General features: G+C 65.8%; 102 protein-coding genes and 1 pseudogene (1 of these 103 running past the window's edge). 65 read left to right on the top strand and 38 right to left on the bottom strand.

Going from position 1 to position 113,396, the window contains the following annotated elements; translation table 11 throughout:
• The first annotated feature begins 116 nt into the window (after positions 1-116).
• Both DI041_RS05430 and cml read left to right on the top strand, forming a co-directional pair.
• Positions 117-1,022 (top strand): LysR substrate-binding domain-containing protein, encoded by a 906-nt coding sequence (locus DI041_RS05430; protein WP_136638527.1) that lies wholly within the window; start codon positions 117-119, stop codon positions 1,020-1,022.
• Between the two features lie 198 nt (positions 1,023-1,220).
• Positions 1,221-2,408 (top strand): CmlA/FloR family chloramphenicol efflux MFS transporter, encoded by a 1,188-nt coding sequence (gene cml, locus DI041_RS05435; protein ID WP_046984790.1) that lies wholly within the window; start codon positions 1,221-1,223, stop codon positions 2,406-2,408.
• Between the two features lie 72 nt (positions 2,409-2,480).
• Here cml and DI041_RS05440 read toward each other — a convergent pair whose 3' ends face one another.
• A complete protein-coding gene (locus DI041_RS05440; protein ID WP_136638526.1) occupies positions 2,481-5,819 on the bottom strand; it encodes an autotransporter domain-containing protein in 3,339 nt (1,112 codons plus the stop codon).
• Positions 5,820-6,253: 434 nt separating this feature from the next.
• Here DI041_RS05440 and DI041_RS05445 point away from each other — a divergent pair, with 434 nt between their 5' ends.
• The 5 genes from DI041_RS05445 to DI041_RS05465 all read left to right on the top strand — a co-directional run bounded on the left by DI041_RS05445 (position 6,254) and on the right by DI041_RS05465 (position 11,837).
• Complete coding sequence (locus DI041_RS05445) at positions 6,254-6,790, top strand: fimbrial protein (RefSeq protein WP_136638525.1); 537 nt, start codon at positions 6,254-6,256, stop codon at positions 6,788-6,790.
• Between the two features lie 176 nt (positions 6,791-6,966).
• Complete coding sequence (locus DI041_RS05450; RefSeq protein WP_136638524.1) at positions 6,967-7,743, top strand: fimbrial biogenesis chaperone; 777 nt, start codon at positions 6,967-6,969, stop codon at positions 7,741-7,743.
• A 19-nt stretch (positions 7,744-7,762) separates the two neighbouring features.
• Positions 7,763-10,333, top strand: a complete 2,571-nt coding sequence (locus DI041_RS05455) for a fimbria/pilus outer membrane usher protein (protein ID WP_211195190.1) — start codon at positions 7,763-7,765, stop codon at positions 10,331-10,333.
• A gap of 111 nt (positions 10,334-10,444) precedes the next feature.
• Entirely contained in the window at positions 10,445-11,443 is a 999-nt protein-coding gene (locus tag DI041_RS05460; protein ID WP_136638523.1) for a fimbrial protein, read from the top strand.
• Between the two features lie 127 nt (positions 11,444-11,570).
• Entirely contained in the window at positions 11,571-11,837 is a 267-nt protein-coding gene (locus tag DI041_RS05465) for a hypothetical protein (RefSeq protein WP_136638522.1), read from the top strand.
• A gap of 374 nt (positions 11,838-12,211) precedes the next feature.
• Here the strand turns inward: DI041_RS05465 and DI041_RS05470 are convergent, their stop codons facing one another.
• The 3 genes and pseudogenes from DI041_RS05470 to DI041_RS21410 all read right to left on the bottom strand — a co-directional run.
• Entirely contained in the window at positions 12,212-12,541 is a 330-nt protein-coding gene (locus DI041_RS05470) for a hypothetical protein (RefSeq protein ID WP_136638521.1), read from the bottom strand.
• 36 nt (positions 12,542-12,577) lie between these two features.
• Positions 12,578-12,973, bottom strand: coding sequence for an Arc family DNA-binding protein (locus tag DI041_RS05475; protein ID WP_169050811.1), 396 nt, complete (start codon positions 12,971-12,973; stop codon positions 12,578-12,580).
• A gap of 287 nt (positions 12,974-13,260) precedes the next feature.
• Positions 13,261-13,452 (bottom strand): annotated as a pseudogene (locus DI041_RS21410) (DUF3011 domain-containing protein); the annotation flags it as partial.
• Between the two features lie 374 nt (positions 13,453-13,826).
• On the opposite strand from DI041_RS21410, the gene DI041_RS05485 reads away from it, so the two are divergent.
• The gene (locus DI041_RS05485) at positions 13,827-14,444 is read left to right on the top strand and encodes a LysE family translocator (RefSeq protein WP_136638518.1); all 618 of its coding nucleotides are present in this window, start codon (positions 13,827-13,829) and stop codon (positions 14,442-14,444) included.
• On the opposite strand, the gene DI041_RS05490 is transcribed toward DI041_RS05485, so the two are convergent.
• From DI041_RS05490 to DI041_RS05500, 3 genes are read right to left on the bottom strand one after another with little or no spacing between them, the layout of a single operon-like run.
• On the bottom strand, positions 14,441-17,260 hold the full coding sequence (locus DI041_RS05490) for a TonB-dependent receptor (protein WP_136638517.1): 2,820 nt from the start codon (positions 17,258-17,260) through the stop codon (positions 14,441-14,443). The genes DI041_RS05485 and DI041_RS05490 overlap by 4 nt on opposite strands.
• A 59-nt stretch (positions 17,261-17,319) precedes the next feature.
• Positions 17,320-18,333, bottom strand: a complete 1,014-nt coding sequence (locus tag DI041_RS05495) for a FecR family protein (protein ID WP_136638516.1) — start codon at positions 18,331-18,333, stop codon at positions 17,320-17,322.
• A complete protein-coding gene (locus tag DI041_RS05500; RefSeq protein ID WP_136638515.1) occupies positions 18,330-18,896 on the bottom strand; it encodes an RNA polymerase sigma factor in 567 nt (188 codons plus the stop codon). The genes DI041_RS05495 and DI041_RS05500 overlap by 4 nt, the downstream gene beginning before the upstream one ends.
• 269 nt (positions 18,897-19,165) lie before the next feature.
• Between DI041_RS05500 and DI041_RS05505 the strand changes: the two genes are divergently transcribed.
• The 5 genes from DI041_RS05505 to DI041_RS05525 all read left to right on the top strand — a co-directional run bounded on the left by DI041_RS05505 (position 19,166) and on the right by DI041_RS05525 (position 21,902).
• A complete protein-coding gene (locus DI041_RS05505) occupies positions 19,166-19,690 on the top strand; it encodes a transposase (protein WP_169050328.1) in 525 nt (174 codons plus the stop codon).
• Positions 19,691-19,787: 97 nt separating this feature from the next.
• On the top strand, positions 19,788-20,441 hold the full coding sequence (locus DI041_RS05510; protein WP_136638513.1) for a winged helix-turn-helix domain-containing protein: 654 nt from the start codon (positions 19,788-19,790) through the stop codon (positions 20,439-20,441).
• 332 nt (positions 20,442-20,773) lie between these two features.
• Positions 20,774-21,148 (top strand): transposase, encoded by a 375-nt coding sequence (locus DI041_RS05515; protein WP_169050327.1) that lies wholly within the window; start codon positions 20,774-20,776, stop codon positions 21,146-21,148.
• A 97-nt stretch (positions 21,149-21,245) separates the two neighbouring features.
• Positions 21,246-21,446: a hypothetical protein gene (locus tag DI041_RS05520; protein ID WP_136638511.1), complete on the top strand. Its 201-nt coding sequence runs from the start codon at positions 21,246-21,248 to the stop codon at positions 21,444-21,446.
• Between the two features lie 105 nt (positions 21,447-21,551).
• The gene (locus tag DI041_RS05525) at positions 21,552-21,902 is read left to right on the top strand and encodes a VOC family protein (protein WP_136638510.1); all 351 of its coding nucleotides are present in this window, start codon (positions 21,552-21,554) and stop codon (positions 21,900-21,902) included.
• Between the two features lie 16 nt (positions 21,903-21,918).
• On the opposite strand, the gene DI041_RS05530 is transcribed toward DI041_RS05525, so the two are convergent.
• Positions 21,919-22,548 (bottom strand): TetR/AcrR family transcriptional regulator, encoded by a 630-nt coding sequence (locus DI041_RS05530; RefSeq protein ID WP_136638509.1) that lies wholly within the window; start codon positions 22,546-22,548, stop codon positions 21,919-21,921.
• A 125-nt stretch (positions 22,549-22,673) separates the two neighbouring features.
• Between DI041_RS05530 and DI041_RS05535 the strand changes: the two genes are divergently transcribed.
• Positions 22,674-24,146 (top strand): MFS transporter, encoded by a 1,473-nt coding sequence (locus tag DI041_RS05535; protein ID WP_136638508.1) that lies wholly within the window; start codon positions 22,674-22,676, stop codon positions 24,144-24,146.
• A gap of 11 nt (positions 24,147-24,157) precedes the next feature.
• Here DI041_RS05535 and DI041_RS05540 read toward each other — a convergent pair whose 3' ends face one another.
• The 3 genes from DI041_RS05540 to DI041_RS05550 all read right to left on the bottom strand — a co-directional run bounded on the left by DI041_RS05540 (position 24,158) and on the right by DI041_RS05550 (position 26,514).
• A complete protein-coding gene (locus DI041_RS05540; RefSeq protein WP_136638507.1) occupies positions 24,158-24,454 on the bottom strand; it encodes a KGG domain-containing protein in 297 nt (98 codons plus the stop codon).
• A gap of 136 nt (positions 24,455-24,590) precedes the next feature.
• On the bottom strand, positions 24,591-25,265 hold the full coding sequence (locus tag DI041_RS05545; protein WP_136638506.1) for a CerR family C-terminal domain-containing protein: 675 nt from the start codon (positions 25,263-25,265) through the stop codon (positions 24,591-24,593).
• Positions 25,258-26,514, bottom strand: coding sequence for a M24 family metallopeptidase (locus DI041_RS05550; RefSeq protein ID WP_136638505.1), 1,257 nt, complete (start codon positions 26,512-26,514; stop codon positions 25,258-25,260). The genes DI041_RS05545 and DI041_RS05550 overlap by 8 nt, the downstream gene beginning before the upstream one ends.
• 208 nt (positions 26,515-26,722) lie before the next feature.
• Here DI041_RS05550 and DI041_RS05555 point away from each other — a divergent pair, with 208 nt between their 5' ends.
• Positions 26,723-28,207 (top strand): DUF4434 domain-containing protein, encoded by a 1,485-nt coding sequence (locus DI041_RS05555; RefSeq protein ID WP_136638504.1) that lies wholly within the window; start codon positions 26,723-26,725, stop codon positions 28,205-28,207.
• 5 nt (positions 28,208-28,212) lie between these two features.
• Here the strand turns inward: DI041_RS05555 and DI041_RS05560 are convergent, their stop codons facing one another.
• Positions 28,213-28,677, bottom strand: a complete 465-nt coding sequence (locus DI041_RS05560; RefSeq protein WP_046984799.1) for a MarR family winged helix-turn-helix transcriptional regulator — start codon at positions 28,675-28,677, stop codon at positions 28,213-28,215.
• A 49-nt stretch (positions 28,678-28,726) separates the two neighbouring features.
• On the opposite strand from DI041_RS05560, the gene DI041_RS05565 reads away from it, so the two are divergent.
• From DI041_RS05565 to DI041_RS21515, 3 genes are all read left to right on the top strand, one after another.
• On the top strand, positions 28,727-29,638 hold the full coding sequence (locus tag DI041_RS05565; RefSeq protein ID WP_136638503.1) for a S41 family peptidase: 912 nt from the start codon (positions 28,727-28,729) through the stop codon (positions 29,636-29,638).
• 98 nt (positions 29,639-29,736) lie between these two features.
• A complete protein-coding gene (locus DI041_RS05570) occupies positions 29,737-30,630 on the top strand; it encodes an NAD-dependent epimerase/dehydratase family protein (protein WP_136638502.1) in 894 nt (297 codons plus the stop codon).
• Positions 30,631-30,840: 210 nt separating this feature from the next.
• Entirely contained in the window at positions 30,841-33,372 is a 2,532-nt protein-coding gene (locus tag DI041_RS21515; protein WP_136638501.1) for a methyl-accepting chemotaxis protein, read from the top strand.
• Between the two features lie 96 nt (positions 33,373-33,468).
• Here the strand turns inward: DI041_RS21515 and DI041_RS05580 are convergent, their stop codons facing one another.
• Positions 33,469-33,855 carry a DUF2628 domain-containing protein gene (locus tag DI041_RS05580; protein WP_046984802.1) on the bottom strand — a complete coding sequence of 129 codons (387 nt, stop codon included), beginning with the start codon at positions 33,853-33,855 and terminating at the stop codon, positions 33,469-33,471.
• Between the two features lie 217 nt (positions 33,856-34,072).
• On the opposite strand from DI041_RS05580, the gene DI041_RS21210 reads away from it, so the two are divergent.
• Entirely contained in the window at positions 34,073-34,243 is a 171-nt protein-coding gene (locus tag DI041_RS21210; RefSeq protein ID WP_169050326.1) for a hypothetical protein, read from the top strand.
• A 60-nt stretch (positions 34,244-34,303) separates the two neighbouring features.
• Here the strand turns inward: DI041_RS21210 and DI041_RS05585 are convergent, their stop codons facing one another.
• Positions 34,304-36,349 carry a TonB-dependent receptor domain-containing protein gene (locus DI041_RS05585; protein WP_136638500.1) on the bottom strand — a complete coding sequence of 682 codons (2,046 nt, stop codon included), beginning with the start codon at positions 36,347-36,349 and terminating at the stop codon, positions 34,304-34,306.
• A gap of 492 nt (positions 36,350-36,841) precedes the next feature.
• Between DI041_RS05585 and mdoH the strand changes: the two genes are divergently transcribed.
• The 5 genes from mdoH (at position 36,842) to hemC (ending at position 42,749) form a co-directional block, all read left to right on the top strand.
• Positions 36,842-38,767 carry a glucans biosynthesis glucosyltransferase MdoH gene (mdoH, locus tag DI041_RS05595; protein ID WP_046984804.1) on the top strand — a complete coding sequence of 642 codons (1,926 nt, stop codon included), beginning with the start codon at positions 36,842-36,844 and terminating at the stop codon, positions 38,765-38,767.
• A 50-nt stretch (positions 38,768-38,817) separates the two neighbouring features.
• Positions 38,818-39,477, top strand: a complete 660-nt coding sequence (locus DI041_RS05600) for an alpha/beta hydrolase (protein WP_136638499.1) — start codon at positions 38,818-38,820, stop codon at positions 39,475-39,477.
• A 3-nt stretch (positions 39,478-39,480) separates the two neighbouring features.
• Positions 39,481-40,524, top strand: coding sequence for a sensor histidine kinase (locus DI041_RS05605; protein WP_211195189.1), 1,044 nt, complete (start codon positions 39,481-39,483; stop codon positions 40,522-40,524).
• 10 nt (positions 40,525-40,534) lie between these two features.
• Positions 40,535-41,266, top strand: a complete 732-nt coding sequence (locus DI041_RS05610) for a LytR/AlgR family response regulator transcription factor (protein ID WP_046984806.1) — start codon at positions 40,535-40,537, stop codon at positions 41,264-41,266.
• A gap of 571 nt (positions 41,267-41,837) precedes the next feature.
• Positions 41,838-42,749: a hydroxymethylbilane synthase gene (gene hemC, locus DI041_RS05615; RefSeq protein ID WP_136639056.1), complete on the top strand. Its 912-nt coding sequence runs from the start codon at positions 41,838-41,840 to the stop codon at positions 42,747-42,749.
• A gap of 115 nt (positions 42,750-42,864) precedes the next feature.
• Here the strand turns inward: hemC and DI041_RS05620 are convergent, their stop codons facing one another.
• Both DI041_RS05620 and DI041_RS05625 read right to left on the bottom strand, forming a co-directional pair.
• Positions 42,865-43,641, bottom strand: coding sequence for a DUF481 domain-containing protein (locus DI041_RS05620; RefSeq protein WP_046987542.1), 777 nt, complete (start codon positions 43,639-43,641; stop codon positions 42,865-42,867).
• 107 nt (positions 43,642-43,748) lie between these two features.
• Positions 43,749-44,351, bottom strand: coding sequence for a LolA family protein (locus DI041_RS05625; RefSeq protein ID WP_046987543.1), 603 nt, complete (start codon positions 44,349-44,351; stop codon positions 43,749-43,751).
• A gap of 81 nt (positions 44,352-44,432) precedes the next feature.
• On the opposite strand from DI041_RS05625, the gene DI041_RS05630 reads away from it, so the two are divergent.
• Together DI041_RS05630 and DI041_RS05635 are read left to right on the top strand one after the other, a co-directional pair.
• Positions 44,433-45,404, top strand: a complete 972-nt coding sequence (locus DI041_RS05630; RefSeq protein WP_046987544.1) for a helix-turn-helix transcriptional regulator — start codon at positions 44,433-44,435, stop codon at positions 45,402-45,404.
• 26 nt (positions 45,405-45,430) lie between these two features.
• Positions 45,431-46,225 (top strand): MetQ/NlpA family ABC transporter substrate-binding protein, encoded by a 795-nt coding sequence (locus tag DI041_RS05635; RefSeq protein ID WP_046987545.1) that lies wholly within the window; start codon positions 45,431-45,433, stop codon positions 46,223-46,225.
• Between the two features lie 106 nt (positions 46,226-46,331).
• Here the strand turns inward: DI041_RS05635 and glpK are convergent, their stop codons facing one another.
• The 3 genes from glpK to DI041_RS05650 form a co-directional block, all read right to left on the bottom strand.
• Complete coding sequence (glpK, locus tag DI041_RS05640; RefSeq protein ID WP_136639055.1) at positions 46,332-47,831, bottom strand: glycerol kinase GlpK; 1,500 nt, start codon at positions 47,829-47,831, stop codon at positions 46,332-46,334.
• 78 nt (positions 47,832-47,909) lie between these two features.
• Complete coding sequence (gene glpD, locus DI041_RS05645; RefSeq protein ID WP_136639054.1) at positions 47,910-49,391, bottom strand: glycerol-3-phosphate dehydrogenase; 1,482 nt, start codon at positions 49,389-49,391, stop codon at positions 47,910-47,912.
• Between the two features lie 188 nt (positions 49,392-49,579).
• Positions 49,580-50,215: an OmpW/AlkL family protein gene (locus DI041_RS05650; protein WP_136639053.1), complete on the bottom strand. Its 636-nt coding sequence runs from the start codon at positions 50,213-50,215 to the stop codon at positions 49,580-49,582.
• Positions 50,216-50,401: 186 nt separating this feature from the next.
• Here DI041_RS05650 and DI041_RS05655 point away from each other — a divergent pair, with 186 nt between their 5' ends.
• From DI041_RS05655 to lpdA, 3 genes are all read left to right on the top strand, one after another.
• On the top strand, positions 50,402-50,917 hold the full coding sequence (locus DI041_RS05655; protein ID WP_136639052.1) for a DNA-deoxyinosine glycosylase: 516 nt from the start codon (positions 50,402-50,404) through the stop codon (positions 50,915-50,917).
• Between the two features lie 167 nt (positions 50,918-51,084).
• A complete protein-coding gene (gene aceF / locus DI041_RS05660) occupies positions 51,085-52,797 on the top strand; it encodes a dihydrolipoyllysine-residue acetyltransferase (protein WP_136639051.1) in 1,713 nt (570 codons plus the stop codon).
• 108 nt (positions 52,798-52,905) lie between these two features.
• On the top strand, positions 52,906-54,714 hold the full coding sequence (gene lpdA, locus DI041_RS05665) for a dihydrolipoyl dehydrogenase (RefSeq protein ID WP_046984970.1): 1,809 nt from the start codon (positions 52,906-52,908) through the stop codon (positions 54,712-54,714).
• Between the two features lie 369 nt (positions 54,715-55,083).
• Here lpdA and DI041_RS05670 read toward each other — a convergent pair whose 3' ends face one another.
• Positions 55,084-55,902, bottom strand: a complete 819-nt coding sequence (locus tag DI041_RS05670) for a hypothetical protein (RefSeq protein ID WP_010481314.1) — start codon at positions 55,900-55,902, stop codon at positions 55,084-55,086.
• Between the two features lie 462 nt (positions 55,903-56,364).
• Here DI041_RS05670 and DI041_RS05675 point away from each other — a divergent pair, with 462 nt between their 5' ends.
• From DI041_RS05675 to DI041_RS05720, 10 genes are all read left to right on the top strand, one after another.
• On the top strand, positions 56,365-56,730 hold the full coding sequence (locus DI041_RS05675; protein ID WP_211195204.1) for a hypothetical protein: 366 nt from the start codon (positions 56,365-56,367) through the stop codon (positions 56,728-56,730).
• 30 nt (positions 56,731-56,760) lie between these two features.
• A complete protein-coding gene (gene atpB / locus DI041_RS05680; RefSeq protein ID WP_006394651.1) occupies positions 56,761-57,561 on the top strand; it encodes a F0F1 ATP synthase subunit A in 801 nt (266 codons plus the stop codon).
• A 73-nt stretch (positions 57,562-57,634) separates the two neighbouring features.
• Positions 57,635-57,940: a F0F1 ATP synthase subunit C gene (gene atpE, locus DI041_RS05685; RefSeq protein WP_005411133.1), complete on the top strand. Its 306-nt coding sequence runs from the start codon at positions 57,635-57,637 to the stop codon at positions 57,938-57,940.
• A 106-nt stretch (positions 57,941-58,046) separates the two neighbouring features.
• Positions 58,047-58,517, top strand: a complete 471-nt coding sequence (locus DI041_RS05690) for a F0F1 ATP synthase subunit B (RefSeq protein ID WP_012512170.1) — start codon at positions 58,047-58,049, stop codon at positions 58,515-58,517.
• A gap of 2 nt (positions 58,518-58,519) precedes the next feature.
• Complete coding sequence (locus DI041_RS05695) at positions 58,520-59,047, top strand: F0F1 ATP synthase subunit delta (protein WP_046984973.1); 528 nt, start codon at positions 58,520-58,522, stop codon at positions 59,045-59,047.
• A 44-nt stretch (positions 59,048-59,091) separates the two neighbouring features.
• On the top strand, positions 59,092-60,639 hold the full coding sequence (gene atpA, locus DI041_RS05700; protein WP_046984974.1) for a F0F1 ATP synthase subunit alpha: 1,548 nt from the start codon (positions 59,092-59,094) through the stop codon (positions 60,637-60,639).
• 78 nt (positions 60,640-60,717) lie between these two features.
• Positions 60,718-61,581, top strand: a complete 864-nt coding sequence (atpG, locus tag DI041_RS05705) for a F0F1 ATP synthase subunit gamma (protein ID WP_006394538.1) — start codon at positions 60,718-60,720, stop codon at positions 61,579-61,581.
• A 38-nt stretch (positions 61,582-61,619) separates the two neighbouring features.
• Entirely contained in the window at positions 61,620-63,026 is a 1,407-nt protein-coding gene (atpD, locus tag DI041_RS05710) for a F0F1 ATP synthase subunit beta (RefSeq protein ID WP_046984975.1), read from the top strand.
• A 113-nt stretch (positions 63,027-63,139) separates the two neighbouring features.
• Positions 63,140-63,562 carry a F0F1 ATP synthase subunit epsilon gene (locus tag DI041_RS05715; RefSeq protein WP_005411127.1) on the top strand — a complete coding sequence of 141 codons (423 nt, stop codon included), beginning with the start codon at positions 63,140-63,142 and terminating at the stop codon, positions 63,560-63,562.
• Positions 63,563-63,652: 90 nt separating this feature from the next.
• Positions 63,653-65,881, top strand: coding sequence for a hypothetical protein (locus DI041_RS05720; protein ID WP_136639050.1), 2,229 nt, complete (start codon positions 63,653-63,655; stop codon positions 65,879-65,881).
• Between the two features lie 5 nt (positions 65,882-65,886).
• Here DI041_RS05720 and DI041_RS05725 read toward each other — a convergent pair whose 3' ends face one another.
• On the bottom strand, positions 65,887-66,270 hold the full coding sequence (locus tag DI041_RS05725; protein ID WP_046984977.1) for a GtrA family protein: 384 nt from the start codon (positions 66,268-66,270) through the stop codon (positions 65,887-65,889).
• Between the two features lie 83 nt (positions 66,271-66,353).
• On the opposite strand from DI041_RS05725, the gene glmU reads away from it, so the two are divergent.
• Both glmU and DI041_RS05735 read left to right on the top strand, forming a co-directional pair.
• Positions 66,354-67,721 carry a bifunctional UDP-N-acetylglucosamine diphosphorylase/glucosamine-1-phosphate N-acetyltransferase GlmU gene (glmU, locus tag DI041_RS05730; RefSeq protein WP_136639049.1) on the top strand — a complete coding sequence of 456 codons (1,368 nt, stop codon included), beginning with the start codon at positions 66,354-66,356 and terminating at the stop codon, positions 67,719-67,721.
• A complete protein-coding gene (locus tag DI041_RS05735) occupies positions 67,690-68,223 on the top strand; it encodes a GNAT family N-acetyltransferase (RefSeq protein WP_136639048.1) in 534 nt (177 codons plus the stop codon). The genes glmU and DI041_RS05735 overlap by 32 nt, the downstream gene beginning before the upstream one ends.
• A gap of 47 nt (positions 68,224-68,270) precedes the next feature.
• Here DI041_RS05735 and DI041_RS05740 read toward each other — a convergent pair whose 3' ends face one another.
• From DI041_RS05740 to DI041_RS05770, 7 genes are all read right to left on the bottom strand, one after another.
• A complete protein-coding gene (locus DI041_RS05740; RefSeq protein WP_136639047.1) occupies positions 68,271-69,623 on the bottom strand; it encodes a sensor histidine kinase in 1,353 nt (450 codons plus the stop codon).
• Positions 69,620-70,966, bottom strand: a complete 1,347-nt coding sequence (locus DI041_RS05745) for a sigma-54-dependent transcriptional regulator (RefSeq protein WP_032129058.1) — start codon at positions 70,964-70,966, stop codon at positions 69,620-69,622. Before DI041_RS05745 ends, DI041_RS05740 begins: the two co-directional genes overlap by 4 nt.
• A gap of 123 nt (positions 70,967-71,089) precedes the next feature.
• Complete coding sequence (locus DI041_RS05750; RefSeq protein ID WP_183080218.1) at positions 71,090-71,467, bottom strand: PDZ domain-containing protein; 378 nt, start codon at positions 71,465-71,467, stop codon at positions 71,090-71,092.
• Between the two features lie 16 nt (positions 71,468-71,483).
• Entirely contained in the window at positions 71,484-72,701 is a 1,218-nt protein-coding gene (locus DI041_RS05755) for an ABC transporter permease (protein WP_136639046.1), read from the bottom strand.
• A gap of 20 nt (positions 72,702-72,721) precedes the next feature.
• Entirely contained in the window at positions 72,722-74,020 is a 1,299-nt protein-coding gene (locus DI041_RS05760; RefSeq protein ID WP_136639045.1) for an ABC transporter permease, read from the bottom strand.
• 10 nt (positions 74,021-74,030) lie between these two features.
• Positions 74,031-74,756 (bottom strand): ABC transporter ATP-binding protein, encoded by a 726-nt coding sequence (locus tag DI041_RS05765; RefSeq protein WP_006394322.1) that lies wholly within the window; start codon positions 74,754-74,756, stop codon positions 74,031-74,033.
• A gap of 35 nt (positions 74,757-74,791) precedes the next feature.
• Complete coding sequence (locus tag DI041_RS05770) at positions 74,792-76,069, bottom strand: efflux RND transporter periplasmic adaptor subunit (protein WP_046984984.1); 1,278 nt, start codon at positions 76,067-76,069, stop codon at positions 74,792-74,794.
• 212 nt (positions 76,070-76,281) lie between these two features.
• Between DI041_RS05770 and glmS the strand changes: the two genes are divergently transcribed.
• Positions 76,282-78,120: a glutamine--fructose-6-phosphate transaminase (isomerizing) gene (glmS, locus tag DI041_RS05775; RefSeq protein WP_046984985.1), complete on the top strand. Its 1,839-nt coding sequence runs from the start codon at positions 76,282-76,284 to the stop codon at positions 78,118-78,120.
• Positions 78,121-78,566: 446 nt separating this feature from the next.
• Positions 78,567-78,998, top strand: a complete 432-nt coding sequence (locus DI041_RS05780) for a CBS domain-containing protein (RefSeq protein ID WP_046984986.1) — start codon at positions 78,567-78,569, stop codon at positions 78,996-78,998.
• 67 nt (positions 78,999-79,065) lie between these two features.
• Here the strand turns inward: DI041_RS05780 and DI041_RS05785 are convergent, their stop codons facing one another.
• Both DI041_RS05785 and gloA read right to left on the bottom strand, forming a co-directional pair.
• A complete protein-coding gene (locus DI041_RS05785; protein WP_065724641.1) occupies positions 79,066-79,494 on the bottom strand; it encodes a VOC family protein in 429 nt (142 codons plus the stop codon).
• Between the two features lie 93 nt (positions 79,495-79,587).
• Positions 79,588-80,103, bottom strand: coding sequence for a lactoylglutathione lyase (gene gloA / locus DI041_RS05790; RefSeq protein WP_136639044.1), 516 nt, complete (start codon positions 80,101-80,103; stop codon positions 79,588-79,590).
• 125 nt (positions 80,104-80,228) lie between these two features.
• Here gloA and DI041_RS05795 point away from each other — a divergent pair, with 125 nt between their 5' ends.
• Entirely contained in the window at positions 80,229-81,341 is a 1,113-nt protein-coding gene (locus DI041_RS05795; protein WP_046984989.1) for a PLP-dependent cysteine synthase family protein, read from the top strand.
• A 100-nt stretch (positions 81,342-81,441) separates the two neighbouring features.
• Here the strand turns inward: DI041_RS05795 and DI041_RS05800 are convergent, their stop codons facing one another.
• Positions 81,442-81,846: a hypothetical protein gene (locus tag DI041_RS05800; protein WP_046984990.1), complete on the bottom strand. Its 405-nt coding sequence runs from the start codon at positions 81,844-81,846 to the stop codon at positions 81,442-81,444.
• Positions 81,847-82,016: 170 nt separating this feature from the next.
• Between DI041_RS05800 and DI041_RS05805 the strand changes: the two genes are divergently transcribed.
• Positions 82,017-84,047 carry a M3 family metallopeptidase gene (locus tag DI041_RS05805; protein WP_136639043.1) on the top strand — a complete coding sequence of 677 codons (2,031 nt, stop codon included), beginning with the start codon at positions 82,017-82,019 and terminating at the stop codon, positions 84,045-84,047.
• A gap of 138 nt (positions 84,048-84,185) precedes the next feature.
• Here the strand turns inward: DI041_RS05805 and DI041_RS05810 are convergent, their stop codons facing one another.
• Both DI041_RS05810 and DI041_RS05815 read right to left on the bottom strand, forming a co-directional pair.
• Positions 84,186-84,989: an SDR family oxidoreductase gene (locus tag DI041_RS05810; protein ID WP_136639042.1), complete on the bottom strand. Its 804-nt coding sequence runs from the start codon at positions 84,987-84,989 to the stop codon at positions 84,186-84,188.
• Positions 84,986-85,552: a DUF1415 domain-containing protein gene (locus DI041_RS05815; RefSeq protein ID WP_032129027.1), complete on the bottom strand. Its 567-nt coding sequence runs from the start codon at positions 85,550-85,552 to the stop codon at positions 84,986-84,988. Before DI041_RS05815 ends, DI041_RS05810 begins: the two co-directional genes overlap by 4 nt.
• 192 nt (positions 85,553-85,744) lie before the next feature.
• Between DI041_RS05815 and DI041_RS05820 the strand changes: the two genes are divergently transcribed.
• The 3 genes from DI041_RS05820 (at position 85,745) to DI041_RS05830 (ending at position 89,654) form a co-directional block, all read left to right on the top strand.
• Complete coding sequence (locus DI041_RS05820) at positions 85,745-87,211, top strand: benzaldehyde dehydrogenase (protein ID WP_136639041.1); 1,467 nt, start codon at positions 85,745-85,747, stop codon at positions 87,209-87,211.
• 17 nt (positions 87,212-87,228) lie between these two features.
• Complete coding sequence (locus DI041_RS05825; protein ID WP_006393723.1) at positions 87,229-88,356, top strand: NAD(P)-dependent alcohol dehydrogenase; 1,128 nt, start codon at positions 87,229-87,231, stop codon at positions 88,354-88,356.
• Between the two features lie 203 nt (positions 88,357-88,559).
• Complete coding sequence (locus DI041_RS05830) at positions 88,560-89,654, top strand: helix-turn-helix domain-containing protein (protein WP_248298545.1); 1,095 nt, start codon at positions 88,560-88,562, stop codon at positions 89,652-89,654.
• A gap of 35 nt (positions 89,655-89,689) precedes the next feature.
• Here the strand turns inward: DI041_RS05830 and DI041_RS05835 are convergent, their stop codons facing one another.
• On the bottom strand, positions 89,690-90,172 hold the full coding sequence (locus DI041_RS05835) for a YajQ family cyclic di-GMP-binding protein (RefSeq protein ID WP_006471121.1): 483 nt from the start codon (positions 90,170-90,172) through the stop codon (positions 89,690-89,692).
• A 179-nt stretch (positions 90,173-90,351) separates the two neighbouring features.
• Between DI041_RS05835 and DI041_RS05840 the strand changes: the two genes are divergently transcribed.
• The 3 genes from DI041_RS05840 (at position 90,352) to DI041_RS05850 (ending at position 93,151) form a co-directional block, all read left to right on the top strand.
• Positions 90,352-91,248 carry a DMT family transporter gene (locus DI041_RS05840; RefSeq protein WP_012512153.1) on the top strand — a complete coding sequence of 299 codons (897 nt, stop codon included), beginning with the start codon at positions 90,352-90,354 and terminating at the stop codon, positions 91,246-91,248.
• Between the two features lie 209 nt (positions 91,249-91,457).
• Positions 91,458-92,465 (top strand): methionine ABC transporter ATP-binding protein, encoded by a 1,008-nt coding sequence (locus DI041_RS05845; RefSeq protein ID WP_136639040.1) that lies wholly within the window; start codon positions 91,458-91,460, stop codon positions 92,463-92,465.
• Complete coding sequence (locus tag DI041_RS05850; RefSeq protein ID WP_046984997.1) at positions 92,462-93,151, top strand: methionine ABC transporter permease; 690 nt, start codon at positions 92,462-92,464, stop codon at positions 93,149-93,151. Before DI041_RS05845 ends, DI041_RS05850 begins: the two co-directional genes overlap by 4 nt.
• A 37-nt stretch (positions 93,152-93,188) precedes the next feature.
• Here the strand turns inward: DI041_RS05850 and DI041_RS05855 are convergent, their stop codons facing one another.
• A complete protein-coding gene (locus tag DI041_RS05855) occupies positions 93,189-93,791 on the bottom strand; it encodes a lipocalin family protein (RefSeq protein WP_046984998.1) in 603 nt (200 codons plus the stop codon).
• 127 nt (positions 93,792-93,918) lie between these two features.
• On the opposite strand from DI041_RS05855, the gene DI041_RS05860 reads away from it, so the two are divergent.
• Positions 93,919-94,245 carry a hypothetical protein gene (locus DI041_RS05860; protein WP_136639039.1) on the top strand — a complete coding sequence of 109 codons (327 nt, stop codon included), beginning with the start codon at positions 93,919-93,921 and terminating at the stop codon, positions 94,243-94,245.
• 69 nt (positions 94,246-94,314) lie between these two features.
• The gene (locus DI041_RS05865) at positions 94,315-96,411 is read left to right on the top strand and encodes a prolyl oligopeptidase family serine peptidase (RefSeq protein ID WP_136639038.1); all 2,097 of its coding nucleotides are present in this window, start codon (positions 94,315-94,317) and stop codon (positions 96,409-96,411) included.
• A 123-nt stretch (positions 96,412-96,534) separates the two neighbouring features.
• Here DI041_RS05865 and DI041_RS05870 read toward each other — a convergent pair whose 3' ends face one another.
• Entirely contained in the window at positions 96,535-97,719 is a 1,185-nt protein-coding gene (locus DI041_RS05870; RefSeq protein ID WP_136639037.1) for a pyridoxal phosphate-dependent aminotransferase, read from the bottom strand.
• 197 nt (positions 97,720-97,916) lie between these two features.
• Here DI041_RS05870 and DI041_RS05875 point away from each other — a divergent pair, with 197 nt between their 5' ends.
• The 9 genes from DI041_RS05875 (at position 97,917) to hslU (ending at position 105,785) form a co-directional block, all read left to right on the top strand.
• A complete protein-coding gene (locus tag DI041_RS05875) occupies positions 97,917-100,049 on the top strand; it encodes a S9 family peptidase (protein WP_136639036.1) in 2,133 nt (710 codons plus the stop codon).
• A 55-nt stretch (positions 100,050-100,104) separates the two neighbouring features.
• Positions 100,105-100,527: a YbaN family protein gene (locus DI041_RS05880; RefSeq protein WP_046985003.1), complete on the top strand. Its 423-nt coding sequence runs from the start codon at positions 100,105-100,107 to the stop codon at positions 100,525-100,527.
• A gap of 128 nt (positions 100,528-100,655) precedes the next feature.
• Positions 100,656-100,928: an LPS translocon maturation chaperone LptM gene (gene lptM, locus DI041_RS05885; RefSeq protein WP_012512147.1), complete on the top strand. Its 273-nt coding sequence runs from the start codon at positions 100,656-100,658 to the stop codon at positions 100,926-100,928.
• The gene (gene dapF / locus DI041_RS05890; protein ID WP_046985004.1) at positions 100,921-101,772 is read left to right on the top strand and encodes a diaminopimelate epimerase; all 852 of its coding nucleotides are present in this window, start codon (positions 100,921-100,923) and stop codon (positions 101,770-101,772) included. The genes lptM and dapF overlap by 8 nt, the downstream gene beginning before the upstream one ends.
• Positions 101,769-102,443 carry a DUF484 family protein gene (locus tag DI041_RS05895; RefSeq protein WP_006393359.1) on the top strand — a complete coding sequence of 225 codons (675 nt, stop codon included), beginning with the start codon at positions 101,769-101,771 and terminating at the stop codon, positions 102,441-102,443. Before dapF ends, DI041_RS05895 begins: the two co-directional genes overlap by 4 nt.
• Positions 102,444-102,456: 13 nt before the next feature.
• The gene (gene xerC, locus DI041_RS05900) at positions 102,457-103,347 is read left to right on the top strand and encodes a tyrosine recombinase XerC (protein WP_136639035.1); all 891 of its coding nucleotides are present in this window, start codon (positions 102,457-102,459) and stop codon (positions 103,345-103,347) included.
• A gap of 78 nt (positions 103,348-103,425) precedes the next feature.
• Positions 103,426-103,626 (top strand): DUF3079 domain-containing protein, encoded by a 201-nt coding sequence (locus tag DI041_RS05905; protein WP_136639034.1) that lies wholly within the window; start codon positions 103,426-103,428, stop codon positions 103,624-103,626.
• A 173-nt stretch (positions 103,627-103,799) separates the two neighbouring features.
• Complete coding sequence (hslV, locus tag DI041_RS05910) at positions 103,800-104,351, top strand: ATP-dependent protease subunit HslV (RefSeq protein ID WP_005411093.1); 552 nt, start codon at positions 103,800-103,802, stop codon at positions 104,349-104,351.
• A gap of 60 nt (positions 104,352-104,411) precedes the next feature.
• Positions 104,412-105,785, top strand: a complete 1,374-nt coding sequence (gene hslU / locus DI041_RS05915; RefSeq protein WP_136639033.1) for an ATP-dependent protease ATPase subunit HslU — start codon at positions 104,412-104,414, stop codon at positions 105,783-105,785.
• Between the two features lie 109 nt (positions 105,786-105,894).
• Here the strand turns inward: hslU and DI041_RS05920 are convergent, their stop codons facing one another.
• Both DI041_RS05920 and smeT read right to left on the bottom strand, forming a co-directional pair.
• Positions 105,895-106,887, bottom strand: a complete 993-nt coding sequence (locus DI041_RS05920; protein ID WP_136639032.1) for a Gfo/Idh/MocA family protein — start codon at positions 106,885-106,887, stop codon at positions 105,895-105,897.
• Positions 106,888-106,931: 44 nt separating this feature from the next.
• A complete protein-coding gene (gene smeT, locus DI041_RS05925) occupies positions 106,932-107,591 on the bottom strand; it encodes an efflux transporter SmeDEF transcriptional repressor SmeT (RefSeq protein WP_046985009.1) in 660 nt (219 codons plus the stop codon).
• Positions 107,592-107,817: 226 nt separating this feature from the next.
• On the opposite strand from smeT, the gene smeD reads away from it, so the two are divergent.
• The 3 genes from smeD to smeF all read left to right on the top strand — a co-directional run.
• Positions 107,818-108,999: a multidrug efflux RND transporter periplasmic adaptor subunit SmeD gene (smeD, locus tag DI041_RS05930; RefSeq protein ID WP_046985010.1), complete on the top strand. Its 1,182-nt coding sequence runs from the start codon at positions 107,818-107,820 to the stop codon at positions 108,997-108,999.
• Between the two features lie 12 nt (positions 109,000-109,011).
• Entirely contained in the window at positions 109,012-112,134 is a 3,123-nt protein-coding gene (gene smeE, locus DI041_RS05935) for a multidrug efflux RND transporter permease subunit SmeE (protein ID WP_136639031.1), read from the top strand.
• A gap of 97 nt (positions 112,135-112,231) precedes the next feature.
• Positions 112,232-113,396: the 5' portion of a multidrug efflux RND transporter outer membrane subunit SmeF gene (smeF, locus tag DI041_RS05940; protein WP_046985012.1), read on the top strand. The gene runs 221 nt beyond the window's last position; 1,165 of the gene's 1,386 nt are visible here — the first part of the coding sequence; it begins with the start codon at positions 112,232-112,234; its stop codon lies off the right edge, out of view.

A 113,396-nucleotide genomic window follows, 5' to 3' on the forward strand; every position in this document is an offset into this window, starting at 1 on the left:
GGGTGGCACCGGTCGCTCGCAGGAGGGGGAGGACAGGCATTCCAGCAGCGATCAGTGTTTGTTTCATTCTCGGTGTTTTCCCGGTACGTTAGGTTTTGCCTAATGAAGCGTCGCCCATGGAACGTCGTCACCTGGAGTACTTCGTCACCTTGGCCGAGGAGTTGCACTTCGGCCGTGCGGCGTTGCGCCTGGGGATCGCCACGCCGACCCTGAGCGTGCAGATCCAGGACATCGAGCGCCGGCTCGGGACCCGCCTGTTCGAGCGCGGACGCCGGGAGGCGGCGCTGACCTCGGCCGGCGAGGTGTTCCTGGCCGAAGCACGTGACGTGCTGCGCCGGTTCGAGCAGGCCGAAACCGTGGGCCGGCGGGCTGGCCGCGGCGAGATCGGCAAGATCGAGATCGGTTATGTGGGTTCGGCGTTGTATGCCGGTGCGCTGCAGGACCAGCTGAGCCGGTTCCGCGACCGCTATCCCGGCGTTGACCTGCAGGTGAGCGAATGGCCGATGAGCGTGCTGCCGGAGCTGCTGCAGCAAGGCCGGGTGGACGTGGTGTTCTGCCGGCCGCCGATGGATGTGCCCGACAGTTTCGGTGAACACACCCTGGTCGAGGACCAGTTCTGCGTGGCCCTGCCGGAAATCCATCCGCTGGCGCAGGCGCGGAGTCCGGTGCAACCGGCGGCGCTGGCCAGGGAAGGGTTCGTGATGCCGGAACAGCCGGCAGGCGCGATGGAGGTCGCGCGACGGGGCGGCTTCATTCCACGCATCCGTTCGCAGCCCGGCCATCTGGCAGCGGTGCTGGCCGAGGTTTCCGTCGGCGTCGGTTCGGTGGCGATCGTGCCATCGGTGCTGCAACGCACGCTGGTGCTGCCGGGCATGGTCTATCTGCCGCTGGCCGGCCCGACCATCGTTTCGACCATTGCCGTGCAGTACCGCCAGGCCGAGAGCTCGCCGGTGGTGCGGCGCCTGATCGAACAGGTGAAACAGACACCATGCAGGCGCATCGACATGCTGCCGCTGGGCTGACCGCTGCTGCCGCTTGCCGGTGGTTGCTACACTTGCGCCACCTGTACAGGTATTCGATGGCGCCATGAACAACGGGAACGGTCCGCAGACAGTTCGCTGAGCCGCAACAACGATGCAGACGTTGTTGCGGTGATCATCCCTGCGATGCACGCGAAGTGGATGGATCACCGCCGGATTCACTCTGGGCGGAGACTCCCCATGTTCAATCGACAGGCCCCACGTTGGGCCCATTCCCTGCCGTCGGCCATCGTGCTGATGGCCCCCTTCGATCTCCTGGCCTCGCTGGCCATGGATATCTACCTGCCTGTGGTTCCTGCAATGCCACGCGCGCTGGGCACCTCGCCGGTGCTGGTGCAGCTGACGCTCGGTGCCTACCTGCTGGTGCTCGGCGTGGGCCAGCTGGTGTTCGGTCCACTGTCCGATCGCATCGGGCGACGGCCGGTGTTGTTACTGGGCGCGTTGCTGTTCACCGCCGCGTCGTTGGCGCTGGCGGCGTCCAGCAGCGGCGCGGCGTTCCTGGCCTGGCGAACCGTGCAGGCGGTCGGTGCATCGGCGGCGCTGGTGGCGACCTTCGCCACCGTGCGTGATGTATATGCCGATACGCCGGAGGGTGCTTCCCTGTATGGGTTGTTCGCCTCGATGCTGGCCTTCGTGCCCGCGCTCGGTCCGATCCTTGGTGCGTTGGTGGCAGGCGCATTCGGCTGGCGTGCAATCTTCGCATTGCTGGGCGTGCTCGGCCTGATCGCGGGCCTGCGCGCGCAACGCCATTGGCAGGAGACCCGCCCGCCGCGCAGCGACGCGCCAGGCCCGGTGCTGCAGCGCATCCTCCGCAGCGGTGGATTCTGGGTGTACACGCTGGGTTTCAGTGCGGGCATGGGCACCTTCTTCGTGTTCTTCTCGATCGCTCCCCGCATCCTGGTTGGACGCATGCAGTACTCGCCACTGTCCTTCAGCCTGGCGTTCGCAACGGTGGCGCTGATGATGATTTTCAGCGCGCGCCTGGCGAAGAGGCTGATCGCTCGCTGGCAGGTGCGCGGGACCTTCCTGCGTGGGCTGTGGGTGATGATCGGCGGGGCGTTGCTGATGGCACTGGCGACGCTATGGCCACCGTCATTCGCCAGCGTGGTGCTGCCGATGTGGGCCATCGCGGTGGGCCTGGTGATGGTGGTATCGGTGGCTGCCAACGGTGCATTGCGTGATTTCGCCGATGCCTCCGGGATGGCGGTGGCGCTCTACTATGCCCTGCAGAGCGTGATCGTCGCCGGCGCAGGGACGTTGGCTACCGTGCTGCTGCCGGGAGACACGGTGTGGCCGCTGGTGGCCTATGGGCTGCTGTTGCCACTGGCCAGCCTGCTGGCTGCAAGCTGCCTGCCGTGTGGTACATAGCGGCTGGCGGCGGACAAAAAAAGGGGCGGCCGCGAGGCCGCCCCAACCTGTCAAGAGAACACGTGCCTGTAACTAGAAGCGGACCGACCAGCGTGCGTTGGCGCCATGGTCGCGGCTTTCACTGCCGAACTGGCCGCTGTAACCCAGCTCCAGCTGCTGCCGCGGGGTCAGCCATGCCGACAGGCCCAGCTCGGCCACCACGGCGTTGTCGGCGATCGGTGCGCCCTGGACCGCGAAGGTGCTGCTGCTGTTGGCGAAGGCCAGATTGGCCACCTGGCTGCGGTCGCCAGATGCGCGGCGGTAGCCTACGCCACCGCGCAGGTGCAGCCAGCTGTCCTGCTGGAACGAGGCCTTCAGTCCCTTGTCGAAGCGCACACCGGCGGTGGCGATCGTGGTTGCGGTGTCATCCACCTTGCCCTGAAGGGAGGCCGCACCACCGCGTTCGTTGATGCGCTTGAGGTCCACTTCCACGCGCGCCACCTGCAGGTACGGCTCCAGTCCGGCTTCCGGACCACCGAAGCGGTAACCGGCTTCGATGAAGGCCTGGCGGGTGCGGGCGTCGTAGCGTGCGCTCAGGCTGTCGCTGAAGCCAGCGAACGCCACGTCGCGCGTGCTCTTCACCTCGTGCTTGCTCCAGGCCACACCACCGCGCAGGCCGAATCCACCCCAGTTGTGGCTGGCGTAGGCGCCGAAGTGCGTGTTGTCGATCTTCGACTTGGCACGACGCTCCTGCTGCTTCACGTCGGTACGGCCGGTACCGGCCAGCACACCGACCTGCCAGCCGGAAAACTCGCGATCGATGCCGACCAGCAGGCCGTTGCTGTTGGCTTCGGTGCGGGCGGTGTTGCTGTTGCCATCCAGCTTGCTGTTGCCGCCGAGTGCCTGCACCCAGGCGCCGGTGGCATCGCCCGCGTCGGCACCTGGTGCGGTGGTACCGGCACGGCGCGACAGCGCGGCATCACGCACGTAGCGGCTGCCCTCGACCAGGGCCAGTGCCGTGGCCGGATGCAGTTCGCCGCTGAGGCCGTCAAGCACGCCACCGACCTGTTGCGGGAACAGCTGGGTCAGCGGCTTGGGCAGGCCCTGGTTGATCGCCAGGCCATCGGCGCTGGTCGCCACCGCGCGTTGGTTCGGCGTGGTGGCTGCACTGGCCAGCGAGGCGCCGCGTGCCACGTCGATGCGGGCGCCGTTGGCAGCATAGGCCAGGCTGAACTGCAGGAACGGCGAGAACGCGCTGAAGTCGGTTTTCGCGAACTGGCCGCTGACGCCACCGTCGGCGCGGATGAAGTTGAACTGCTCACCCAGGTAGTAGGTGCCAGGCTCCGGCAGTGCGACCAGGGTGCCGCCAAGGGTGGCGCTGCCGGTGACGTGCAGCTGGTCGCTGCGGCCGCCGGGGGCAAGCTCGGCGGCATAGACGCCGGTCGCGCCCTGCACGTAGTTGCCATTGATGGTCAGCGTGCCGATCGAGTTGCCCGGGGCGATGGTGCCGTCCACATGTGTGTTGCCCAGCGTGCCGATGCCCTTCAACAGGCCGTTCGCACCGACCGTGGTGGTGCCGCCGGTCTGGGCGCCGTTGAAGGACACCACGCCACCGTTGACGGTCAGGTTGCTGTCCTTCAGGACGCCACTGGCACTGACGGTGCTGACGCCGCCGGTGGTGGTCAGTGCGGTGGAGACCAGGCTGCCGTTGAGCAGGAACTGGCCACCCTGTACTTCGACAGCCGAGGTGAGCGTGTTGGCACCGTTCAACTCCAGCGTGCCTTCACGCAGCACCGCGCCGTTGAAGCTGTTGTCGCCGCTCAGGCGCAGCCAGCCGATGCCGGACTTGGTCAGCTTGCCGGCGCCGCCGATGTCGTTGGTCCAGTCATCCCAGGCGTCGCCTTCCCACACCTTCAGGCCACCGGCCTTCTGGTTCATCACCACGTTGGTATCCACGCGCAGCGAGCCGTAGCCTTCGATGGCCTTGCGCAGGTCGACCATGCCCCAGCCGTAGACATCGTCCACTCCCGGCGCGCCGAGATCACGTGCCGTTGTCAGCAGCACGTCGCGGACCTGCGCGTTATCCAGGTAGGGGAATCGCTCGAACAGTAGGCCCAATGCACCGGTGATGTGTGGAGCGGCCATCGAGGTTCCGCTCTTCTTGACGTAGTCGTAGTCTGGCAGCAGGCTCAACGTGTCAATTGTGACGTTGCCGGCGCTGTCCTTGGACAGCGTGGCGTCCAGCTTGGTCTTGGCGCCATAAGTTGTGGAAAGAATTGCCGTGCCAGGTGCTGCCAGGCACCAGTTTGCGGCGAGGCCGCAGCGCATGGAGCGATTGCTCAGCTCCAGAGCTTCATTGACGTTCACGACAGCCAGCCAGTACGGCTCAACATCCTTCTGAGCACGTGGCAGCGTGGCGTACATGCCTGCAATCGGCGCCTGTTGTGGGGATGGATTGGTAGCGTCGGTATTGCCAGCAGCCCATACTTGAATGAGGCCGGTCCTGCGCGAAGCGGTTGCCATCACCGCCAGCCGGTCGGCGAAAACCGTATGGGACAGATACACATCCATCTGCTGGGCTGAGTTCGGCTCTGTAGCAAGCCCCCAGCTGTGGTTGATGGCTCGGATCTCCTGTTGTTCGAGCTGTTCGTACAACTGGCTGAACGCTGCCGTTGGGGCGCCAACGGATTTAGAGCTTCGATCGAGCGTCATCCGTGGCGAGACACTAAGGTGCGCCACACTGTTGGAGAACAGGCGGGCGACGCTGAGGTCGGCACCGAAGGCTACGCCGTGCATGCCGGTGCCATCCCGATTGGCAGCGATCGTCCCGGACACATGGGTGCCATGTGTCCCATAGGTGACCCCTTCAAAATATCCATTTCGATTGAGCAATGCGGCGTACTGCGGATCGAGGGTCTGATAGGTGAGCTGGACCTGATCGCCATCGGTCCTGAAACAGCTGTTGGGGCCTTGGATCACCTCTGCCGGACACAAGCTGCCATCGGCAAGAACCCCCGCCAGCCGGATGCTGCGATGGTTCTTACCAGCGAACTCTGGATGCCCTAGGCCGGTGCCGTCGTCGAAAACGCCCAGTCTGACGCCCTTGGCAGTCAGGCCCCGTGCATAGGCGTAGTCGGCCCCCATCGCGGCCAGCCCCCAGTCGGCATTGAATTCATCGCTGCGCCAGCTGGCCGCATCGCCCGGGTTGCCGAGGATCGACGTGCTGCTGGTTGCGGCGGACGACACCGGCGCCGACAGGTTCGCGGTGCTGGCCGTGCTGGCCGTGCTGGCCGGTTGCGCCCAGGCCGCCTGCAACTGGCGCTGTTGCTGCCAGGCATCGAGTGACTCGTTGGCCATGGCGGGCGATGCAGTGGCCAGCAGCAGGGAACTGGCCACGGCAAGGGTGAGGCGGCTGTGCAGCGGGTGATTCATCGGACAACTTCCTTGGTTGACGGTCAACCAAGCTGTTAACGGATTCATAGCGCGATCACCCCCAGTGCTTCGAGGAGGAGACAGTGAAGGTGTCAGAGAAGCGAAGTGCCAGACCGGAGCGCGCTTGTAGCTGCAGATCTTTCTGTGGATGGGCAGGTACCTATCGCTGCATGGCGACGTCCTGCAGAGTGTCGATCACGTGAATAAAAACATGTTCCGGATAACGTCCTGGCGTGCATGAAGCGTGGGCGGTGAAAATACTGTTTGTGACATTAAACGCATTGTTATTCATGTCATAACTGCATGATTTTAAAGGAAAAAATAGACTCACGTCACAGATTCTGATTACCATGCGTGGGTCGGCGCGATGCTTGCGTCCGGCGTATTAGAACCGGGCCTCCGTGCCTGCCCATCATTCATAGGTAAATATCACCATGCGCAATCTGATCATCGCCAAGCTCACCGCCGTTGCAGTCACCGGTCTGCTGTCGCAGAGCGCCTTCGCTGCCGACGGCACTGTCAACTTCATCGGCGAAATCGTGGACGCGCCGTGCTCGATCGCTCCCCAGAGCCAGAACCTGACCGTGCCGCTGGGCAAGGTCTCCCGTACCACGCTGGACGGCGCTGCCGGCAAGGTGTCGGCCCCCGCCAAGTTCGCCATCGACCTGCTGGGTTGTGGCGCCACCGCCAAGGGCGCGACGGTGACCTTTGCGGCCCCGGCCGACGCCCTCAACAAGAACCTGCTGCGCGTGGGCGTGGGTGAAGTGGACGGCAGCTTTGCCACCGGCGTGGGCATCCAGGTAGCCGACTCGTCGGGCAAGCAGATCCCGGTCGGCCAGGCGTCGGGCAACTACACCCTGGCACAGGGCGACAACGCTCTGCAGTTCCAGGCCAATTACATGTCCACCGGCCCGGCTGTCACCGTGGGCCGTGGTAACGCGATGGCACAGTTCACCGTCGCCTACAAGTAATCGCCGGCTGTCGGTACCCGGTCCAGGCCGGGTACCGGCATCGAGTACGGGATCGGGCGCCTTGCTGCAACAGCGGCCTGCCCGCCACCCGACCTTCACTACACATTTTTCCGTTCAGGCGGTGCCCTCGCGGTGCTGCCCTGGCCGCTGCATTTCCGAACATCCGAGAGACCTCCATGTTTTCCAAGCGTCTATTCCCGCAACTCAGCGGCCTGGTGCTGGCCGCCTGTCTATTCGCTGTTGCAGTACCGGCCTCTGCAGCGATCATGCTGGGCGGTACGCGCGTCATCATCAACGAAGGCAGCCGCGAGGCGTCGATCTCGATGAAGAACGAAGCCAACGCGCCGTTCGTGGTGCAGGCATGGATCGACGCGGGCGAGGGCAGGAACAAGACGCCTTTCCTGGTGACCCCGCCATTGTCGCGGCTCGATCCGGGTATGGAGAACATTCTGCGCATCGTACGTACGGGCGATCAGCTGCCGTCGGATCGCGAATCGGTGTTCTGGTTGAACGTCAAGGAAATTCCCGAACGCGCCGAGGAAGAGAACGTCCTGCAGGTGGCCGTCCGCAGCCGCATCAAGGTGTTCTACCGGCCGGCCGCACTGCGCGGTGGTGACGCGTCGCAGGCGCGCAGCAAGCTCAAGTGGGCCGTGTCGACGGCCGCGGGTGGTGGCGCTGTACTGAAGATTGCCAATCCGACGCCGTACAACGTCACCTTCACTCTGCTCAAGGTGGGAGAGGGGAAGGAAGAGATCAATCCGGACATGGTTCCGCCCCTGGGTGAACTGGTGGTTCCGTTGAAGTCCATCCGTGTCGCCCAGGCGCTTGGCCTGCGCTTTACCACGATCAACGACTACGGCGGCGAAACCGTCGAAGAGGCCGTCACCGCGCCGGCTTCCGATGTTCCGGTGGCGGTGCTGCCGCAGCCGGTGCCGGTTTCTTCCACGCCCTGATTCTCCGAAGGTGAACGCCGTGAGTCGTGTCTCCATTCCGTCGCGCATGAGCGGGCAGGCGATGTCCATCCTGGCGCTGGCGCTGTCCTCGCAGCTGAGTCATGCCCAGTCGCCTCCGCCCAGTGTCTTCAACGAAGGCTTTCTGGAAATCGGTGGTGACCAGCAGGGTGCTGATCTGTCGCTGTTCTCGTTCGGCAACCAAGTGCTCCCCGGTGATTACCTGGTGGATGTGATGCGCAACGACGTCCGCCTGGGGCAATCGCAACTGCGGTTCAATACCGTGGAAGGCAAGCGTGATGCCGTGCCTTGCCTGACCGCGGGCATGCTGTCGTCCTGGGGCGTGAATGTCGCCGCCTTCCCGGGTATCGCTGCGCAATCGGAAGGTGGCTGCGTCGATCTGGGGGCGGTGATTCCCGAGGCTGCGGTGAACTACGATGCAGGTCGCCAGCAACTGACTGTGAGCATTCCGCAGGCAGCGCTGGTCAGGTCGGCGCGCGGTGCGGTGGATCCCTCGAAATGGGATCGTGGTATCAACGCCGCGATGCTGGATTACCAGCTCAACGTCGCAAACAACTCGGGATCCAACCCCCGCGATGGCGACCGCAGGAGCTTCATGGCCGGCGCATTCGGCGAGCCCTACGAAGAGAAGAAGCCACGCCGTGACGCTGTATTTGGCAGTCTGCGCGGAGGCTTCAACCTGGGCGACTGGCGGTTCCGCAACTACACGACCTACAACCGCGACGTGATGGGGGAGAGCCGCTGGGAAGCGGTTCAGACCTTCGCCCAGCGCGACCTGAAATCGATCAACGGGCAGCTGCTGCTGGGCGACGGATTCACCCCCGGTGACCTGTTCGACGGCTTCCAGTTCCGCGGCGCGCAGATCTCATCGGATGAATCCATGCTGCCCGACAGCCTGCGTGGCTACGCACCGACCGTGCGTGGCGTCGCGCAGACCAATGCGCGCGTCACCGTGCACCAGAACGGCTACATCATCTACAACACATACGTGGCGCCAGGTGCCTTCGTGCTGGATGACCTGTATCCGACCTCGTCCGGTGGAGACCTGCAGGTCACCATTACCGAAGCCGATGGCAGGGAAACGAAGTACACCCAAGCCTATTCCGCCGTGCCCACGCTGCTGCGCGAGGGAACATGGCGCTACAGCGCCACCGGCGGCCAGTATCGCCAGGGGTACGGCCGCTTCGAAGGCAGCCAGCCGCAACCCTACTTCTTCCAGGGCACGCTGGCCCGGGGCCTGGCCAACGAGTTCTCGCTGTATGGCGGTACCACGCTGGCGGGCAAGTACCAGGCAGCCATGGTCGGGTTCGGCAAGAACATGCGGGGCTTCGGCGCTGTGTCGGTGGACCTGACCCACGCGCGAAGCCGGGGCGACAGCGGCCACTCCTTCAATGGACAGTCGTTGCGTTTCCTGTATGCGAAGTCGCTGGAGGAAACCGGCACCACCTTCCGCATGGCGGGCTATCGCTACTCCACCAGCGGCTACCGTACCTTCCCCGAAGCGGTGGGCATGCTGTACGCGCAGGAGAATGGATTGCCCTTCGCCAACCGCCGCAACGAGCTGCGCCTGGAGGTTTCGCAGTCACTGGGCCGGTGGGGAACCCTCTACGGTTCGGCGCGGCAGCAGACCTACTGGGGCAGTGACCGCAAGGAGCGGCTGATCCAGGTGGGATACTCGGGAAGCTACCAGCGCCTGACCTACAACCTGTTCTACAACCAGTATTCGAACCTGTATGGCTCGGCCAACAGGCAGGTGATGCTGACCCTCTCGCTTCCATTGGGGCGCAGCAGCAGTTCGGCGATGTATACGGCTTCGCACGACAGCAGCGGCAGGACCGCGCACCAGGCCAGCGTGTTCGGCAGTGCCTTCGACGATCACCGGATGACCTATGGCGTGACCCTGGACCGGGCCAACCAGGGCGGTACCAGTGGCAGCGGCAATCTCAGCTACAAGGGCCAGTACGGGCGCGTCGACCTCGGCCACAGCCAGGGCAACGGCTATGGCCAGACCAACCTGGGCGTGGCCGGTGGCTTGGTCATGCATGGCGAGGGCATCACCCTGTCGCAGCCCTTGGGCGAAACCATCGCACTGGTACGTGCGCCGCAGGCCGAGGGTGTGGGCATCGAGTCCCAGTCTGGTGTGCGCACCGATGGCAAGGGCAGTGCTGTGCTGCCCAATGTCACGCCCTATCGAACCAATCGCGTGGCGCTGAACACGCAGGATCTGGGCGACAAGGTCGAGGTGCGCAATGCAGCGATGGATGTTGTTCCCACGCGCGGAGCGGTGGTGCGGGCGCACTTCGAAACCGCGGTTGGCTATCGACTGATGCTGGTACTCAAGGGCGCCGACGGTCGACCACTGCCGTTCGGATCGCGTATCGAGAACGAAGCTGGACAGGAAGTCGGAGTCGTTGGACCAGAGGGCCAGGCCTACGTGACCGGCGCGCCGGAGGCCGGCACGCTGAAGGTGATCTGGGGCAGAAGTGAATCTGCGCAGTGCACGTTGAAGTATGCGTTGCCGCAGCAAGAGCAACCGTCGCCGATCCGAAACCATGAGGGGAGCTGCCTGTGATGCCGAAGATCAGCTCCAGTACCCGCCCCGGATGGGATAAGGCTGTTCTGCAAATGAAGGCGATCGGCGCAGCAGCAGTGGTGTTTGTCAACGAACCCTTGGATCTCGCATATGAAATCTAGTACTTACTCCGTCGTCGTTGCTTCACTGCTGACGCTCGGCACTGCGGCCCCGGGTGTGGCGCTGGCTGACTGCATCTACCGACCGAAATCCAACATTGGGACGAAAACTGTCAACGCGGGCACGGTGATCGTCTATCAGAGTGCCGCGGTTGGAAGCACCGTCTATTCGAGCTCTTTCATTGCTGGATGGCCGGAAGTTGTCTACTGCACGCCGCCGGGTGGCACCATGACGTATTGGAATCAGATCCTCTGGGGAAGTCCAGTGGTGGGTATGAGTGGGGTCTACTCCACCAATGTTCCGGGTATCGGCTATCGGGTTTCTCTGGCGGGAACCTACAATCCAGGGTTCCCGGGCACATACACGCGCGACTTCACGGTATCGTCCGGCAACGCATCCTGGGCGGCATCGCAACGCTGGGCGGTCCAGTTTTCTCTCGTCAAGACTGCTACCAGGGTTGGCAACGGTCCTCTCGATCCAGTGCCATTCGCGCGCGCTGATTCCGGCGCCGGCGCCTCACAGCCTTACATGGTCCTGCAGATTGGCGACATCCGCATTCTTGCCCCTTCGTGCCAGGTAGCCGTTGGCTCTCGCAACCAGACCGTCAATCTCGGGCAGGAATTCCGCAATCGATTCCGTGGCGTGGGCAGTACCACGGCCGGCAAGGACTTCCAGGTCGTAGTCAATTGCCAGGCATCGCCCAATGGCATCGAGAACATGGTTTCACTGACCATGGATGCGACGCCGGATGCGTCCAGCACGCCAGGTGTTCTGGGCATCGACACCGGCACGGGAACGGCGTCGGGCGTAGGCATCCAGGTGCTCGACAGTGCTGGCCAGCCTGTGGCGTTCGGCCAGCCAAAGCAGTTGGGCCAGTCGAAGGATGGCGATTACGTGGTGCCGTTCAAGGCACGCTACTACCAGGTCGCGAGCGCCGTTGGCGGTGGCCAGGCCAATGGCCGGGCCACCGTCACGTTGAGTTACAAGTAACGCTCGCTTGGAGACGGCCTGGGCAGCGCCGAAGTTACAGGTACGCTAGGGTCACCTCGTATCCCTGTACGTCGCGCCTGCCGGGCACGTCGGTCTTCAATACGACCGGACGTGTCTGGACCCTCACGTGCCGAGCGCTGAGACGAAAGCGATCAGCAGGCTTGCCCGCAGCCTGGGCGCGTTCCGCATCGCACCAGATGCGGAATGGGGCCATCCTTGGTTGAAGCTGCGGCAGGCAGGACGCGGGCTCGACGATGGCGCCCTGGAAGTGGATGATCCCATCTGCGGCGTGTCCCGCCGATGCTGGTCCCAAAGCGCACAACAGAAGCGTGGAAAACCGGGCCTTGTACATGGCTGCGACTCGCTGGAAGAGGTGGGATTGCGTCTTGCCTGAGATTCCTGACAGCGAACGTCGGGCAGGGCTGTTTCGCACGTATTCGTGATCGGGCTGATGTATCGAGGGCTATTTCTACTTCTGCTTTTGGGGCAACGCACTGTGCATGTACATCCCGTCGCGGGCCTCCCTGCGGCAGGAAGCTCCCCCGCTGGACCGGCGTTGGGGATTCCGCCCAGCCCCGATCCAAGGCGGCGCAATTATCCGGCGGCGCCTGCGCCAAATCTGCGCGCACGATCACGCTCTGGAATCAACGGCGGCTGTTCAGCAGCTCTGACCGGATGGGCTCGTTGGAGCCAGGAGCGTTGACCGAAAAGCTGCATCGGCGCAGATGTCAGGCAACCGCGATGCAGGGGTCCCCGAATGAGCTTCGCTCAGCCCATGGCCAGGGTTGAGGCTGCCAGGGAAAGCAGGGTCGCCAGCAGTGTGATCAATGCGGTGCCGATCCTGTGAAGCCGACTGATGCGTGCGACCAGCAGTACGACAGCGGTGCTGATGACTGTAGTGGCGAGCGCGCCCGGGCGCAGCAGGTGCGCCTGATGCACAGTGACCACGTGAACAGTGAAGTGCGGTTCCGGCGGCAAGGGGAACTGGGCGTCGAGCGTATAGACGAGCGCGGCCATGCCGACGGCGCTGATCAGGCCGGGGAGATAGGGACGTACCCGCAGGACGCGGTCGCCTGCTGGAGAGGGGGAGGACGGCATGATGATGCAGAAGGAAGGATTCAGGGAGAGCTCTGCTCAGTCAGCTGGTGAGGTGCGAGGACCGAGTGCCTGATCGAGGCGGCGCATGCCTTCGACGTCGCGATGCAGATACGCAAGGAGAGCATCCAGGCGGCGTACCCGGTCTTCGCTGCGCAGTAGACGTGCTTCGATCTGCCTGCGTTCTGCTCCGTTGAGCGCGGTGTCACACAGGAAGTGGGTGTGCATGGCGATGAACTCTCGGCTGGTGGCCAAGGCAGCCTCGACTTCGGTGATTTCCTGCAGTCGCGCCTTGCCGATACGATCGCAGACATCGCCGAAGCTCTCCTCCAGTCGCGCGATGATCTCTGAATTCAGTGATCGACCGCCGCTGCGTGCGGCGAAGTCGAGGCGATCACGAAGATCGGAAGGGAACCGGAGAGTGAAGGGAATCATGTATTTCTTCATGGGAACGGATGGTGCAGGGTGCGCAGCCATGCCGGCCCGCTGGGAGGAACCGGCATGGCGGATGGGTTGATCTGGTACTGACTGCACCAGCTATGGCTGGCCATGTCTCGTGCTGGCATCCCGTGACGATGATGGGACATGTACGTGGGGCACGCCGTGCAGGGATTCTGCTGGAGCCCGAGGCATGTTTCCAATCGTGCGGTCGTTGTTGTGGATGTCACAAAGTGCCTGTTGCGATGGATGCAGCGTGCGGGCAAGGCAGCTCAGTGATGGCGGCGCCGGCCTTCGCCAACAAACTCGGCCCGGCAGCCCCCGGTCACCCATACGCCATTTCGGCCCTTGCCCCATGTTTTGCCTTCCTCGCACGGTGTATTCGACAGTTGGCGGATCAGGCGCGCGCGTCCGTTGACGCGGCAATCCTGGCTGCGCCCCTTGATGGATTCGCAACGGACCACGCCCGAACCATCTTCGATCGGCACCGTAGCCGGAGCCGGCACATAGTAGTCATCGCGGCTATGGCCGTAGCCACTCTGGTCGTAGCTCGGGTCGTAGCCCGGAATGGCGGCGCACGCTGAGAGCAGCAGGGCGCTGGAGAGAGCGCAGATGATCGCGGGAAGGGACTTTGTACGGGACATGTCGTGATTCCAGTGAGGTGGCCTGGATTATTCGCATAGATGCGGGCGCCCATTCATAGCGGGCATCCATCCATAAAGTCGGGATTCAAGGACATGGATATGAAAGTAGAAAAATCCACTTTGTGACATGGGGTTTCCTGTGCTGAAGAACGGGATCCAGGCTGGCTTCGGTTACAGTGGTTGCGCATTCAATCCTTGGAGGCGCCATGCCCGAGTTGCTCGCTGTACTCACCATTGCCCTCCTGGCGACGATCAGCCCGGGCCCGGATTTTGCGATGGTGTCGCGCAACAGCCTGCTGCTGTCACGCCGGGCAGGTGTCATCACGGCGCTGGGTATCGGCCTGGCCGTGCTTGTGCATGTGAGTTACACGCTTCTGGGGGTCGGGGTGCTGATCCGCCAGTCCATCTGGTTGTTCAATGCAATCAAGCTGGCCGGCGCGGTGTATCTGATCTACCTGGGTATCAGGATGCTTCGTGCGAAGCCTGCAGGTGATCTGGCGGCCGCACAGGTCGCGCCGCTCTCGGACCTGGGCGCACTACGGGTCGGCTTCCTGACCAACCTGCTGAATCCGAAGACGACGATTCTCATCGTCAGCCTGTTCATGCAGGTGATCCGGCAGGACACGCCGCTGCATGTGCAGATCGGCTATGGCGTGTTCATCGCCGCACTGCACATCGCTTGGTTCTCGGCGGTGGCGTTGTTCTTTTCCACGCGGCGGGTGCGTGATCGATTGCTGGCGGTACGCCACTGGATCGATCGCGTATTTGGCGGCCTGCTGGTGGCCTTCGGCCTGGTGCTGGCGACAGCACGCGGGCAGCGCTAGAAGCGCTGTGTGGCGCTGAACTGGAGGTAGCGGCCAATGGGATCGTCGTCGGCCACGGTATAGCCCAACGGGCTGCCGTTGTAGTTCTTCGGCGTGCGATCGGTCGCATTGAACATCTGCAATGCCAGGGTCAATCGCTCGCTGGGCTCGTAGCCGATGCCCAGATCGAGGGTGGTCATGGCAGGAAGATCACGTTGGAGCTTGCGGGCCAGTACCAGCTCTGGCGAGTCTTCAACGTAGGTCCATGGCGCCGTCAAGCCGCTGCGATGGCGCACGGTCAGGCGCAGGTTCCATGCGGCCCTGCGCCAATCGAGCTCCATGGATGCGTGTAATCGTGGCGTTTTGTCACCGGCCAGGTTGCCACGTGGCGGTGCCGACGGTTTGTCACGCCGGAGCGTCTCGAGATAGTCCGCCTGCAGGCGGATCTGCCATTGGTTCGTGGCTGGGCCATCCAGGCGCCAGGTGCCCTGGCCCTGCCAGCCGCTCACCCGTGATCGGCCCTGATTGGCGAGGTAGACAGGGATTCCGGTGAGGATCCCGTTGGCATCGCGGATCAGCGAGGCCGTATCACTCGCGTCAAAGTAGGGAATGATCTCATCGCGTCGGTGTATCCGGTAGTGATTGATCTCCAGATCCAGGGCTGTCGACGGTGACCATTGCAGGCCGAGTGTCAGGCTGCGCGAGCGCTCCGGGCGCAGTGAAGTGCTGCGGGTGGGCTGGAACGCCAGAATGCAGGTCGGCACCGTACTGGTGTCGAGCTTGCAGGGTTCCAGCCCAGGCGTGGCGGGCAGGCCCAGTGCGTTGCCGGCCAACGGGGGAAGCACGCTGGGTGCACGCTCCTCATACAGAGTGGGAACGCGATACCCGGCGCCATAGGAGGCGCGCAGGGTCAATTCCTCCAGCGGCGCCCACGTGATGCCGGCACGCGGCGTGAACGAGGTGCCGAAGCGGGGATCGCGGTCCACGCGCCAAGCCAGGTCCAGCACCGCACCGCGCGTAAAGGGGATGGCGAGTTCGCCAAACTGGGACAAGCGGAGCGCCTGGATGTTGAAAGGAGCCGGGTTGCCGCCCAGATATGCCGCGTAGCTTGAGTAGCCGGTGCGGTTGGCGGACAGGTCCGTAGCGAATCCAAGATGTTCGTGGCGTAGTTCGATACCCGTGCGTGCCTCGACCGGGCCATGGGCGAGCTGCAGGAGCGGACCGCCGATATCGGCGCTGAGACCTTCGGCACGATAGCGGCCACGAAGCAGGTTTTCCGCACCGAAACCGGGCAGGGGAGCGGTGTGGGGTCCGCCGCCGAGGGCGTAGCCCAGGTCGATCAGCTGTTGCTCCTCATAGCCGGCCACCGGCAGGTCGACGATGCCGCTGGCACGATTGATCACGGTATTGCTGTGGTGGAAGACGGCACTGTTCCAGCTCCAGCGGGATCCGCCACCGTGCAGGGTCACCAGGAGATCGGCATCGTGCATGTCCGAATCGAGGCGGACCGGGCCGGCATCGAAGAATACGTGCTGCCGCCGCATCTGCGGGCCATTGACCAGAAGGACCGCCGCCGGCGCGTACTGTGCGAAGGAGCGTGCCTCGGCCAGGCGCAGCGTCGCACCCAGTTCAGCACGCTCGCCCAGAGGTTGCCGGTAGGTGGCCATCGCGGCTGTCGACTCACTGGCGGGAATCAGGCGGGTGTAGCGGGGGGGATCCAGGCTGCAGATCTGGCCGCTGGGGCTGACATCATTCCCGACGCAATCTGCGGGCCGTTTTACACCGGAGCTGTTGATCGCCGCCAATGCGAATCGTTGGTCATCCAGGCCAGCTGCACGCTGGTCTACCGTGGCCCAGCTACGCCTGCTGCCAAGCAGGCCGTCGTCGCGCCTACGATCGAATGCCAATGTCCACTGCGCCCCGCTGTCCATCGTCCCACCGAGGCTGGCGGCGAGGCCATGGCGTGCGGCATCACCGCGGGAGGACATGCCGGCGTACGTGCTGATTTCCGCGCCCTGATAGTCACGCTTTAGCACGATGTTGATCACACCGGCCATCGCATCGGAGCCGTAGACCGCTGATGCACTGCCGCTGACGATCTCGATGCGATCAATCATCCCCAGCGGAATGCTGTCGAGCGGGACGATGCTGCCGAAGCCCGCGGTGGTCAGGCCGAAGCTGGTCGTGCGCATGCCATCGATCAGGAACAGGGTGGCCTGCGGGCCAAGGGCCAGCAGGCCGGTGGTCGAAGACAGTGCAAGCGGGGTCGTCGTTGAAGTGCCGAAGTTGGTGGATACATCCCAGGGGTGATAGGGGTTCATGCCCGGCCAGCGGCGCAGTACGTCGAATACCGAAGTGCTGCCACTGGCCCGGATCTGTTCGGCGGTGATGACTGACAGCGGTGCACTGCTCTGCAGCGATGTTCGCGGGATGCGGCTGCCGGTGACCTGTACGGCATCGAGTTCGGAGGTGCGAGGCGTTGCCTCGGCTTCCTGCTGGCGCGGCAATTGTGCGACTCGCAGCAGATAGGTGTTGGGGCTGATTTCCAGTGCGGTGAGGCCGCTGCCGCCGAGCAGCTGGGCCAGTCCCTCACGGGGAGAAGCATCGGCTGCCACGCCGTTGCTGCGCCGATGCGCGAGCAGTGCCGGCGAGTACAGCAGGTTCAACTTCACCGAGCTGCGGGCGAGGAACTCCTGCAACGCCGCTTCCAATGGTCCGGGGGCAATGGCCAGTGATGCGGTGGTGGTCGCCGTAGCCGCCAGCGCATGCATGGGCACGCTACAGGCGAGCAACGGCAGGCCGAGCAGCAGGGGGAGCCGGTGCAGGGGCAGGGTCATGGGCGGGTGTGGAGGGCTGGCGTCGCGCGAGGCGGGCTGGGCACAGAATGCATGGAGGGCTAGTTGGACTGGCGGCGTCGGTACAGGACGATCTCGTTGTGGTCGCCAGGGCGGGACGTCAGTGACCAGCCTGCGTCCAGTGCGGCGAGGAAAGCCTGCTGGTCCTGTACGTTGAACCGCCCGCTGATCAGTAGCGTGCCGTCGGCAGTGTCGGCCAGGCGCAGTGGCTGGGTGCGATAGCGGTTCATCTCGGCCAACACCCGGTCAAGGCGCTGCCGCTCGACCAGCAGGGTCCCCTGCGTCCAGGCATGCAGGGCATCGATGTTGGTATTGCCGATCTGGATTCGTCCCTGTGGATCGACGCGCGCCTGCTGCCCGGGGGTGAGCGACGCCTGGGCGGTGGAGCTCCCTTTGTGGCCGATGTCGACTTTGCCATCGAGCAATGCCACGTCCACGCCATCGGGGGCGCGTCGGACCTGGAAAGTAGTACCGATATCGCGGATCCAGACGTCGTCGGTAGTCACGACCAGCGGGCGTCGCGGATCGGCGCCGACCGTGAACTGGGCTTGCCCGCGCAGCAGTTGCAGCTGCCGCTCGCTGTGCGTGAAACGCACACTGATCTCGGTGTCGGTGTCGAGTACCAAGCGACTGCCGTCCTCAAGGGTAACGTCGCGTCGCTCGCCGATCGCAGTGGCGAAATGCTCGGGGGATGGGCGCCAGGGCTGCAGGACCAGCAGCGGTACCAGCAGTACCGCAAGTGCCGCAGCAATGCCGGCGGGCCAGCGCCAGCGAGCCTGCCTGACTGGTGCGCGACGGGCGCTGTGCAGCTCGGCGCGCAACAGTTCATCACCTGCCAGTGCCTGGGCCAGCAGGTGGCTGCGTTGAGCGCGCGCGAACTGTGCTGGATGCAGGGTCGACTGCTGCAACCAGTGTTCGAAGGATGCCCGATCCTCTGCGCTGGCGTCGTCGGCTTCAAGCCGGATCACCCAGGCGGCAGCGGCAGCGATGACATCGTCGTCGTCGCGTTCGTCGCGTTCGTCGCGTTCGTCGCGGGCGGAATGAATGGAGGTCATGGGGAGCGTACCGTTTCTGCGCCGCGTGCCTTCAGGTGGCGATCGATGAGGGTCAAGGCCTTGGACATCTGCTTTTCGACTGCTTTCACGCTGACACCATGGTGCATTGCGATCTGCGGGTAGGACAGGCCATCGAGCCGGTTGAGCAGATAGGTGCGGCGGCACAGCTCCGGCAGCCGCCCGATTGCCTCGCGCACCATCAGCAGTTCCTGCTGTTGGGACGCGTACTGGTCGGGCATCGCGCTGGCCGGTGCCACCTCTTCACCGAGCTCGGCCATCAGCTGCCCCGACTGGGCCTGCGCCACCAGCTCGCGCCGGCCACGGTCAGCCAGGATGTTCAACGCGATGCGGAACAGCAGCTGCTTCAGCGCCGCAGCGGGTTGCCCACGGTACCGCATCAGCCGCTCGAAGCTCTCCTGGGTGATGTCCTCGGCCTCGTCGGAAGCCTGCATGCGTCGCCGCAGATAGCCCAGCAGCAAGGGGTAGTGCCGGTCGAGAAACCCCGGGAAGTCATCGTCATCAGGCGATGTTCCTGGCGGCGCGGGGGAGGAGTCCTGACGCATCGACGTAACCGGTCTCCGCACAACTCGGTGGCCTACGTTAGATCAGCTGCTGTGATGACGTCCAGAAGGGGGCGAAGGCATGGGGATTGGGCATTCATCTTGGGGCCGGATTGGACACGACTGTCCATATCCGGCCGCTGGAAATGGATCGGGTATGGCCGATGAAAGAGCGGTAGGGGGAGTGTGCCTTGAGTCGTTATAGGTACCAGGTCGCATTTCTACGTGGCCGTGAACTACGACGAATGCAACAGTCCAGATGGAAGAGTGCAATGACGATGCAACTGAGATTGAGTGATGAACAGTGGCAGCAGGTGATGAGGCAGCTGCCAGGAATCCTTGGGGTTCGCGCGCAGCGCGACGTGCAGCGCTATCGCACTTTCATCGACGAAGTGCTGTGGGTGGTCGGCAACGATCTGGTGTGGCATGAGCTGCAGCCGGCCACCTGTGGCTGGCGCAGCGTCTACATGCGCTTCCAGCGCTGGGGCGATGCCGGCGTATGGGCGATCGTCCTGCGCGTCATCGAAGATAATCCGATGCTGTGTGAGGCGCTGCAGCGGCGCCTGGACGAGCAGCAACGCTCCCGCGAGCGGCGATTGCGCCGAGCACCTGCCTTCGTGCCATCCCCGACGGCGGCGATGACGCCAGCCGACGTGCAGCCAGTGCCCCTGCGCGCGCAGAGCGATGATGACGATGCTGCTGTCCGCCCGTTGCCGGGGGGGCCGAAGCTTACGTTGGGCAGTGCCGGATCCTGGGCCCGTGGCGCGGAGCTCGACGTGATGCGCCGTCGTGCGTGAACTGCCGGCTCCCTCGCTGGACTGGGAAACGTGCGTGCCGGCTGCGGATGCGCCTGCAGGCCGTGTGCTGTTGCTGGTGGCACGGACCGAGCTGCACATGCGCAGCTATCTGCGCAATCACGGTTTCTCCGTGCAGGTCGTGCATGAGAGGGCGCACCTGGAGCGCCTTCTGCAGCGCTCAGCGCATGACTTCGTGTTGATCGATTCCGATGAGGTGGGCGCCGAAGGCCTGATGATCTGCCATCGATTGCGTACCCATGGGCACCTGGTACCGATCCTGCTGCTCAGCACGAGAGGAGAAGCAACGGATCGCATCATGGGTCTGGAGATGGGCGCCGACGATATCCTTGGAAAACCGTTCGAACCGCGTGAGGTCGTGGCGCGATTGCGTTCGCTGCAGCGGCGGCAGCGCATGACGCTGGCTACGGCGCTGTGGAGCGCGACAGGCAGTACATCGTTCGGACCGTTTGTTCTCAACGGCGCAACCATGGAGCTGCGTCGCAATGAACAGCCGGTGATGCTGACAAGTACCGAACTGCAGCTGTTGCGAATCTTCCTGCGCCATCCTGGCCGCCCGTTGGGACGTGACTATCTGCTGGAGAGTCTGAAGGGCGCAGGTGCTGATGTGGCGGACCGCAGCATCGATGTGCAGGTGTCGCGCTTGCGCCGCAAGCTGGGTGAGGATACTGCGGCGCCCCGTTTTCTGCGGACCGTCTGGGGTATCGGCTACGTCTTCCTGCCAGGCGTGTAGATGGAACCGGTGCGGCTGTCACGCCCCGACACATCTTCGAGGCGTACGGCAATACTCTGCAACCCGTGCATGGATAGCATCGGTCATGTCGGAACTGGCGATCGCCACAGGATTTGAAGGAAATGGATCGTGGCGCACCCCGGATTGCCTGGACCGACCCCGGCAGGGCGGTATCGGATCGTCGCTGTACATGGCTCCCCGGCCCCGATGCCGCCTTGCCACCTTTGAGTTGACCAATCAAGGCGACGTCGGCGCCGGGCAGCACGCAGATGGCAGGTGATGAAGCGATGGGTAGAACACCATGTGCAGACCCTCAGGCGACGGAAGTCGGCATGCACAGGCTGACGGATGTGCAGTGGTCGCAGCTGCTTGAGCGCCTGCCGGGCAGTGTGGGTACGAGGGCCCGTGGCAACCAGGGGCATTACCGCCGTTTCGTGGAGCAGGTGCTGTGGGTGGTCGACAACGATGTTGTCTGGCATGAGCTCAAGCCTGACAGAGGAAGTTGGCGCAGTGTCTATGTCCGGTTCCTGCGCTGGAGCGACAACGGCATATGGCCAGGCGTCATCGACGCGCTGGCAGCGGATGAACCGCTGGCACAAGCATTGCGGGACCGGATAGAGGAGCATCGAAGCTATCGGCACCGTTGCGCGAACAGCCACGTCCCGGCGCCCGACGGTGTTCCTGCATCGCGCCGTTTCGGGCGTTGAGGCGAAGCGGCGTCGCTGCCATCTTCACCTGTTATCCTTGCAGCGACGCTAAGGTGAGCCGGCCTGGGCTCACCAGGCTTATCAGGGAGTGATGTCGATGCGTATTCTCAGGAAAATGATCGTGGGTGCCGTGTTCGCATTGGCCTGCAGCGGCTCTGTTGCCGTGGCCGGGCCGATTCCGCCCTGCGATCTGCCCTGCTGGAAGGCCTATCAGGCATGTCTGTCCGGTGGCGGTGATGCCATGGAATGCCAGTACGAGTACGACCGTTGCATCATGGAGCGCTGTGGCGCCGTCTAAGCCCAGCCATGATGGGCTGTTGGCGAGCCCCGTCTCCGACGGGGCTCTTCTGTTTACGCGCAAGGTCGGGCAGTCTCGACGTGTCCTTTCCAACGGAAGCGTGCCATGGCCGTCAAACGCGTCGTCGCCAACATCGCCACGTCCGATCCGTCGCGCGCCGCCGCGTTCTATGGCGACCTGCTCGACATGGCCGTGCTGATGGACCACGGCTGGATCGTCACCCATGGCGGCCAGGGCAGTGCGCTGGCACAGGTCAGCTTCGCCAGCGAAGGCGGTGCCGGAACCCCGGTGCCGGACCTGTCGATCGAAGTGGACAACCTGCAGGAGGTGCTGGAGCGCATGCGCGCGGCCGGCATTACGCTGGAGTACGGCCCCGCCGATGAGCCCTGGGGCGTGCGCCGCTTCTTCGTGCGCGACCCGTTCGGGCGGTTGTTGAACATCCTGGCCCACGCCTGAGCGAAGGGGCTGCCTCTCAGCGGCGTTTGCCACCACGCGCCGAGGCGGGCGAGATGCCGACCATGCGGAGGCAATCGGCCACCACCGCCGCGATGAAGGCGTCTGCATCCTGGGCCGGTGCCGCGATCAGGTCGTCGGTGGCGCCGTGTACGCCAGCATAGATCAACGATGCGGTGACCTGCGGTGCCGGCAACTGCCACAGGCCGGCGGCGATGCCCGCCTCGAGGATCTCCCGCAGCTGCTTCTGGATCGCATTGCGTTCGGCATTGCCGCGCTGGTGATGGTGGTGGTTGGCGAACACCACGTCGTGCAGCGCATGGGTACGCACGTAGAGCTCGATGTTGGCGCGGATCCAGGCGCGCAGGCGTGCCACGCCATCATGGGCGGGCTGCTGCTGCACGGCGAGATCCACCCCATCCATGAACTGCCGCGTATAGCGCTGCGCCAGCGCCTGCAGGATTTCGGTGCGCGAGGCGAAGTAGGTATAGAAGGTGCCCTTGGCCACGTCGGCGGCAGCGACGATGTCGCTGATGGTGGTCGCTTCCACGCCCTGCGACAGGAACAGCGCCTGTGCGGCGTCCATCAGTTCTTCCTGGCGGGTTTCGGCGGGCTTGGTGCGGGGCCTGGCGACAGCTGGGGTCTGCATGGTGGGCGTGGTCCGGGTGCGGCGGCCACCATTCTAGCTGCCCTGTGCAGACGACTGACCGTCAGTCATTGACCGACGGTCAGTCAGTGGCTACGATGCGCGCATGTCCTCCGCGGGATCCGTTCATGCATCGCTTCCAACGGCCGGCCCTGGTGCTGGCGGCTTATCTCGGCACGTTCCTCGCCTCGCTGGACATCAGCATCGTCAACGTCGCCCTGCCGGCCCTGCAGCAGGCACTGCGGACCGACATGGCCGGCCTGCAGTGGGTGATCAATGCCTATGCGATCGCGCTGTCAGCGCTGATGCTGTCGGCCGGTCCGCTCGGGGACCGCTATGGCCATCGGCGGATGTGGCTGCTCAGCGTGGCGACCTTCACTCTCGGCTCGTTGCTCTGCGCCTGTGCCGGCAACCTGTCGATGCTGGTGGCCGGGCGCGCGGTGCAGGGCGTCGCTGGTGCGCTGTTGATTCCCAGCGCGATGCCGATCCTCAGTCATGCGTTTCCTGATCCGCGCCAGCGTGCACGTGCGATCGGCGGCTGGTCGGCGTTCAGTGCCCTGGCCCTGGTGCTTGGACCGCTGCTGGGCGGGGTGCTGGTACAGCGTGCCGGTTGGCCGAGCATCTTCCTGATCAACCTGCCGTTGGGCCTGCTGGCGCTCATACTCGGTGCCTGGGGTATTGCCGAACGCCTGCATCCAGAGCATGCCGCGCTGGATCCTGCCGGGCAGCTGCTCAGCATCGTCGCACTGGGTGCGCTGAGCTACGGCCTGATCGCGATCGGCGAGCATGGTCTGCTGGCCCCGTTGACGCTGCTGGCGTTGGGCGTCGCAGCCGCCGGGTTGATCCTGTTCGGCATCGTCGAACGCGTGGTGGCACGACCACTGCTGCCCCTGGACCTGTTTGCCAGCCGCCGCTTCGGCATGCTCAACCTGGCTTCGTTCGTGCTGGGCTTCACCGCCTATGCCAGCCTCTTCTTCCTGTCGCTGTTCTTCCAGCAGGCACAGGGCCATGGTGTGGCACTGGCGGGAACGCAGCTGGTCCCGCAGTTCCTGTTGATGGGCGCGCTGTCGCTGCTGTTCGGCCGGCTGGTTACCCATATCGGCCTGCCGACCGCACTGGTGTTGGGCTATGCCCTGACCGGGGTGTCGCTGTTGGCGATGACCACGTTCGAACCGGATACGTCGCGCTGGCACGCCAATGCACTGCTGATGCTGCTTGGCGTTGGAATGGGCCTGGCGGTGCCGGCCACCGGCATGGCGGTCATGGCCAGCGTACCCCCCGAGCGCGCGGGTAGTGCCTCGGCCACGATGAACGCATTGCGCCAGGCTGGCATGAGTCTGGGTATCGCCTTGCTGGGCAGCCTGATGAGCATGCGTGCGGTGCAACAGTTCGCCAGCTCCGCACAGGTTGCCGGGCAGTCAGGCGTGGCCGAGCAGGCGCGCGCGCTGGTTCTGCGGCACACCTCGATGGTGTCCACACCGCAGATGCTGGCCTGGTACCGCAGCGCGATGGCCAGTGGCTTTGGCTGGGCGATGGCCGTGGCGGGCGCAATGGCTCTGCTGGCGGCCATCGGCCTGCAGCGGCAGCGGTTGCGGGACTGACTACGGGCTACTCATCCCTGCTGGCGCTTCGGGTCGTCCGCCAGGGTCGTGGACTGGCCCTGCTGCTGCCGCGTATTGGCGTGGCGCGCATGCCCGCCTTCGCGACCGATCGCAGCCATGTGCTGTCGATCACGGCTGATCGCTTCGCCGCCTTTGCGACCCGCGACGCGCGCTTCAGCAGGACTGAACTCATGTGCGTTGCCGGACGCATGCGCAGCGCGTCCACCCTTGGCAGCGATCTCGCGCTGCTTGCCCTGGTCCATCGAGGCGAAACCCCGATTGGAGGTGCCGCGTTGCTGGTCAGCCATGTGAAATCTCCCGTTGCGTGGGTGTCGCCGCGTTCGACGACGGCGACCATCGTTGGCCATGGCACGCTAAGTCCAGGTCGCCATCTTCAGGGTCGCTTTCACCTGGCCTGCGCATCCGGTTGACGGTGATGCCCATTCAGGCTGGCGCCGCGCGTGCTGCCGCCAAGGCCATGCCGCCGACGATGGCTGCGATCGTCTCAACTTCGGCTGCCGCTGCTGTTGCTCCAAGCCGTGTCTGCAGGGCGCCGTGCGAGACAGCGAAGACGATTGCCTGACCGAGCAGGGCGTGGGTGCGCAGCAGCGTCTCAGTGCTGGATGCATCGGTGCCTCGCAGACGGGCCACGCACTCGGCCAACGCGCCATGCAGCGGCCCGAACAGCTCACGGTGGGCGCTGGCGAATGCAGCCGTCGGCTGGATCTGCTCCCGGGCCAGCAACAGGGTCCGTGGGCCTGCATCGGATGCAGCCAGCAGCGCGTGCACGAATGCCCGCATCAGCCGCTGCAACTGCTGTGCGGCCTGGCGTGGACTGGAGGGTGGCACGCTGGGCAAAGGCAGCTGTTCGGCGATGGCCTGTGCGGCGCGCTTGAGCACGGCGGCATACAGTTCCAGCTTGCCGCCGAAGTGGTAGGGAATGGCTGATTGGCTGCAGCCCGCTATGTCCACCAGCTGGCGAGTGCGCACGCCCTCCACGCCGAACGCGCTGAACAGCTGAAGCCCGGCCTGCAGCAGTCGGGCTCGGGTCTGCTCGCTGCGCGTCTCGGCTGCCCGCTGTCGCGCCGGTGTCTGCAGGTGGGCGATGAACTCAGGCATCGGCCCGCATCAACCAGGTGGAGTTTTCGTTGAGGGCTACGCCGGCGTTCTCGCCGACGATGACCGTACCGCCGATGTTGGCCATGTGCCGGCCGAACGCGCAGTTTGGTTCGAAGGCGAAGCACATGCCGGCCTGCAGGGGCAGTTCGCGCCCGACGGTCGGCAGCGGCGCGATATGCGCATATCGCGTGGCCTCCGGCAGCGCTTCGATGCCCGGTGCACGGCCGAAGCCAACCGGTCCATAGGGGTTGAGGCTGTGGACCAGCGGGTGCACATGCCAGCCACGGGCCTCCAGCAGGGGGGCTTCCATCGCGTCGACGACATCGCCGAAGGTATTGCCCACGCGCAGTGCGGACAGGCCTGCCTCGTAGCTGCTGCGGGCAACGGTGGCGGCGCGATGGATGTCGTCGTGCACCTCGCCGATCGCAACCGCAGCCTGGTGCTGGGTTTCCATCAGCCCGTACAGGGCGAAGATCTCCGACAACACCAGATCACCATCGCGCAGGACGCGCGGCGGCTGCGCACGGTACTGCCAGGCGGGTGGCCCCCAGCCTACATACTCTGGACCCGAGCCGAGCAGCACTTCGGCGGTATAGCCCCCCAACGAGAAACAGGTGGCGGTTACTGCGGCAACCAGTTCGGCTTCGGAAACACCAGGGCGAGCAGTGGCACGCAGCGCCTCGCTCATCGATTCACCGATCCAGGCGGCGTGCGCGATCAGCGCCAGTTCCTCCTGGCTCTTCACCGAGGCACGCTGGAAGAACGCCCGAAACACCGGTACGAATTCCGCGCCCGGTACCGCCGCCTGCATGCCCTGCAGGGTGCGTGCGGGCATCGCACCGTCGAAGTAGAACGGCGGATAGGGCTCCAGCCCCAGCACGCCGATGCGCGCCGAGTACAGGCCGCACTGCTGCAGCCAGCGGCCGACTTCCTGACCGGATTTCCCTACCCAGAGTTGCTCGGGTGCGATCCATTGCAGGTCGCCGCGCAGGCCGGCCTGGAGGTGGTCGGCGATCATCAACGAGGCGAAGGTGAATACCCGTGGCGGCTCGTCGCCGACGAATACCACGATCGAGCCCGGGCGATCGTTGGTGAAATAGCAGTCCGGGGAAAAGCCAGCCGGGGCGGCAGCCTCCCGATCGCCATGCACGACCAGTGCATCGAGCTGCTCACTGGCCATGAGGTCGCGGGCCAGGGCCCAGCGGCGATTGCGTTCGTCCAGGCTTAGTGGTGCCGGTGGCGTGCGCATGAGAAGAACTCCAAGGGGAAGGTGCGCGCAGGCTCGATCACGCAGATGAATGAATCAACCGCTTGAAATGGGTTCGAGTGTGCTCTGCCGCGGGTGCAGCGGAAGTGGGCGATTGCGCAGCCGTACCGGTGATCGCGGCGTGGTGCCGGCCGATGTTGCTAGGACGGGCGACGACGCCACTCACCCGGCCTCGACAGGGACGTAGAAAATGAACAGGATTGGATTGATCGTGGTGCTGGCATGTGCCGCGCCGGCCCACGCCGCCAGCAGCCTATTGACCGGCAGCTTCGTCCACGTTGGCTATTCGGCCAACGATGAGCAACTGCCCGCTGCGCAGTTGCCGCTGTTCCTGGACGAGCTGCAGGACCTGGGCAACGATACGATCATCCTCGGCCAGACCCGTGCCACGCGCGCTGGCGTGGGATGCGCCAGCGGCGTGCAGGACTTCGAATGGATCGCCGGTTTCCCCGGCAAGCTTGGCACGGTGCTTGATGCTGCGGCGGCGCGCGGCATGAAGGTCGTGGTCGGCACCACCTACAGTTCGGGACAATGCGGCGCCTTCTGGCAGGGCCGGAACGCGACGGCGGTGGCGCAGGATGCAGCGCAGGCGTTGGCCCAGCTCGGCCAGCAGTACGGTTCGCATCCGGCCTTTGCGGGCTGGTACATCACCGATGAGCCGGCACAGGCGTCGGCTGATCGTGCGCCCTTCTATCGTGCGATCGTGACGGCGCTCAAAGGCAGCACGCCTTCGCGGCCGGTGATGGTCGCGCCCTACCTGGCGTCATCCAGCGTCGATCCGGCCAGTGTGGCCAACGCTGCAGCGGCGTTCCGCACGGCCACCGGCGTGGACGTGCAGATCTGGCAGGATGGCATCGGCGCGGCCTCGCATGCCAGGTTGTTCCAGTGGGACCGCCCGGGACATTCCACCGAGGAGTATTTCCAGGCGCTGTCGGCAACGCTGGGTGCTGACGGCCTGTGGGCCGACATCGAACTGTTCAACCATGGCAGCCCGTTGTTCATGGATACCGGCAACGGGCTGTCCGGCGCCTACCGGCCGGCCTCGGTACAGCGCATCAACCAGCAGTTGTGGAGTGCACGTTCGGCTGGCAAACGCGTTGCCTGGCTCAACCAGTACCACATGTCCGAGGTGGTCGGCCCTGGCCAGGGCCATGTCGAAGCGCCACGGATGATGAACACCTACCGCGGGTTGTATGGCCTGGGTGCCTCATACATCGTTGATCCGGTGCAGACCACCTACAGCTACGGCGTGGCGCCGGATGCGAACTATCCCGACGGCACAGGCCACGAGCTGTTCGACCGCCGGGTGGGCGATCCGCGCAACCCGATGGATGCCGGCTGGGTGGGCGTGCATGGCAACGTCGCCGTCACCATCGATCTCGGCCAGCGCCGGCAGGTGGACTGGATTGGCCTGCACACGATGACACGCCCCGCCTGGGGCATTCTCACTCCCACCTCTGTGGAAGTGATGTGTGCCGAGCCGGGCACGCCTGCCGTAAAGATCGGCGCGCTGTCAGCGCCCTTCACCCAGGCCGGGCTGAGCGCTTCAACCGAAGAGGAATACGTGCTGGGCAACGTGGCGCCGCTGGCCGCGCAGTGCCGCACACTGGAGCTACGCGTGGCCAATGGCAGCTGGACCTTCCTCAGTGAAATCGAGATGGCGGCGGAGCAGTAAGGGCGTCAGCGCACGCGCCCATCGCGCAGTCGCTGCGCGAAGGGTCGCTGCTCAAGCGCTTGCAGCGTGTCGCGCAGCACCTGCTCCAACGACTGCCCGAGATCGACGTCCAGGCTGCGTGCCGCGCGCGCCGTCGCCTGCCACTGCGCCTGCAGCGCCGGCAGCGACTGCAGTGCATGCGGGCTCAGTTGCAGGATGCGCTCGCGACTGTCTTCGCCGACGGCGGTGTGCAGCCAGCCGTCGCGCACCATCGCTGAAACCGTCTGGCTGAGCGCCGAATGGCTGAGCCCGCAGGCCAGCGCCAGGTCCTTGATACGGCAGGGCCCCTGCGCCATCAGCGTGCGCAGCACCGGCGTGTAACGCGGCCGGTAGTCCAGTTGCAGATCGCGATAGGCCTGCTCGACGGCCGGGTCGAGCTGATCAAGAAGAGCACGTAGCAGGGTGCCCAGGGTGGCATGTTGGAGATCCATGGTCGTGATGATATATAAGCACTTACATATCATCAATGCGGGGTGGGGCATGGCGGTTTCGTGGATGCTTGGCGCGCTGCTGGCAGCCTCCTGCCCTGCACAGGAGGCGGTGCTGCAGGCGGCGGCCACGGCCATACAGGCGCAGTACCTGGACGCGGCGGAAGGTGCCCGCATCGCCGATGCCCTGCGTGGTTGGTCGAACGAACAGCGCTACGCCGATGCGTGTGCGGATCCGAAGGCCTTCAGCTTGCGCCTGAACCAGGACCTGGACGTATTCGATGGCCATTTCCACGTCGAGCGGGTGGATGCCAGCGCCGGACAGGACGATTGGCTGATGGCCTGGCGCGCCGACGCCCGCAGCAACGGTGCAGGCGTGCGCGAGGTAAAGGTGCTGGAGGGCAATATCGGTTACCTGCGGCTGAGCACTTTCTATCCGCTCGACCTGGCCAGGCCGAAGCTGTCTGCTGCCTTCACCCTGCTGGCCGACACCGATGGGCTGGTGCTGGATCTGCGCCAGAACGGCGGCGGTGATGACGGCAGCGCCGACCTGCTGGTGCGTACCTTGCTGGATGCGAACATCACCCAGGTGCAGGCACTGGAGCAGCGTGGCCGACGTACCCCGGTGCCGTTGCCACCGGCGAGCCTGCCGGCGTACCTGAAGCCGCTGGTGGTACTGATCGACCGCCGCACCGGCTCGGCTGCCGAATATGTCGCCTTTTCGTTGCAGGCGCTGGGTCGCGCGCGCATCGTTGGCAGCCGCAGTGGCGGTGCCGCACATATGTTCGATGATCCTGTGCTGCTGCCGGATGGCTATCAGATCAGCATTCCGGACCGGCAACCGATCAATCTCCGCACCGGTGGCAACTGGGAGCGCACCGGTGTCAGGCCCGACGTCGCCGGTGGTGACGATCCACTGTTCGTCGCCCGTCAGTTGTTGGCCATGCCGGCGTCGTCAAGATGAACGCACAATTGCAACCATGCCCTATCGCAGACGACATGCAGCGTGCCTAGAATCGATGCATCCCGGTAGTTCCCGGGCGCTTCGAGTGAATGGACTCAATGAAGATTCTGTTGACCGGCAGTTCCGGGCGGATCGGGCGCGCGATCTTCGGCGCGTTGGCGGCGGCCCATGAAGTGATGGGGCTGGATCGCAGTCCGTTCGCCACTACGCGCATCATTGCCGATGTCACCGATCGTCAAGCGGTCACGCGGGCGGTGCAGGGTGTCGACGCGGTCATCCATACCGCGGCGCTGCATGCCCCGCACGTCGGGCTGGTGCCGGATGCGGTGTTCCAGCAGATCAACGTGGACGCCACCGCACACCTGCTGCAGGCCGCGCGCGAGGCCGGTGCACGGCGCTTCGTGCTGACCAGCACCACCGCCCTGTACGGTCACGCGGTGGTGGCCGGCGGCTGCCGCTGGATCGACGAGGACACCGAGCCCCTGCCGCGCACCATCTACCATCGCACCAAGCTGCAGGCAGAGGCCCTGGCCGAAGCTGCAACCGCGCCGGATTTCAGTGTGCGCGTGCTGCGCATGGGCCGTTGCTTCCCGGAACCGCCCGAGCGCATGGCGATGTTCCGCCTGCACCGTGGCATCGACGCACGCGACGTGGCCAGCGCGCACGCCGCGCTGCTGCTGGATGAAGGCGCTGCCTTCGCCCGCTATCTCGCCTGTGCACCAACCCCGTTCCGGCGCGAGGACTGCCTGGAGCTGGCCACCCAGCCGCGCAACGTGCTGGCCCGGCGCGCGCCACAGCTGCTGGCCGAGTTCGAACGCCGCCGTTGGCCGTTGCCGCTGAGCATCGATCGCGTCTACGACAGTGCCCGTATGCGGCGGGCGTTGGGGTGGCAGCCGCGCTTCGGCCCGGACGATGTCTTGCAGCAGTACGCGGCTGGCAGCATCGAAGTGCTGCCGCGGGCGGAATGGATCAAGGACCGCGTGGCCGAATAGGGCGGCAGCAGGGCGGGTTCCTGACCCGACCCTGAGTACGTTCAGCAATGTGCAGGACGGCCGCCTCAACCTCGTTGGCGGGCGGCCGCTAACCCGGTGCGCTTCCTGTGCTGGGCCCGGCCCGGCGACCGGTGGCCTGCGCGATGGATCGCGCGCCTGCGCGGTGCCCTCGCGGTGCCGGTCGTCCTGAACTGCCTTGCGGATCCTTCCATGCCTTCTTCCCGCTCCGTCGCCGCCCGCCGCCCGGGCAGCATCGCCCACAAGCTGATGCTCGGCACCGCCGTGATCGCGCTGCTGTGCTTCGGCCTGACCGCGTTCCTGATCTATCGCCAGGCCAGCGCCAGCCTGGTCAATGCCTCGCGCCAGACCATGGCCAGCGAAGCCACCGCCGAGGCACGCCAGGTCGCGGCCGACCTCGGCACGGCTTTCGCCAGCAACGATGCCATGGTTGAAAGCGTGCTGGCCCAGCGTGCCCGTGGCGACGTGCCCGATCGCGCCAGCCTGGCGGCGGTGCTCGGCGAACAGCTGCGTACCCATCCGGAATGGCTGGGCAAGAGCACCATGTGGGAAGCTGATGCCTTCGATGGCAAGGATGCCGAGTTCGTCAACACCGAGGCGCACGATGCCACAGGTCGCTACATGAGCTACTGGGCCTGGCACGATGGCACGCCGCAGCAGTCGACGATGACCGACTACACCGAGACCGCCAGCGGCTCCGGCGACTGGTACATGGTACCCAGCCGCGACAAGCTGGCGAAGGTGAGCGAGCCCTACGCCTATGACATCGGCGGCCAGCAGGTGCTGATGAGCACGCTGAGTACGCCGATCGTCGAAAACGGTACGTTCCTCGGCGTGTTTACCGTCGACTTCTCGCTGGCCGCGCTGCAGAAGCACCTGGCCACGCTGAAGCCGATGGGCGCCGGCCGCGTCGAGCTGCTCTCGCCCAATGGCGTGGTGCTGGCTTCGGCCAATCCCGCTGAAATCGGCAAGCCGCGCAGCGATGCACTGACCCGCAGCATGCTGGCCGACATCGCCGCCGACCGCCGCTTCGAAGCCTTCACCCCGGATGCGGCCGGCAACGTGCGTGTGTACGTACCGCTGCGCGTGGGCGATGCCCCGCAGCGCTTCGCACTGGGCGTGGTGATGCCGCATGCGGTGATCGTGGCAGAGGCGCGCCAGCTGCTGTGGCTGACCTTGCTGGTCGGTGTGGTGGCCGCCTTGACCCTCAGTGCGGGTGTCTACGTGCTGCTGCGCCGCCTGGCGATCCGGCCGCTGGCCGAAGCGGTGCGCGTAGCCGGCGATGTCGCCGCGGGCAAGCTGGACAGTGCGCTGCCGACGCGCAGCAATGACGAAGTGGGGCGCCTGCTGGAGGCGATGCAGGGCATGCGCGGCCAGCTGCAGTCGGTGATGGCCGCGCAGTCCGAAATGGCGCGTCGCCACGATGCCGGCGAGCTCAGCTACCGCATGGACGCCACTGTATTCCCCGGCGAGTACGGCCGCATGGTGGCCGACAGCAACCAGCTGGTGGCCTCCAGCAATGCGGTCACCCAGCGCCTGGTCGAGGTGATGCAGCGCTACGCAGTGGGGGACCTCAGCGTGGACATGGAAGCATTGCCGGGCGAGAAGGCAGTGTTCAGCGCCGCGATGGCCACCACCAAGAGCAATCTGGCGGCGATCAACGATCAGATCCAGCAGCTGGCTGCTGCAGCCGCTGCCGGTGACTTCGCGGTGCGTGGCGACGCCCTGCGCTTCGACCACGATTTCCGCCGCATGGTCGAAACCCTCAATACCATGATGGAGGTCAGCGACCACAACCTGGCCGAGCTGTCGACGCTGCTGCGCGCGATCGCCGCCGGCGATCTGAGCGCGCGCATGCAGGGTGACTTCCATGGGGTGTTCGCGGTGATGCGCGACGATGCCAACAGCACCGTGCAGCAGCTGACCCGGATCGTTGGCCAGATCCAGCAGTCGGCCGCCAGCATCCGCCTGGCCGCCGGTGAGATTGCCGCAGGCAACAGTGACCTGTCACGCCGCACCGAGCAGCAGGCCGCGAATCTGGAAGAAACCGCCGCTTCGATGGAAGAACTGACCTCCACCGTGCGTCAGAACGCCGACCACGCGCTGCAGGCCAATACCCTGGCGGGCTCCGCTGCAGGTGTCGCCAGTGAAGGTGGCCAGGTGGTCAGCCAGGTGGTGCAGACCATGGAGCAGATCGAGGCCTCCTCGCAGCGCATTGCCGAGATCATTTCGGTGATCGATGGCATCGCCTTCCAGACCAACATCCTGGCACTGAACGCGGCAGTGGAGGCAGCACGCGCCGGTGAGCAGGGCCGTGGCTTCGCTGTGGTCGCCAGTGAAGTGCGCGCGCTGGCCCAGCGTTCGGCGGGTGCTGCCAAGGAGATCAAGGGGCTGATCGACGCATCGGTGGCACAGGTCGGTGCTGGAGCGCAGCTGGTACACGGCGCTGGACGCACCATGCAGGAGATCGTTGGCCAGGTCGGCCGGGTCAACGAGATCATGGCCGAGATCTCGGCGGCGTCGCGCGAGCAGTCGGCGGGCATCGAGCAGGTCAACCAGACCGTGGTGCAGATGGACGAGACCACCCAGCAGAACGCTGCGCTGGTGGAGGAAGCCAGCGCCGCAGCGCGGGCGATGGAAGAACAGGCCGAGCAGCTGGCGGTGGCGGTATCGCGCTTCCGGCTGCAGGCCGAGCCGGTAGCCGCGGCACGCTACGCGGCCTGAGCCGCGGCTGGCACAAATGAAGACGCCCGGCAAAAGCCGGGCGTCCTTGTTTCAGCTTGCTGGCACGCCGGAACCGGGTCCGGCAATCGCAATCGTTCAGAACATGCCTTCGAAGGGGTTCCAGCTGGCTTTGCCCTTCACCTGCTCCAGGTAGTAGCTGTAGTTGGTGCTGGCGGCGACCAGGAAGTTCATGGCAATGAACAGTGGACGCGCAACGACATCCGGCAGGAACAGGGAGACGATGCCCAGCACGATGCCGATGCCGATCACCACCAGCGCCTTGCGCCACATCCCCAGGATGAGCAGGTAGATGAAGCCGAAGAAGAACGCGAAGAAGTTGATGTTGATCTTCAGGCGGTCGCCGAAGGACAGCGCCTTCCAGGCGTGTTTGAATCCCGGCTCCTTGGGAGCACCGTGCTGCTGGAAGAAGTTGAAGCGGAACTGCCACTTCGGGCTGAAGCGGGTGAGGTCGACTGCGTTCATTGACGATTACGTCCTTGTAGGAAAACGATTACATGATACGAGGCCGCCGGTTCAGGAAACTACCCTCAACCGTCAAAAATGTGACGCGCCCAGCATGTGCAGGTCTGCGGCGGGGCGCCGCACCGTCACCCATCCGCCTTGTTTTTAGGATAGGGTGCGCAGTTCCGCCGCCGCCCCAGCTGATTCCGGGCAGCGGCGGGATGTCCATGGAGGTTGCATGACCACACCTGCTACACCGGAAAACGCACCGGGACCGGTGCTCCTGCCGACACCTGAAGTGGTGCAGGCACAACAACTGCTCGCACGCCAGCAACTGGCGGTGGCAATGGACCGTGCGCGCACGGCGGCCACGCAGAACGCGGCACCGGCCGCGCTGGAAAGCGAGTAACCCGCAACACCGCCGATCGCGCTGGCCAGCCGCCAGCGCGATCGCGGCGCGCGTCGCCGGTCAGAAGCGCGCGGTCATGCTCAGGAAGTAACTGCGCCCGGCCACGAAGTAGTCGGTGGAGCCTTCCGCGTACAGCTTCTTGTCGGCCAGGTTGCTGACGCCACCACGCAGGGTCAGTACCTCGTTGACGTTCCAGGCGGCGGTCAGGTCATACAGGGTGTAGGCCTTGAGGAAGGTCGTCGCCGTGCCGGTCTGCTTGCCGGTGTACTGCGCCGACAGGCTGCTGGAGAACGTCGTGTTGGGCGTCCAGTCCAGCGACGAGTAGCCCGAGAACTCCGGGGTATCGATCAGGTTCCTGCCGGTGGTCAGGTTCTTGGCTTCCTTCATCCAGGTCGCCGAGGTGCGCCAGCGCCAGTGCTCGCCGAAGCGGAAGTTCAGGTTGCCTTCCATGCCGCTGGTACGCGCGCGCTGCACGTTGCTCATGCGCGTCCACCAGATGCCGTTGAACTTGCCCAGCGGTGCGTATTCGATCTTGTTCCTGAAGTCGGTATGGAAATAGGTCAGGCCGGCATCGACCAGGTCGTTGTCGAAGCTGATGCCGATCTCGCGGTTGGTGCTGGTTTCCGGATCCAGGTCCGGATTGCCGGCCATGTAGCAGCCGCCACGGGTATAGCCCAGCGGGATCAGCGAGGTGCAGCCACGGCCGCCGGACTGGGTGGCAGCGCTGGGCGAGTTCTCGGTCAGGCTGGGCGCACGGAAGCCCTTGGAGACGCCACCGCGGACCGTCCACTGTTCGGCCGGATGCCAGACCAGGTACGCACGCGGGCTGACGTGGCCGCCGAACTTCTCATGGTGGTCCAGGCGCGCGCCCAGGGTCAGGGCCAGCGTGCGGTGCAGCTTCAGCTCGTCCTCGACGAACAGCGCCCAGGTATCCACCTGCAGGTCGGAGCCGTTGACCGCGTTGCCTGCGTAGTCGATCGGCGCGCGGCCGATGGTGTCGGTGTTGGTCAGTTGCTGGCGCTTCCACTGGCCACCCACGGCGAACTGGTGTTCAACACCCAGGGTGAACGGCGTGGTCAGGCTGCCCTCGATGATCGTATCGGTAGCCTCGGAGCGGCCGGTGGCGCCGATGTCATTCTTGTACTCGGTCCAGTACGCGCTGATCTTCGAGTTGCCGAAGCTCCACTTTCCATCGTGGTTGAGCGCCAGCGAACTGCGCTTGAGTTCACTGGCACCCCAGGCGCCTTCGTCCTGCTTTTCCAGCGAGGCATCGATGAAGGCCTGCTGCACGCCATGGCCGGCTTCCAGCGACAGTTCCTGCGCATCGCTGAGCTTCCATTGCAGCAGTGCGTCGACGTTGCGGTCCTTCTCGCCGGCATAGGCATTGCCGTAGACGCCGCCGTTGGACTGGTCCGAATCGCGGCGCATGCTGTTGGCACCGATGCGCAGGCCGAAACGTTCGCCGAGCGGGCCGGAGAAGGTCGCGCCGATCTGCTGGGTGTCACCGCGCTTGCCGTCACCGGGGCGGGTGTAGCTGTGGGTGGCGCTGCCGTTCCATTCGTCGCCGATGCGGCGGGTGATGATGTTGATCACGCCGCCCATGGCGTCGGAGCCGTACAGCGACGACATCGGCCCGCGGACCACTTCGATGCGCTCGATCTGGTCGGGCGAGATCCAGTTCAGATCCTGGCGGCCAAGGTCGGGTCGATAGTTGGTCGAGGCCGAACTGCCCATGCGCTTGCCGTCCACCAGCACCAGCGTGTAGTTGGACGGCATGCCGCGCAGCTTGATCTTGGACTGCTCGCCAACGGCGCTGAGGCCGCCTGTCACGCCCGGAACGCGGCTGAGCAGGGTGGCCAGGTCATGCACCGGCTGGCGCGCGATGTCCTCGCGGCTGATCACGCTGATGCTGGCCGGGGCATCCTTGATCCATTGCTGGTTGCCCGAGGCGGTGACCACCACGGTATCCAGGTCCTTGGTGGAGGCATCGGCACTGGCTTCGGCGGCGGCCAGGCCGGGGAGGGCAAGCAGGCAGGCGGCAGACAGGGCGGTGGCCAGGCGGGTGCGCGGCAGGCGCGCACTACGGAGGTGGGACGACAGGGACATGACGGCTTCCATCGGAGGAGGGAGACCCGGTGGAAGCAACAGGCGCAAGCAGTCAGCAGGCAGCCCCTTCCATGGGTCGTTGGGCGCGCGGCTCGAACCGGCGCAGCTGGGTGGGTCTCGGCCGCACGAAGACGGTGACCTGCCTGGTTAATGAAATGATAACCGTTCGCGTTTGTTACGATCCAGTACCTGGGGCGATGAAGCGACATCCACCTGGCCCGCCCGGAGATCGCCTGCTGTTTGCTGAATGGGGGTAAATCCCGGCGTAGACCTTCGCGCGCGGCTTACATCCAGCGCCCTAGACTGGCGCCGCATTTTCGATTCCGCCCCGTTGGAGATCGTGTGGGTTCCGGTAGTGACAGACATCGACTGTGCGGCCACAGGCCGGCACAGCCAGGACAAGTGCGGGCGCCGGGAAGGCGCGCCGGGAACCTTCGTGCATGCAGCCCGGCCGGGATGGCCGGCCGTGCCGACTGCGCGGAGTAGGCGGCGATGGGGGGGCAAACCATCCACGCGGAAGCGGATACGCCCCGGCTTGACGCCGGCTGGGCGCTGCTGCCTGCTGAATCGCCACTGCAGATGCCCGAGCAGACCCTTCGCGACGGCCAGCTGAAGGTCCGCAGGCATCGCACATCGCCGCGCATGATCGGCCTGCGTCGGCTGTACATCTTCGGCGGCACCTTCGCCATGACCGCCATCGCCACCCGGATGATGTGGCGGGTGCTGTCGGCCAATGGCATCAGTGTGCTCGAGGCCTGCCTGCTGGTGCTGTTCGTGGGGCTGTTCGCGTGGATCGCACTGTCCTTTGCCAGCGCCGTGGCCGGCTTCCTGACCGCGGTGTTCGACCGTGGCTACCGCCTCGGCATCGACCCGGACAAACCGCTGCCGACCGTGCACAGCCGCACCGCGCTGCTGATGCCGACCTACAACGAAGACCCGCGACGGCTGCTGGCCGGCCTGCAGGCGATCTACGAATCGGTGGCCGCCACCGGGCAGCTGGAACGTTTCGACTTCTTCGTGCTCAGCGATACCCGCCGCGAAGACATTGCACGGGCCGAGGAGCAAGTATTCGCCGAGCTGCGCGAGCGCGTGCCCGACGGCCAACGACGGCTGTTCTACCGCCGCCGCGGTGACAACGGCGCGCGCAAGGCCGGCAACATCGCCGACTGGGTGCGCCGCTTCGGCGGAGCCTACCCGCAGATGCTGATCCTGGATGCCGACAGCCTGATGACCGGTGACAGCATCGTGCGCCTGGTTGCCGGCATGGAACACAACGCCGACGTTGGCCTGATCCAGACCCTGCCCTCGGTGATCGGCGGCCGCACCCTGTTTGCCCGCATGCAGCAGTTCGGTGGCCGCGTGTACGGTCCGGTGATCGCCCGCGGCGTGGCCTGGTGGCACGGTGCCGAGAGCAACTACTGGGGCCACAACGCGATCATCCGCACGCGCGCCTTCGCCGATCAGGCCGGCCTGCCGGCGCTGCCGGGCCGCAAGCCGTTCGGGGGCCATGTGCTCAGCCACGACTTCGTCGAAGCGGCGCTGATGCGTCGGGGTGGCTGGGCCGCGCACATGGTGCCGTACCTGGGCGGCAGCTATGAGGAAGGTCCGCCGACCCTGACCGACATGCTGGTGCGCGACCGCCGCTGGTGCCAGGGCAACCTGCAGCACGGCAAGGTGGTGGGCAGCCGCGGCCTGCATTGGATCAGCCGCGTGCACATGCTGATCGGCATCGGCCATTACTTCACCGCGCCGATGTGGGCGATGCTGATGCTGATCGGCATCGCCATCCCGTTGTTCCAGGAGGGCATCGACTTCAACGCCCTGCTGCACCTGTCGCCCAGCGTGTACTGGCGCGCCCAGGACGAGGAACAGGTGGTACGCCTGTTCGCTGCGACCATGGCGGTGCTGCTGATGCCCAAGGTCCTGGGGTACCTGGCGATGCTGCTGGACCCGGTCGACCGTCGCGGCTGCGGCGGCGCGATCCGCGCATTCGTGTCGATGCTGGTGGAGACCGTGCTGGCCGCACTGATGGCGCCGGTGGTGATGTACGTGCAGTCGCGTGGCGTGGCCGAAGTGCTGTCCGGCCGCGATTCGGGCTGGGACGCCCAGCAGCGCGACGACGGCGGCATTTCCTGGATGGCGCTGATCCGCGGTTACGGTGGCCTGGGCGTGTTCGGCGCCTTCATGGGCGTGCTGGCGTGGGCGGTGTCGCCGTCGCTGGCGGCGTGGATGGCACCGGTGGTGATCGGCATGGTGCTGGCCATTCCGGTGGTGGCACTTACGTCCTCGCGGGGCCCGGGCGCCTTCCTGCATCGCCTTGGCCTGCTCGATATCCCCGAGGAGAACATCCCGCCACCGGTACTGGTGCGCGCCGCCCAGCTGCGCCGGGAAGCGGCCGAGCAACCGCCGCTGTACTGATTCCCCTGTGCCAGCGGCATAATGCGGCTCGAACTTGAAGGAGCCGCATCATGCTGCAAACGGTGGAACAGGAAACCGGCGCTTCGCCGCAGTGGTCGGTGATCTGGCTGCACGGCCTTGGTGCCGATGGCCATGACTTCGCGCCGATCGTGCCGGAACTGGTACGCCCACACTGGCCGGCGCTACGTTTCGTGTTCCCGCATGCACCGGTGCGGCCGATCACGATCAACAACGGCGTGCCGATGCGCGGTTGGTATGACATCGTTGGCATGGACTTCCGTTCGCGTGCCGACATGACCGGCGTGCAGGAATCGGTACTGCAGCTGGATGCGCTGATCGCCCGTGAGATCGAACGCGGCATCGCGCCGGAAAAGATCTTCCTGGCCGGTTTCTCGCAGGGCGGTGCCATCATCCTCACCGCCGCGCTGTCGCGTACCGCGCCGCTGGCCGGCCTGATCGCGCTGTCCACCTACCTGCCCGAAGCCGAGGCGGCCAAGCGTATTGAAGGTGCAGTGCAGGTGCCGGTGTTCATGGCCCACGGCAGCGCCGATCCGGTGATTCCGCAGGCAGTGGCCGCGCACAGCGCGCAGGCACTGCAGTCGCTGGGCCTGGCGGTGGAATGGCATAGCTACCCGATGGCCCACCAGGTCTGCGCTGAAGAGATCCAGGCGCTGGGTGACTGGCTGCAGGAACGCCTGGGCGTCGCCTGAGCCATGCCCCCGGCCAGCACACCGCCGTGGATGCCGGAACTGTGCCGCCTGCCACGGCTGGCGGCGATGCTCGGCCTGGCCGAGCTGGTCGTGGTGGTGCTGGCCCTGGCGCCCGACGGCAGCCGCCACTGGACCTTTGGCGAACTGCTGTCGGCCAGTGGCTTTGCGCTGTGGCTGGCGCTGGCGGTGACCGCCAGCCTGTGCCTGCTGCGGCAAGCGCTGTCGAAGCTGCCGCAGATGCTGGGCGCGGCCGCGGCGATTGCGTTGGCGGCGCTGATCGCGGTGGTCTGCGCCGGCATCGTCCACGCCCTGTATGCGGTGCTGGGGGACAACTTCGCCAGCGGCATCAGCTTCTGGCGCTTCACCCTCGGCAGTGCCGCAACCACCGCACTTATCACCGCACTGGCCCTGCGCTACTTCTATGTGAGTGATCGCTGGGCCGCACAGGTGCAGGCCAACGCGCGCGCGCAGGCCGATGCGCTGCAGGCACGGATCCGCCCGCATTTCCTGTTCAACAGCATGAACCTGATCGCCAGCCTGCTGCATCGCGACCCGGCAGTGGCCGAGCGCGCGGTGCTCGACCTGTCCGATCTGTTCCGCGCAGCCTTGGGTGCGGGCGAGGGCGATTCCACCCTGCGCGACGAATGCGAGCTGGCCGAGCGCTACCTGTCGATCGAATCGCTGCGCCTGGGCGAACGCCTGCAGGTGCGCTGGCAGCGCGACGAACCGCTGCCATGGGACCTGCCATTGCCGAGGCTGGTACTGCAGCCACTGGTGGAGAATGCCGTGCTGCACGGCATCTCGCGCCTGCCCGGGGGCGGCACCATCGAACTGCAGCTCGTCCGCGAGGGCAATGAGCTGCAGATCCGCGTACGCAATCCGGCGCCCGATCCGCAGGCCCCGGGGCTGGCCCTGGCGCGGGGCGCGGGTCATGCCCAGCACAACATCGGCCATCGCCTGGCCTGGCGCTTCGGCAGCACCGCGCGGATGACGGCCGGCTGGAGCGAGGGCTACTATGCCTGCCAGGTGACAGTGCCGATCCAGTGAGGGGACGATCGTGAGGGTAGTCATCGCCGATGACGAACCGCTGGCACGCGAGCGGCTGCGCAGCTTGCTGGCAGCGCAGGAAGGCGTGGATGTAGTGGCCGAGGCCGGCAACGGCGAGCAGGCCCTGCACGCGTGCGCGGAACTACAACCTGACCTGGTCCTGCTGGATATCGCGATGCCCGGACTGGATGGCCTGGAAGCCGCCCGCCACCTGGCCAGCTTCGAGCCGCGTCCGGCGGTGGTGTTCTGCACCGCCTACGACGCGCATGCGCTGTCGGCGTTCGAGGCGGCCGCGATTGATTACCTGATGAAGCCGGTACGTGCCGAGCGGTTGGCGGCAGCGATCGCACGTGCACGCACGTTCCTGGCCGGCCGTGACGGCCAGCCGCAGGACCACCGCGGGCAGCAGGCCCGCAGCATGTTGTGCGCGCGCCTGCGCGGCAGCCTGCGCCTGATTCCGCTGGACGACATCCATTACCTGCAGGCCGAAGAGAAGTACGTGGTGGTGCACCACGCGCGCGGCGAGGATCTGATCGAGGAGTCGTTGAAGTCGCTGGAAGAAGAGTTCGCCAGCCGCTTCATCCGCATCCATCGCAACTGCCTGGTGGCGCGCCACGAACTGGTCGAGCTGCGCCGTGGCACGGGTGGGCAGGTGCAGGCGGTGCTGCGGCATGGCAAGCAACCGCTGGAAGTCAGCCGCCGCTGCGTGGCGACACTGAAGCAGGAACTGCGGCATCTGTAGGTTTTCCGCGCGGCCTGCGGCCGCGACTGCTTCGAAATCAACAGCAACAGCAACAGCAACAGCGGGTTGGTCGGCTCTGTATTGCTGCGCGTATGGCGCAACGGTGTGGACATGCAGGGGACGCCGTGAACCCATCCATGGGGGCTTGGTCGCCGCATCCATGCGGCTCACACCCCTGCATGCCCACACCGTTCCGCCTTCGACAGATTTCAGCGTCGGACGGCAAAGGCATTGTTGTTATCGGGCGGGGAAAGAGGGGTCAGATCCCTTTTCCTGCGGAAAACGGATCTGACCCCGGACGCCGCCGGCTGTTGCTTCTGCTTCTGCTCTTTCTTTTTTCTTTTGATCTTCCGTGGCTGACGCACACGGAAACTGTCAGAGGCCGGGCGGGGTGGGTGCGCGGGGGTGTCCGCGGCATGGATGCCGCGGCCAAGCCCCCAAGGATGGGTTTACGGCGTCCCCCGCGCACCCACCCCGCCCGGCCAAGCACAGCTGTTGCTTGCACGACCACACCAGCCACGAGGGGCTCCGCCGTTGGCCGTATCCCGCCGATAGGCGCGATAATGACCGGATGGAAACCGTCCGCATCGCCACCCGCAAGAGCCCGCTCGCCCTCTGGCAGAGCGAACACGTCGCCGACCGCCTGCGCCAGGCACATCCCGATCTGCACGTGGAACTGGTGCCGATGAGCACCCGCGGCGATGAAGTGCTTGACCGCTCGCTGGCGGCCATCGGTGGCAAGGGCCTGTTCCTCAAGGAACTGGAACTGGCCATGCTGCGTGGCGAGGCCGACTGCGCGGTGCACTCGTTGAAGGATGTGCCGATGGAACTGGATGCGCCGTTCGCGCTGCCGGCGATGCTGACTCGCCACGATCCGGCCGATGGCTTTGTTTCCAACTTGTATGCCTCGCTGGATGCGCTGCCGATCGGTGCGCGCGTCGGCACATCGTCGCTGCGTCGGCAGGCGCAGCTGCGCGCGCTGCGACCGGACCTGCAGCTGCTGGACCTGCGCGGCAACGTCAACACCCGCCTGGCCAAGCTCGACAACGGCGGCTACGACGCCATCGTGCTTGCGGTGGCCGGGCTGGAGCGGCTGGGGCTGGGCGAGCGCATCGTCGCCCGCCTGCAACCGCCGCAGTGGCTGCCGGCACCGGCACAGGGCGCGGTTGCGGTGGAATGTGATGGCAGCAATGCGCGCTTGATGGCGCTGTTCGCCGGCCTGGATGACGCGGCTACCCGTGCCTGCGTCGAGGCCGAGCGGGCGATGAACCGTGCGCTGCATGGCAGCTGCCACGTGCCGGTAGCGGCGATCGCGCAGTGGCAGGGGCAGGATCTGCACCTGCAGGGGCTGGTCGGCAGTGCCAGTGATGGCCGCGCGGTGCGCGCCGAGGCGATCGGCCCGGCCAGTGACCCGGAAGCACTGGGCCAGCGCGTGGCGAAGATGCTGCTGGATGCCGGTGCCGGCGAACTGCTGAACGTCTGAGGCATCGCAGGTAGTGCCGGCCGCTGGCCGGCAACCTCGTGCCCCGATTGAATGAAGTTGCCGGCCAGCGGCCGGCACTACCGAAAGAAGAACGGGCGCCTTTGGCGCCCGTTTCTTATTTGAATTTGTAGACCACGTTCATCGTGGTCAGCGTATCGGTCTTGCGCTTGTCTTCGGCCACGTCACTGTTGTAACGCGCCTGCCAGCCGGCCTTCAGCGCCAGGTGCTCGTTCATGCTGACCGAGACGCCGAAGTCGTTCTGGCCGAAGGTGTTGTACGAACCCGATTCGACCAGGAGGGTGTTGACCAGGTCGGTGTTGTCGGTCAGCGAGTACTTCAGGTCGAACAGGCCACGACCAATCATGCCGGTGCGGGTGCGGTCGTCTTCGGTGCTGTGGGTGCGGCGCACACCGGGGCCGATCTGCGCGTCGAACGAGAAACGCTCGGTGTTCCACAGGCGGGTGCCGTAACCCAGGCCGAACGAGCTCTGGCGGTCGTAGGTGGCGAAGTCGTCACGCTCGGTACGTACCGTCGCGGTCAGCTGGCGGTGCTCGCCCAGCTGCAGCGCGCTGCCGGCACTGCCGGTGTAGCGGTTGGCGGTGGTGTTGTTGCGGCGGGTGGTGGTGCCGTCGTCGTTGGTCTCGGTCACCTTGGAGCTGGAGCGCAGGCCGAACAGGTCCATGCTGTGCACCCAGTCGCCGTCGGTGTAGCGCAGGCGCAGGCGACCGTTGAAGCTCTCGGTGCTGCTGTTGCCGCGTGCCGAGGCGAAGCCGAGCTCGCCGCCGCTGCCGCTCCACGGCGAAGACATCGCCGCCAGTTCGGAGGCGTCCTGCGCATACGCAAGCGGCGCGCACAGCAGCAGGGGGATCAGCAGGGACACACGCAGGGACATCGGGGCTTCTCCGAAGCGGTTGACAGCCGGTGATGATACTGGAAGCGTGATGGCGGTCCGAATCGATCCAAAACGCGCTTCAGGAAACGTTCCTGCCGCCAGCCCATTCAGGGTAGATCGACGCGCAATGCCGGGTCGTTGAAGCGCGAATAGCGCAGGCGCAGCTGGAAGCTGCGGCCGTTGCTGCTGCCACTGCGTACGATCTGCCGAGGCAGGCCCTGCGCGTCCACCCAGTACTCCATGCGTTCGCCGGGCTGGGCGCCGCGCAACCGGTAGTGGCGGGTTTCGACCCCATCCAGGGACTGGCTGCCGAGGTCTTCGGCCCGCAGGTCGGCGGGCAGGGCATCGGCCGGCAGCGGGTTGCGCCATTGCTCAAGCAGGCCCGGCGGGGTCGGGACCTGGCGGACCCCGCCGTCGGCCTGCAGGAACATGGTGTCGCCGATGATCGTCTGCGGTCCGGCCGCGGTCTGCAGCCGGAATCGATCGGGGGCGACGAAGTCCATGGCGCTGCGCACAGGTTCCGGCGCACCCAGCACCTCCAGCTCGGCATGGAAGCTGCGCAGGGTGGCGAAGCGTTGGCTGGCCGCCAGCACTGCCTGCGCCGGATCGGCGGCAGGGACGGCGGCCTCAGTGCCGGCCGGAGCCGGTGCGCGATCACAGGCGGCCAGCAGCAGGCAGGCCAGCAGGGGCAGGGCAGGCAACCGGCGCATCGGGTGTTCCATGGGGCGGGGGGCGCCCACGATAGCCCAAACGTCCCACACAAGACCCGCGACTCGGACATAATCGGGGGTATGGACCGATACGAACGCATCACCGCCCTGCATCGTCTGCTCAAGTCCGCGCGCTATCCGGTGACGGTGGCGACCCTGCAGGACAAGCTCGGTTGTTCCCGCGCCACCGTCTACCGCGACCTGGCCTTCCTGCGCGATGCGCTGATGGCACCGATCGAGGGCGACGGCGAGGCCGGCTTCCGTTACCAGGCCGACGAGAGTGACCGCTTCGAGCTGCCCGGCCTGTGGCTGAGCTCGGAGGAGCTGCACGCCCTGCTGGCCTCGCAGCACCTGCTGGCACGGACCGGCGGCGGCGTGCTGTCCTCGGTGCTGGCACCGCTGCAACAGCGCATCGAGAGCCTGCTGGCGGCCCAGGCCGGCGTCTCCAACTGGCCGGTGGACCGTGTGCGGGTGATCCCGCACCGTGGCCGCAAGTTCGACGAGGGCAGCTTCCGCAGCGTGGCCTCGGCCGTGCTGGAGCGCCGCCAGCTGGCGTTCGAGTACCGCGCACGCTCCACCGACGAGCCGACCAAGCGCACGGTCTCGCCGCAGCGCCTGACCCATTACCGTGACAACTGGTACCTGGATGCCTGGGACCACGACCGCGAGGCCCTGCGCAGTTTCGCCGTGGACCGCATCCACAAGGCGCGGGTGGTCGACAGCACCGCCCGCGACGTGGCCGACAGCGAGCTCGACGAACAGCTGGGCGCCAGCTACGGCATCTTCTCCGGTGCACCGAAGGGCTGGGCGACCATCCTGTTCAGCGCCAAGGCCGCGCGCTGGGTGGCCGACGAACACTGGCACTCCAAGCAGCAGGGCCGTTTCCTGGCCGACGGCCGCTACGAACTGAAGGTACCGTACAGCGTCTCCCGCGAACTGCTGATGGACGTGCTGCACTACGGCTCGGATGCCGAGATCGTCGAACCGGTGATGCTGCGCGAGCAGGCCAAGGCGCTGCTTGAGCTTGCCCTGAGCAACTACGACAACTCCTGACCCTCCCCCCGAGAACCCTTTCGCCCATGAAGAAGACCCTGTTGCTGCCCCTGCTCGCCGCTGCGTTGGCCCTGACCGCCTGCGGCAAGTCCGGCGAGCCCTCGCAGAAGCTGGTGGTGGCCGCCACGGCCGTGCCGCATGCCGAGATCCTGGAAGTGGTCAAGCCGATCCTCAAGCAGGAAGGCGTGGACCTGGATGTGCGCGTGTTCAATGACTACGTGCAGCCCAACGATCAGCTGGTGCAGAAGCAGGTGGATGCCAACTACTTCCAGACCGAGCCGTACCTGGATGCGTACAACCGCGATCGCAAGAGCGATCTGGTGAAGGTGATCGGCGTGCACATCGAGCCGTTCGGCGCGTACTCGCGCAAGATCAAGTCGCTGGCCGAGCTGCGCGAAGGCGCCGACGTGGTGATCCCGAACGACCCGAGCAACAACAGCCGCGCGCTGATCCTGCTGCACAAGGCCGGTGTGATCGAGCTGAAGGACCCGACCAACGCGCTGTCGACCCAGCGCGACATTGCTGCCAACCCGAAGAAGCTGAAGTTCCGCGAGCTGGATTCGGCGATGCTGCCGCGCGTGCTGGACCAGGTCGATCTGGCCCTGATCAACACCAACTACGCGCTGGATGCCGGCCTCAACCCGACCAGGGATGCACTGGCGATCGAGAGCAAGGATTCGCCGTACGTGAACTTCCTGGTCGCACGCCCGGACAACAAGGACGATGCCCGCGTGCAGAAGCTGGCCAAGGCCCTGACCAGCCCGCAGGTGAAGGCCTTCATCGAGACCAAGTACAAGGGCGCGGTGCTGCCGGCGTTCTGACCGGCGCCGCGGACGTTCTGGCCATGCGGTAGTGCCGGCCGCTGGCCGGCAATCTGCAAATGCTGCCAAGGATCATGGGGTTGCCGGCCAGCGGCCGGCACTACCGTCAGTCGACGTGGAAGGCGAGGGTGGCAGCCACCGCCTGTTGCCACCCCGCATACAGCTTCTCGCGCCGGGCCACCTCCATCTGCGGCTCGAAGCGCCGGTCCAGGCCCCACTGCGCGGCGATCTGCTCGCGGCTTGACCAGAAGCCCACGGCCAGCCCGGCCAGATAGGCCGCGCCCAGTGCGGTGGTTTCGGTCAGCCGAGGCCGCAGCAGCGGTACGCCGAGGATGTCGGCCTGGAATCCGGCCAGGAAGTCATTGCCGATCGCACCGCCGTCGGCGCGCAGTTCGGTCAGCGCGATGCCGGCATCGGACTGCATCGCATCAAGCACGTCGCGGGTCTGGTAGGCCATGGCCTCCAGTGCCGCGCGCACGAAGTGGGCCTTGCGGGTGCCACGGGTCAGGCCGAACATCGCCCCGCGTACGTCACTGCGCCAGTAGGGCGCGCCCAGGCCGACGAAAGCCGGCACCAGGTACACGCCACCACTATCGGGAACCTGCGCGGCCAGCGCCTGGCTGTCGCTGGCGCGCTCGATCATGCGCAGTCCATCGCGCAACCACTGCACCACGGAACCGGCGACGAAGATCGACCCCTCCAACGCGTACTCCACGCGCCCGTCCAGGCCCCAGGCGATGGTGGTCAGCAGGCCATTGCGCGAGCGCACCGCCTGCGCGCCGGTATGCATCAGCATGAAGCAGCCGGTGCCATAGGTATTCTTGACCATGCCCGGCTGGAAACAGGCCTGGCCGAACAGCGCTGCCTGCTGGTCACCGGCGATGCCGGCGATCGGAATCGGATGGTCGAAGAAGAACTGCGGCCGGGTGTGCGCGTATACCGAACTGGAGTCGCGTACCTGCGGCAGCATCGCGCGCGGGATGTCCAGCAGCGCCAGCAGGTCGTCGTCCCAGTCCAGCGTGTGGATGTTGAACAGCAGGGTGCGCGCGGCATTGCTGTAGTCGGTCACGTGCGCCTGGCCACCACTCAGGTTCCACACCAGCCAGCTGTCGATGGTGCCGAACAGCAGCTCGCTGCGTTCGGCGCGTTGCTGCGCGCCCTCCACATGGTCGAGGATCCAACGGATCTTGGTGGCCGAGAAATAGGCATCGATCAACAGGCCGGTACGCTCGCGAACCAGCGCTTCATGGCCTTCGGACTTCAACCGTTCGCAGATGGCGTGGCTCTGCCGCGACTGCCAGACGATGGCATTGTGGATCGGCTGGCCGGTCGAGCGGTCCCAGACCACGGTGGTTTCGCGCTGGTTGGTGATGCCCAGTGCGGCGATGTGGCGCGGGTCGATCTGCCCGCGGCTGAGCAGTTCGGTCAGCGTGGCATAGACACTGGTGAGGATCTCGCGGGGGTCATGCTCGACCCAGCCCGGCTGCGGGAAAATCTGCGCGAACTCGCGTTGCGCGCTGCCGACGATGTCGCCGGCATGGTCGAACAGGATCGCGCGCGAACTGGTGGTGCCCTGGTCGATGGCCAGCACGTAGCGGGGCGTCATGCAGCGTCTCCGGTAGCGACGGTGTTGGTAGAGTCGAGCTTGCTCGACTGCTTTCATGTCAGTCGAGCAAGCTCGACTCTACCGTCTATCGATCCATTCCTGCAGCCGTGCCACCTGCGCGGTAACCAGCCGCAGGCCCAGCTTGCTCCGCCGCCACAGCACGTCCTCGGCACTGCGCGCCCACTCGTGCTCGCACAGGAACGCCACCTCGCGCGCATGCAGTCCAGCGCCGAACGCATCGCCCAGATCGGCCATGCTCTGTGCGCCTTCCAGCAACGCCAGGCTTCGGCTGCCGTAGGCTTCGGCCCAGCGCCGCGCGATGTCCGCTGGCAACCACGGCGCCAAAGCCAGCAAGCGTGAGCACGCCTGAGCGGCGTCGCCCCAGTTACTGCCCGGCAGTGGTTCTCCCGTTGCCGTCCATGCCGCTCCCATCTGCGACAGGGCGGGGCGCAGCAGCTCCAGCGCTTCCTCGGCCAGCACCCGATAGGTTGTCAGTTTCCCGCCCAGCACGTGCAGCGCCGGTGCCGGATCCACCTGCAGCTGCAGGCGGTAGTCGCGGCTCAGCCTTGCCGCGCGCGGGTCGGGGTCGGCCAGCAGCGGACGCACCCCGGCGAACTGCCAGACCACATCTGTCGCGCTGATCGGTTCGCGCAGATAGCGGTTGGCGGCCTCGCACAGGTAGGCGACCTCCGAAGGCAGCACGCTGCAGCGTGCCGGGTCGCCGCGGTAGTCGGTGTCGGTGGTGCCAACCAGCAGGTGTTCGTGGGCGAACGGCAGCAGGAACACTACGCGGCCATCGGGTTGCTGCAGCAGGCAGGCACTGTCGTCAGGCCAGGCGCGGCGCAGCACGATGTGGCTGCCCTGCACCAGGCGCAGGGCAGGGCCGGCGCTGCGCGGCTGCATCCGATCCAACAGGCCGCCTGCCCACGGACCGGCGGCATTGACCACGGCACGGGCGATCACCGCCTGCTGCTGGCCGTCGGCTGTTTCCAGCGTCACGTGCCAGCGGCCCTGTTCGGCGCGCAGGTCGACGCAGCGGCTGTGGACCCGTACCTGTGCACCACGTTGCGCGGCATCCCGCGCGTTGAGGATGACCAGACGCGCATCATCGACCTGTGCGTCGGCATAGCTGAACGCCTGTCGCAGCGATGGCGAGAGCTGTGCACCCAGCGGGTCCTGGTGCAGATCCAGTGCACCCGATGCAGGGAAGGCGGGGCTGCGCGGCCCCAGGTGGTCGTACAGCCACAAGCCCGTGCGCAGCAGCCAGCGTGGGCGCAGGTGAGGTTCCCAGGGCAGCACGAAACGCAGCGGCCGGACCAGGTAAGGGGCCTGGCGGCGAACGACCTCGCGTTCGCCCAATGCCTTGCGTACCAGGCCGAACTCGCGCTGCTCCAGGTAGCGCAGGCCACCGTGGATCAGCTTGCTGCTGGCGCTGGAGGTATGCGCAGCAAGGTCATGCTGCTCGCACAGCAGCACGCGCAGGCCACGACCGCTGGCATCACGGGCGATGCCGGCACCGTTGATGCCGCCACCGATCACCAGCAGGTCGACTTCATGCATCGCGCCTCCGCATCCTGTTTGTGTGTAGAGCCGACTGTCAGTCGACTGCTTTTTCGATAGTCGAGCATGGACTCTGCTCTACAAGAGCAGTCGACTGACAGTCGACTCTACAGACAGCGGGTGACGGAAACGACGACGGGCCCCGAAGGGCCCGTCGCGTTACATCAGTGAAGCAGGTACAGCCTGGATCAGAAGCGGGCGCCGATGCCGAAGCCGACGGTCCACGGATCCATCTTGGCTTCGCCGATCTTCTCGCCGCCGATCTTCACGTCCGGGCGCGAGCGCATGTAGCGGGCGTCGGCACGGGCGAACCAGGTGGAGTTGATGTTCATGTCCACACCGACGGTGCCGATCACGCCCTTGGCATCCTTGAAGCGGATGTCGCTGTCAGCGCCGTTGCCCAGCTTCTCGTTGCTGAAGCTCGACTGGTAGTAGCCCACGCCCACGAACGGACGGAACACGTTGTCAGCCTGGCCGAAGTGGTACTGGCCGCTCAGCGCGATCGGCTGCTGCTCGACCGAGCCCAGGCGGGCGTTGTCCGGACCCTTGAACTTGTTGTCGAACTTGTCGGCAGCGCCCCACAGTTCAACGGCCCAGTTGTCGTTGATGTAGTAGCTGAAGCTGACGGTCGGCGCCGGGCCGCCATCGGTCTTCTTCACGCCGGTGATCGGATCGTTCTTTGGTTCCAGCAGCGAGATGCCGCCAACAACGGCAAAATGCTTGCCCGAAGCGGTATCGGTGGTGCTGCTGTCCTGGGCGAAAGCGGCCGGCGCGAACGCGGCGGAGGTCAGCAGGGCGAGACTCAGGATACGGATGGAGCGCATGGGGGTATCTCCTAATGTTTCTTGTTTTGGGCCCCCGGTTGCGGGGCGAGCACACCGTAGTCGCCCCAACATGAATCGAATCCGACGCGCGTTAAAAAATAGTTTTCCTTGTTCAGCGACTGGAGCGGAAAGCCTGTTTTCATGGGCTTTTCGGCCATCGGTGGCATTCATGCAGTTGGAGAAGATGTGAGCGAAGCAACGTTGTGCATCGGCCTGCAAGCGCAGGTGAACGTGGATTGCAGGGTGCTGCTGCTGGGCTCGATGCCCGGCGTTGCGTCATTGCAGGAGCAGCGCTACTACGCCCATCCGCGCAATCGTTTCTGGCCGTTGCTGGCCGATATCTGCGGCTTCGACGCAGGACTGGCCTACCAACAACGGCTGCAGGCACTGATGGCGGCAAAGGTCGGCCTGTGGGATGTGATTGGCCAGTGCGAGCGGCGCGGCAGCTTGGATGCCGACATCGTGCGTGGCACGGAAGTGCCCAATGCGCTGCCGGCACTGATCGCTTCGCTTCCTGAGCTGGAGCTGATCGGTTGCAACGGCGGTGCGTCGCTGCAGGCGTTCCAGCGCTGGGTGTTGCCCCGTCTGGAGGCCCCTCCGACGCTGCTGGCGCTGCCATCCACCAGCCCGGCCAATGCCGCGTGGTCGTTGCCGCGCCTGCGCCTGGCCTGGCAGCCGGTGGCCGACGCACTGGCGACATGAAGCGGACATCGTCCGGACAATACGCTACCGACTGGATGCAGCCGCAGCCCATGGGCAACAGCGTGTCCCGGCTGCGTGCGTACTGAAAACACCTGTAACGGTTGGCGCTGGCCCCCGCTGGCCGCACAATAGACGTTTCCCTACACCAGATTGCCGGAGTTATCCCCATGGCCGAAATCAAGGAAGCACTTGTCCCCGATATCGGTGACTACAGCGATATCCCGGTAATCGAGGTGCTTGTCGCCGTCGGCGACACGGTCAAGAAGGACCAGGGCCTGGTGACGCTGGAAAGCGACAAGGCCACCATGGAAGTGCCGTCGGCCGTCGCCGGCGTGGTCAAGGAGATCAAGGTCAAGGTCGGTGACACCCTGTCCGAAGGCAAGGTCGTGGCGCTGATCGAAGTGGCTGAAGGCGAGGCTGCCAAGCCGGCAGCTGCCGCCCCGGCACCGGCCAAGGCAGCGGCTCCGGCTGCCGCCACCCAGAGCGCACCGGCCCCCGCCGCTGCTGCGCCGGCTGCCCCGGCCGCCAGCGGTGGTGCGGTTGAAGCGCTGGTGCCGGATATCGGCGACTACTCCGGAATTCCGGTCATCGAAGTGCTGGTCGCCGTCGGCGACACGGTCAAGAAGGACCAGGGCCTGGTCACGCTGGAAAGCGACAAGGCCACCATGGAAGTGCCGTCTTCGGTGGCTGGCGTGGTCAAGGAGCTGAAGGTCAAGGTTGGCGACAATCTGTCGCAGGGCAATGTGGTCGCCATCATCGAGGCCGAGGGCGATGCTGCGCCGGCACCGAGCAATGCAGCGGCTGCCGCTGCTCCGGTTGCCGCAGAGACCGCCACCAAGGTGGAGCCGGTCGCCGTGCCGGCTCAGCCGGACAAGCTGGCTGCTCGCGAGATCGCCTCGGCGGGTACACCATCCAGCCCGCCGGTGCAGTTCAACGCCGATGGCGTGCTGCCGGCCAAGGTGCCGTATGCCACTCCGGCCGTGCGCGTGTTCGCTCGCGAGCTGGGCGTGGACCTGCTGCAGATCAATGGTACCGAGAAGGGTGGCCGCATCACCAAGGGTGACGTGCAGAAGTTCGTCAAGGCCGCGCTCAGCGGCGGCGTACCGGCGGCTGCCGGTGGTGCCGTTGCCGCCGGTGGCGGCCTGAACCTGCTGCCGTGGCCGAAGGTCGACTTCAGCAAGTTCGGCGACGTTGAAGTGCAGCCGCTGTCGCGCATCAAGAAGATTTCCGGCGCGAACCTGGCCCGCAACTGGGCCATGATTCCGCACGTCACCCAGTTCGAACAGGCCGACATCACCGACCTGGAAGGCCTGCGCGTGGCGCTGAACAAGGAAAACGAGAAGGCCGGCATCAAGCTGACCATGCTCGCCTTCCTGATCAAGGCCAGTGCCGCGGCGCTGAAGAAATTCCCGGAGTTCAACGCCTCGCTCGATGCCAGCGGCGAGAACCTGACCCTGAAGAAGTACTTCAACATCGGCTTTGCCGCCGACACTCCGAACGGCCTGGTCGTGCCGGTCATCCGCGACGTGGACAAGAAGGGCGTGGTGCAGATCGCGCAGGAAACCGGCGAACTGGCCAAGAAGGCGCGCGACGGCAAGCTGGGCCCGGCCGACATGAGCGGCGGCTGCTTCTCGATCAGCTCGCTGGGCGGCATCGGCGGCACCGCGTTCACCCCGATCGTCAATGCACCGGAAGTGGCCATCCTCGGCGTCTCCAAGTCGTCCATCCAGCCGGTCTGGAATGGCAAGGAGTTCGCACCGAAGCTGATGCTGCCGCTGTCGCTGAGCTACGACCACCGCGTCATCGATGGCGCCCTGGCCGCACGCTTCACCACGTACCTGTCGCAGGTACTGGCCGACATGCGCCGCGTGCTGCTGTAAGGCATCCGCTTCGCCCCCATCGTGCGGCCGCTGCCCCTGGCGCGGCCGCCTGTCGAAACGCAGTGACAGCCCGCCGGCCACGCCGGGCGGGCCCGAGGAAAACCCACCATGGCCACGATTGAAATCAAGGTTCCCGACATCGGCGATTACAGCGATGTACCGGTGATCGAAGTGCTGGTCGCCGTCGGCGACACGGTGAAGAAGGACCAGGGTCTGGTGACCCTGGAATCGGACAAGGCCACCCTGGAAGTGCCGTCCTCGGCTGCCGGCGTGGTCAAGGAAATCAAGGTCAAGCTCGGCGACACCCTGTCCGAAGGCGCCGTGGTCGTGGTGCTGGACGCTGAAGGTGCCGCCGAAGCCCCGGCCAAGGCTGCCGCGCCGGCCCCGGCAGCGGCCGCTCCGGCCAGCAAGCCGCCGGTGACCCCGTCGCACCGCGCCCCGGCTGAACCTGCTGCGCCGAAGCCGGCGCTGTCCAGCGGCAAGCAGGCCGACATCGAATGCGAAATGGTCGTGCTGGGCTCCGGCCCGGGCGGCTACACCGCCGCCTTCCGCGCCGCCGACGTCGGCCTGGATACGGTCCTGGTCGAGCGCTACGCCAGCCTCGGCGGTGTCTGCCTCAACGTGGGCTGCATCCCGTCCAAGGCCCTGCTGCACGCCGCAGCGGTCATCGACGAAGTGGCCCACGCCGGCGATTTCGGCGTCGAGTTCGGCAAGCCGACCATCACCCTGGACAAGCTGCGCCAGTACAAGGAAAAGGTCGTCAACCAGCTGACCAAGGGCCTGGCCGGCATGGCCAAGCAGCGCAAGGTCCGCAGCGTGCAGGGCGTTGGCAAGTTTGTCTCGGCCAACGAACTGGAAATCACCGCGGCTGACGGCAGCACCCAGCTGCTGCGCTTCCAGAAGTGCATCATCGCCGCCGGTTCGCAGGCGGTGAAGCTGCCGAACTTCCCGTGGGACGACAAGCGCGTGATGGACTCCACCGACGCGCTGGAACTGGCCGAAGTGCCGGGTTCGCTGCTGGTCGTCGGCGGCGGCATCATCGGCCTGGAAATGGCCACCGTGTACGGTGCGCTTGGCAGCAAGGTGACCGTGGTCGAGTTCATGGACCAGCTGATGCCGGGCGCCGACAAGGACCTGGTCAAGCCGCTGGCCGACCGCCTGAAGAAGCAGGGCATCGACGTGCACCTGAAGACCAAGGCCTCCGGCGTGACCGCCGATGCCAAGGGCATCACCGTCACCTTCGAAGCCGCCGAGGAAGGCCAGGCGCCTGCGCTGGCGCAGGGCACCTTCGACCGCGTGCTGGTGGCCGTGGGTCGCTCGCCGAACGGCAAGAAGATCGATGCCGAGAAGGCTGGCGTGCAGGTGACCGACCGCGGGTTCATCCCGGTCGACCGCCAGATGCGCACCAACGTGCCGCACATCTTTGCCATCGGCGACATCGTCGGCAACCCGATGCTGGCCCACAAGGCCACGCACGAGGGCAAGCTGGCCGCCGAAGTGGCTGCCGGCCACAAGAAGGAGTGGGTGGCCCGCGTGATTCCGTCGGTGGCTTACACCAACCCGGAAATCGCCTGGGTCGGCGTCACCGAGACCGAAGCCAAGGCCAAGGGCCTGAAGGTTGGCGTGGCCAAGTTCCCGTGGGCCGCCAGCGGCCGCGCGATCGGCATCGGTCGCACCGAGGGCTTCACCAAGCTGATCTTCGACGAGGAGACCCACCGCATCATCGGTGGTGCGATCGTCGGCGTGCATGCCGGTGACCTGCTGGCCGAGATCGGCCTGGCCATCGAGATGGGTGCCGAAGCCGAGGACATCGGCCACACCATCCATGCGCACCCGACGCTGAGCGAATCGGTGGCGATGGCCTCGGAAATCTACGACGGCACGATCACCGATCTGTACATGCCGAAGAAGAAGTAAGTCGTCCACGCCGTTCCGAACAAAAAGCCCCGGCCTCTGCCGGGGTTTTTTGTTGGTTGCAGGAATGTCTCCGGCTGTTGTCATCGCGAGGGTCCGGGCCACTGCGCGGGTGGCAGGCATTTCGACAAATGTCCCCCGTCGCCCGCCTGCGGCGGTCGCCTCCTCCTTTACTTTGTCTAAACGCCTGCCACTCGCGCAGCGGCTCGGCTTGCGGACAGTCGAGAGCCACTGCCTAGGCCGCCTGGATGCCCTCTCCCTCAAGCGCTCGACCAACCCGCTTCTGCTCTTCTGTCAGAAGCCACAAAAAACGCGGCCCCGATGTTCCGGAGGCCGCGCCAGGAGAGAGGATGCCGTGGAAGGGGCGGGGGATCAGAACACGAAGCTGACGCCGGCCACCGGGCCCTTGAATTCCTGCTTCAGGCCGATGGTGCCATCGCTGCCCTTCTTGTCCGCGTCGAGCTTGAACCAGTCGTAGCCGGCGAACACACCGAAGTTCTTCGTGAAGCGGTAATCGACGATGGCGTTGGCGCGGCTCAGGTCGCCCTTGTAGTCATCGAAGCTGCCCCAGCGCGTATTGAGGTACTGGCCCTGCAGCGTGATCATCCACTTTTCCGACGGGGTGAAGCTCAGGCGCGCACCGACCACTGGCGCGACGCCGTCGGTCTTCTCGTTGAGGAACTGGCCCTCATAAACGGTACCCAGATCGGCGTAGGCCTTGGTGCTGACCTTGGCGTACTCGGCACCCAGCTGCAGGCCGAGGTCGAAGGTATCGGTGTCCACCACCGAGTAGTCATAGACCAGGCTGGCGACCTGGTATTTCAGCTCACCCTTGACGAAGCTGCCGGACGGCACGTTGACGTCACCGAAGGAGATGTCCTGGCCGAGGGTCTCGCGGCGGTCCTTGTCGTACTTGAAGTAGTTGAACAGCAGGCGTTGGCGGTTGCTGATGCGGAACATACCGTCGATGCGCGGCTCCCATTCCTTGCCACCCAGCTTGAAGTCCTCGGAGAAGCCGATGTCCTGGCCGGCGACGTTGGTCTTGCCGCGAAGGGTGTTGTCCGAGTCGATGTTCATCGCACCCAGGCGCAGGGCGAAGCGGTCATCGCCTTCAGCGGCGTGGGCGGCTGTGGCGAACGAAGCGCCGGCGGCGAGCAGGGAAAGGGCGAGCAGGGTGGGTACAGGGCGCATCGAAGAGTCCTTGCAGTGGTTCATCAGAATGAAGACCACTGTGCCGGACGGCGCCGTCCACCATCCGTGAACGTATGATCCACGGCATGTGCACGGTTCAGCGCTGTCGCGACGATGCAAAAAAGATGGCCCCGGAGCGGGGCTTCGGGGCCATCGTGGGACCTGCGGGGCGAAGCGTCGACGAGGTTGCTGCAGGCAGGTCGAAAGATCGGACCGGCACCCTGCGGCGAAAGTTCCGTGGCCTGCGACCAAAGTTCAATACTGCGCTGCAACATCGCGCGGACGTCATTGTCCCCCGGGTGGCACGCAAAAATGTAAGCGCTACCGCAACTTGCGGCTTCCCGGGATGAACAGGCAGCGGTTGTCTCGCAAATTGTCCCATTGCTATAATTTGGCGGCTCGATGAGGCCCCCCTTGCTGTAGCCGCCTCAGCCTTCCACTTGCAACCACGCGGGACGTCCTGTGCTGAACTCCGTTGATGCGGGTCGGCGACTGATGCTGCGCGCCGCGGTCTACCCGCTGGCCGCAGTGGCTGTCCTGGCCCTGGCCTTCCTGCTGGTTGGTCCGAAGTATGCCCTCGGCGCGCTGGCGTCCGGTGTGGCCATTTCGGCCGGTGGCTGGGTTGCGGCACGGATGGCACTGGGCGGGGGGGCACTGGGCGCAGGATCGGCGATGGCTCGCCTGATCATTGCGATCGTCGCCAAGTGGGTAGTGGTATTCGGCGTCCTGCTGGTGGGGTTCCTGGTCTTCAAGCTGCCTGCACTGGCGCTGTTGGCCGGTATCGCCGTCGGTCTGATGTTCCAGGTCCTGGCCATGGCCAGGCGTTGACAGAATTCAATTAACTAAGGTTCCGGACACATGGCGGGCGAGGCTCTAACCCCTACCAGCTACATCCAGCATCACCTGCACAACCTGACCGCGCCGGTCGGCAAGGGTGAGGGTATGTTCTGGCACATCCACGTCGACACCTTCCTCACCGCGGTCCTGATGGGCCTGGTGATTGTTGTCGCGTTCTGGCTGGGAACCCGCAAGGCCACCGCCGGCGTTCCGGGCAAGTGGCAGGCTTTCGTGGAAATCTGCCTGGAGTTCGTCGATCGCCAGGCCAAGGACACCTACCACGGCAAGAGCAAGCTGGTGACGCCGATCGCCATCACGATCTTCTTCTGGATCCTGATGATGAATCTGCTGAAGATGATCCCGGCCGATTTCATCGCCAAGCCGCTGGAATGGGCGGGCGTCCACTACTGGAAGCCGGTGCCGACCGCTGACGTCAATGCCACCCTGGGCATGGCCTTCAGCGTGTTCTTCCTGATGCTTTTCTTCGCGCTGAAGTCCAAGGGCCTGCTCGGCTTCATCAAGGAATTCCTGACGGCGCCGTTCGGCAAGTGGATGATGCCGTTCAACCTGATCCTCAACATCGTCGAGTGGCTGAGCAAGCCGATCTCGCTGGCGATGCGACTGTTCGGCAACATGTTCGGCGGCGAAATCGTGTTCCTGCTGATCTGGGTGCTGGGTGGTGCCGGTTTCTTCGGTGCCATTGCCGGTGGTGCGTTCGGCCTCGGCTGGATGCTGTTCCACCTGCTGGTGATCCCGCTGCAGGCCTTCATCTTCATGATGCTGTCGATCGTGTACCTGAGCCTGTCGGAAGACGCTCACTGAGTTTCAAGCTTCAACGCGTTTCAACCTTCATCCGTTTCATCACCCTTAGCAACTTAAGTTCCTGGAGATAACCATGTACTTCGCCGTCCTGACCAACTTCGCGCAGATTCAGAGCTCCACCGCCCTTGCCGTCGGCATCATGATCGGCCTGGCCGCGCTGGGCGCCGGTCTGGGTCTGGCCATCATGGCTGGTAAGTTCCTGGAGTCGGCCGCCCGCCAGCCGGAACTGATCCCGGTCCTGCAGGTGCGCATGTTCATCACCGCTGGCCTGATCGACGCCGCGTTCATCATCTCGGTTGCCGTCGGCCTGCTGCTGGCCTTCGCCAACCCGCTGTCGGCTGCCTTTGCTGGCGCCGTCACCAAGGCTCTGGCCGGCTGATACAGCGGTTTGAGACGACCGGGTGCTGATGCACCCGGTTTCGGATGAAGGCCGGATGCGCCGCTTCGGCGGCGCGTCCACCCCGAAACCAGCGATCGAGCTAACCATGAATATCAATTTCACCCTTCTTGCGCAGGCGCTCGCCTTCGCTGGTCTCATCTGGATCATCGCGACCAAGATCTGGCCGCCGCTGATGAACGCGATCGAAGAGCGCCAGCAGAAGATTGCTGAAGGCCTCGCTGCTGCCGACCGCAGCCAGAAAGATCTGGCCCAGGCGCAGGAGAAGGTCAACGAAGCGCTGAAGGAAGCCCGCACCAAGGCCAACGAGATCATCGATCAGGCCCACGCGCGTGCCAACCAGATCGTTGATGCTGCCCGTACCGAAGCGATCACCGAAGCCACCCGTCAGAAGGATCTGGCCCAGGCCGAGATCGACGCCGCCGCCAACCGTGCCCGTGAAGATCTGCGCAAGCAGGTGTCCGCGCTGGCCGTGACCGGTGCCGAAAAGCTGCTCAAGCGCGAAATCGACGCCAACGCCCACAAGGCGCTGCTCGACGAGCTGGCCTCGGAGATCTAAGGATGAGCCAGGCCCTCACGCTTGCCCGCCCGTACGCCCGCGCCGCGTTCGCGACCGCGCGCGACGAAGGCGCGTTCGCGCCGTGGTCGGATGCCCTCGCGTTCTCCGCCCACGTCGCCGCCGACCCGCGCGTGGCGGCCCTGCTCGCCAACCCGGAGCTGGGCCGTGACGACGCCGTCGCCCTGCTGGCGCCGGTGACCCACGGCGAGACCTACTCGCGCTTCCTGGCCATCCTGGCCGAATCGCATCGTCTGCCGCTGCTGCCGGAAATCTCCGGCATGTTCGACGCCCTGCGCGCCGATGCCGAGCACGTGATCAAGGCCAACGTGACCTCTGCCGCCGAACTCTCGGCCGGTGAACTGGACGCGATCAAGGTCGCGCTGCGCAAGCGCTTCAACCGCGAGGTCGAAGTGACCACCGCGGTCGACGCCTCGCTGATCGGTGGCGCCGTGATCGACGCCGGTGACGTGGTCATCGATGGTTCGCTGAAGGGCAAGCTGGCCCGTCTGCAGACCGCGCTCGCTAACTGAATTCATTTAACGTCCGGCCCCGCTGCCGGCACTAGGACTTGACGATGGCAACCACGCTCAACCCCTCCGAAATCAGCGAACTGATCAAGAACCGCATCGAGAAGGTCAAGCTGGCCGCGGAATCGCGCAACGAAGGCACCGTGACCAGCGTGTCCGACGGCATCGTGCGCATCTTCGGTCTGGCCGACGTGATGCAGGGCGAAATGATCGAACTGCCGAACAACAGCTTCGCCCTGGCCCTGAACCTGGAGCGCGACTCGGTCGGCGCCGTGGTCCTGGGCGGCTACGAGCACCTGCGCGAAGGCGACGTTGCCAAGACCACCGGCCGCATCCTGGAAGTGCCGGTCGGTCCGGAACTGCTGGGCCGCGTCGTCAACGCCCTGGGCGAGCCGATCGATGGCAAGGGCCCGCTGGGTACCGACCTGACCGCTCCGGTGGAGCGCGTTGCACCGGGCGTGATCTGGCGCAAGTCGGTCGACCAGCCGGTGCAGACCGGTTACAAGTCAGTCGACTCGATGATTCCGATCGGCCGTGGCCAGCGCGAGCTGATCATCGGTGACCGCCAGACCGGCAAGACCGCGATGGCCATCGATGCGGTGATCAACCAGAAGGGCACCGGCATCAAGTGCGTGTACGTTGCGATCGGCCAGAAGGCTTCGACCATCGCCAACATCGTGCGCAAGCTGGAAGAGAACGGCGCGCTGGCGCACACCGTCGTGGTCGCCGCCACTGCCTCCGAATCGGCTGCCATGCAGTACATCAGCGCCTACTCGGGCTGCACCATGGGTGAGTACTTCATGGACCGCGGCGAAGACGCGCTGATCGTGTACGACGATCTGTCCAAGCAGGCCGTGGCCTACCGCCAGATCTCGCTGCTGCTGAAGCGCCCGCCGGGCCGTGAAGCCTACCCGGGTGACGTGTTCTACCTGCACTCCCGTCTGCTCGAGCGCGCTGCCCGCGTGTCCGAGGAGTACGTCGAGAAGTTCACCGAAGGCAAGGTCACCGGCAAGACCGGTTCGCTGACCGCGCTGCCGATCATCGAAACCCAGGCGGGCGACGTTTCCGCGTTCGTTCCGACCAACGTGATCTCGATCACCGACGGTCAGATCTTCCTGGAAACCGACCTGTTCAACGCCGGCATCCGCCCGGCCGTGAACGCCGGTATCTCGGTGTCGCGCGTCGGTGGCTCGGCCCAGACCAAGATCATCAAGAAGCTGTCGGGCGGCATCCGTATCTCGCTGGCCCAGTACCGTGAGCTGGCTGCGTTCGCGCAGTTCGCCTCGGACCTGGACGAAGCGACCCGCAAGCAGCTGGAGCGTGGCCAGCGCGTCACCGAGCTGATGAAGCAGAAGCAGTACGCGCCGATGTCGATCGCCAACCAGGCGCTGTCGATCTACGCCGTCAATGAGGGCTACCTCGACGACGTGCCGGTCAACAAGCTGCTGGCGTTTGAAGAAGGCCTGCACGCCCACTTCGCCAACACCCAGGGCGAGCTGATCGGCAAGGTCAACGCCACCGGCGGTTGGGACAACGACATCGAAGGTGCCTTCAAGAAGGGCATCGCCGAGTTCAAGACCACCGGCAGCTGGTAAGACGGACGTGTGGCGGGGCCTGGCCCCGCTACACCGTTGATTGCAGCGGGGCATCGCCCCGCTCTACGGGAATCAAAGATGGCAAGCGGACGCGAAATCAAAACCAAGATCAAGAGCGTGCAGAACACCCGCAAGGTGACGCGCGCCCTGGAAATGGTCTCGGCCTCCAAGATCCGCAAGGCGCAGGATCGGATGAAGACCTCGCGTCCGTACGCGCAGGCGATGAAGCAGGTGATCGGCCACCTGGCGCAGGCCAGCACCGATTACCAGCATCCGTTCCTGGTCGAGCGCGAGCAGGTCAAGCGGGTCGGTTTCATCGTGATCTCCTCTGATCGCGGCCTGGCTGGCGGCCTCAACAACAACCTGTTCCGCAAGCTCCTGGGTGAAGCCAAGGCCTGGCAGGACAAGGGTGCCGAAGTGGACATGGTGACCATCGGCCAGAAGGCGTCGACCTTCTTCCGCCGGGTCAAGGTCAACATGGTCGGCAGCGTGACCCACATTGGTGACGTACCGAAGCTGGAATCGCTGATCGGCGTGATCAAGGTCATGCTCGATGCCTTCACCGAAGGCAAGATCGATCGCGTGTACCTGGTCTACAACCGCTTCATCAACACGATGACGCAGAAGGCCAGCTTCGATCAGCTGTTGCCGTTGCCGGCCGCCGAGAAGCAGGTCGCCCATCACGACTGGGACTACCTGTACGAACCCGATGCCGCGACCGTGCTCGAGCACGTGATGACGCGTTACATCGAATCGCTGGTGTACCAGGCGCTGCTGGAAAACGTCGCGTCCGAACATGCCGCGCGCATGGTCGCGATGAAGTCGGCCAGCGACAACGCCAACAAGCTGATCGGCGATCTGCAGCTCGTCTACAACAAGGCGCGCCAGGCAGCGATCACCCAGGAAATTTCCGAAATCGTCGGCGGCGCGGCAGCAGTCTGACCGCGTTCGTTCAAAGCACACATTTAGAGGATGCAGCAATGAGTCAGGGCAAGATCGTTCAGATCATCGGCGCCGTCGTCGACGTCGAATTCCCGCGTGAGTCGGTGCCGAAGGTGTATGACGCACTGAAGGTGGAAAACACCGAGATCACCCTTGAAGTCCAGCAGCAGCTGGGCGACGGCGTGGTCCGTTGCATCGCGCTGGGTTCCACCGACGGCCTGAAGCGCAACCTGGTTGCGATCAACACCGGTCGCGGCATCTCGGTGCCGGTCGGCGCCGGTACCCTGGGCCGCATCATGGACGTGCTTGGCCGTCCGATCGACGAAGCCGGCCCAGTGGCCGCCAGCGACAGCTGGGAAATCCACCGCGACGCGCCGTCGTACGAAGACCAGTCCCCGGCCACCGAGCTGCTGGAAACCGGCATCAAGGTCATCGACCTGATGTGCCCGTTCGCCAAGGGCGGCAAGGTCGGCCTGTTCGGCGGCGCCGGCGTCGGCAAGACCGTCAACATGATGGAACTGATCAACAACATCGCCAAGGCGCACAGCGGTCTGTCCGTGTTCGCCGGCGTGGGTGAGCGTACCCGTGAGGGCAACGACTTCTACCACGAAATGAAGGACTCCAACGTCCTGGACAAGGTCGCGATGGTGTACGGCCAGATGAACGAGCCGCCGGGCAACCGTCTGCGCGTCGCCCTGACCGGCCTGACCATGGCCGAGTACTTCCGCGACGAGAAGGACGAAAACGGCAAGGGTAAGGACGTCCTGCTGTTCGTCGACAACATCTACCGCTACACCCTGGCCGGTACCGAAGTGTCGGCACTGCTGGGTCGTATGCCGTCGGCGGTGGGTTACCAGCCGACCCTGGCCGAGGAGATGGGTGTCCTGCAGGAGCGCATCACCTCGACCAAGAACGGTTCGATCACCTCGATCCAGGCCGTCTACGTTCCCGCGGATGACTTGACCGATCCGTCGCCGGCGACCACCTTCGCCCACCTTGACTCGACCGTGACCCTGTCGCGTTCGATCGCCTCGCTGGGTATCTACCCGGCAGTCGATCCGCTGGATTCCACCAGCCGCCAGATGGACCCGCTGGTCATCGGCCACGAGCACTACGACACCGCCCAGCGCGTCCAGCAGACCCTGCAGAAGTACAAGGAACTGAAGGACATCATCGCCATCCTGGGCATGGACGAACTGTCCGAAGAAGACAAGCAGGCCGTGTCGCGCGCCCGCAAGATCGAGCGCTTCTTCAGCCAGCCGTTCCACGTGGCCGAAGTGTTCACCGGCTCGCCGGGCAAGTACGTGTCGCTGAAGGACACCATCCGTGGCTTCAAGGCCATCGTCGATGGCGAGTACGACCACCTGCCGGAACAGGCGTTCTACATGGTCGGCAGCATCGAAGAAGCGGTCGAGAAGGCCAAGAAGATGGCCGAAAAGGCCTGATGCGGCGGGGACGGGTTTCGGCCTGTCCCATCCGTGAAACGGGGTGGGCCTGCGCCCACCGCTGCGGAAACCCCTGCGGTGGGTAACACCCGCCCCCTAGCGAAGAGAGTTCCATGAGCACCATCCGTTGCGACATCGTCAGCGCCGAGCAGGAAATCTTCCGTGGTGAAGCGACCCTGGTCGTGGCCACCGGTGAGCTGGGCGAACTGGGCATCGCGCCCAAGCACGCGCCGCTGATCACCCGCCTGAAGCCGGGCAAGGTGGTGGTGACCACGCCGAACGGCGAGCAGCTGGATTTCGCCATTTCCGGCGGCATCCTGGAAGTGCAGCCGCAGGTCGTGACCGTGCTGGCCGACACCGCGATCCGCGCGCAGGACATCGACGAAGCCTCGGTCCGCAAGGCCAAGGAAGAAGCTGAGCGCATCCTGGCCAACCGCGGCGAAGCGATGGAAGTGGCCGAAGCCCAGCAGAAGCTGGCTGAGGCCGTTGTCCAGCTGCAGGCGCTGGAGCGCCTGCGCAAGACCCTCAAGCACTGAAACGTGCTCGGGAGCCATCGGCAGCAATGCCGGTAGTGATGGAAGATCGCCGGCGCAATGCCGGCGATTTTCGTTCAGGAGAAGGGAGACATGCACGGAATGCAGTACGCATCGACCATGAGCATGGGCGCCACCGATGTAGCCCTCCCCCGATGGGCCCGACCTGAAACCCTGTGGGTGGCAAGCTGGCTGGTGCTGTGCCTGCCGTGGCTGATCGGTACCAAGGTCATCCCATACGATGCCGTGCAGCAGTTCTTCCCGGCGGTCAGTTTCAGTGCCGAGCAGCTTCTGAACCTGCAGGCCCCTTGGTGGAACCCCTACCTGTTCGGCGGCTATCCGCAGATCGCCGATCCGCAGATGATGACGCTGCAGCCGACCATGGTCCTGCCGATGCTGCTGGCGCCCGCTTCGTTGCATCTGTTCACCGTGGTGGTGCTGCTGCATGTGCTGGCGGGTGGCTTCGGCGCGCTGCGCCTGGCGCGTTCATTCGGTCTTTCTGCAGCCGCACAGTGGTTCTTTGCGATGGTGCTGATGTTCGGTGCGGTGGCAGCCTCCCGCTTGCAGCACACGCCGATGATCGTCAGCTACAGCCTGCTTCCCTGGATCTGGCTGGGACTGTCGAACGTTCGGAACCAGGGCCGCACGCGTGACGTGCTGCTGGCGGGAATTGCAGGAGGGCTGTGTGCGCTGCAGCTGACCCAGGTGACCTACTTCATCATCCTGGCGTGTGCTGTGTACGCCGTGGGCGCAGTGCTGTTGGCCAGGGGCAAGCGCTTCCGCCTGGCATTGCAGCTGACCGCCGTCGCCCTGATCGCCGCCGCAGTGAGCGCCCCCCAGTGGCTTTCCACGTTGGCATGGCTGGGTGACACCAACCGTGACGGCATGATGCTGGAGACGGCGTTGGCCGGTGCGATGCACTGGCAGGGACTGGTGACACTGCTCTCGGGAAATGTGTTCTCGCAGGTGCGTGGGACCAGTTGGTCCTTCGGCGATATCACCACGGACTACCTCTATTTCGGCGCGGTGCCACTGGCGCTCTGGCTGGCTTGGGGCGGCAGCGTTGTGCACAGGCAGCGACGCGCCACCTGTTTGGCGCTGGGTGTACTGCTGTTGACGACGCTGGTCGCCCTGGGGAACGTCACTCCGCTGTTTGCGTGGCTCTTCAGCGGGTTGCCGGGTCTTGATCTGTTCCGACGGCCCTCCGATGCGCTGTTCCTTGCCGTGCCGGCAGCGGCCTGGCTGGGTGCACAGGCGTTGCAGGTTGCGTTGGAAAAGCGCGCACTGCACCCGCACCGGGTGTCGTTGGCGTTGGTCGTTGTACTCGTGCCAGTTGCTTCCTGGCTGGCCGTGAGCCACGGGCATCTGGAAGCCTTTGCGTGGCTGGCGGCCAGTGCCGGCATCGGCATTGCCGCAGTGCAGCTGCTGCGTCGGCACCCGGCTCCGATGCGCTGGCTGATCGCACTGGTCGTGTTCGACATGCTGCTGTTCAACGTGGGAGCACGCTTCAATACGTCGGGCGCCCGTCCGCCGGTAATGACGGCCGAGCGCAATGGCGCCACGCAGCGCGCGTATGCGCTGCTTGCCGCCGAGCGGCGCGCAGGCCTGCCCGAGCGCGCCATCGTCTTCGGCATCGGCGTGCTGACCAATGGCGCCGCTGTGCACGCGATTCCACTGGCCAATGGCTACAACCCGCTGCTGTCCAGTGACTACCAGCAGATGGTTGGAATGCCGACGGAACCCGTGGCTGCCTTCCAGCAGAAGGCGACAACCCCTTGGGCGCCAGACATGGATGCCCCCGTGTACGACCTGCTGGGGGTCCGCTGGCTGCTGTCACCGGAGCCATTTGCCGGGTCCGATGACCAAGGCAGCGACGTGCAGTTGGCGCTACGCGGAAGCGTGCTGCCGCGTACGCTCAATCCGCAACGGGTGCAGCGGCACAGTGAACGCCTGCCACCGGCTGCCGAGTTCAACCAGACGGACTTCAGCCAGGTGGTCTGGCTGCCCACCGGGCAGCAGACCGCCTGCCCTGAACGTGAGGCAGGCCGACTGCACGTGCTCTCACAGGCCTATCAGCCTGGCAGAATCGTCCTTGACGTGGACGCTGAGCATCCGGCGTGGCTGGTGATCAATGAGGTGACCGCCCAGGGTTGGCAGGCCCGACTCGATGGCGGAGCGCCGTTGCCGCTGATGCGTGCCAATGGCCTCTTCCACGCGGTGTGCGTGCCTGCGGGGCGGCATCGCGTAGAACTCGGGTACAGCCCCCTGCAGCTGTGGCGGGGTGGGCTGCGGCAGCGGTTTGCGATGGGCGTAGCAGGCTGAAGGTCTCAGCGGAAGACAACATGGCGCAACAGCAGGAAGGAGATCAGGGCGATTCCACCTTCGATCAGCGGCTTGGCCAGCCAGGCCCAATCCAATCCAAGATGGCGGCTGGTCAAAGCGACCAGCACCGTGCTGGCAGCGGTAAGTGCGGCCCAGATCCCCAGGAAACGTGAAAATCGACGCCAGCCAAGGCGCGCGCTGCCTGCGCTGGCAAAGGTGTAACGGCCGTTGAGCCAGAAGCCCAGCAGCATCCCGGCCAGGCGACCGGCAATGTTTGCTGGCACCACGGGCAGGCCCAGCGCGGTCGCGGCGACGAACACCAGCCAGTCGAGCAGCAGCTGCACGAGCCCGATGATGAGATAGGTGCTTCCCTGGCGAACGAGGCCCATCGGTACGGTGAAGGAGGTGGGATGCACATGTTAACGGCCCACGCTCTAGAATCATCGGCAACGAACCACGGACTGCCGTTTCCATGACCCAACCCCTGCACGTCATCATCCTCGCCGCTGGCGCGGGCAAGCGCATGAAGTCGGTGCTGCCGAAGGTGCTGCAGCCGATCGCCGGCCAGCCGATGCTGGCACACGTGATCGCGGCCGCCCGCGAACTGGAACCGGCGGCGATCCATGTGGTCTATGGCCATGGTGGTGAAGCGGTGCGCCAGCACTTCGCTGACCAGCCCGACCTGCAATGGGCTGAACAGGCACAGCAGCTGGGCACCGGCCATGCGGTGGCCCAGGCGATGCCGCAGGTTCCGGATGCGGCCCAGGTGCTTGTGCTGTATGGCGACGTGCCGCTGATCCGAGCGCAGACCCTGCGCGACCTGCTGGCGCAGCCGGGCCGGCTGGCCGTGCTGGTCGCCGATGTCGAAGACCCGACCGGTTACGGCCGCGTGCTGCGCGACGCCGAGGGCAAGGTCGGCTCGATCGTTGAGCAGAAGGACGCTACCGACGACCAGCTGCGTGTGCGCACGATCAATACCGGCATCATTGCCGCCGAGTCGACCGCGCTGCGGCGCTGGCTGTCGCAGTTGTCCAACAGCAACGCGCAGGGCGAGTACTACCTGACCGACGTGTTCGCCTTTGCCGCGCACGAGTACACCCCGGCCGAAATGGCACTGGTGGCCGACGCGCAGGAAGCCGAAGGGGCAAACGATCCCTGGCAGCTTTCGCAGCTGGAGCGTGCCTGGCAGCGCCGCGCGGTACGGGCCCTGTGCGCGCAGGGCGCGCGCGTGCGTGACCCGGCACGACTGGATATCCGTGGCACCGTCACCGTGGGCAGCGATGTGCTGATCGATGTCGACGTCGTTCTGGAAGGCCACATCGTGCTCGGCGACGGCGTCACCGTGGGCCCGTTCAACCGGCTGAAGGACGTCAATCTTGGCCCGGGCACCGAAGTGCGCGCGCATTGTGATCTTGAAGGCGTGGTCACCGAAGGTGCTGCGCTGGTGGGACCGTTCGCGCGGCTGCGTCCGGGGACCGTGCTCGCAGACGGCGTGCACGTGGGCAACTTCGTCGAGACCAAGAAGGTCACCCTCGGTGTTGGCAGCAAGGCCAACCACCTGACCTACCTGGGCGATGCGGTGATCGGCAGCAAGGTGAACATCGGTGCCGGCACCATCACCTGCAACTACGACGGCGTGAACAAGTCGACCACCACCATCGGCGACAACGCCTTCATTGGTTCCAACAGTTCGCTGGTAGCACCGGTGACCATTGGCGACAGTGCGACGATTGCCGCCGGTTCGGTCATCACCCGCGACGCCCCGGATGGCAAGCTGACACTGGCACGTGCACGACAGGAAACCATCGATGGCTGGAAGCGCCCGCTCAAGAAGTCCTGAGCCACGCATCCCGCATGCCGACGAACTCGGCATGCTGCCGGCAATTGAACAACGTGCCGGTGAACTGCTGAAGGGTCACCAGGCCTACCCGGTGTTTGCCGGGCATGGTCTGGACCTGCCGACGCTGCAGGATGGCCTTCAACGTGGCCAGTTGTGGGTGGTGGATGCGGCTGACGGTGGTATCGCGGGTTACCTGCTGGCCGGCGAACTCTGCGGTGAATTCCATGTGCTGCAGATGGACGTGGATCCCGCACACGCGCGGCGTGGCCACGGCCGCGCTTTGCTGCGCCATGCCTTGGCGCAGGCGAGGGCGGGAGGCTACGCGGCCGCGGTGCTGACCACGCTGTCCGATGTGCCGTGGAATGCGGCCTTCTATGCCAGCGAAGGATTCGACATAGTGCCCGAGGCGCAGTGGAACGATGGCCTGCGCGCGGTGATGGCCGAAGAGGCTGCGCTCGGGTTCCCGATGCACCTGCGGGTGGCGATGCGGCAGGTTTGGTAGGTGCCGACCTTGGTCGGCACATCCGCGCATGGCGTGGACCTACCCGCTCAACCCACCGGCAACAGGATCGACACGCACAACCCGCCATCGCCGCGATTCTGCAGTGATACCCGGCCGCCATGCGCTTCCACGATCTCGCGGGTCAAGGCCAAGCCCAGCCCGGTGCCATTGCGCTTGGTCGAATAGAACGGCATCAGCGCATTCTGCAGCACCTGCTCGTTCATGCCCTTGCCGCGATCCAGTACGTCCAGGCGCAGCCACTGCGGCAGCCGCGTGAGTTGCACTTGTACGTCATCGTTGGGCGGCTCTGCTTCGGCGCAGGCTTCGTGCGCGTTCTTCAACAGGTTCAGCAGTGCCTGCCCGAACTGGGCGATGTCGATGCGGCTGCTCAGTTCCTCGTCCGGCTCACGTTCCATGCCGAACGGGATCTGCTGGCGCAGGCTGGACAGGAAGGGGGCCCAGTGCACGGTCTGCAACTGCGGTTGCGGCAGCTTGGCAAAGCGCGCATAGCCGCGGATGAAGCCTTCCAGGTGGCGTGCACGATCCTCGATGGTGCTAAAGATCTCCGGCAGCCGGTCAAAGCGCTCACGCTGCACCAGTACACCGCCGGAGTGGGCCAGCGAGGCAATCGGTGCCAGCGAGTTGTTGAGCTCGTGGCTGATCACCCGGATCACCTTCTTCCAGGTCTGTACTTCCTGGCGGCGCAGCTCGGCGGTCAGCAGGCGCACCAGCAGCAGGTCGTGCGGACGACCATTGAGCTGGAAGGCCCGGCGCGAGAGGTGGTAGACCTGCTCGTCGTCCTCATCGCCGTCCTCGCCCTCGGCATGCACCGCGAACAGGCTGTCACCGCCACGGGCGATGGCATCGCGCAGCTCCACCGGCACCTGTTCCAGCACGTCCTCCAGGCGCTGGCCTTCCAGCTTCCAGCCGCCATGCAGCAGCTTGCGCGCAGCCAGATTGGAGAACACCACGCGGGCGATGCCATCACCGCCCGAGGCGATCAGCAGCATCGCCACCGGCGTGTTCTGCACCATCGTGTCCAGCAGAAGTTCGCGTTGCACCAGGCCCTGCCGCTGTGCACGCAGCACATCGCCCAGTTCGCGGTGTGCCTGCACCAGGTCGCCGAGCTCGTCATTGCCGGGCCAGTGCACGCCGAAGTTGTATTCGCCGTCGCGATAGCTGCTGGTGGTGCCCGCCAGGGCCCGCATCAGTGACCGCACCGGGGCGGTAGCGCGACGCAGGGTCCACCACATCAGCGACAGCAGGATCAACGCCGACACCGTGGTCACCACCCAGCCATGGTCCATCCAGTAGGCCAGCAGCCACGGCAACGCGGCGGCCAGCGCCAGCACCGGCAGCAGGCGCAGGAACAGGCGGAAAGTGAACGAGCGCCGTTTCATTCGCGCGGGATACCGTGGCGGTCCATGCGCCGGTACAGCGCCTGGCGGCTCAGGCCGAGTTCGGCGGCGGCCTGGGCGATGACGCCATGGTTGCGCGCCAGTACCTCCTCGATGCGCGCGCGGTCGGGGTCATTGCCCGCACTGGGGGCCGGGCGCGGTGCGGCGGCTGCGCGCGGCAGGTTGAGATCGGCCACTTCAATACGGTTGCCGGTAGCCAGCAGTTCGGCGCGCTGGATCACGTTGCGCAGTTCGCGCACGTTGCCTGGCCACGGGTGCCGCTGCAGGGCGGCGGTGGCGGCGCTGGACAGGGGCTTGCCAGCGGTCAGGAAGCGCTCGGCCAGCGGCACGATGTCGCCCGGGCGATCGGCCAGCGGCGGCAGCACCAGTTCCACCGTGTTGAGGCGGTAATAGAGGTCTTCGCGGAAGGTGCCGTCGCGGATCATCGCCGGCAGGTCGGCATTGGTCGCGCTGACCACGCGGACCTTGACCTGGCGTTCGCGGTTGGAGCCCAGGCGCTCGAAGCGGCCGGTTTCCAGCACACGCAGCAGCTTCATCTGCCCGCCCAGCGACAGGTTGCCGATCTCATCCAGGAACAGGGTGCCACCATCGGCGGCCTCGAACTTGCCTTCGCGCGCCTTGTTGGCGCCGGTATACGCACCGGCCTCGGCACCGAACAGTTCGGCCTCGATCAGTTCCGAAGGCAGCGCGCCACAGTTGACCGCCACGAATGGACCCTTGGCCACCAGGGAATTGGCCTGGATGATCTGCGCGATCTTCTCCTTGCCGGCACCGTTCGCGCCGGTGATCAGTACCGGCAGTTCCGAGCGTGCGACTTGGCAGGCGAGTGCGATGACGCGCTCGCTGGCAGGGTCGGCGAAGACCGCGCCGCACAGGTCATACTTCTCTTCCAGCGCATTGCGCTGGCGCAGTTCACGGCTGCGGCGCCGGTCCAGTTCGCGGCGCGCCTCGGACAGTTCCAGCAGGTTGTTGACCGTGGTCATCAGCTTGCGGTCGTCCCAGGGCTTGGCCAGGTAGTCGGCCGCACCGGCCTTGACCAGATCCACCGCGCTGCTGAGGTGGGTCCAGGCGGTCAGCAGGATCACCGGCAGATCGGGATGGCGCGCGCGGATCTGCGCGAACAGGGCCTCGCCTTCTTCGCCGGAGGTGGTGTCCTCGCTGAAGTTCATGTCCTGGATCACCAGGTCGACCGGCTGCGACTCCAGCAGGGCCAGCCCTTCGGACGGGCTCTGCGCCTGCAGGGTGTCGATGTCGTGCAGGGAGAACAGCACGTCCAGCGCGGTACCCACGCTGGCGTTGTCGTCGATGATCAGGATCGCAGGCATCAAGCGGTTCTGCAGAAAGGGATGGGCGGCGCCGTTGGAGCCGTTCGTGTCCACGCACCGGGAGAGCCCGGCGCCACCCATCAAGCATAGCCAAACCCGTGGCTGTGCAGGAGCGGCCCTCGCTCAGCGCCGGGGAGGCGCCGGGGGCCGTGGCGGCGCAGGTGGCGGCGGCACCTCCAGCGCCTGGCGCCAGGCTGCGGCGTCGACCGCCACCGTCAGTTCGCGCTTGTCGCGGCGCAGCAACAGATAGGCGGTGGCTGCGTTGGCATGACGCAGGGCCTCGGCAAGGTGTTCGACCCGGCGCACCGCCGTGTCGTCCACGCGCAGGATGCGATCGCCACTGCGCACGCCGAAGCGCATTTCCGGGCTGGCGGCCTCCACGCGCACCTGGCCCTCCGTTGAGCGCAATGACAACCGCGCGGCATCCTGGCGCCACTCCAGTGTCTGCGCACTGCCACCGCCGGCCAGCGCCGGCAATGGCAGGAGCAGCATCAGGCACATCGCGCAGGCGCGCATCTCACGCGCCCCGCGTGGCGACCGCAGGCGGCACCGCCGCCGCACGCCGCGCCGGCCCGAACACCGCGATCTGGCCCAGCACCCACAGCAGCAGTGCACCCAGCGGCAGGTAGTACAGCGGCATGCGCGGCAGCTCGTACAGGTTCATCAGCGCCAGGTTGATGGCGTAGGCCGCCAGCATGCCCAGCACGATGCCCAGCGTGGCCAGCAGGAAGTTCTCGGTCTGGAAGTAGCGCAGGATCTGCCCGCGGGTCGCGCCCAGCGCACGGCGGATGCCGATCTGCTTGCTGCGCTGCTGCACCCAGAAGCTGGCCAGGCCGATGATGCCCAGCGCGGTTACCACCAGCAGCGAGATGCTGACGGTGATCAGCAGGCCGACCATCGCGCGGTCGTTCTTGAAGAAGTCCTTGCGCTGGTCTTCATAGGTCAGCTTGTCGCGCATCAGCCGGTTGGGGTCGTTGCGTTCCAGCGCGGCGGCACCGGCATCGAGTACTTCCTTGCGGCGTTCCGGCGAAGTGCGCAGCACATACGTGCCACCTTCGTCGAAGGTGCGCCGCATGGGCAGCAGCATCGAGTTGGTCCAGTTGTCATTCCAGCCGTTGGGCGTGCTGAGCGTGTCGACGATGCCGACCACATGCAGCGGCTGCTTGCCCATGTAGTAGGTCTTGCCCAGCGCACTGCCATTGGGTTCCATCTTGGCGGCGGTGGCCTGGGTGAGGATGACCGGGACTGCGTTCTCCTTTGCGCCGCCCTTGCTGGCGTCTTCGAAGTTCTGGTACTCGTCGGGCAGGAAATCGCGGCCTGCGATCAGGTTGATGCCCATCGTGGCCAGCCCGTTCTCGGACAGGGTGTACATCGAGGCGTTGGTGGTCGGCCGTTCCTGGTCGATCACACGCGAAATGCTGCTGCTGGAGGAGCCGTTGCGGAAGGGGACCTGGTTGATGATGGTGACGTTGCTGACGCCGGGAATCGCGCGCAGCGATGCCAGGTCCTCGCGGGTGCGGGCCATGGCGTCGGTCTGCTTGCCGATGCCGCTGACGCGCAGCATGACCAGTTCGCTCTCGGCGATGCCGCTGGGCATGCTGATCTTCTCCACGCGCTGGCTGACCAGGAACAGCGCGTTGCAGACGATGGCGCAGGTCAGTGCGACTTCCAGCACGATCAGGGCAGCGGCGGTCTTGTGCCGGCGCAGCGTGCTGAGGATGGGGCGGATGTCCATGGGAGTCCTCGTTCGGGTGCTTACTGCGACTTGAGCTGGATGGCCGGGGTGACCTGCATGGCGCGCCAGGCGGGCAGGAACCCTGCGGCAAGGCTGGCGAGCAGGGTCAGGCCCAGCGCGAGCAGCAGCATGTTGCCGTCCAGGTGGGCCAGCTTTGCGTATTCCACCGGTTGCTGGCGCACCGCGAACAGGCCAAGCAGGGCCAGGCCGATACCCAGCACGCCACCGACCACGCCGACCGCACCGGCTTCCACCAGGCACTGCAGGAAGATCTGGCCACGGCTGGCACCGAGGGCGCGGCGCACGCCGATCTCTCCACTGCGGCGCAGGAACTTGGCCAGCAGCAGGCCCACCGTGTTGACCAGGCAGACACCCAGGAAGCCCAGCGCCAGCCACAGCTGCAGGCGCACATCGCTGGGGACTGCGCCATTGAAGTCCAGCCATTCCATCACGGTGCGCAGGCGCACGTTCGGCGGATGCTTGAAGCGGCCGGCCTCGCGCTGCTGGGTCGAATAGTTCTCCAGGTAGCGGCGGTAGTCGGCGGCCTTGGCCGGGTCCATCTCCACCCAGTACTGCAGCCACGCGCACGGTGCGTTGAGCGAGTAGCTGTTGCCGTCGGGATTCTCGCCGAAGCAGTTCATGTTGCCGTTGTTGCCCAGCTTCAGGTCGAAGGAGGTGGAGATCGGCAGCAGCAGGTCCTCGTTCTTGCCGTAGCTGCCCGTGGTCAGGTCGTAGAAGTGCGGCTCCGGACTCCATTCCTTCATCACGCCGACGATGCGGTAGCTCTGACCTTCCATGCGCAGGTCGCGGCCCACGCTGTTGGCGCCCTGGTACAGCTTGTCATTGAGCGCCTTGGAGATGACCACCACGCGTGCACGGCCTTCATCGTCCTCGCGCGTCCAGGCGCGGCCGTACTGCATGGGCACCTCGAACATCGGGAAGAAGTCGGCCGAGGTCCAGCGGGTGTCGATGCTGAAGGGCTTGAGAGTGCTGTTGTCCGGTTCGATGGTACCGCCGCCGCCGCTCATCAGTGCCTGTCGCTCGCCCTTGGCTTCGCGCAGCAGGGCTTCACCGTCGAAGCGGGTCAGCTGGGTTTCCGGTTCCTCGCCAGCGACATAGGCGCCGGTCGCGGCATCAAGCTGCACATAGAACAGGCGGTCGCTCTTGCCGGGAATCGGGTCGCCGGACAGTACATGGAACACAGTCAAAGTGGTCATCGAGGCGCCGATGCCCAGCGCGATGGCAACCACCATCAGCGCGGTCAGTACCTTGTTGCGGCGGAAGCTGCGCACCGCCAGTCGGGAGTAGTAGGCGAACATGGTCGGGCCCTCACTCGTTGACGGCGACGATGTGACGCGGCGGGGTGGCCAGCACCGGCTCGCGCACCAGGTCGGTCACCTGGCCATCGACGATGTGCACGTTGCGCTGCGCGCGGGCGGCCAGTTCCGGATCATGGGTGACCATCACGATGGTGGTGCCAGCGGCGTTGATCTCTTCCAGCAGTTCCATCACGCCGCGGGCCATCTGCGTGTCCAGGTTGCCGGTCGGTTCGTCGGCCAGCAACAGGCGCGGGCTGCCGGCCAGGGCGCGTGCGATGGCCGCGCGCTGCTGCTGGCCGCCCGACAGTTCATTCGGATAGTGCTTCATGCGCGAGCCGAGGCCGACCTGGCTCAGCGCCTTCTCGATACGTTCGCGGCGCTCGTTGGCGCTCATCTTCCGATAGCGCAGCGGCACGTCGACGTTGTCGAACAGGTTCAGGTCGGGGATCAGGTTGAAGCCCTGGAAGATGAAGCCGATCTTCTGGTTGCGCAGGCGGCTGCGCGCATCGTCGCCGAGCTTGCTCACGTCCTGGCCGTCGAGCATGTAGGTGCCGCTGGTGAAGGTTTCCAGCAGACCGGCGATGTTGAGGAAGGTGGTCTTGCCGGAGCCGGACGGGCCGGTGACAGCGACGAACTCGCCTTCCTTGACCTGCAGTTCCAGCGAGCGCAACGCATGGGTTTCCACCTGTTCGGTGCGGAAGACCTTGGCGACCGAACGCATTTCGAGCATGTACATGGGGTGTCCTCTCTCCAGGATTCAGGTATCAGGTATCAGTTGACGGAGACGCGTTCGGCGTCCTTGAACAGGTCGCTGCCGGAGACCACGATGCGGTCCCCCGGCTGCACACCCGACTTGATTTCCACTTCGCCCAGGCTGCTGACGCCCAGCTCCACCGGGCGGCGCACCGCGGTGCGGCCATCCATCACGTAGGCGATGCCGTTGCCCTGTTCGACGAACGGGCCGCGCTCGACCTTCAGCACGTCCTTGCGGGTATCGAGCAGCACGCGCACCGACATCCGCTGGCTCTGGCGCAGGCCTTCCGGCTGCGCGCTGGCGAAGCGCACGCGGGCGTTGACCTCGCCGTTGACCACTTCCGGCGACACCGCACTGATCTCGCCCGGGAACGGCTTGCCGTTGCCGCCGGTCAGCTGCGCCGGCATGCCGATCGCCAGGTCGCGCGCGAAGCTCTCCGGCACCTTGATCTCGACTTCGAACTTGGACAGGTCAACCACGCCCAGCACCGGCGCGTTGGCGGCCAGGTTGGTGGACTGGATGGCCTGCACTTGGCCGACCTGGCCGTCGAACGGTGCGCGCAGGGTCAGCGCGTCGACCTGGCGCTGCACCTCGGCCACCACCGCCTTCTGGCGATCGGCCAGCAGACGCTTGTTGCGGGCATCCAGGTCCGCGCCCTGGCTCTGCAGGCGGGCATCGATGGTGGCGTTGGCCAGGGTGATGTCGGCTTTCTTCAGCGAGTCCTTGGCCTTGGCCAGGTCGATCTGCGGCACCGCGCCGCCGTCATAGCCGCGCTGGTAGCGCTGCAGGTCACGGTCGGCGGCCTGCCGTTCGATGGTGGCCTGATCGGTTTCCTTGCGCGACTTGGCGCGGGCCAGGGTGGCGTCCAGTGCGGCCCGGCTCGATTCAGCCTCCAGGCCGGCCAGGGTGGCCTGTTCCTGGGCCAGCTTGCTGCGCAGTTCCGGGCTGTCGATGACCGCCAGTTCCTGTCCCTTCTTGACCACGTCGCCGGCGACCACCTTCAGGTCCACCGTACCGGCCGAGATGGCATACAGAATCGGGCTGTTGGCAGCGATCACGCGGCCGTCGGCAGCAATGTCGCGGACCAGGTCGCCGCGCTTCACTTCGGCGATGCGCACGCGGCTGCTGTCGAAGGAGCGGCTGGCATTGGACCAGGCATGTACCGCCCAGCCAATGCCGGCCAGCAGTGCGATGGCGGCAAGCGCCGGCCAGCGGTAGCGCTGCCAGGAGGCGCGGGTGGTGCCTGCCGGGGCGGAGGAAACGATCTGGTCCTGTGCGGAGGTGTCGCGGATCATCGATGCGTGCCTGTCGGTGGTGCCTGGGTGGTACCCGATACAAGCACGATGCATGCCAACTTTATTTCCTTTCAGTTCAATGATTTGGATGGGTGCGAAAAGTGTCCGTGTGTCCGCGGACACCTTTCCGGACACTTTCATTAAGCGGACAGGAGGGCGACGCCGGACGCGCAGGCTAGAATGCGCCGATCGTCTTCAAGGAAACGCCTGACATGTGTGGAATCGTAGGTGCGATCGCTGATCGCGACGTAGTGCCGGTGCTGATCGAAGGCCTGAAGCGGCTTGAGTACCGTGGTTACGATTCCTCCGGTATCGCGGTGATCGACCAGGGTGAGCGCCGGGATGTACGCCGCGTGCGTCGCACCGGTCGCGTTTCGGAAATGGCCACTGCGGCCGAGGCCGAGGGCTTCAATGCAGTGCTGGGTATCGGCCATACGCGCTGGGCCACCCATGGCGGTGTCACCGAGGCCAACGCGCATCCGCACATCAGCCACGGCGTGGCGCTGGTGCACAACGGCATCATCGAGAACCACGAAGAGCAGCGCGAGAAGCTGCGTGCGCTGGGCTACAGCTTCGAGTCGCAGACCGATACCGAAGTCATCGCGCACCTGATCCACCATCACCTGAAGGACGGCGATGACCTGCTGGTGGCGCTGCAGCGCACCGTGAAGGAACTGACCGGTGCCTACGCTCTGGCCGTGGTCAGCCGCGCCGAACCGGAGCGCTTCGTGTGCGCGCGGATGGGTTGCCCGTTGCTGATCGGTCTGGGCGAGGGCGAGAACTTCGTCGCGTCCGACGTTTCGGCGGTGCTGTCGGCCACCCGCAAGGTGATCTTCCTGGAGGAGGGCGACACCGCCGAAATCCGCCGCGACGGCGTGCGCATCTTCGATGAGCATGACCAGCCGGTCGAGCGCGACGTGCACCTGTCCGACGTGTCGCTGGCGTCGTTGGAGCTGGGCCCGTACCGCCACTTCATGCAGAAGGAAATCCACGAACAGCCGCGTGCGCTGGGCGATACCATCGAGGCGGCAATCGACGCCGGTGGTTTCCCGGCCGAGCTGTTCGGCAAGAATGCCGAGGCCGTGCTGTCGGGCATCGAAGGCGTGCAGATCATCGCCTGCGGCACCAGCTACTACGCCGGCCTGACCGCGCGTTACTGGATCGAAGCCATTGCCGGCCTGCCGTGCAGCGTGGAGATTGCCAGCGAGTACCGCTATCGCGCCGCCTATGCGAACCCGAAGCACCTGATCGTCACCATTTCCCAGTCCGGCGAAACGCTGGATACGATGGAGGCGCTGAAGTACGCCAAGTCGCTGGGCCACAAGCACACGCTGTCGATCTGCAACGTGCCGGAGAGTGCGATCCCGCGCGCCAGCGAACTGGTCTGCTACACCCGCGCCGGCGCCGAGATCGGCGTGGCCTCGACCAAGGCCTTCACCACCCAGCTGGCCGCGCTGTTCCAGCTGACCGTAGTGCTGGGCAAGCTGCATGGCCGCATCGACGCGGCGCAGGAAGCGGACTACCTGGAGCAGTTGCGCTTCCTGCCGGGCAGCGTGCAGCACGCGCTGAACATGGAGCCGCAGATCGCTGCCTGGGCCGAGCGTTTCGCGCGCAAGAGCAGTGCGCTGTTCCTGGGCCGTGGCCTGCATTACCCGATCGCGCTGGAAGGCGCGCTCAAGCTGAAGGAAATCTCCTATATCCACGCTGAGGCCTATCCGGCGGGTGAGCTGAAGCATGGCCCGCTGGCGCTGGTGGACGAAGACATGCCGGTGGTGGTGATCGCGCCCAACGACAGCCTTCTGGAAAAGGTGAAGTCGAACATGCAGGAGGTGCGCGCCCGTGGTGGCGAGCTGTTCGTGTTTGCCGACCAGGACAGCAACTTCAACGAGTCCGAGGGCGTGCATGTGATCCGCACGCCGCGCCATGCTGGCGTGCTCAGCCCGATCGTGCACACCATCCCGGTGCAGCTGCTGGCGTACCACACCGCACTGGCGCGTGGCACCGACGTGGACAAGCCGCGCAACCTCGCCAAGAGCGTGACGGTGGAGTAACCCCGCCGGATCCATTGGATACTGCATGCGAAGGGGCCCCACGTGGGCCCCTTTCGTTTGCGCCGGTAACCGTGGCAAGTGGGACAGCCGCCGGGTGTTCTGTCCGCTGTCGGCAGCCGGCAATCAATCTTTAATGCGCGACATCGCCTGTATTCAGCGGCGGTTTCAGCCACGGTGCCATTCTCTGGATCGTCAGTTGGTTCCCACGACGAACTGTCCTATCGATGCCGGTAGTGACCGATGGTCGCAGTCGTAGAATCACTTTGACCGAGGGTCGGGTTGAGCCGTTGAGCCCACCTCGTTCGCGTTGCAGCACGACGTCTGCCGATTCATTCCAAGCGGCAGGCGGGTGCGCCAGACGTGCGCTGAAAGGTCTGTTCCCGGGGAGGGGGCGTATCGGAAGAGCACACTTTTTTGACTTCAGTGACCTGCACCAGGAAACAAGAATGAACGTCCGCGAACTCCTGCAATCCAAGAAAGAAGCTGTCATCACCATCGACGCCGAAGACACCATCGGTGCCGCCGCCCACAAGATGAGCGCGAACAGGATCGCTGCGCTGGTGGTGATGAAGGACGATGCCCCGGTTGGCATCATTTCCGAAAAGGACATCGTGCGTACCCTGGCCGACGACGGCCCGCAGGCCGGCCGCCGGGTGATTTCCAGCCTGCCGTCCACTGGCCTGGAAGGTATTGCGCCGGAAGCGACCCTGAAGCAGGCCATGTCGTTGATGACGTACTCGCGGCGCCGTCATCTGATGGTCACCGAAGGCACGCTCCTGGTGGGCATCCTCAGCCTGGGCGACATCGTGAAGAACCTGCTGGGCGAGCTGGAGCTGGAAAAGGCCGTGCTGCAGGACATCTACATGGCGGCCCACTGAGGACTCCATTGTCGGAACGAGAGAAGCCGGGCATTGCCCGGCTTCTTCGTTCACGGCTTCGGTGAAATCAGAAAGTGACCTTCACCGAGTCGGCGCTGTAGTTCGCCGGGCCGTGGTAGACCACTTCGATGTTGTTGCCATCCGGATCAATCACGAACGCGCCGTAGTAACCGGGGTGGTAGGGGCGCTCGCCGGGTGCGCCGTTGTCCTTGCCTCCGGCAGCGATGGCCGCAGTGTGGAAGGCATCGACGGTGGCGCTGTCGCGGGCCTGGAACGCCAGGTGGTGGCGGCCGGTCAGCTGGCCGGCGGCGGCTTCGCTGCTGGCGCTGGAAATGAACAGCTCGTCGGCCCAGAAGTAATCATCGCCTTCGCCGGCGATCGGGATGCCGATCGTATCGAACACCGCCTGGTAGAAACGCCGGCTGGCGGCCAGGTCGCGTACGACCAGCTGGATGTGGTCGATCAGTCGCCCGCGGTGCAGTTCCATCGTTTCCATACCAACCTCGCAAAAAAAGGGGACGGAGGGGATCAGGTCGCTTCCGGCCAATAGTGCCAGAAACGACTTGATCCCCTCCGTCCCCTTTTGGGGTCAGTTGGAGATGATCTCGACCCAGTAGCCGTCCGGGTCCTTGATGAAGGCCAGGTTCTTCATGCGGCCGTCGGTGAGGCGCTTCTGGAAGGTCACGCCCAGGTCCTCGAAGCGCTGGCAGGCGGCCTCGATATCCGGCACTGACACGCAGATGTGGCCGAAGCCGCGCGGGTCGCTGTTGCCGTCGTGGTAGACCGCGCCGTCCTGGCTCTCGGTGCCGTGGTTGTGGGTCAGCTCCAGCACGCCCGGCAGGCCGGCCATCCACACGCGACGGGCGTCGTCATCCTCGGGTACCACGGCGCCGGCCGGTACGTAGGCCAGGAAGTACAGGCTGAACTGGGCTTCGGCGAAGTCGCGCTTGTCGATCAGCTGGTAGCCGAGCACGCGGGTGTAGAAGTCCAGCGAGGCGGTGATGTCCTTCACCCGCAGCATGGTGTGGTTGAACACGAAGCCGGTGGTTTCGGCCGGAGCCTGGGCGGCGACGCCGGGGACATCGCGCAGGGCGGGAATGGTCATGGGGGAGGTCCTTCAGACAGGGCCGTTGCCGGCCGGATAGCTTCATTCTACCGGCCAGCACCTGACGGCACCGCGACGTACAATGGCTGGATCGCACCGTTCCGTCCTGATGACCATTGCCCGCCATGTCGCAGCGTGAATGGGTGGCCGCCGCCATCCGCAAGATCGAAGCCGATTTCAACCGTTCCGCCGATACCCACCTGATCCCGTTGGCGCTGCCCGGGTTCGAGGGCATCGATGTGTACCTGAAGGATGAATCGAGCCATCCCACCGGCAGCCTCAAGCACCGGCTGGCCCGCTCGCTGTTCCTGTATGCGTTGACCAACGGCTGGTTGCGCGAGGGGCGGCCGGTGATCGAGGCATCCAGCGGTTCGACCGCGGTGTCCGAAGCCTATTTCGCGCGTCTGCTGGGCCTGCCGTTCATCGCGGTGATTCCGGCCACGACCTCGCCGGAAAAGATCGCAGCGATCGAGTTCCATGGTGGCCGCTGCCACCTGGTCGAGCGCGCCTGCGATCTCAACTGTGATTCGGAGAAGCTGGCCCGCGAGACCGGCGGCCACTTCATGGATCAGTTCACCTACGCCGAGCGTGCCACCGACTGGCGCGCCAACAACAACATCGCCGAATCCATCTTCAAGCAGATGGCCGAAGAGCCCAGCCCGGTTCCGGAATGGATCGTGTGCAGCCCCGGTACCGGCGGTACCGCGGCCACGCTGGGCCGCTATGTCAGCTACCGCCGGCATGACACCCGCATCCTCTGCGCGGACCCGGAAGTGTCGGTGTTCTTCGATGGCTATCAGGCTGCCGTGGCCGGCCAGCAGGACTGGCGCGGCCTGACCTGCAGCGGCGGTTCGCGCGTGGAAGGTATCGGCCGGCCGCGGGTGGAACCGAGCTTCATTCCGACCAGTGTGGATGCGATGGTGAAGGTGCCCGATGCACTGAGCCTGGCCGCGATGCGCCATGTCAGCCGCCAGCTCGGCCGACGCGTGGGTGGCTCCACCGGTACCAATTTCATCGGCGTGCTGCAGGCTGCGCAGTGGATGCGCGAGGCCGGCCACCAGGGCAGCATCGTCAGCATCCTGTGCGACAGCGGTGAGCGCTACGCGCAGAGCTACTACGACCCGGCGTGGTATGCACGGCAGGGTATCGATGTGCAGGGGGCCGACGCGCAGCTGGCTGCTGCGGTAGCCGGGCAGGGCCTGCCGCAACTGCCGTGGTGCAGCCTGGAAGCGCTGTAGCCGGCCGGCATTCCGCCGGGCATGGCCCGGCGCTACCGATCGTGCTGGGAGGGTAGCGCCGGGCCATGCCCGGCGAGCGCAGCGGTGTGTCGCACCCCGATCAATACCCCGCTGCGGTGAACGCATCCAGCACTGCATCGCGCAGCGCATCGGGCAATGCCTCGATGTCCATCGCGCGATCATCCAGGTGCAGGCTCGGGTCCAGGCCGCTGGCCCGGCCCTGGGCCAGTGCCTGCAGCCACAGCAGCACGCAGATCACAAACTCGCGCTCATGGCCCAGCCGCAGCTGGCTGGCGCCGCGTTCGATCACCTCGAACGGGTACCACTCCTGGGCATCGTTGAAGGTGCCGCCCTGCTGAAGCACGGCCTGCAACTGCTGCAGGTGGCGCGGGGCGTCGTCGCCGGCATCGCACAGCGCGGCGATCCAGGTCAGCTCGGCCGCGCTGGCGGACAACGCCAGCGACCGCGCCGATGAGACGGATGCAACTGCAGCCAGACCTTCCATGTGGGCCCTCGTTGGGTACCTACCGCTGCGGACTCCCCCGCAGCCAGAGCTTCGAACCGCGACCGTAAGGCCGACGTGAATACCGGGCAGCGCCCCCTTGTCAGCCACGCCCGGCAGCGCCATATCTACCGTGCTGCCCGCCTGTCGGGCCCGTACCCTGGAGATCTGCCGTGACCGTTGCCAACCCCCTGCTCGATTTTTCCGGCCTGCCGCGCTTCGAGGCGATCCGCCCCGAGCACGTGGCGCCGGCGCTGGACGTGCTGCTGGCCGAGGCCGAAGCCGCCGTCAGCGCAGCCGAGCAGGTGCAGCCGGTGCGCTGGGAGACCTTCGTTGCCCCGCTGGACGATGCCACCGAACGCCTGTGGCGCGCTTGGGGCCTGGTCGGCCACCTGCAGGGCGTGGTCAACACCCCGGAACTGCGCGAGGTCTACAACAGCAACCTGCCACGGGTGACCCGTTTCGCCAGTGCGCTGGGCCAGAACCTGGCGTTGTACCGGCAGTACCAGACCCTGGCTGCCAGCGCCGAGGCGGCGCACTTTGACGAGGCCCAGCGCAAGGTGCTGGACAACACGTTGCGCGATTTCCGCTTGGGTGGCGCTGAGCTGGCACCCGAGGCGCAGCAGCGTTTCGCGGCAATCAAGGAAGAGCTGTCGGCGCTGTCGGCGAAGTTCTCGCAGAACGTGCTCGACGCCACTGATGCGTGGTCGCTGATCATCGAGGACGAAGCGCGACTGAAGGGCCTGCCGGAAGACGTGAAGGCTGCCGCGCATGCTGCAGCAGAGAAGGACGGCAAGACCGGCTGGAAACTGACCTTGCAGATGCCGTGCTACCTGCCGGTGCAGACCTGGGGTGAGGACCGCGACCTGCGCGAGATCCTTTACCGCGCCAGCGCACAGCGTGCGTCCGAGTTCGGCGACGATGCATTGGACAACAGCGGTAACATCGACCGCATCCTGGCCTTGCGCGCTGAACTGGCCGCGCTGCTCGGTTTCGGCTCGTATGGCGATTATTCGGTGGCGACCAAGATGGCGCAGGACCCGGCCGAGGTGCTCGGTTTCCTGCGTGACCTGGCCGCGCGCGCCAAGCCGTTCGCCGCCAAGGACCGCGCCGAGCTGGAGCAGTTCGCCCGCGAGCATCTCGGTATCGACAGCCTGCAGGCCTGGGATCTGGCGTTCGCCGCCGACCGCCTGAAGCAGGCGCGTTACAGCTACTCCGAGCAGGAAGTGAAGCAGTATTTCACCGAACCGAAGGTACTCGGCGGCCTGTTCTCGGTGATCGAGCAGCTGTACGGCCTGCGCGTGCAGGAAGACAGCGCGCCGGTCTGGCATGAGGACGTGCGCTTCTTCCGCCTGGTGGATGCGCAGGGCGCCCTGGTGGGCCAGTTCTACCTGGACCTGTACGCCCGCGAGGGCAAGCGTGGCGGCGCGTGGATGGATGACTGCCGCAACCGTCGCGAGCGTACCGACGGCAGCGTGCAGACGCCGCTGGTCTACCTGGTGTGCAACTTTGGTCGCGGTGCCAACGGTAAGCCGGCTACCTTCAGCCACAATGAAGTGACCACCCTGTTCCATGAGATGGGCCACGGCCTGCATCAGCTGCTGACCCGCATCGGCGAACTGGGCGTGGCCGGCATCAACGGCGTGGAATGGGACGCGGTGGAGCTGCCCAGCCAGTTCATGGAGAACTTCTGCTGGGAATGGGACCACCTGCAGGGCATGACCGGGCATGTGGAAACGGGTGAGCCGCTGCCGCGCGCGCTGTACGAGCGCATGCTGGCCGCACGCAACTTCCATAGCGGCATGGCCACCGTTCGCCAGCTGGAGTTCGGCCTGTTCGACATGCTGCTGCACAGCCAGTTCGAGCCGGCGCAGGACAGCGTGCTGGCACTGCTCGACCGCGTGCGCGCGGAAGTGGCGGTGAACCATCCGCCGGTCTGGAACCGCTTCCCGCATCAGTTCAGCCACATCTTTGCCGGCGGCTACGCAGCCGGTTACTACAGCTACAAGTGGGCCGAGGTGCTGAGCGCCGATGCCTATGCGGCGTTCGAGGAGGCGCCGCAGGCGCTGGCTGAAACCGGCGCGCGCTTCCGCGAAGAGATCCTTTCTCGTGGTGGCAGTCGCCCGGCGGCGGAGAACTTCAAGGCCTTCCGTGGCCGCGCGCCGCAGATCGATGCGCTGCTGCGCCATTCGGGCATGGCGTAAGGCCAACGATCATCCACGCATGGCGTGGATCTACCGGAATGTTCGGACATGGCGTAACGCCTTGGTAGGCGCCAACCTTGGTTGGCGAAAAGCCCAGGCCAACCAAGGTTGGCCTCTACCGGGCGTCGCGCCGTGGGATCATTCGACGTAGATCATCTTCCGGGTCATGCCGCCGTCCACGATGAAGTCCTGGCCGGTGGTGAAACCGGACAGCGACGACAGCAGGTACACCGCCAGTGCACCGATGTCTTCGGGGCGGCCGACCCGGCCCACCGGGTGTTGCGCATGGTCGATGGCTGAGTATTCCGGCGCGTGGCGCCGTGAGGGTGCCTGCCACGCAGTGGTGCCGATCCAGCCGGGGCTGATGCTGTTCACCCGCACCGCCGGCCCGCTGCTGATCGCCAGCGCGTGGGTGAAGGCGACCAGTCCACCCTTGGCTGCGGCATAGGCTTCGCTGTGTGATTCGGATTGCCACGCGCGGGTCGAGGCGATGTTGATGATCGCGCCGGCAGCATTCGCCGAGAGTGCCGGCAGCGCATGCTTGCTGCACAGGAATGCACCATGCAGCGAGGACAGACGGCGCTGCCATTCGTTCCAGTCCATGTCCTGCAGCAACGTCCCGTGCGGTCCAGCGATGCCCGCGTTGTTGACCAGCCCATCGATGCGACCGAAATGCTGCAGGGCTACGGCGATGAAAGCGCGCACGCTGGCTTCATCGGTGATGTCCAACGGTTGGAACGCGGCATCGTCGCCGCGCCGCCATTCCGCCAGGCACGCTTCGCCAGCCTCGGCGTCCAGATCGCCGATCAGCACGCGTCCACCGGCACCGAGCACGGCCTGGGCAATGCCACGGCCGATGCCGTTGGCGCCGCCGGTGACCAGCACGACCTTGCCCGACAGTGGCGCGGCCGGCCATGCAGCAATCGGCGGCACCGTGCTCACGTCAGGTCTTCGCCGCGCAGGCGGCGGTGCCAGCCGTCCACACCGATGCGGTCCAGGGTCTGGATGTTGCGCTCGACGATCACGTCCGGGTCCGGATAGACATCCACCGCGCGTGCCACGCTGTCTTCGCGCAGCAGGTGCAGGGTGGGGAAGGGCGCGCGATTGGTGTAGTTGCTGGCGTCGTCTGCGGCCACGCCATCGAACTGGTAGTCCGGGTGGAAGCTGGCCACCTGCAGGATGCCCTGCAGGTCCAGCGCTTCGATGGCCGCGTCGGCGTTGTCGAGGAAATCGTTGTAGTCGAGGAAGTCGGTCAACACCTGCGGATGCACGATCAGGGTGGTGTCGATCTGCTCGGCCGGGGTATCGCGCAGCAGCACCAGCTCCTCGGCCAGCTGTTCAACCAGGGCTTCCGGCGTGGTCGCATCGCTGAGCACGATGCGGACCTGGTCCTTCACGTACACCGCCTTGGCGAACGGGCACAGGTTCAGGCCGATGACGATGCGCTCCAGCCACAGGCGGGTGGCGGCGATCGGGTCATCGGTGGGCAGGTGGGAATCGGTCATGGCGGGCACGTGGCTGGCGGGGCCGCCATTGTAGGCAGTGTGCCGGTGCTGCGCTGTCCACTGTGCAGGAACTGGACAGTGGCGAAGCTGGAAATCCCCGAAGATTCAAACCGTTGCGCGCTACCGATGGATGGCCGATTGCCAGCCCGGGGCGACGGGCGTGGAATGGATGCACGACACAGGAGGACACCCATGACTGCATCTTCCCCGTGGCTGCCGGACGCTCTCTGGGCCGGCGCCTTCTTCGATGGGCACTGGCAGGCTGCTGTGCAGCGGCAGCCGGTGATCGAACCGGCTACCGGCCAGTCGCTCGGCGAGATCGGCCTGGCGGAACCGGCGCAGGTGGCGCGTTCGGCAGCTACCGCTGCGCAGGCACAACGGGCGTGGGCCGCCGCACCGTATGAACAGCGCGCCGAGGTGCTGCGCAAGGCTGCGCGGCTGGCCGAGGAGAACATCGATACCCTCATCGACTGGCTGGTCCGCGAAAGCGGCTCGACCCGCCTCAAGGCTGGCTTCGAGGCCAAGGTGACGATCAAGGCGCTGCAGGAGGCCGCCGCACTGCCGTCGCGCAGCGTGGGCGAGATCCTGCCCTCTGAACCGGGGCGGCTGAACCTGGCACGGCGCCGGCCGCTGGGCGTGGTGGGGATCATTTCGCCGTTCAATTTCCCGCTGTACCTGGCAATGCGCGCGGTGGCCCCGGCGATTGCACTCGGCAATGCAGTGGTACTCAAGCCCGATCCGCGCACGGCGGTGTGTGGTGGCGCGGTGATCGCGCGTTTGTTCGAGCAGGCCGACCTGCCGGCGGGCGTGCTGCACATGCTGCCGGGTGACGGTGCGGCCGGTGCTGCACTGACCAGCGATCCGAACGTGGCGATGATCCAGTTCACAGGCTCCACGGCGGCCGGGCGCAAGGTGGGCGAGGCCGCGGGCAAGCACCTGAAAAAGGTCTCGCTGGAGCTGGGGGGCAAGAATTCGCTGATCATTCTCGACGATGCCGACCTCGATCTGGCGGTGGCCAACACTGCGTGGGGTGTCTACCTGCACCAGGGCCAGATCTGCATGGCGACCGGCCGCGTGCTGGTGCACCGGAAGATCCACGCCGCGTTCCTGCAGAAGCTGGTGGCGAAGGCCAACGCGCTCAAGGTGGGCGATCCTGCACGCGAGGACGTAGCGATAGGCCCGCTGATCAACGCCGGTCAGCGCGACCACGCCGTGCGCGTGGTCGAGCAGGCGGTACAGGCCGGCGCCACGCTGGAAGCGGGCGGTACGCACCGGGACCTGTTCTTCGCACCGACCGTGCTTGGCAACGTCGCGGCCGACAATCCGGCATTCAACGAAGAAATCTTCGCGCCGGTGGCGGTGGTGGTGCCGTTCGACGATGACGACGAAGCCGTGCGTTTGGCCAACGACAGCGAGTACGGACTGTCGATGGCGATCATTTCCAGCAATGTCGGCCGCGCGCTGAAGATCGGCGAACGCCTGCGCACCGGCCTGCTGCACATCAACGATCAGACCGTGAACGACGAGGTGATCAATCCTTTCGGTGGCGTCGGCGCATCCGGCAACGGCACCAGTATCGGTGGCCCGGCCAACGGCGAAGAATTCACCCAGTGGCAGTGGCTGACCGTCAAGGGCGAAGCGCCCGCCTATCCGATCTGATCCAGGAGGATCCACGTATGAACATTGACACTGCAACCCGTGAGATCACCGCCGCCGTGGTACGCGGCAAGGAACAACCTTTCGTCATCGAGCAGGCCACGCTGCGCGGCCCACAGGACGACGAAGTGCTGGTGAAGGTGGTGGCCACGGGCCTGTGCCATACCGACCTGATCGTGCGCGACCAGTACTATCCGGTGCCGTTGCCGGCGGTGCTTGGCCATGAAGGCGCCGGCATCGTTGAAGCGGTCGGGCCCAACGTCAAGGAACTGAAGGCCGGCGATCATGTGGTGCTGACCTACGGTGCCTGTGGCCACTGCAATCCCTGCCGTGGCGGCCACGGCGCGTATTGCCGCGATTTCTTTGCGCTCAACTTCGGTGGCGACGATGGTCACGGCCATACCGCGATCACCGATGCGCAGGGCCAGTCGTTGCACGACCACTTCTTCGCACAGTCCTCGTTCGCCACCTACGCACTCGCACGCGAGATCAATGCAATCAAGGTGCCGGACGATGCACCGCTGGAACTGCTCGGCCCGTTGGGCTGTGGCATCCAGACCGGCGCGGGCGCGGTGCTCAACTCGCTGCAGGTGCGGTCCGGCAGCAGCTTCGCCAGTTACGGTGCCGGTGCAGTCGGCCTGAGCGCGGTGATGGCGGCCAAGGTGGCTGGCGCCACCACCATCATCGCCATCGATGTGGTGCCGTCGCGCCTGGAATTGGCGCTGGAGCTGGGGGCCACCCACGTGATCAACAGCCGCGAGACCGATGTGGTCGAGGCCGTGCGTGCGATCACCGGCGGCGGCGCTGATTTTGCGCTGGAATCGACCGGTCGCCCGGAAGTGCTCTCCGCCGGCATCGAAGCGCTCGGCGGGCTTGGCATGATGGGCGTGGTCGGTGCGCCGAAGCTGGGCACCACCGCCAGTTTCGATGTGAACAACCTGCTGCTCGGCGGTCGCAGCATCCGCGGCATCGTCGAGGGTGACAGCGTGCCGCAGGTGTTCATTCCGCAGCTGGTGACACTGTTCCAGCAGGGCCGTTTCCCGTTCGACAAGCTGGTGAAGTTCTATCCGCTGGAACAGATCAACCAGGCCGCCGAAGACAGCACCCGTGGCATCACGTTGAAGCCGATCCTGCGCATCGCGGCGTAAGTGCAGGGGGGCACGGCTGGGTGCGGCCCCCCGCCTTGGACAGGTCTCCGCGATCTGTTGGACATGCGATGGGGTCGGAGCCGATTTCCTCCGGAAAGCGGCTCCGACCCCTTGATTGATTGGGTAAGGAATCCCTGGCGGAAACGTTCCGTTGCCGTGGCGTAACACGGGCATGGCGAACGCGGGTGTACTCTGCCTCCATGATGGCTTCCGCACTGGGACAACAACAGTTGGTGGCCGCCCGGGCGGCCTTCGCCGAGGGGGATGCGCGGTCATTGGGCCTCCTGCCCTTGCCGCTGCAGCAGTCGTGGCAGCGCTCACGTGCGGCCGGTCTGCAGCCGGGGCAGGAGCCGGACTACCGGCCGCTGCTGGGCGATGGCCGCCATCTGTCCCATCCCGATGACAGACGCCTGGCGCGCTGCGTGCAGCCGGAGCTGCAACAACTCTGGGCGGCCTTCGGTGGGCGTGGCTGGACGATGTTCTGCGCCAACCGCGACGGCATGGTGGTCGCGCAGCAGGCGCATGGCCTGGAAGACGCGCCCCTGTTAAGGCCGATCCAGGTTGGCCGACGGCTGGGCGAGAGCGAAATCGGCACCACGGCACCGGCGGTCAGCCTGGCCGACGACCTGCCGGCACTGGTGCGTGGCAACGAGCACTACCTGCAGCGTTTCGCCCCGGTGTTCTGCCTCAGCGAGCCGCTGCACGATCTCGACGGCAAGGTCTTCGGGGTGATCGACATCACCGGCCTGGGTGAGCGCGATCCGTCCTTGCTGCAGGGCTATTTCCGGCAGGCGGCACTGGCCAGCGAGAACCGCCTGTTCCATGCCCTCACCGACGTGCACCTGCTGGCCGTGCAGCATGATCCACGCTGGCTGGCGTCGCCGCTGCAGGGGCTGCTGGCGGTGCAGGAGGACGGCCAGCTGCGCGCGGCCAACCGCGTTGCAAGGCGCCTGTTGGGTCTGCCACGGCGCGGGCCGCTGCCGTTGCTGAGTCTGGAGGCGCTGTTTGCCGGTGCCAGTGCGGCGCAACGGCGTCGCCTGCTGCAACCGGGTGCGCCGCATCGGGTCCGTCTGGGCGAGGGCAGTGCGGTCTACCTGCAGCATCTGCAGGCACCGCGAGGTGCATTGCGGCGCGGCGCGCGGCGGAGTGCGCCGACAAACCCGGGTGCGCCGCAGCTGCGTGACCAGCAACGAGAGGCGGCACGGCGTGCGGCACAGGCCGCAGACGGCAATCTCAGTCTGGCCGCACGCCAGCTGGGTATCTCGCGCACCACGCTGTACAAGCTGCTGCGCGATTGACCGGAAGGTCGCCGGGCATGGCCCGGCGGCATCCATCAGTCGCGGAAGTTGTTGAACTGCAGCGGCAGCTCGAACTTGCCGGCCTTCAGCACGGCGATGGCGTCCTGCAGGTCGTCGCGCTTCTTGCCCTGCACGCGCAGCTTGTCGCCGTTGATCTGGCTCTCCACCTTCAGCTTGGCATCCTTCAGTGCCGCGGCGATCTTCTTGGCGATCTTCTGCTCGATGCCCTGCTTGACGGTGATCTTCTGCCGGGCCTGCGCCAGGTTGGTTTCGATATCGCCGAATTCCAGGCTGAGCACGTCGATGCCGCGCGCGGCCAGGCGTGCACGCAGGATGTCGTTCATCTGCTTGAGCTGGAACTCGGTCGGCGCAGTCTGGTTGATGACATCGCCATCGCGTTCGAACTTGGCATCCACGCCCTTGAAATCGAAGCGGGTGGCGAGCTCGCGGTTGGCCTGGTCGATGGCGTTGGTCAGCTCGTGGGTGTCGACTTCGGACACGACGTCGAAGGAAGGCATGGGCGGTACTCCGCAGAATTCAGTGGCGGCCATTCTATCGCGCCGGCCTGCATGCCCGCTTTCTGTAGCCATGCTCGGCTGCTTTGTGAAGAGCAGCCGAGCATGGCTCGACTCTACAAGACGGCCAGCCAGGCTTGGCTCGGCGCTACATAAGAGCAACAGGCGGGCGATAATGGGCCATGAACCTGCAACGCTCTCCCTCGCGCGCGGTGACCTGGATGGTTGCGGCGGTCGCCTGTTTCTCGCTGATGGACGCTGGCATGAAACAGCTGTCGGCCAGCTATCCCACCCTGGAAGTGACCTTCCTGCGTGGCGCGGCCTCGCTGCCGTTCGTGCTGGTCTGGGTACTGGTCAGCGCCGGCCCGCGCTCGCTGATCCCGCGTCGCTGGGGGTTGCACCTGCTGCGTGGCGCGCTGGGCATGGCGATGATCGGCTGCTTCGTGTTCGCCCTGCGCGATCTGCCGCTGTCCACCGCCTACACCATCTATTTTGTCGCCCCGCTGCTGATCGCCGCGTTGTCGGTGCCGCTGCTGGGTGAACGGGTCGGCCCGCGGCGCTGGGTGGCCATCGGCATCGGCCTGATCGGCGTGCTGGTGGTACTGCGGCCGGGCGTGGACGGCTTCATCTCGGTGCCAGGGTTGATGGTGCTGGCGGCGGCCACCGCCTATGCCATCGCCGCGATCACGGTCAGCCTGCTGACCCGCACCGATACCTCGCAGTCGATGGTGGTCTGGTTCCTGGTGATCATGGCCATCGGCGCCGGCCTGCTGGCGATTCCGGGCTGGGTGCCGCTGCAGCTGGCGCATGCGCCGCTGATCGCCGGTATGGGGCTGGCCGGAGCGCTGGGCCAGATTGCCCTGACCAAGGCGTTCCAGCTGGGCGAGGCCTCGATGATCGCGCCGCTGGAGTACAGCGGCCTGGTCTGGGTGATCGGCTGGGATCTGGCCTTCTGGGGCCAGCTGCCGGATGGCTATACCTGGGTGGGAGCGGCGATCATTGTCGCCTCCGGCCTGTACCTGCTGCACCGCGAGCGGGTGAACCGGCAGGAGCCGCCGAAGCCGCTGGATCATCCCTGAGTCGGTTGGGCCGGGGAATGGGGTTAGAGCCCCTGCGGGGATCCGGCCCCGGGGTCGGATCCCGCAGGGGCTCTGACCCCAGCCAACGCTCCGGTTTGGGTGACTTAGAACCAAAAGGAATAACATTCTGGCCCATGGCGCGGGCGCGCAAGCCCCCACGCTGGTAGGCTGCACGCCCCCTTCCCCCACCCAGCCGGTGAGTCACGCCCGTGATCGAGTTCCAGCGCCTGCACAAATCCTATGCCGTTGCCGGCCGCGAAGTCAGCGCGCTGCAACCGCTGGACCTGACCATCGAGGCCGGTGAGGTGTTCGGCATCATCGGCCATTCCGGCGCCGGCAAGTCGACCCTGATCCGCATGATCAACCGCCTGGAAGAGCCCAGCGGTGGACGGCTGTTGATCGGCGGCGAGGATGTCACCGCGCTGGACCCGGACGGCCTGCGCGCGCTGCGTCGGCGCATCGGCATGATCTTCCAGCACTTCAACCTGCTGTCTTCGCGCACGGTGGCGGGCAACGTCGCCTTCCCGCTGGAGCTGGCCGGTACGCCGAAGACGGAGATCGACGCGCGCGTGGCCGAGCTGCTGCAGACCGTCGGCCTGGAAGCGCATGCGCAGAAATACCCGGCCCAGTTGTCCGGTGGCCAGAAGCAGCGCGTCGGCATCGCCCGTGCGCTGGCGACCCGCCCGCAGATCCTGCTGTGCGACGAGGCGACCAGTGCGCTCGACCCGCAGACCACCGCCTCGGTGTTGTCACTGCTGTCGAAGATCAACCGCGAGCTGGGCCTCACCATCGTGCTGATCACCCACGAGATGGACGTGATCCGCCGCGTCTGCGACCGCGTCGCTGTGCTTGATGCCGGCCAGATGGTCGAGACCGGCCCGGTCACTCGGGTGTTCCTGCACCCGAAGCATCCGACCACGCGCCGTTTCGTCAGCGAATCGGAGCACGTGGATGAAGGCGCGCTGCACCGCGATTTCGACGTCGTCGGCGGTCGCATCGTGCGCCTGACCTTCCTCGGCGGCGACACCTATGAACCCCTGCTCGGCAGCGTCGCCCGCCAGACTGGGGTCGATTACAACATCTTGTCCGGCCGCATCGATCGGATCAAGGACACCCCGTATGGCCAGCTGGTGGTCGCCCTGGTGGGCGGTGACCAGTCCGCCGCGCAGGCCGCATTCGTGGCCGCCGGCGTGCACGTTGAGGAACTGCGTCGATGATCGCCGCCACTGCTGAAGGTTTCTTCCGCCACCTGGATGCGGACAAATGGGTGGATATCGGCAAGGCGACCATCGAGACGCTGCTGATGATGGCCGGTTCGCTGCCACTGACTCTGGCCATTGGTTTGCCGATGGGCGTGTTGTTGTACGTGTTCGGGGCGCCGCAGCTGAAGCGCCGGCCCTTCGCCTACGGCGTGCTGGCGTTGGTGGTGAACCTGCTGCGCTCGGTACCGTTCATCATCCTGATGGTGGTGCTGATCCCGGTGTCGCTGTGGCTGATGGGCCAGTCGATCGGTGTGCTCGGCACGCTGCCCGCACTGGTCATCGGTGCGGCACCGTTCTACGCGCGGCTGGTCGAGACTGCTCTGCGTGAAGTAGACCGCGGTGTGGTCGAGGCGGCACAGGCGATGGGCGCCACCACCTGGCAACTGGTCAGCCGGGTACTGTTGCCCGAAGCTCGCCCGGGCCTGATTGCAGCCGCGACCGTGACCACGGTGGCGCTGGTCGGGTTCACGGCAATGGGCGGTGCGATTGGTTCCGGTGGCCTGGGCGACCTGGCACTTCGCGAAGGCTACCAGCGCAACCGTACCGACGTGGCCCTGGTCACCGTGGTGGTATTGCTGGTGCTGGTGCAGCTGCTGCAGATGCTCGGCGACCGCCTGGTCACGCATTACAGCCGCAAATAATCGGTTCGTCCGCCGGGCCATGCCCGGCGGCGCCACCTCAACGCACGTTCGGCACTTCGTAGCCCAGCTTGCCGACCTGCTCGGGGTGCTGCGGCACCCGCTTGAGCTTGTCGGTGTTGACGCCGTACTCGTCACGCAGGCGCTCGGCCAGCTCCTTGTACAGGGCTTTGTCCATGTCCGGAGTGCGCGAGAAGATCCAGGCCATCTCGCGACCCGGGTAGCCGATCAGCGCCCATGAGTAGTCCGGGGCCACTTCCAGCACGCGCGAATGCGTAGGCACCACGCGATAGAACCAGGTGCGCCAGCCATGGTTGCCGCTGTCCGGGTCGACGCTGGCGCGGGCGCGGACTTCCTGCAGGGGTTCGCCGAAGCCATCGCGGTAGCGGTAGGTGATGCCGACCTTGTGTTCGTCGCGCAGTTCGTACTGGTTGACGCTGGCGACATGGCCGCGTTCGATGAAGTTCGGTACGCGGCCGATCACGTACCAGGTGCCCATGAAGCGCTTCAGGTCGATCGGTTCGTCCAGGGCGGGAGCGCGCGTTGCGCTGGCACGGGGCGACGGCGGCTCACTGGCGGCCATGGCGGGGCCCGCCAGGGACAGGGCCAGCAGCACGGCGCAGAGCGGGCGGATCGAGGTCATGCGGGAGCGTGCTCCAGTGGGCTTGCACGCGCATGGTCGACTGTGTGCACGCGATCCGTCAATGGTGTCGCAACCTGTGAGAAGGGGCTTGCCCAAGCTGTGTTGCATTGTCTACCGGAGAAGCCCCATGAACGCACGTTCCGCCCTTCGCCCTGCAACTGAACGCGTCATCCTCGAGCGTGCCGACCCGCGCCTGCTGCGCAGCGTGCAGCAGTTGGCCCTGGCCGGCCTGGCGCTGGTACTGGTCTGGCCGGCCGCGCGCGGCAGCAGCACCTGGCTGGGCTGGCTGCCGATGTGGCTGGTGGGCATGCCGCTGGTGGCCTGGTGGGCACTGCTGCGCTTCCCGTTGCCACGCCTGTCGTGGTTGCGGCTGGCACGTCGTACCGGTGGACAGGCGCGACGTCGCAGCGGCGGGACGCCTCGAGGCCGGCGCGGCTCGACGGCCACGGCCTGACCTTCGACACGGGGGCGGCCGCGACGTTCCGTGCTAGCGTTCCTGGGCTTATGACTGCCTGGAGCTGCAATGTCACGACTCGCTTCCGCCTGCCTGTTGGCCGGCATGATGACCGCTGCCTCGGTGGGGACCGCCGTGGCCGCTGAAGAAACCGATCACTACGCCTGGCTGGAGGACGTCACCGGCGACAAGCCGCTGTCCTGGGTCAAGGAACAGAACGCCAAGTCCGAAGGGCGCCTGGCGCAGACCCCGGCCTTCAAGCAGATGGAGACCAGCATCCGTGAGGTGCTCGACTCCGATGCCAAGATCCCCGGCGTGCAGAAGATCGGCGACTACTACTACAACTTCTGGAAGGACAAGCAGCACGAGCGCGGCCTGTGGCGGCGCACCACGCTGGCCGAATACCGCAAGGCCTCGCCGCAGTGGGAAACCGTGCTCGACCTGGACGCGTTGAACAAGGCCGAGGGCGAGAACTGGGTCTGGCACGGTGCCGACTGCCTGCGCCCGGACTACAGCCGCTGCCTGATCGCGCTGTCGCGCGGCGGCGCCGATGCCGATGTCACCCGTGAGTTCGACCTGTCCAACAAGTCCTGGATCAAGGACGGCTTCTTCCGTCCGGAATCGAAGGGCGGCCTGAACTGGATCGACCGCGACACCGTATTCGTCTACACCGACTTCGGTGCCGGCTCGATGACCACCTCCGGCTACCCACGCGTGGCCAAGCTGTGGAAGCGTGGTACGCCGATGGCCTCGGCCAGCGTGGTGTACGAAGGCAAGCCGGAAGACATGTACATCGCGGCGATGCACGATGACACTCCGGGCTTCGAGCGCAACCTGGTCAGCCGCACCCTGGCCTTCTACAACAACGAGCTGTACCTGCGTGCCGACAACGGCACGCTGACCAAGATCGACGCGCCGAACTCGGCGGAGAAGGGCCTGCACAAGCAGTGGCTGACCCTGGAGCTGCGTGACGCCTGGACCGTAGGTGGCAAAACCTACGCCTCCGGCTCGCTGCTGGCGACCAAGCTCGACGATTTCCTGGCCGGCAAGCGTGATTTCGAAGTCCTGTTCACCCCGACCGCGACCACCTCGCTGGCCGGTGCGACCTGGACCAAGAGCCACCTGGTGCTGAACGTGCTCGACGACGTCAAGAACCGCCTGTCGGTGCTGACCCCGGGTGCCAGCGGCTGGCAGAAGAGTGAGTTCGTCGGTGCGCCGGCCTTCGGCACCCTGGCCGTGGGCGCGGTGGACAGCAACGACAGCGACGCCGTCTGGCTGACCGCCACGGACTACCTGACCCCGACCACGCTGGCACTGGCCGAGATCGGGAAGGCGCCGGAAGTGCTCAAGACCATGCCGGCCTTCTTCGATGCCAAGGACAAGGTGATCGAACAGCACTTCGCCACCAGCAAGGACGGCACCCGCGTGCCGTACTTCGTGGTGCACGACAAGGCGATGAAGCTGGACGGTTCCAACCCGACCCTGCTGTACGGCTACGGTGGCTTCGAGATCTCGCTGACCCCGAGCTACTCCGGTGGCATGGGTCGCGCCTGGCTGGAAAAGGGCGGCGTGTACGTGGTCGCCAACATCCGTGGCGGTGGTGAGTACGGCCCGCGCTGGCACCAGGCGGCGCTGAAGCAGAACCGTCACAAGGCTTATGAAGACATGGCCGCCGTGGCGCAGGACCTGGTCACCCGCAAGATCACCTCGGCCAAGCACCTGGGCGTGCAGGGCGGCAGCAACGGTGGCCTGCTCACCGGCAACATGCTCACCCAGTACCCGGAACTGTTCGGTGCAGTGGTGGTGCAGGTACCGCTGCTGGACATGAAGCGCTACAGCCACCTGCTGGCGGGTGCCTCGTGGATGGCCGAGTACGGCAACCCGGACACCAGCGACTGGGAGTTCATCAAGACCTTCTCGCCGTACCATCTGTTCGACGCGAAGAAGACCTACCCGCCGGTGCTGTTCACCACCTCCACCCGCGATGATCGCGTGCACCCGGGCCACGCCCGCAAGATGGCGGCGAAGATGATCGACGCCGGCAAGGACGTGACCTACTACGAGAACATCGAAGGTGGCCACGGCGGTGCGGCCAACAATGCGCAGGCCGCGCACATGGCTGCACTGGCCTACAGCTTCCTGTGGGAGCGGTTGGGCGGCAAGTAAGCAGAACGGAATAAGCAGAACGGAAAACGCCGCCCCAGGGCGGCGTTTTTCGTTCTCGGGTGGCGCCGGGCCATGCCCGGCGAGCGCGGAGCGCGGCAATATGCCGCCGGGCATGGCCCGGCGCTACCGGAATCGCTTCAACCCGCGTGCGATCCGCGCCACCGCTTCCTGCAACCGCGGCACTTCCTGGGTGTAGGCCAGCCGCACGTGCTGGTTGGCGCGGTGGAAGCCGAAATCCAGGCCCGGGGTGAACGCCACGTGTTCGGTTTCCAGGAAGTGCGCACAGAACGCCTGCGCGTCGTCGGTAAACGCGCTGACGTCGGCGTACAGGTAGAACGCACCCTGCGGTTCCACTTCGATGCGGAAACCAAGCTCGCGCAGGGCGGGCAACAGATAATCGCGACGCTCGCGGAACGCTTCGCGGCGCTGCTCGAAGATCGCCATCGATTCCGCGCTGAAGCAGGCCAGCGCAGCGTGCTGGGCGATGCTGGAGGCGCTGATGTACAGGTTCTGTGCCAGCTTCTCCAGGTCCGGCACCGCCGCCGGCGGCGCCACCAGCCAACCCAGCCGCCAGCCGGTCATGCCGAAATATTTGGAGAAGCTGTTCAGCACGAACGCGCTGTCATCCACCTGCAGCACGCTGGCTGCGTCCAGGCCGTAGGTCAGGCCGTGATAGATCTCGTCCACCACCAGGTGGCCGCCACGCGCCTGCAGGGCCTTCGATAGTGCGGCCAGTTCGTCGGCGGAGAGCACGGTGCCGGTCGGGTTGGCGGGTGAGGCCACCAGCGCGCCGACACTGTCGGCATTCCAGTGCTGTTCCACCAGCGAGGGAGTGAGCTGGTATGCGGTGTCCGGGCCGACCGGCACCAGCTGCGCGCCGCCTTCCACAAGGCGTAGGAAGTGGCGGTTGCAGGGGTAGCCGGGGTCGGCCAGCAGCCAGTGGCGGCCGGGATCGACCAGCAGGCTGCTGGCCAGCAGCAGCGCCCCGGAACCGCCGGGCGTGACCAGGATGCGTTCGGGATCGATGTCCAGCCCATAGTGGCTGCGATAGAAGCCACTGATCGCCTGGCGCAGGGCCGGCAGGCCGCGCGCGGCGGTATATCGGGTGTGGCCGGCGGCCAGCGCAGCCTGGCCGGCGCGTACGACCGGTTCGGCGGTGGTGAAGTCCGGTTCGCCGATCTCCAGGTGGATCACATCATGGCCGGCCTGTTCCAGCGCCTGTGCGCGGGCCAGCAGGGACATCACGTGGAACGGGGCGATTTCATGGCTGCGCCGGCTGTAGCCCGGCATGTGGGGCAGGGTGCTCATGCAGCCATGGTACGCGGCGTGCCGGGGTCGGATCCCATTTGCGTGCAAAAGGGCTCTGACCCGGAGGAGGGGCGCGCGCGATCCATGACGATCCGCAGGGTTGCCGCATTGCCGGGATTGGGGTCAGATCCCTTTTCGGGAAAAGGGATCTGACCCCGTCGAAGACCATTGCATTGATGCACCAGGAGCCTTATCTCATGAAATCCACCCTCTGCCTGTTGCTTGCCAGCCTGATGACCACCACCGCTACCGCCGCCACTCCGCCCGTTCCGCCGGATGCCGCCAAGCATCCGCACGTGGTCAAGGCGCCGTTCGGCGCGACCCGCAACGATGACTATTACTGGCTGCGCGACGACAAACGCGAGAACAAGGACATGCTGGCCTACCTGCAGGCCGAGAATGCCTATGCCGACCAGCTGCTGGCACCGCTGAAGCCACTGGAAGACACCCTGTACAAGGAGATCGTCGGCCGCATCAAGCAGGACGATTCCAGTGTGCCGGCGCGTGAGCGCGGCTACTGGTACTACAGCCGCTACGAGACCGGCCAGGACTACCCCATCCATGCGCGCCGCAAGGGTGCGATGGAAGCGCCCGAGGAGATCCTGCTCGACGTCAATGCACTGGCCGCCGGCAAGGGTTACTTCAGTGTCGGCTCGATGGAGGTCAGCCAGGACAACCAGCTGTTGGCCTGGGCAGATGATGACGTCGGCCGCCGCCAGTACACCATCCGCTTCAAGGACCTGCGCACCGGCCAGGTGCTGCCCGATGTGATCAGCGGCAGCTCCGGTGATCTGGTCTGGGCCGACGACAACCGCACCGTGCTGTACGTCGAGAACGATCCGGAAACGCTGTTGACCGTGCGCGTGAAGAAGCACGTGCTGGGCACACCGGCCAGTGCCGACACCGTCGTCTACGAAGAGAAGGACGACAGTTTCTACATGGGCATCGGCCGCACCCGCGACGACCGCTTCATCACCATCGGCGTGCACAGCACCGTGTCCTCGGAGGAGCGCTACGCGCCGGCCAGTGATCCGACCACCTTCACCGTGCTTGCGCCGCGCCAGCGCGATGTCGAGTATGACGCTGACCACTACGATGGCCGCTGGGTGATCCGCACCAACGACGGTGCGAAGAACTTCAAGCTGGTCAACGCGCCTACCGATGCCACCTCGCGCTCGCAGTGGCAGGACTGGATCGCGCACGACGCTGCGGTGTTCATCGAAGGCTTCGAGCTGTTCGACAGCTATACCGCCATCGCCGAACGTTCCGAGGGCCTGGAGCGCATCCGCCTGCTGTTCAAGGATGGCCGCAGCGATTACGTGAAGGCTGATGAGCCGGCGTATTCGATGGGCCTGGGCGACAACACCGAGGCCGATACGCCGTGGTTGCGTTACGTCTACACCTCGATGACCACCCCGACCACGGTGTTCGAGCTGAACACTGCCACGGGCGAGCGCCGTCAGCTGAAGCAGCAGCCGGTGATCGGCTATGACGTATCGAAGTACGAAACCGACCGCGTGTGGATCACCGCCCGCGACGGGGTCAAGGTGCCGGTGTCGCTGGTCTACCGCAAGGGCTACCAGAAGGATGGCAAGGGCGCGCTGTTCCAGTACGCCTACGGCAGCTACGGCATGTCGATGGACCCGTACTTCAACCAGACCGCGGTGAGCCTGCTCGATCGCGGCGTGGTGTATGCCATTGCGCATATCCGCGGCGGCCAGGAAATGGGCCGTGACTGGTACGAGAACGGCAAGCTGCTGCACAAGCAGAACACCTTCAACGATTTCATCGACGTCACCCGTGGCCTGGTGGCACAGGGATGGGCGGCGAAAGATCGCGTGGCCGCCTCCGGTGGCAGCGCCGGCGGCCTGCTGATGGGCGCGGTGGCCAACCAAGCGCCGCAGGACTATCGGGTGATGGTGGCGCAGGTGCCGTTCGTCGACGTGGTCACCACCATGCTCGACCCGACCATTCCGCTGACCACCAACGAATACGACGAGTGGGGCAACCCGGAGCAGAAGCCGTACTACGACTACATGCTGTCCTACTCGCCCTATGACAACGTGAAGAAGCAGGCCTACCCGGCGCTGTTCGTGGGCACCGGCCTGTGGGATTCGCAGGTGCAGTACTGGGAGCCGGCCAAGTGGGTGGCCAAGCTGCGTGACGACAACACCGGTCATCTTCCGATCCTGTTCCGCACCAACATGGAAGCTGGTCACGGTGGCAAGTCGGGGCGCTTCCAGCGCTACCGTGAGCTGTCCGAGTCATACGCCTTCGTGCTGCAGCAGCTGGGTATCCAGGACCCGGCCGGCGCCGCTGCGGCGGAATGAGGCACGGTGGCGGCGGTGATATCGCCGCCGCCACCGCTCTGGGTATCCTTGTGCGATGAGCCAGCCCGACCCACCCGTTGCCAAAGCATCGTCCGCGCCGGTCCGGCCGGTACGTTTCCGCTGGGCCTGGTGGCTGCTGGCGTACGTCAGCCTCGGCACCGGCATCGTCGGCATCTTCGTGCCGGGCCTGCCGACCACCGTATTCATCCTGATCTCGGCCTGGGCCGCTTCGCGCGGTTCCGAGCGCCTGCACAACTGGTTGCTGCAACACCCGCGTTTCGGCCCGGCCATCGCCAACTGGCAGGCGCATGGCGCGGTCAGCCGTTATGGCAAGTGGATGGCCACGGTCACCATGGCGGTGTGCGCCGGCATCATGCTGTGGTGCGTGCCGATCGCCTGGGTGAAGTGGTTCTCGATCGGAAGCATGACCGTGGTGGCGATCTGGTTGTGGACCCGGCCGTTGCCGCCACCCGAGTAACGTCCCCCGCCGGGCATGACCCGGCGCTACCAGGGGGCCCGGTTGCGGTAGCGCCGGGCCATGCCCGGCGGATGCGCGGCACGGCACCCTGCACCAACCGCTCAGCCGCCAATGGCTATACTCGGGGCATGAAGATCCCCCATCGAAACGCCATCCTGATTCCGCTGGCAGCGGCTTCGCTGCTGCTCCTCGCCGCCTGCGGCAACAAGGGCCCGCTGGTACTGCCGCAGAAGCCGGTGCCGGTGGAAGAACTGGTCGAACCGGTTGCCGAGCCCGCCAACGAAGCGACTCCGGCGGAGACCCAGGGCACCGGCACCCCGGCCACGACCGTGGACCCGGCCGCGCCGACGACCCAGCCGGCGCCTGCGCCCGCGAAGAAGGTGGGCAGCGGGAATGAGTGAGGCCGGTTCCAAGGCGCTGCGTTTCAGCAAGATGCACGGCGCGGGCAATGATTTCGTAGTGATCGACCTGCGTGACGGCACCGTGCCGCCTACGCCCGAGCTGGCCGCGCGCCTGGCCGATCGCCACACCGGTGTCGGCTGCGATCAGATCCTGACCATCGAAGCGCCGCGTGCGGAAGGCTCGGTGGCTTCGTACCGGATCTGGAATGCCGATGGTTCCAATTCCGAACAGTGCGGCAACGGTGCGCGCTGCATCGCCGCCTGGCTGGTGCGCGAGGGCAGTGCACAGGGCGATGCGTTCGTCATCGACAGCCCGCTGGCCAGCCACGAAGTGAAGGTGCTGGGCGATGGCCAGTACGCGGTAACCATGGGCGTGCCCGCGTTCGAGCCGGCCAACGTGCCGCTGGTGGGCTTCGCCCATCCGCGCGAGGAATACCTGCTGCCGCTGCAGGGCGAGACCGTGCGTTTTGCCGCAGTGTCGATGGGCAATCCGCACGCGGTGATTGAAGTCGGCCTGATCGATGCCGCACCGGTCGAGCGCGTCGGTTCGCTGCTGCAGCAGCATGCGTCGTTCCCGCGTTCGGTGAACGTGGGCTTCGCCCAGGTGATGAGCCCCGCGCATGCACGCCTGCGCGTGTTCGAGCGCGGCGTCGGCGAAACCCTGGCCTGCGGCAGCGGTGCCTGTGCCGCTGCGGTGACCCTGATGCAGCGTGGCCGCTTGCAGCGCGATGCGCGCATCAGCCTGCCCGGTGGTGACCTCCGCATCCAGTGGCCGGGTGATGGCCAGCCGGTGGTAATGGCCGGCCCGACTGCATTCGTCTTCGAAGGGGAGTGGATCGCATGACCGAAACCGTCGACAAGCTCGGGGCCCACGAAGTTGCTGCCTGGTTGCGGCGTCATCCCGGCTTCCTCAAGCAGTTCCCGGACCTGGCCCTGACCCTGGTGGTGCCCCGCGATGACGGCCCGACCGCATCGCTGGCCAGCTACCAGCTGGAAGTGCTGCGTGAGAAGAACCGCGAGCTCGCGCGACGCTTGGCCGATCTGGGCGCCACCGCACAGGTCAACGAGCGTCTGGCGGTGCGTACGCACCAGCTGACCCTGGCGCTGATGAAGCAGGACAACGCCGCCGACACCCTGCGTGCGATGGCCGCCTCGCTGCAGGAAGACTTCGCCGGCGACCTGGTGCGGTTGGTGGTGCACACGCCGGTGGCGGGACTGGAACAGGCCGACTGGCTGCAGGTGATCGCCGCCGATGATGCGCAGCTCGGTCCGTTCCGCGATTGCCTGAAGGACGGCGAGCCGATCTGTGGCCGCCTGCAGCCGGAAAAGAACGCCGTGCTGTATGGCGTACGCAGCGAAGAAGTGCAGACCACCGCATTGCTGCCACTGCCGGGCGTAGGCCTGATCGCGGTCGGCAGCCATGACCCGAACCGCTTCTACCCGGGCATGGGCACGCTGTTCCTGCGCATGATGGGCGATGCGCTGGTCACCGGCCTGAAGCGCTTCCCGGGCTGAGCAGGACACGACGATGAGCGCGGTACAGGCCTTCCTGCAGCACCTGCAGGTGGAGCGTCGGATGTCGGCGCATACGCTTGATGCCTATCGCCGCGACCTGGACGCTCTGTCGGTGTGGGCCGAGCCGCGGGGCGTGGCGGTGGAAGCACTCGATGCCGAAACGCTGCGCCAGTTCGTCGCCGATGAACACCGCCGCGGACTGTCGGCCAAGAGCCTGCAGCGCCGCTTGTCTGCCTGCCGCAGCTTCTACGCCTGGCTGCTCAAGCACGACCGTATCGAGGTCAACCCGGCGGCGACGCTGAAGGCGCCGCGCGCGCCACGCCGGCTGCCGCAGGTGCTCGATGCCGATGAAGCCGTGCAGCTGGTTGAACTGGAGCCCGAGGGTGAACTCGGCCGTCGTGATCGCGCGTTGCTGGAACTGTTCTATTCCTCCGGCCTGCGCCTGAGCGAAGTGTGTGCGTTGACCTGGCGCGATCTTGATTTTGCCAGCGGCCTGGTCAACGTGATGGGCAAGGGCAATCGCCAGCGCCGGGTGCCGTTCGGCCGACCAGCGCGCGAAGCGCTGCAGGCATGGCGTGCGGAAAGTGGTGGTGGCCCGGCAATGCCGGTGTTTCCCGGTCGCAACGGGTCGATCAGCCAACGCGCGGTGCAGATCCGCATCCGCCAGCTGGCGCAGCGCCAGGGCCTGTTCAAGCACGTGCATCCGCACATGCTGCGGCATAGTTTCGCCAGCCATATCCTGGAATCCTCCGGCGACCTGCGCGGCGTGCAGGAGTTGCTCGGCCATGCCGACATCGCCACCACGCAGATCTATACCCACCTCGATTTCCAGCATCTGGCCAAGGTCTACGACGCCGCGCATCCACGTGCGAAGCGTCGCAGCAAGGACGACAAGGCTGAATAGACCGCCCTTGATCTGGATCAGGGCTGGGCGGATGCAACCGGCGCACCGTGGCCGCAGGCCACGAGGAAACTGCCTGCCATGGCGAAGCCCATTCCGCTGCACCCCAGGCATCCCGAGCGCATCTGCTGGGGCTGCGACCGCTACTGCGCGGCTGACGCGCTGGCCTGCGGCAATGGTTCCGGCCGGACCCAGCATCCGATCGAGACGCAGGGGGAGGACTGGTACATTGCCTGGGGCATCGAGCCCAATCCGGAGCGGCCGTCGCAGGCAAAACTTTGAACGACAGGCGTTCCACGTTCGGGCGGCGGGGTCCGCGGGCATTGCGATGCGCTCGTTGAAAAGGCGCCGGCCTGCCAATGGCGCGCCGCCAAGCGCTGAACGGCAGCCATCCGCTCAGGCTTGATCGCACCCGGCGCTGTCCCCATCTCCCGGGAACAGCTATCGGAGGCCGCATGGACCCCAGTCAGAATCCCAACGTTTTCCACGCCACCACCATCGTCTGCGTCCGTCGCGGCGAGCACGTGGCCATTGCCGGCGACGGCCAGGTCACGCTGGGCCACACCGTGATGAAGGGCAATGCGCGCAAGGTGCGCCGCCTTGGCCGTGACGGCCAGGTGCTGGCCGGCTTCGCCGGTGCCGCTGCCGATGCCTTCACCCTGTTCGAGCTGTTCGAGGCCAAGCTGGAAAAACACGGCCAGCTGCAGCGCGCTGCGGTCGAGCTGGCCAAGGATTGGCGCACCGAGCGCCGTCTGGGCAAGCTCGAAGCCCTGCTGGCCGTGGCCGACAAGGAAACCTCGCTGATCATCAGCGGCACCGGTGATGTGATCGAGCCGGAGGACGGCATCATCGCCATCGGTTCCGGTGGTTCCTATGCACTGTCGGCCGCCCGCGCGCTGATGGCGCACACCGAACTGGATGCGCGCACCATCGCCAGTGAAGCGATCGGCATCGCCGGCGACATCTGCATCTATACCAACCGCAACGTGGTGGTCGAGGAGCTGTAACGCTCCCCGATCCGCCGGGCATGGCCCGGCGCTACCGACAACGAATTCGTGAGCACATCCATGTCGAAGATCGAAGTTTCCTCCGCCACCATGACCCCGCGCGAGATCGTGCAGGAGCTGGACCGGCATATCGTGGGCCAGCACGACGCCAAGCGCGCGGTGGCCATCGCCCTGCGCAACCGCTGGCGTCGCATGCAGCTGGTGCCTGAGCTGCGCAATGAGGTGATGCCGAAGAACATCCTGATGATCGGCCCGACCGGCGTCGGCAAGACCGAGATCGCACGCCGCCTGGCCACGCTGGCCAACGCGCCGTTCGTCAAGGTCGAAGCAACCCGCTTCACCGAAGTCGGCTACGTCGGCAAGGACGTCGAGCAGATCATCCGTGACCTGGCCGATACCGCAGTGAAGCTTTACCGCGAACAGGCCAAGGTGCGCGTGCGTATCCAGGCCGAAGAGCGCGCCGAAGACCGCATCCTTGATGCGCTGCTGCCGCGACGTAGTGGCGGCATCGGTTTCGATCCGGAGGTGGCGCGCAACGAGCCGTCGGCACAGGACAACGAGACCCGCATCAAGTTCCGCAAGATGCTGCGCAATGGTGAGTTGGACGACCGCGAGATCGAGCTCGACCTGGCCGCCAACGTCAGCATGGACATCATGACCCCGCCGGGCATGGAGGAAATGGGCCAGCAGCTGAAGTCGATGTTCGCCAACCTCGGTGGTGGCGCCAAGGCGCACAAGCGCACGCTGACCATCAAGGCCGCGCGTCCGCTGCTGATCGAAGAAGAAGCCGGCAAGCTGGTCAACGAGGACGACATCCGTACCGCGGCGATCGAAGCCTGCGAGCAGCACGGCATCGTTTTCATCGACGAGATCGACAAGGTCGCCAAGCGTGGTGACAACGTGGGTGGTGGCGACGTCTCGCGCGAAGGCGTGCAGCGCGACCTGCTGCCGCTGGTGGAAGGCTCCAACGTGTCCACCAAGTACGGCACGATCAAGACCGACCACATCCTGTTCATTGCCTCCGGCGCATTCCACCTGGCCAAGCCCAGCGACCTGATTCCCGAGCTGCAGGGTCGTTTCCCGATCCGTGTCGAGCTGGGTGCGCTGAGCAAGAACGATTTCGTGCGCATCCTGACCGAACCGAAGGCCGCGCTGACCAAGCAGTACGAGGCGCTGCTGGCCACCGAGGGCGTCAAGGTCAGCTTCACCGCCGATGCCATCGATCGCCTGGCCGAGATCGCCTTCCAGGTGAACGAGCGCCAGGAGAACATCGGTGCGCGCCGCCTGCACACCGTGCTGGAGCGGTTGCTGGATTCGCTCAGCTACGAAGCACCGGACCGTGATGGCGAGACCCTTGCAATCGACAGCGCCTACGTCGATACGCACCTGGGCGAGCTGGTGCAGGATCCGGACCTCAGCCGCTACATCCTGTAACGCAGAAGGCCGCTATCCGATGGGGGCGGATCCCTCGCCGTGGCGAGGGCTCTGACCCCGGCCGCTGCAACATGGAAGGCTGCCGCAAGGCGGCCTTCTTCGTTGATGGTCAGCGCGATTGCCGTGTGCGGTAGGCCTGCAGCACCTGATCCATCACCGCATTGGTGCGGGCGGCGCTGACGCCGGTTGACGGCGAGTGGCCGTTGCCGCGCAGCTCATCGACCAGAGTGGCGATCAACGGCTGCTGGATCGACGGCGGGTTCTGGATGTCGAACGCCTGCACGCCGGCCTCGGTCTCCAGTACTACCGGAACATCATCGAAGGTGGCAAAGCGCAGCTGACCGTGGTCGCCGGTGATCTCGACTTCATCCTGGCGGCGGAACGCGCAGAAACTCCACTGCGCGATGCCATGCACCCCCCGACCGGCACGAAAGCACATCGAGACGCTGTCCTCGGCGGCATACGCGCCTGCCTGCGAACTGGCCAGGCCACGCACATCGGTCAAAGGCCCGAGCAGGTGATCGAGCAGGTCCAGGGTGTGCGAGCCCAGATCAACGAACAGGCCGCCGCCGGAGATTGCCGGGTTGGTCCGCCAGAAGTCCGGCGACGCGGCATTCGCCGAGTGCGGTCGATGCAGGGTGGCGCGCACGCTGCGCGGTTCACCGATCGCGCCGCTGTCCAGCAGCTGCTTCACCTTCTCGAAGCGGGGCAGGGCGCGGCGGTAATAGGCTACGAACACCGGTACGCCGCTGCGTGCGCTGGCCTCCATGATGCGTTGGCACTGGTCATGGTCCATGGCCATCGGCTTTTCGATGTAGACCGGCTTGCCCGCGGCAATCGCCTTCAATGCGTAGTGCATGTGCGTGGAAGGCGGCGTCGCAACGTAGATCGCGTTCACTTCCGGATCGGCGATGAGCGCATCGGCATCGCCGTACCAGCGGGGAATCGCACGGCGCCGTGCGTAGTCTTCGGCCAGTGCCGCATTGCGGCGCATCACCGCGGCCACCCGTGAGCCGGGCGCGCCGGCCAGAGCCGGGCCGCTTTTCTTCTCGGTGACACTGCCGCAACCGATGAAGCCCCACGCCACATTGTCCAGGATCATGGGGCCGTCCTCACATGGGGCCGTCGTGGCGGCAGCAATGCCGCTCACGCCTCCGGCAGCGGCTCGGGTACGGTGCCCGGCACGAACACACCTTCCTTCACGTAGGCGGCCAGGGTCATGTCCAGCGCCAGCATGCCATCGCGCTTGAGGTCCATCAGGTCCGGTTCGACCATCGCCCCGTGCAGCACGCCCAGTACCGTGGCATGCAGCATGCGTGCGGCGATCTTCGGGTCCGCACCCTCGCGCAGCTGGCCCAGGTCCTGTGCGCGGCGCAGGGCGCGCTCCATCCGGTCCAGCGCATCGCGGAAACCGCTCTGCTGCAGTTCGGTCAGCACCCTGGTGTCGGCCGAGGCATCGCTGCGCAGCATGATCTCCATGGTCTTGCGCAGGCGCTCGTCCTCGGACAGCTCGATGAACGAGTGGATCATCACCGCGCGCAGGTCATGCACCGGGGTGTCGCGCTGGTCGGTGGAGGTGCGCTCCAGTTCCTGCATGAAAGGCAGGTGCACGCGCTCGACGATCGCGGTCAGCACCTCGCTCTTGTTCTTGAAGTGCCAGTAGACCGCGCCGCGGGTATAGCCGGCACGGGCACCGATCATCTCCAGCGTGGTACGGGCCACGCCGTGTTCATGGAAGCAGGCTTCGGCGGCGTCAAGGATGCCTTCCCGGGTTGCCTGGGTGTCCTCTTTGGTCTTGCGGGCCATGGGTAGGTACGAGTGCGGGTGAAACGTGGCTGAATTGTACCTGTTTACAAACAAACACGCATGTATGTATATTTCGTTCCCATCATTCCCGTCGTGTGCGTGGCAGGCCGGCCCGGCCCCCACGCCGCATCGGGTGGGCGCTGTTTGCACGGTCTTCACTGTTTCTGGTGGAGGGTCCGCCGTATCAGTGCTCGCTGAGACCCTTTCCTTCAAGAGCCCTTCCGTCATGTTGCTGAGCCGAATCCGACCCTTTGCACTGTCGCTGGCGATCGCCGCGACCGTGGCTGCCTGTGGCGGCCAACCCCAGGCCCCCGAACAGGGCCCGGGCGATGTCACCGTGGTCACGTTGAAGTCCGAAACCGTGGGCCTGACCCGCGAACTGCCGGGCCGCACCAACGCCTTCCTGGTGGCCGAAGTGCGCCCGCAGGTCAACGGCATCGTCGCCAAGCGCCTGTTCACCGAGGGTGGAATGGTCAAGGCCGGCGAGCCGCTGTACCAGATCGAGGATGCGAGCTATCGCGCCCAGGCCAACAGCGCCCGTGCCCAGCTGGCCCGCGCCGAAGCCACCGCCAATGCGGCGCGGCTGAGCGCCAAGCGCATCACCGAACTGGCCAAGGTCGACGCGGTCAGCCAGCAGGATCTGGAAAACGCCGTGGCCGCGCAGAAGCAGGCCGAAGCAGACGTCGGCGCCGCCAAGGCAACGCTGGATGCAGCCAACGTCACCCTTGGCTATGCGCGCATCACTGCGCCGATCAGCGGCCGTATCGGCAAGTCCAGTGTTACCCAGGGTGCGCTGGTCAGCGCCGGCCAGGCCACGGCGCTGGCTACCGTGCAGCAGCTGGACCCGATCTATGTCGACCTGACCCAGTCCTCGGCCGAGCTGCTGCAGCTGCGCCGCGAACTGGCCGCCGGCCGCCTGCAGGACAACCAGCAGACCCCGGTCAGCATCCTGATGGAAGACGGTAGCGAATTCGCCCACAAGGGCACGCTGGAGTTCTCCGAAGTCAGCGTCGATCCGGCCACTGGCAGCTTCGCGCTGCGGGTCAAGGTCGAAAATCCCGATGGCCTGCTGATGCCGGGCATGTACGTGCGCGCGGTGATCGGCGGCGGCGTGCGCAGCGATGCGGTGCTGGTGCCGATGCAGGGCATCGCCCGTGACCCGAAGGGCGATACCAGTGCGATGGTGGTCGGCAAGGACAACAAGGTCGAAGTGCGCCCGGTCAAGGTCAGCCGCACCGTCGGCGACAAGTGGCTGGTCGAGGACGGCTTGAAGCCCGGCGACAAGGTCATCGTCGAGGGCCTGCAGAAGATCGGCCCGGGCATGCCCGTGAACGTCACCGAACAGGGCGCCGCTCCGGCCAAGCCGGCCGCCGCCCAACCTGCAGCTGCGGCCGCAGGCGCGAAGTAAGCGGAGAACCCCATGGCACGTTTCTTCATCGATCGACCCATCTTCGCGTGGGTCATCGCGATCATCATCATGCTCGCCGGCGGCCTGGCCCTGTTCAAGCTGCCGATCTCGATGTATCCCAACGTCGCGCCGCCGGCGGTGGAAATCAGCGCCAGCTATCCGGGTGCGTCGGCCAAGGTGGTCGAAGACTCGGTGACGCAGATCATCGAGCAGAACATGAAAGGCCTTGATGGCCTGATCTACTTCTCCTCCAACAGTTCGTCCAACGGCCAGGCCACCATCACCCTGACCTTCGAGAGCGGCACCAACCCGGACATCGCCCAGGTGCAGGTGCAGAACAAGCTGCAGCTGGCCATGCCGCTGCTGCCGCAGGAAGTACAGCGGCAGGGCATCAACGTGGCCAAGTCCAGCTCGGGCTTCCTCAACGTCATCGCCTTCGTGTCCGAAGACGGCAGCATGGATGCCAACGACATCGCCGACTACGTCGGCTCCAATGTCGTCGACCGTCTCAGCCGCGTGCCGGGCGTGGGCAACATCCAGGTATTCGGTGGCAAGTACGCCATGCGCATCTGGCTGGACCCGAACAAGCTGCACACCTATGGCCTGTCGGTTCCGGAAGTGACCGCCGCGATCAAGGCGCAGAACGCACAGGTGGCGATCGGCCAGCTGGGTGGTGCGCCGTCGGTGAAGGGCCAGCAGCTCAACGCCACCATCAATGCGCAGTCGCGCCTGCAGACTCCGGAACAGTTCCGCAACATCATCGTGCGCGGTGCGCAGGACGGTGCCGAACTGCGTCTGGGCGATGTCGCCCGCGTCGAGCTGGGCGCCGAGTCCTACGACTTCGTCACCCGCTACAACGGGCAGCCGGCCAGCGGCCTGGCGGTCACTCTGGCCACCGGCGCCAACGCACTGGATACCGCTGCCGGTGTCGATGAGACCCTGAAGGAGCTGGAAGGCTTCTTCCCGGCCGGCCTGAAGGCCGAGATCCCGTACGACACCACTCCGTTCGTGCGCGTGTCGATCAAGGGCGTGGTGCAGACCCTGCTCGAAGCGATCGTGCTGGTGTTCGTGGTGATGTACCTGTTCCTGCAGAACTTCCGCGCCACCCTGATCCCGACCATCGCCGTGCCGGTGGTGCTGCTGGGTACCTTCGGCGTGCTGTTGGTGCTGGGCTTCTCGGTGAACATGCTGACCATGTTCGCGATGGTGCTGGCCATCGGCCTGCTGGTGGACGATGCCATCGTGGTGGTGGAGAACGTCGAGCGCATCATGTCCGAAGAAGGACTATCGCCGCTGGAGGCCACCCGCAAGTCGATGGGCCAGATCACCGGCGCACTGGTGGGTATCGGTCTCGTGTTGTCGGCGGTGTTCGTGCCGATGGCCTTCATGAGCGGCTCCACTGGCGTGATCTATCGGCAGTTCTCGGCCACGATCGTTTCGGCGATGGCATTGTCGGTGCTGGTGGCGATCGTTCTGACCCCGGCACTGTGCGCCACCATGCTCAAGCCGCTGAAGAAGGGCGAGCACCACGTCGCGCACAAGGGCTGGTCGGGCCGCTTCTTCAATGGCTTCAACCGCGGCTTCGACCGCACCAGCGAAAGCTACCAGCGTGGCGTGCGCGGCATCCTGCACCGCCCGTGGCGGTTCATGGGCATCGTCGCCGCACTGTTCCTGCTGATGGGTGTGCTGTTCGTGCGCCTGCCCAGCTCGTTCCTGCCCAATGAAGACCAGGGCGTGCTGATGGCGCTGGTGCAGGCACCGGTCGGTGCTACCCAGGAGCGCACGCTGGAGTCGATCGCCGCGCTTGAAAAGCACTTCATGGAAAACGAGAAGGACGCGGTCGAGTCGGTGTTCTCGGTGCAGGGCTTCAGCTTCGCCGGCATGGGCCAGAACGCGGGCATGGCCTTCGTCAAGCTGAAGGACTGGAAGGACCGTGATGCCGACAACGGCGTGATGCCGATCACCGGCCGCGCGATGGCAGCACTGGGCCAGATCAAGGATGCCTTCATCTTTGCCTTCCCGCCGCCGGCCATCCCAGAACTGGGCACCGCCTCGGGCTACACCTTCTTCCTGAAGGACAACAGCGGTCAGGGCCATGAAGCCTTGGTGGCGGCGCGCAACCAGCTGCTGGGCCTGGCGGCCCAGAGCAGCAAGCTGGCCAACGTGCGTCCGAACGGCCAGGAAGACACGCCGCAGTTCCGCATCGATATCGATGTGGCCAAGGCGACGTCGCTGGGGCTGTCGATCGACCAGATCAACACCACCCTGGCCACTGCGTGGGGCAGCTCGTACATCGATGACTTCGTCGATCGCGGCCGCGTCAAGCGCGTATTCGTGCAGGCCGACCAGGCGTTCCGCATGGTGCCGGAGGACTTTGATCTCTGGTCGGTGAAGAACGACAAGGGCGAGATGGTTCCGTTCAGCGCCTTCGCCAGCAAGCGCTGGGACTACGGTTCGCCACGCCTGGAGCGTTACAACGGCGTGTCGGCCACCGAGATCCAGGGTGAGCCGGCGCCGGGCGTGGCCTCCGGTGATGCGATGGCCGAGATCGAACAGCTGGCCAAGCAGCTGCCGCAGGGCTTCGGTGTCGAGTGGACGGCGATGTCCTACCAGGAACGCCAGGCCGGTTCGCAGACACCGCTGCTGTACACGCTGTCGCTGATGATCGTGTTCCTGTGCCTTGCGGCCCTGTATGAAAGCTGGAGCGTGCCGACCTCGGTGCTGCTGGTTGCGCCGCTGGGCATCCTCGGTGCAGTGCTGGCCAATACCTTCCGCGGCATGGAACGCGACATCTACTTCCAGGTGGCGATGCTGACCACGGTGGGCCTGACCAGCAAGAACGCGATCCTGATCGTCGAATTCGCCAAGGAAAATCTGGAGAAGGGCGCGGGGCTGATCGAAGCGACGATGCACGCGGTCCGCGACCGCCTGCGTCCGATCATCATGACCTCGCTGGCCTTCGGCATGGGCGTGCTGCCGCTGGCGATCTCCAGCGGTGCCGGCTCCGGCGCCAAGCAGGCGATCGGCACCGGCGTGCTCGGCGGCATGGTCGTCGGCACGGTGCTCGGCGTGTTCTTCGTGCCGCTGTTCTTCGTCGTGGTGCAGCGCGTGTTCAAGCGCAAAACCGCCGAATGATGAAATCAGGCAGCGCCGGGCCATGCCCGGCGGATGTCTCACCGCGTAGCCGCCGGGTACGGCCCGGCGCTACCACCGTGATCCCCAAGGTGTTGCCATGAAGCTTCATTCCATTGCTGTTTCCATCGCCGCCGCGCTCGTGCTGGCCGGCTGCTCCACCCTGGTGCCGAAGGACACCGCCGTCGCTCCGGCCATTCCGGCGCAGTGGCCGGCCGAGGCCGCGCAGGGCCAGGTGGCTGACGTCGCCGCCGTCGGCTGGCGCGACTTCTTCACCGATGCGCGCCTGCAGCAGGTGATCGACCAGTCCCTGCAGAACAACCGCGACCTGCGTGTGGCGGTGCTCAATGTTGAACGTGCGCGTGGCCAGTACCGCGTGCAGCGCGCTGATCGCGTGCCGGGCGTGGCCGTTACCGGCCAGATGGATCGCCGTGGTACGGACGCTGGCGTCACCGAGCAGTTCACTGCCGGTGTTGGTGTGGCGGAGTTCGAGCTGGACCTGTTCGGTCGCGTGCGCAATCTCAGCGAGGCCGCCCTGCAGCAGTACTTCGCCGTGGCTGCGAACCGTCGCAACGCGCAGCTGAGCCTGGTCGCCGAGACCGCCACCGCGTGGTTGACCTACGGTGCGGACGCGCAGCGATTGAAGATCGCCGAAGCGACGCTGAAGACCTACGAGGATTCACTGCGACTGGCCGAGGCCCGCCACGAACGCGGTGGCAGTTCGGCACTGGAGCTGACCCAGACCCGCACCCTGGTCGAAACCGCACGCACCGACGCCGCACGCCTGCGTGGCCAGCTGGCCCAGGACCGCAACGCGCTGGCGCTGCTGGCCGGTGGCCAGCTCGACCCGGCGCTGCTGCCCGACGCTGTGGCGCCGAGCCTGCTGGCACTGGCGCCGCCGCCGGCCGGGCTGCCCAGCGACGTGCTGCTGCAACGCCCGGACATCATGTCCGCCGAGCATCAGCTGTTGGCCGCCAACGCCAGCATCGGTGCGGCGCGCGCGGCGTTCTTCCCGAGCATCTCGCTGACCGGCAGCATCGGCAGCGGTTCGAACGAACTGTCCAACCTGTTCGATAGTGGCACCCGCGTATGGAGCTTCCTGCCGAAGATCACGCTGCCGATCTTCCAGGGCGGCAAGCTGCGCGCGAACCTGGCCATCGCCAATGCCGATCGTGACATTGCATTGGCGCAGTACGAGAAGGCGATCCAGGTGGGCTTCCGCGAGACCGCCGACGCACTGGCGCTGAATGTCAGCCTGGATGAAC

The organism is Stenotrophomonas maltophilia, from assembly GCF_004920835.1.
GTDB classification, from domain to species: Bacteria; Pseudomonadota; Gammaproteobacteria; order Xanthomonadales; family Xanthomonadaceae; genus Stenotrophomonas; species Stenotrophomonas maltophilia_AQ.

Coding starts and splice junctions, on each gene's coding strand:
- DI041_RS05745 (WP_032129058.1), bottom strand. CDS start 70,966: ATGCCTGCGATCCTGATCATCGACGACAACGCCAGCGTGGGTACCGCG.
- DI041_RS05905 (WP_136639034.1), top strand. CDS start 103,426: ATGGCGAAGCCCATTCCGCTGCACCCCAGGCATCCCGAGCGCATCTGC.
- DI041_RS05860 (WP_136639039.1), top strand. CDS start 93,919: ATGAACGCACGTTCCGCCCTTCGCCCTGCAACTGAACGCGTCATCCTC.
- DI041_RS05825 (WP_006393723.1), top strand. CDS start 87,229: ATGAACATTGACACTGCAACCCGTGAGATCACCGCCGCCGTGGTACGC.
- DI041_RS05620 (WP_046987542.1), bottom strand. CDS start 43,641: ATGTCCCTGCGTGTGTCCCTGCTGATCCCCCTGCTGCTGTGCGCGCCG.
- DI041_RS05580 (WP_046984802.1), bottom strand. CDS start 33,855: ATGAACGCAGTCGACCTCACCCGCTTCAGCCCGAAGTGGCAGTTCCGC.
- DI041_RS05650 (WP_136639053.1), bottom strand. CDS start 50,215: ATGCGCTCCATCCGTATCCTGAGTCTCGCCCTGCTGACCTCCGCCGCG.
- DI041_RS05505 (WP_169050328.1), top strand. CDS start 19,166: ATGACGATGCAACTGAGATTGAGTGATGAACAGTGGCAGCAGGTGATG.
- DI041_RS05445 (WP_136638525.1), top strand. CDS start 6,254: ATGCGCAATCTGATCATCGCCAAGCTCACCGCCGTTGCAGTCACCGGT.
- DI041_RS05795 (WP_046984989.1), top strand. CDS start 80,229: ATGTCGCAGCGTGAATGGGTGGCCGCCGCCATCCGCAAGATCGAAGCC.
- DI041_RS05535 (WP_136638508.1), top strand. CDS start 22,674: ATGCATCGCTTCCAACGGCCGGCCCTGGTGCTGGCGGCTTATCTCGGC.
- DI041_RS05520 (WP_136638511.1), top strand. CDS start 21,246: ATGCGTATTCTCAGGAAAATGATCGTGGGTGCCGTGTTCGCATTGGCC.
- DI041_RS05785 (WP_065724641.1), bottom strand. CDS start 79,494: ATGGAAACGATGGAACTGCACCGCGGGCGACTGATCGACCACATCCAG.
- DI041_RS05430 (WP_136638527.1), top strand. CDS start 117: ATGGAACGTCGTCACCTGGAGTACTTCGTCACCTTGGCCGAGGAGTTG.
- DI041_RS05530 (WP_136638509.1), bottom strand. CDS start 22,548: ATGCAGACCCCAGCTGTCGCCAGGCCCCGCACCAAGCCCGCCGAAACC.
- DI041_RS05510 (WP_136638513.1), top strand. CDS start 19,788: ATGCGCAGCTATCTGCGCAATCACGGTTTCTCCGTGCAGGTCGTGCAT.
- DI041_RS05470 (WP_136638521.1), bottom strand. CDS start 12,541: ATGCCGTCCTCCCCCTCTCCAGCAGGCGACCGCGTCCTGCGGGTACGT.
- dapF (WP_046985004.1), top strand. CDS start 100,921: ATGAGTGAGGCCGGTTCCAAGGCGCTGCGTTTCAGCAAGATGCACGGC.
- DI041_RS05585 (WP_136638500.1), bottom strand. CDS start 36,349: ATGTCCCTGTCGTCCCACCTCCGTAGTGCGCGCCTGCCGCGCACCCGC.
- atpA (WP_046984974.1), top strand. CDS start 59,092: ATGGCAACCACGCTCAACCCCTCCGAAATCAGCGAACTGATCAAGAAC.
- lptM (WP_012512147.1), top strand. CDS start 100,656: ATGAAGATCCCCCATCGAAACGCCATCCTGATTCCGCTGGCAGCGGCT.
- DI041_RS05555 (WP_136638504.1), top strand. CDS start 26,723: ATGAACAGGATTGGATTGATCGTGGTGCTGGCATGTGCCGCGCCGGCC.
- DI041_RS05600 (WP_136638499.1), top strand. CDS start 38,818: ATGCTGCAAACGGTGGAACAGGAAACCGGCGCTTCGCCGCAGTGGTCG.
- DI041_RS05475 (WP_169050811.1), bottom strand. CDS start 12,973: ATGATTCCCTTCACTCTCCGGTTCCCTTCCGATCTTCGTGATCGCCTC.
- DI041_RS05865 (WP_136639038.1), top strand. CDS start 94,315: ATGTCACGACTCGCTTCCGCCTGCCTGTTGGCCGGCATGATGACCGCT.
- DI041_RS05840 (WP_012512153.1), top strand. CDS start 90,352: ATGAACCTGCAACGCTCTCCCTCGCGCGCGGTGACCTGGATGGTTGCG.
- DI041_RS05670 (WP_010481314.1), bottom strand. CDS start 55,902: ATGCGCCCTGTACCCACCCTGCTCGCCCTTTCCCTGCTCGCCGCCGGC.
- smeT (WP_046985009.1), bottom strand. CDS start 107,591: ATGGCCCGCAAGACCAAAGAGGACACCCAGGCAACCCGGGAAGGCATC.
- DI041_RS05605 (WP_211195189.1), top strand. CDS start 39,481: ATGCCCCCGGCCAGCACACCGCCGTGGATGCCGGAACTGTGCCGCCTG.
- DI041_RS05780 (WP_046984986.1), top strand. CDS start 78,567: ATGAACGTCCGCGAACTCCTGCAATCCAAGAAAGAAGCTGTCATCACC.
- cml (WP_046984790.1), top strand. CDS start 1,221: ATGTTCAATCGACAGGCCCCACGTTGGGCCCATTCCCTGCCGTCGGCC.
- DI041_RS05920 (WP_136639032.1), bottom strand. CDS start 106,887: ATGATCCTGGACAATGTGGCGTGGGGCTTCATCGGTTGCGGCAGTGTC.
- atpE (WP_005411133.1), top strand. CDS start 57,635: ATGTACTTCGCCGTCCTGACCAACTTCGCGCAGATTCAGAGCTCCACC.
- DI041_RS05800 (WP_046984990.1), bottom strand. CDS start 81,846: ATGGAAGGTCTGGCTGCAGTTGCATCCGTCTCATCGGCGCGGTCGCTG.
- DI041_RS05895 (WP_006393359.1), top strand. CDS start 101,769: ATGACCGAAACCGTCGACAAGCTCGGGGCCCACGAAGTTGCTGCCTGG.
- atpB (WP_006394651.1), top strand. CDS start 56,761: ATGGCGGGCGAGGCTCTAACCCCTACCAGCTACATCCAGCATCACCTG.
- mdoH (WP_046984804.1), top strand. CDS start 36,842: ATGGGGGGGCAAACCATCCACGCGGAAGCGGATACGCCCCGGCTTGAC.
- DI041_RS05820 (WP_136639041.1), top strand. CDS start 85,745: ATGACTGCATCTTCCCCGTGGCTGCCGGACGCTCTCTGGGCCGGCGCC.
- DI041_RS05515 (WP_169050327.1), top strand. CDS start 20,774: ATGCACAGGCTGACGGATGTGCAGTGGTCGCAGCTGCTTGAGCGCCTG.
- DI041_RS05765 (WP_006394322.1), bottom strand. CDS start 74,756: ATGTACATGCTCGAAATGCGTTCGGTCGCCAAGGTCTTCCGCACCGAA.
- glpK (WP_136639055.1), bottom strand. CDS start 47,831: ATGACGCCCCGCTACGTGCTGGCCATCGACCAGGGCACCACCAGTTCG.
- DI041_RS21210 (WP_169050326.1), top strand. CDS start 34,073: ATGACCACACCTGCTACACCGGAAAACGCACCGGGACCGGTGCTCCTG.
- DI041_RS05720 (WP_136639050.1), top strand. CDS start 63,653: ATGCACGGAATGCAGTACGCATCGACCATGAGCATGGGCGCCACCGAT.
- DI041_RS05735 (WP_136639048.1), top strand. CDS start 67,690: ATGGCTGGAAGCGCCCGCTCAAGAAGTCCTGAGCCACGCATCCCGCAT.
- aceF (WP_136639051.1), top strand. CDS start 51,085: ATGGCCGAAATCAAGGAAGCACTTGTCCCCGATATCGGTGACTACAGC.
- DI041_RS05830 (WP_248298545.1), top strand. CDS start 88,560: ATGGCTTCCGCACTGGGACAACAACAGTTGGTGGCCGCCCGGGCGGCC.
- glmU (WP_136639049.1), top strand. CDS start 66,354: ATGACCCAACCCCTGCACGTCATCATCCTCGCCGCTGGCGCGGGCAAG.
- DI041_RS05815 (WP_032129027.1), bottom strand. CDS start 85,552: ATGACCGATTCCCACCTGCCCACCGATGACCCGATCGCCGCCACCCGC.
- glmS (WP_046984985.1), top strand. CDS start 76,282: ATGTGTGGAATCGTAGGTGCGATCGCTGATCGCGACGTAGTGCCGGTG.
- DI041_RS05870 (WP_136639037.1), bottom strand. CDS start 97,719: ATGAGCACCCTGCCCCACATGCCGGGCTACAGCCGGCGCAGCCATGAA.
- hslV (WP_005411093.1), top strand. CDS start 103,800: ATGGACCCCAGTCAGAATCCCAACGTTTTCCACGCCACCACCATCGTC.
- DI041_RS05565 (WP_136638503.1), top strand. CDS start 28,727: ATGGCGGTTTCGTGGATGCTTGGCGCGCTGCTGGCAGCCTCCTGCCCT.
- DI041_RS05750 (WP_183080218.1), bottom strand. CDS start 71,467: ATGTGCCTGATGCTGCTCCTGCCATTGCCGGCGCTGGCCGGCGGTGGC.
- DI041_RS05500 (WP_136638515.1), bottom strand. CDS start 18,896: ATGCGTCAGGACTCCTCCCCCGCGCCGCCAGGAACATCGCCTGATGAC.
- DI041_RS05460 (WP_136638523.1), top strand. CDS start 10,445: ATGAAATCTAGTACTTACTCCGTCGTCGTTGCTTCACTGCTGACGCTC.
- smeE (WP_136639031.1), top strand. CDS start 109,012: ATGGCACGTTTCTTCATCGATCGACCCATCTTCGCGTGGGTCATCGCG.
- xerC (WP_136639035.1), top strand. CDS start 102,457: ATGAGCGCGGTACAGGCCTTCCTGCAGCACCTGCAGGTGGAGCGTCGG.
- DI041_RS05755 (WP_136639046.1), bottom strand. CDS start 72,701: ATGGACATCCGCCCCATCCTCAGCACGCTGCGCCGGCACAAGACCGCC.
- DI041_RS05850 (WP_046984997.1), top strand. CDS start 92,462: ATGATCGCCGCCACTGCTGAAGGTTTCTTCCGCCACCTGGATGCGGAC.
- DI041_RS05875 (WP_136639036.1), top strand. CDS start 97,917: ATGAAATCCACCCTCTGCCTGTTGCTTGCCAGCCTGATGACCACCACC.
- DI041_RS05725 (WP_046984977.1), bottom strand. CDS start 66,270: ATGGGCCTCGTTCGCCAGGGAAGCACCTATCTCATCATCGGGCTCGTG.
- DI041_RS05760 (WP_136639045.1), bottom strand. CDS start 74,020: ATGTTCGCCTACTACTCCCGACTGGCGGTGCGCAGCTTCCGCCGCAAC.
- gloA (WP_136639044.1), bottom strand. CDS start 80,103: ATGACCATTCCCGCCCTGCGCGATGTCCCCGGCGTCGCCGCCCAGGCT.
- DI041_RS05540 (WP_136638507.1), bottom strand. CDS start 24,454: ATGGCTGACCAGCAACGCGGCACCTCCAATCGGGGTTTCGCCTCGATG.
- DI041_RS05545 (WP_136638506.1), bottom strand. CDS start 25,265: ATGCCTGAGTTCATCGCCCACCTGCAGACACCGGCGCGACAGCGGGCA.
- DI041_RS05625 (WP_046987543.1), bottom strand. CDS start 44,351: ATGCGCCGGTTGCCTGCCCTGCCCCTGCTGGCCTGCCTGCTGCTGGCC.
- atpD (WP_046984975.1), top strand. CDS start 61,620: ATGAGTCAGGGCAAGATCGTTCAGATCATCGGCGCCGTCGTCGACGTC.
- DI041_RS05690 (WP_012512170.1), top strand. CDS start 58,047: ATGAATATCAATTTCACCCTTCTTGCGCAGGCGCTCGCCTTCGCTGGT.
- smeD (WP_046985010.1), top strand. CDS start 107,818: ATGTTGCTGAGCCGAATCCGACCCTTTGCACTGTCGCTGGCGATCGCC.
- DI041_RS05630 (WP_046987544.1), top strand. CDS start 44,433: ATGGACCGATACGAACGCATCACCGCCCTGCATCGTCTGCTCAAGTCC.
- DI041_RS05525 (WP_136638510.1), top strand. CDS start 21,552: ATGGCCGTCAAACGCGTCGTCGCCAACATCGCCACGTCCGATCCGTCG.
- DI041_RS05740 (WP_136639047.1), bottom strand. CDS start 69,623: ATGAAACGGCGCTCGTTCACTTTCCGCCTGTTCCTGCGCCTGCTGCCG.
- DI041_RS05770 (WP_046984984.1), bottom strand. CDS start 76,069: ATGATCCGCGACACCTCCGCACAGGACCAGATCGTTTCCTCCGCCCCG.
- DI041_RS21515 (WP_136638501.1), top strand. CDS start 30,841: ATGCCTTCTTCCCGCTCCGTCGCCGCCCGCCGCCCGGGCAGCATCGCC.
- DI041_RS05485 (WP_136638518.1), top strand. CDS start 13,827: ATGCCCGAGTTGCTCGCTGTACTCACCATTGCCCTCCTGGCGACGATC.
- DI041_RS05855 (WP_046984998.1), bottom strand. CDS start 93,791: ATGACCTCGATCCGCCCGCTCTGCGCCGTGCTGCTGGCCCTGTCCCTG.
- DI041_RS05495 (WP_136638516.1), bottom strand. CDS start 18,333: ATGACCTCCATTCATTCCGCCCGCGACGAACGCGACGAACGCGACGAA.
- DI041_RS05450 (WP_136638524.1), top strand. CDS start 6,967: ATGTTTTCCAAGCGTCTATTCCCGCAACTCAGCGGCCTGGTGCTGGCC.
- DI041_RS05695 (WP_046984973.1), top strand. CDS start 58,520: ATGAGCCAGGCCCTCACGCTTGCCCGCCCGTACGCCCGCGCCGCGTTC.
- atpG (WP_006394538.1), top strand. CDS start 60,718: ATGGCAAGCGGACGCGAAATCAAAACCAAGATCAAGAGCGTGCAGAAC.
- DI041_RS05560 (WP_046984799.1), bottom strand. CDS start 28,677: ATGGATCTCCAACATGCCACCCTGGGCACCCTGCTACGTGCTCTTCTT.
- lpdA (WP_046984970.1), top strand. CDS start 52,906: ATGGCCACGATTGAAATCAAGGTTCCCGACATCGGCGATTACAGCGAT.
- DI041_RS05835 (WP_006471121.1), bottom strand. CDS start 90,172: ATGCCTTCCTTCGACGTCGTGTCCGAAGTCGACACCCACGAGCTGACC.
- DI041_RS05440 (WP_136638526.1), bottom strand. CDS start 5,819: ATGAATCACCCGCTGCACAGCCGCCTCACCCTTGCCGTGGCCAGTTCC.
- DI041_RS05635 (WP_046987545.1), top strand. CDS start 45,431: ATGAAGAAGACCCTGTTGCTGCCCCTGCTCGCCGCTGCGTTGGCCCTG.
- DI041_RS05715 (WP_005411127.1), top strand. CDS start 63,140: ATGAGCACCATCCGTTGCGACATCGTCAGCGCCGAGCAGGAAATCTTC.
- hemC (WP_136639056.1), top strand. CDS start 41,838: ATGGAAACCGTCCGCATCGCCACCCGCAAGAGCCCGCTCGCCCTCTGG.
- DI041_RS05570 (WP_136638502.1), top strand. CDS start 29,737: ATGAAGATTCTGTTGACCGGCAGTTCCGGGCGGATCGGGCGCGCGATC.
- glpD (WP_136639054.1), bottom strand. CDS start 49,391: ATGCATGAAGTCGACCTGCTGGTGATCGGTGGCGGCATCAACGGTGCC.
- hslU (WP_136639033.1), top strand. CDS start 104,412: ATGTCGAAGATCGAAGTTTCCTCCGCCACCATGACCCCGCGCGAGATC.
- DI041_RS05880 (WP_046985003.1), top strand. CDS start 100,105: ATGAGCCAGCCCGACCCACCCGTTGCCAAAGCATCGTCCGCGCCGGTC.
- DI041_RS05490 (WP_136638517.1), bottom strand. CDS start 17,260: ATGACCCTGCCCCTGCACCGGCTCCCCCTGCTGCTCGGCCTGCCGTTG.
- DI041_RS05550 (WP_136638505.1), bottom strand. CDS start 26,514: ATGCGCACGCCACCGGCACCACTAAGCCTGGACGAACGCAATCGCCGC.